This is a genomic window from Janthinobacterium sp. NFX145, assembly GCF_049810325.1.
In the GTDB taxonomy this organism is placed as follows: Bacteria; Pseudomonadota; Gammaproteobacteria; order Burkholderiales; family Burkholderiaceae_D; genus Janthinobacterium; species Janthinobacterium rivuli.
Genome location: NZ_CP187360.1, coordinates 3,418,613 through 3,533,955 on the forward strand (window position 1 = coordinate 3,418,613; position 115,343 = coordinate 3,533,955).

Here is a 115,343-nt window from a genome sequence, read left to right on the forward strand (position 1 = left end):
CACGTTGAAGACTTCGATCCAGTCGTTGTCGACGATGCCGGCCGTCTGCGCGTCCGTCTCCGACAGCCACACGTGCGGTCCGCCACGCGACAGGGTCAGCATGCGCAGGTTGTCCGAATACGTGGAGTGGATGCCCCACTTCTGGTGCGGTGTAAGGAAGTTCAGCGCCAGCTCCTTGTTGCCGTTCGGCTTGGTGCCCAGCAGCGCTTCCGTCGTCTTCGTGTTGATGGCCGGCTTGTACACGCACAGTCCCTCGCCAAAATCGCGCATCCACAGGTGATCCTGGTAAAACTGCTGGCGGCCCGTCAGGGTGCGCCAAGGGATCAGTTCATGCACGTTGGTATAGCCGGCCGTGTAGCTGACTTCTTCGCTTTCCAGGCCCGACCACGTCGGCGAGGAAATGATCTTGCGCGGCTGCGCCTGCACGTCGCGGAAGCGGATGCTGTCATGCTCGCGCGGCAGCGCCAGATGCGTATGCTCGCGTCCCGTGATGGCGGACAGCGCGGCCCAGGCTTTTACGGCCACGTGGCCATTCGTTTCCGGCGCCAGCGACAGAATCATCTCGGCCGCATCGATGGCCGTATCGAGGCGCGGCTGGCCCTGCGACACGCCTTCTTCCAGCACCGTGCGGTTGATGCCGCGCAGGACCTCGACTTCATGCCCCGTTTTCCAGGAAATGCCCTTGCCGCCATTGCCGATGGTTTCCAGCAGCGGGCCGATCGAGGTGAACTTCTTGTAGACGTCGCGGTAATTGCGCTCGACCACCGTCATGTTCGGCATGGTCTTGCCGGGGATGGCGTCGCATTCGCCGGCGCGCCAGTCCTTGGGATCGAAAGGCTGGCCCAACTCACCCGGCGTGTCGTGCATCAGCGGCGTGAGGATGATGTCTTGCTGGGTGCCCAGCAGCTCGCCGCCGATTTCCGAGAATTTCTCGGCCAGCCCCTTGTAGATTTCCCAGTCCGACTTCGATTGCCACAGCGGCTGCACGGCTTCGGACAGCGGGTGGATGAACGGATGCATGTCCGACGTATTCAAGTCGTCTTTTTCATACCAGGTGGCCGTCGGCAGCACCACGTCGCCATACAGGCAGGTGGTCGACATGCGGAAGTCCAGCACCACCAGCAGATCGAGCTTGCCTTCGGCGGCCGGGCGTACTTTCACCTGTTTCGGCGTGATGCAATCGTCTTCGTCGCTGAGCAAGCCATTCTGCGTGCCGAGCAGGTATTTCAGGAAGTACTCGTGGCCCTTGCCCGAGCTGCCGAGGATATTCGAGCGCCAGACAAACATATTGCGCGGGAAGTTGGCCGGGTTGTCCGGATCATCGCACGAGAACTGCAGCTGGCCCGCCTTGATCTGGTCGAGCGCATACGCGGCCGGTGCCTGCCCTGCCGCCTTGGCGGCCTTGGCCACTTCCAGCGGATTGGTTTGCAGCTGCGGCGCCGATGGCAGCCAGCCCATGCGCTCAGCCTTGGCGTTGTAGTCGAGCAGGGTCAGGTCGCCCGTGCCGCCGGCCGCCGATGGCGAGGCGATGTCGCCCGTTTCCAGCTTTTCGTGGCGCCACTGGCTCGTGTGGGCATAGAAGAACGAGGTGCCGTTCATCTGACGCATCGGACGCACCCAGTCCTGGGCGAAGGCCAATGGTGTCCAGCCTGTTTGCGGACGCAGCTTTTCCTGGCCCACGTAATGGGCCCAGCCGCCACCGGACTGGCCGATACAGCCGCACATCATCAGCATGTTGATGATGCCGCGGTAGGTCATGTCCATGTGGTACCAGTGATTCAGGCCGGCGCCCACGATGACCATGCTCTTGCCGCGTGTCTGGTCCGCGTTTTCCGCGAACTGGCGCGCCACGGTGATGACGTCGGCGCGTTTCACGCCCGTGTGCTTCTCTTGCCATGCGGGGGTGTACGGCACGTCGTCGTCATAGCTTTCCGCGACATTGGCGCCGCCGAGGCCACGGTCGATGCCGTAGTTGGCCAGGGTCAGGTCGAACACGGTGGTGACGAGGCCCGTCGTGCCGTCAGCCAGGCGGATGGTTTTCACCGGCACTTTGCGCAGCAGCATGTCGGACGCGTCCTTGCCGCCGAAGTAGGCAAAGCCCACTTCCGTAACGGCGTCGCTGTCGTTGATCATGGAGAGCATCGGCACGATGGGTTCACCGCTGCCGCCAGCCTTCTGTTCCAGATTCCACTTGCCCGACTCGCCCCAGCGGAAGCCGATGGAGCCGGCCGGCGCGGTAATGGCGCCCGTGGTCTCGTCGATGACGAGGGTTTTCCATTCCGGATTGTTGGTTTCGTCGAGATTGTTGTCCAGGTGCGAAGCGCGCAGGAAGTAGTCGGGCACCAGGGTGCCGTTATGTTCCTTGAGCAGCACCAGCATGGGGAAGTCCGTGTACTGGCGTGCGTAGTCGCGGAAGTAGGCGCTCTGCCCTTCCGAGTGGAATTCCTTGAGGATGACGTGGCCCATGGCCAGCGCCAGCGCGGCGTCCGTGCCTTGCTTCGGCGCCAGCCAGATGTCGCCGAACTTCACCATTTCGCCGTAGTCGGGCGAGATGGCCACGGTTTTCGTGCCCTTGTAGCGCACTTCCGTGTAGAAGTGGGCGTCCGGCGTGCGCGTCATCGGCACGTTCGAGCCCCACACCATCAGATAGGTCGAGTTGTACCAGTCGGCCGATTCCGGCACGTCCGTCTGCTCGCCCCACACTTGCGGGCTGGCCGGCGGCAAGTCGCAGTACCAGTCGTAGAAGCTCAGGGCCACGCCGCCGATCAGCGACAGGTAGCGCGTGCCGGAGGCATAGCTGACCATGGACATGGCGGGAATCGGCGAGAAGCCGACGACGCGGTCCGGGCCGTATTTCTTGATCGTCAGCGCATTCGCGGCGGCGATGATTTCATTCGATTCATCCCACGTGGCGCGCACGAAGCCGCCCAGGCCGCGGATGGATTTGTACTGCTGCGAACGCACGGGATCCTGGCTGATCCAGTCCCAGGCCGTGACGGGATCCATGGTCTTGCGCGCTTCGCGCCACATTTCCATCAGGCGGCCGCGCACCATCGGGTATTTCACGCGCTGGGCCGAATACACGTACCAGGAATAGCTGGCGCCGCGCGGGCAGCCGCGCGGTTCGTGGTTGGGCAGGTCGGGCCGCGTGCGCGGGTAATCGGTTTGCTGGGTTTCCCAGGTGATCAGGCCATTCTTGACATACACCTTCCAGCTGCACGAGCCGGTGCAGTTCACGCCATGCGTGGAGCGCACGATCTTGTCGTGCTGCCAGCGCTGGCGGTAGGCGTTTTCCCAGGTACGGTCTTCATCGACCACGGTGCCATGGCCGTTTGAAAACGGCTCGGCGGGCTTGCTAAAAAATTTCAGGCGGTCCAGAAAGTGACTCATGCTACCTCCACATTGCGCCGCCGACAGCGGCGCCAGGTCTTAAAAAACGCTGCAAGCAGGATGGCTCAAGCGTCGATACAAACAGTCTATCGATGCGCCGCGCCCGGCGGTATTGGCAAGAAGTCGGTTTCCGGCACCAGGAATGCATAGGCGCGTAGTCACCCGGATAGTCACTATTGCCTATGGGCGGCGCGGCGGAGCTGCGGTATACCTGTCGTCATCGTTCAACACAGAGAAAGAGCATCATGCCAATTACCGATTACGCCAGCCTGCTGAGCAGCGCCCGCAACCAGGAACAGCCGCAACGCCTGCTGTTCACCTTTACCCAGGCGCAGGCCCAGCCTGGCGGCCAGGGCAAGTCCCTCACGCCCGTGATGTGCGCCGACAAGCTGCCCGAGGAACTGGACAGCTTCGAGACATTGAAGGAGGAGTCGAAACAGATGCAGACGCACTGGGACGTGGTCTTCGTGGCGGGACTGGCGGGCCGCGAGGGCCAGCCACCCGCCGCGCAGGAATGCGAAGCGCCCCTGCGCGCCATGGTGACGGCCATCGAGCAAGGCCGCATCGACAGCCTGCTGGCGTTTGACCGCAGCGGGGATTTGTTACGGTTCAGCTGAGTCCGGCCACGGGCGCTCATGCAAATGCCGCGCCCTTTCTATCGGACAGACCAGCGGCAAAAACTGCTGCTGGCGCGCCGAATACGCCATCAGCGCACCGCTGTCGATATCGAAATACCATCCATGCAATTTCAATAATCCCTGCTCCACCCGGCGTTTCAGCCATGGGTAGGTGAGCAGGTTGTCCAGCGACTGCAATATGCTGGCCAGCTCGCACGCGTGGTGCTGTTCCGCCGACGAGCGGTGCGCCAGCTCGCGCCGCACGCGCTGCGCCACCGGTTCGGCGATGCGCATCCACTGTCCCACGAAGTCCGTTTCCTGGCCTTCCGCGCGCGGCTGCGGTTCCAGCAGCGCGCGGATGCCGCCGCAGCGCGCATGTCCGAGCACGATGACCCTGGCCACTTCGAGCTTGCAGACGGCGAACTCGATGGCCGAACTGACGCCGGGCGGCGCGTCCGGGGTACAGGGCGGCACCAGGTTGGCGATATTGCGCACGACGAACATGTCGCCCGGGTCGCTGCCCGTCAGCAGCATGGGGTCGACCCTCGAATCGCAGCAGCCGATCAGCAAGGTCGAGGGCCGCTGCCCGTCGCGCAGGCTGTCGTACAGGGTTTGCGGCTCGCTGAAATACTGCTGCTGAAACAGGCTGAAGCCGTTGACGAATTTTTCCAGTTCTTCCATGACTACCTCTTACTGTGTTCAACGCCAGGCAAGCAGGACTCGCCCGGCGTTCTGACGCTAACTAGCAAGGCATAGCGGCGTTCTTGCGCGCATAGCACCACCAGGTGATCGCGATGCAGCTGACATAAAAGCCGATGAAGCACCACAGGGCCGCGTCGGGGCTGCCCGTCAGCGCGATCGAGGTGCCGTAGCTTTTCGGGATGAAGAAGGCGCCATACGCGGCCACGGCCGAGGTGAAGCCCAGGACGGCGGCGCCTTCCTTGTTGGCGTCGACGATGGCTTGCTCCTGCACCGCCTTGCCCTTGCCGGCGGCAGCGCGCTGGTGTTCCGTCAAAAAGATCACGGGGATCATGCGGAAGGTCGACGCATTGCCGACGCCCGTGCCGGCAAACAGCAGCATGAACATCCAGAAGAAGCCATTGAAACTGCCACCCACTCCGCCTTGCGGCATGAAGTACAGCACGCCCAGCACGGCGGCTATCATCAGCAGGAAGGACCACAGGGTGACGCGGGCGCCGCCCAGTTTGTCAGAAATCACGCCGCCGGCCACGCGCGCCAGCGCACCGACCAAGGGGCCGAGGAAGGCGTAATCGAGCGGATTCACATCGGGGAACTGGATCTTGATCAGCAGCGGAAACGCGGCCGAATAACCGATGAAGGAGCCGAAGGTGCCCGTGTACAGCCAGCACATGAGCCAGTTGTGCTTGCGCTTGAAGATCACGGCCTGTTCGGAAAACGAGGCCTTGGCCGACGCCAGGTCATTCATGCCGAACCAGGCCAGCAAGGTGGACAGCGCGATGAACGGCACCCAGATGAAGCCCGCGTTTTGCAGCCACATGTCCTTGCTCACGCCATTTTTCACCCAGGTGAGCGAATCGCCGCCCCAGGCGCCGAAGACGGCAAACGTGATCACCAGCGGCACGACGAACTGCACCACCGATACGCCCAGGTTGCCCAGGCCCGCATTCATGCCCAGCGCGAAGCCCTTGCTCGCCTTTGGATAGAAAAAGCTGATGTTGGCCATCGACGAGGCGAAATTGCCGCCGCCGAAGCCGCACAGCAGCGCCAGGATCAGCATGGTCGGATAGCCCGTGTTCACATCCTGCACGGCCAGGCCGATGCCGATGGCGGGAATCAGCAGCGAGCCCGTGGAAATGGCCGTCCAGCGGCGCCCGCCGAAGATCGGCACCATGAATGAATAAAAGATGCGCAAGGTGGCGCCGGACAGTCCCGGCAAGGCCGTCAACCAGAACAGCTGGTTGTTACTGTAAGTAAAACCGATGTTGGGCAGATTGACCACCACCACGCTCCACACCATCCACACGGCGAATGCCAGCAGCAGCGCGGGAATCGATATCCACAGATTGCGCGCGGCCGTGGCCTTGCCCGTGTTTTGCCAGAAGCTCGGGGTTTCCGGCTCCCAGGTATTGATCATGTAGCGGCTCATGCTTTAACTCCTGCAGGTTGAGGGATAGTCGCCGCGCGCAGCGGCTTGAACGAGAAATACATCCAGACGAGGGAAACGCAGACGGTGCCGTACAAGAGCATGAAGGAGCTCGAACGCACGCCCGTGAAGTCCACCAGGGCGCCGAACATCACGGGCAGGATGAAGCCGCCCAGGCCGCCGGCCAGGCCCACCACGCCCGAGACGGCGCCGATGTTGTCGGAAAAGTCATCGCCGATAAACTTGAAGACGGACGCCTTGCCGACCGCCATGGCGATGCCGACGATGAACAGCAGCACGGTGAACCACAGCGGCGACAGGCCGATGTGGAAGGCCAGCGGCCCCGTGACGGTTTCCACGACCATTTGCGTTTGCGGATACGACAGCAGGAAGAAGCACACCCAGCACACCCACATCACGGCCCAGGTGACTTTCGCCGCGCCGTATTTGTCGGAGATCCAGCCGCCAAACGCGCGCAGCACGCCGCCCGGCAACGAGAAGCAGGCGGCCAGCAGCGCCGCGTGCTTCAAATCAAAACCGTATTCGGCCACGTAGTATTTCGTCATCCACAGCGCCAGCGCCACGTAGCCGCCGAACACCACCGAGTAGTACTGGCAATAGCGCCACACGCGCGGGTCCTTCAGCACCTTCATTTGCGCCGTAAAACTTTCGCCCGATGGCGCGAGGTGCGATTTGTCCGTATACGAAAACAGCCAGAAGATGATGGCCGTGGCCAGCATGGCGACCGCGTACACCTTGGGCAGCATCTGCCAGCCGAAGGCGGCGACGATGCCCGGCGCGACAAACTTGGTCAGCGCGGAACCGGAGTTACCGGCGCCGAAGATGCCCATCGCCAGGCCGCGGCGCTCTTTTTCATACCAGCGCGCCACGTACGGCGTACCGACGGAAAACGAGCCGCCCGCCAGGCCGACGAACATGCCCAGCACGAGGAAATGCCAGTAGGCGGTGGCGTAGGAGATCAGGTAGATCGGCACGACGCTGGCCAGCATCAGCCAGAAGAAGACGCGGCGTCCGCCGTATTTGTCCGTCCAGATGCCCAGCGGCACGCGCACGAGAGAGCCCGTCAGCACGGGCATGGCGGCCAGCAGGCCGAATTGTGTTTCAGTCAAGCCCAGGCTGGTCTTGATGGGGATGCCGAGCACGGCAAACATCATCCAGACTGCAAAGCAGATGGTGAAGGCGAAGGTGCTGCTGATCAGCACGGACGCCTGCTTGCGCCGCATGCCGGGTTCGACTGCCTTGTTACTACTGTTGTTCTTAGTGCCATCTAGGGTAGCCACGATGTTTCTCCATGAATGCACTGGCCGTCTGGCCAGCCGTCCCGACCAGCTTACGTGCCAGAGTCGAAAGGCACTATCGGTCACAGGGTGATTCTGGAAAGGCAATCTGGATAGCCGTATCGGCAAAAGTGACTAGATGGCGCGGTATGAGCCTAGGCTGGATGGCGGGTGTTTTACAAACGGACGCATTTTTGGCACACTCGGCGCCTGGAGAAAAGGAGCGGCATGCAGAACAGAACGGAAGCAGATGAAATCATCACGCGCACGGCGCTGCCGGGCGATGTGGCAGCCATGCTGGCCTGCGACGCGTACGCGCAGGCGCACGCCAGCCGGGGCGACGCCATGCGCGCCGCCGTCGGCAAGGGGCACTGCCAGGTGGCCATCCGCGCTGGCCAGGTGGCCGGCTATGTCCTCACGCACGACGACTTCTTTGGCTGCGGATTTGTCTCGCTGGTGGTGGTCGCTGCCGGCCAGCAGCGCTGCGGCGTGGGATTGCGCCTGCTGGCAGCCGCCGCAGACGCGTGCCGGACAGGGAAAATTTTCACGTCGACGAACCAGTCCAACCTGGCCGCGCAACAGCTGTTCGCCAGCGCGGGCTTCGTGCGCAGCGGCCAGATCGACCATCTCGACGAGGGAGACCCGGAACTCGTGTATGTCAAATTCCTGTCTTAGGCCAGTCTCCTCCCGACGGTGTATGGCGCGGCGCGCCAAAGGCGGCTATGCTGGCGCCACCATCAATCAACGCCCACCACATCACGCATGGACTATCTGAGCCTCAAGCATTTCCACATGGGCTGCGCCGCGGCCAGCGGCTTTCTTTTCCTCTTGCGCGGCGCCTGGATGCTGCGCGCCTCGCCCGCCTTGCAGCAGCGCTGGGTAAAAATCCTGCCGCACCTGGTCGACACGGCCCTGCTGGCCAGCGCCATCACCCTGGCCGTGTGGAGCGGCCAGTCGCCGGGCAGCCAGCCCTGGCTGGCCGCCAAGCTGTGCGCACTGGTGGCCTACATCGTGCTGGGCACCATCGCGCTGAAACGGGGCAAGACGCCGGCCGTGCGCGGCGCCGCCTTCGCGCTCGCCGTGCTGGTCTTCGCCTACATCGTCGCCGTAGCCGTGACCAAACAGGCCTGGCCGCTCTGATGCAGCAAAAAATGTAGCGCAGGGTCGCGCCTGCAGTACAGAGTGACGCGTGCGCGGCGCGACCTGCAGGTGCTTATTTGGCGCGGTTTCTTTCCTGAATTTCCTTGCCAAGGGCGTCCTGTAGCCACCATTCACGCACCTCGAGCGCCTTGTTCTCGATGCTGGCATTGGCCAGCAAGGGATTTTTCTTCAGGTATGCGATATCTTCCTCGAAATTGTCGTATATCGAAGCCACTTGCAGGAAACGGTTGGCATCCAGACGTCCCAGGTAGGTGACCTTGCCAGCAACGACGTCAAACTCGATCGGCTTCGGCGACGATTCGGAGTACCTGGACCTGAATCCATAGTCAAGCAGCCAGATGATGACGCTGTAGCGTCCCGGCGTCAGCTGCAGCGCAAAGGTGCTGCCCTTGCCCGTAGGCACTTTTGGCAAGACATTCTGCAAGGCTACCTGGCCGGCGGGAGCATGGCTGGATAACCACAGACTTTTGCCCTCGAGGGCGGCAGGGTCGCTGCTGACGATGCCGAACCTGGCGCCATGCGCCTCGAAGACGGAGCTCTCGAACACGGTGCCGACGACAACGCCCTTGGCAAGGTCGGGTGTCCTGTAGGTAAACGCAGGCGCGCTATTGCGGCCGGTGACGCAGGCCGACAACAGCGCCGGCAGCAAGACGGCGCACGCCAGCGCGCGCAGCATGGTGGTTCGGACAAACATGGATGATCCTGAATAAAATGAAAAATGGGTCACAAGTGATGGGCAAAGGGCAAAGGACGGCAAGCGCGCCTGTGCCTGCATGAGTCCAGATAAATATTGCTAATTGGAAATATTTTCAGTGTATCCGCCTGGCACGAAAATGTCTAGTTGACAAGTAGCCAAAGGACGCCATACGACTTCTGCGGAACGCGGCAAGCTGCACGGTAATGATAGTATTGGCAACTTCATCGACAAGGCAGCCACCGTGGCCGTGCCGCTCCCCTGAAAGGCAACCATGCTCTTATCTGAACTATTGACCAAGCTGACCTGCGGCGACCTGGAAGGCGAGGAACTCGACGACGCCGTCGCCGCCATCACCGAAGCTCCCTCCGCGCCGCGCGACGAGTGGATCGACAGCGATGCGCAAGCCTATGCGGTGGAAATGCTCTCGCAGCTGGCCGGCCATATGGCGTCGAGCGACAAGCTCGATGAACTGCACGAACAGATACAGGACATGTTCGACGAATTCCCCGACTTCCCGATCGCGCTGCTCAAGGACAGCGGCGGTAGCGCGCTGCCCTATTTCGAGTGGCTGGACACGGAACTGGCGCAGCGCGCCGTGGACGAAGGCGGCTATGACCTGATCCAGATCGACGGCAATGGCACCGATGAAATGGATGCGCTGGTCGTGTACCGGCGCGATACAAACGACATCATCCAGGCGGCGGCATTGATGGGCGTGACGATAGACCGGCCGCTCACCTACTATCGCGGCATCGAGGCGATGGTGGGCAAGCGGCCGGGCTAAGGGCCGGCTAAGGCTGGTGCAGATTATCCTTCGGCGCGCGCTCGAAGCCGGGCACGGCATCGAGCATCAGCCACGGCGCGCCACCGTCAGGCACCACCTCGCCGGGCGCGCCAAATGCCAGCACGCCGTCGCGCCACGTCACCCGCACGGGGTGCGCCGAGGCCTGCGCCGGATTCTCCTCCCGCCAGCCGCCGTCGCGCCAGCGCCAGGCCTGAACGGCGGCGATCCGCGCGCCGCGCAGCCGCAGGTCGACGGCGCGCGGCGCGCCAAGCAAGGCCTCCGCCTGCGCCGCGTCAACATGGCGCACGGCATCGGGCACGCTGCCGCCACTTTTCACCTGCGCCAGCAAGGCATCGATTTCCTGCGGTGTGCGCGCCGCGGCCCAGGCCAGCAAGGCCAGCGGCGCGTAATCCTTCAGCCAGCCGTTCGCCACGGCCTCCGGCGCCGCCCCCACGGGAATCGCGCTGGCGGCCAGCGACTGCGTGGCGGCGTCGGCGCCGCGCATCAGCAAGGCGGACAAGGCGGGCACGCCGCCCGCGTCGCCGGCGCACAGCAGGCCGATGGCGCCTCCCAGTCCCTGCGTCAGCCATAGCGCACCATCGGCGCCGCGCAAGCCCGTTTGCGCGATGAAATGCTGGCGCGCCATGGCGGCGGCGATGTCGGCGCGGCGCAGCGCGCGTCCCGTGCCCGCTTGCGCCACATCCCAGCCCGGTCCTTCCGGCAGCAACAGGCGGCCATCAACCAGCGCCGTGTTACCCATGCCGCGCGGCATCTGCAGCACCTCCCGCACGGCGGGCGCCTGGCCAAGGCGGCGCGCCACGCAGCGGCGCATGTCCGCCACATCAGCGCCCACGGCCTGCGCGGTGGCCGCCCTGCCCGCATCGTGGAACAGCACCAGTCCTGCCACCTGCGACGGCTGCGCCTGCGGCGTCCACCAGGCGGCGAAATCGAGCGCGCCAGCGGCAACCCCGCGCTGCGTGGCGATGCTGGCGCCGTCCTGGCGCCGCACCGTCCAGCGCCATGCGCCAGCGGAAGCCGGTGCGGGAGCGATTCCCGTGGCCGCCACGGCGGCGGCAGGCGGCAAGGCAGGCCATTGCGCCGGCAAGTCCAGCGCGATACGGTCGTTCGGCGCGCGCACGATGCGTTCGCGGTCCAGGCCCAGGCGCGGCGCCAGGTCGGCCGCCCGTGCCCACACGCCACCGGCCAGCATCCACGGCGGCGCGCCTTTCGCATCCCAGCCACGCGCCGCGACCTGCCAGCGCAGCAGCAGCTCGCAGCCCGGCGCCGCGCATGCGGGCAGCGACAACTCGGCATGCTCGCCATCCTCGCGCAGCGGCACGGGTTTGCCACCCACCGAAGCCTGCAAGCCATGCAAGCCGCGCGGCAGCTCCAGCTGCAGCACGCCATGTTGCGCCACCACGCCATGCAGACGCCATTCGCCGCGCACCGTGGCGTCGGCCGGCGACAGGTCGATGGCCAGGTCGCCGCCCGTGGCGCTGAACGGGGCCGCCTGCGCCAGCCAGCGGCGCTCCCAGGCCGCAGCGTCAGCCAGTTCGCCATCGAGCGAGCGGTAGCCGCCCTGCTCCACCAGCCGCAGGTGCTGCCATGGCCCCAGCACGGCCAGCGCCAGGACGGCGGCCAGCCCGGCCAGCCCGACAGGCCCCATCAGGCGGGCACGCGCCTGGCGCAGCGCCACACGCCAGCGCCCGTCCGTGCCGCGCGGCGCGGCCAGTCCCGCCAGCGCCAGCATCAGCACGGCGCAGGCCAGCTTCCAGGCGTCGCCCGCCAGCAGGCGTTCCGTCCACGGCGCCCAGCCCGTCAGGCCCGACATCAGCACATGCGCGGGGATCGCCACCTCGGCCGGCGGATACGCCACCAGTTCCAGCTCGTGGTTGACGATGAAGATGAACGCCACCAGCATCGAGGACGCATACGCCAGTCCCGCAGGCCGGATCAGCGCATGCATCAGCACCATCATGGCGGCCATTTCCAGCAGCGCCGGCAGCATCACCGCCAGCTGGTACGTGAGCGGCAGCAGCGGATCGACGCCGCCGGGCGCCGACAGCAGCACCACCAGCACGCCGGAGACGCCGGGCACCAGCGCAAAGACGGCCGTCATGGCAAAGACGGCGGCGGCGCGTCCCGCCAGGCGCACGCCATCGGGTGCGGGAGCGGCATCGAGCATTTCGCCGAAGCCTTCCACGCCGTCGCGGCGCACGATCAGGCCCGCCGCGCCGGCGACCACGAAGGCGACCAGCAGGTACATCATCTTGAGCATCAATGGCGCCAGCAATTCCGCGCGCGGCACCAGCGGGCCATCCGCGTGGCCCACCACGTGCGCATATGCGCCAGCGACGCCAATCAGCACCAGGCCGCCGGCGGCCAGCCACAAGCCCTTGCGCGCCAGCGCCTGGCGGCACTGCCAGCACGACTCGGCCCAGGCTGCCAGCAGCCAGCGCGTGGGCGCTGCGGCCGCCGGCACCGCCACGGGCGCGGCGGCGCTGGCCACACGCGCCGCAACACGCCTCTGGCGCGCCGGCTGCTCCAGCACCAGCTGTTCGCGCCGCGCGCGCAGCACGGTCCAGCCTAGCCACAGCAGCGGCAAGCCGCACCACAGCAGGCGGTTCAGTACCAGCGCCGGCGTGAGGGCAAGCAAGGCCGTCGATTTTTCATGCGGCGTCCAGTTCAGGGCCTGGCTTTCCGCCTCGGCGAAACCGGTGGGGTCCAGCAAGGTGGACCAGAACGGGTCCATGTGCGCGTCCTTCAGCACGATCATGGCAAACATCCAGCACATCATCAGGGCGGCGGCGGCCGCGAACGGGCCGGCCAGGCTGCGCGTACGCAGGCCGGCGATCAGGTACAGCGCGCCGCAGCCCAGCGAGCCGGGCACGACGAACACCAGCCAGGCCCAGGCCAGCGCGGCCCAGGGCGTGGGTCCCACCGAGCCGGCCGGCACGATGCCCAGCCACTCCAGCACGGGCGCCATGAGGAAACCCAGCACCTGCGAGGAACCGAGCAGCATGGCGACGGCGGCGGCGCCGAGGAAGCGTCCCAGCAGCAGCGCGCGCAGCGACACGGGCGCCGCCATCACCAGTTCCTGCAATTGCGCCTGGCGGTCGCGCATCACGGGCTGGGCAAACACCCAGGCCCAGGCGAACAGCAGGAAGAAGGCGTCGCCAGAGGTCATCATGTAGACCAGGCTGGGCGCGTTGCGGGGGATATCGGCGGCGCCCATCTGGCGCAGATAGCCCGCGTGGCTGAGCACCATCAGCAGGTAGGCCGTCAAGCCGATGAAGATCAGGGCGATGACGCCGCTGCGCAGGCCGAAGGCAAACTCGCTGCCCGCCTCGCGCCATGCCAGCTGCCAGGCGCCCAGGGCTGAGTGGCTGGCTGGCCGGGCGGCGGCACCGCGCGCCGCAGCCGCTTGCGCGACGGCGCTCATGCCGTTTCCTCCAGGCCCAGGCTGCCCAGGGCCAGGTGGTACACATCTTCCAGGCGCGGCACATGCGGCGCATAGCCGGCGCCAGGCATGGCGTCGGACTGCACGATGACGCGCGTGCCGTCCGGCGTGGCGTGCGCATGCAGGACAGGCGGCAGCGCTTCGCCGCGCGGCACCACGCGCTGCCACAAGCGGCCACGGTAGGCATCCGTCAGGCTGGCCGGCGTGCCCTGCGCGACGATGCGCCCGCCCGCCAGGATGGCCAGGCGCGGACACAGGTTTTCCACGTCTTCGACGATATGCGTCGACAGCAGCACCACCGCCTCGGCGGCGACATCGGCCAGCACGCGGTGAAAGCGGTTGCGCTCGGCCGGGTCCAGCCCCGCCGTCGGCTCGTCGACGATCAGCAGGCGGGGCGATCCGATCAGGGCCAGTGCGATGCCGAAGCGGCGCAGCATGCCGCCAGAATACGTCGACACGGGCCGGTGCGCCGCATCGGACAGGTTGACCCGCGCCAGCAGCATCTGCACTTCGGCGCGGCGCCGGACCTTGTCGCTGTTGCCCTTGAGCCAGGCGAAGCGTTCCAGCAGGCTGTGGCCGGATACGCCCGGATAGGCGCCGATCTGCTGCGGCAGGTAGCCGAGACGGCGGCGCAGGTGGTCGGGGTCGGCCAGCACGTCGACGCCATCGAGGTGGATGCTGCCGCGGTCGGGCGCCTGCAGGGTGGCCAGGGTGCGCATCAGGGTACTCTTGCCGGCGCCGTTCGGCCCCAGCAAGCCGTACAGGCCGGGCGGCACTTCCAGGTCGATGCCGTTCAGCGCGGGCACGCCGTTGGCATAGGTCTTGGCGAGTCCTCGAACGACGAGGCCGGGGGAAATGGACATGAAAATCCTCTCAACAGAAAGCGGGGGCTGGGCCAGCGCGGCAGGCTGCGCGCGCCGGAAACTGCCACGATATGCATTGCTGTCGATTTTTTCCGCCCGGATCGGCTGCACTTCTGCCCGGATCCGGTTAATGATTACCCGCCGCGTTTTACCTCGGCCGGATTGACGCCGAACTGCTTGCGGAAGGCGGCCGCGAAATGGCTGGCGTTGGTGTAGCCCAGGTCCGACGCCACGCGCATGACGGACAGGTGGCCGCCGCGCAGGCGGCGGCGCGCGTCGTGCATGCGCTCCTGCTGGAACAGGCCGTACACGCTGGCGCCGAACATCTGGCGAAATCCCCGTTTCAGGCGCAGCACGCTCAAACCCGTATTGCCGGCCAGTTCCGCCAGAGTGGGGGCGCGGCTCAGGTCCGCCAGCAGGCGGTCGCGCGCCTGCTGCAGCAGCTTCCAGTCCGCATGCGACGAATCGCAGGTGCACGGCGTGCCGCCGCGTCCTTCCAGGAACAGGCCCACCATCGCCAGGCCCTGCGCCTGCAGCCACAGGCGGTGGCGCGCCGGTTCGCCCAGCAGGCGCGTGCGCGCCGGATGCAGCGCCTGGCTCAAGGCATGCGCCGTGGCGTGCAGTTCGGCGCCCCGGTGGCCTTCGGCGAAGCAGCGCCCCGCGGCCAGCGCCTGGCGCAAGGACGGGTCGACCTCGTCGAGCCAGGTGCTGAAAATGTCCGGCCGCACCATCACCGTCACGCTCTCGAACGCGCCTTGCTGGCTGAAGCGGCCGCGCCGGTCCGGGCCATAGTTGATGCTGCCTTCGTTGATCCTGACGGTATGTTCGTGGCCGCCCACGCCGCCCTCGAACCAGCAGCGGCAGTTGCCCTGCAGCGGATACGTGAAGTGTATGCGGTCGCTGTCGTCGCGCAGGGCGATCTCCAGCGGCTGCTCGAAGCTGCCCTTCCAGCTCATCACCTCGATGCCGTCCTGCAGCGGTACGGTGGTCAGGCGGCAGTCGTGGTCGGGGCCGAGCCGCAGCACGGAAATGTCGGCCAGCAGCGCGGCGGCCGATATATCGGGAACGATGACGGGTGGATCAAGCAAAGCCATGGCGGGTCCTGTTGTCCCGATGCGGGCCGAAATGGCACGGATTCGGGCGGAAATATCAAATGGGAATGATTATCATCTAAATGCTGTGCTTGCACAATCGAAGAGTGCCACGCGCCGCAACGCCCTGTTTCCTCCTTCCTGATACCCAACCGTGCAAGACGCCCATACCATGATGCCTGTTCCCGTCCCGTTCCTTCCCCGCTTGCGCCGCCTGGCCTGGCTGACCGCCGCCGCACTGGCATCCTGCCCCGCCGCCCACGCCAGCGATGCGCCGCCCGCCGCCGACAGCGGCACCTTGAGCCTGCCCAGCGTCAGCGTGACGGCGCGCCGCAGCAACGAACTGGCAAAAGACTTGCCCTTCAGCGTCAGCGTGATCGGCGGCGACACGGTGGAGCAGCGGCGTCTGCTCAACCTGGACGACGCGCTGCGCACCCTGCCCGGCGTCGACATCAACTCCTGGGGCGGCTTCAACGACGCCAACGTGCGCATCCGCGGCGTCGGCTCGCTGTACCAGGTCAGCGCCGAAGACAGTTCCGTGGTCATGAGCGTGGACGGCGTGCCCCTGTCCAGCCGTGGCGCCTCGCTGGCCACCATGGATATCGAACGCATCGAAGTGCTGAAAGGCCCGCAAGGCACCTTGTTCGGCCGTAACAGCGAAGCGGGCGCCATCAACATCACCACGCGCCGCCCCGGCCGCACGCCGGAAGGCCTGCTGCGTGGCGAGATGGGCCAGGACGGCCAGTACCTGACGGAAGCGGCCGTGGGCGGCCCCCTGTCGGCCAGCGTCAGCGCACGCGTGGCGCTGCGCGGCGCCGGCGCCGACAGCCAGGTGATCAACGTGCAGGATGGCCGGCCCGTGCTGAAGGCGCGCGACGCGGGCGCGCGCCTCAGCGTGCTGTGGCAGCCGGCGAGCGCCACCTCGCTGCTGCTCGTCGCGGAACGCCAGCGCCAGCGCGGCAAGGTCGGCATGATGCTGCTGCGTCCCTACGCCGAGCCGCCCACGATCGACCTGGCGCCGGGCGGCTTTTATGCCCACAACACGGTGACGCGCCACTCGGTGGAGATCAATCACGATCTGGCCGCCAGCCGCCTCACTTCTCTCACCTCCTATGTGCGCAGCGACATGGACCAGCGCAGCGGCGCCGACCTGCGCATGGCGCGCGAGGTCTATGGCCTGCCCATGGAGTATTTCAAGACCGACCGCGCCAGCGATGACCTGATCCAGCAAGACCTGCGCTGGTCGTCCCTGCCCGGCGCACGCGTATTCTGGGTGGCCGGCGCCAACCTGCTCAAATCCCTGCGCGGCGCGGACATGCATGACGAAGTAAGCGGCAGCCTGGCGCTGCGCCGTTTCGACACGCGCGCCAACGCCGTGTATGGCGAGGCGACCTATCCACTGGCGGCGGCGCTGAAACTGACGGCAGGCCTGCGCCATGCGTACGAACGCAAGTCGTATGCGGCCACCTTCAGCGGCGCCGGGCCGGCCGGCAGCGATGCGCGCAGCCTGCGCGACAGCTACAGCACAGGCAGGGTCGCGCTGTCGTGGGCGGCCACGCCGTCAACCAATCTGTATGCGGTGGCCGCGCGCGGCTACAAGAGCGGCGGCTTCAACGACAGCAGCAGCAACGTCGCCGACGGCACGCCGTACAAGGCGGCCAGCGCGCATACCCTGGAACTGGGCTTCAAGATGGAGGACGCGGCGCGCCGCCTGGCCCTGAACGGCGCCATTTTCAGCAACCAGGTGCGCGACGACCACATGATGGGCTACGACTACGCCACTTTCGCCACCACCGCCTTGAATACGGACACGCGCAGCCGCGGCGCGGAACTCGAGGGCGTGTGGCGCATTGCGCGCGCCTGGACCGTCACGGGCGGCGTCAACTTCACCGATGGCGAAATCACGCGCGGCGTGGCCGGGGTCTCGGGCGGCGATGTGAGCGCCGGCAACCGCCTGCCCGATATCGCGCGCTGGAGCGGCGCCCTGTCGCTGGCGCACCGTCTGCCGCTGGCATCGTTTTGGGGCCTGGCCGCGCCCAGCGTGCGCACCCTGCTGTCCTACCGCTACACGGGACGCCGCGCCAACGATCCGCAAAACCATTTTGAACTGGGCAGCTACCAGAAACTCGACCTGCGGGTCAGCCTGGCGGCCGGCAATGGCGAAGTGTATGTCTGGGCCGACAACCTGCTGGACCGCCGCCACGAACTGTATGGCTATTACTTCACCCCCACCGCCAGCGCCGGCATGCCCGCGCGCGGGCGCAGCATCGGCGCCGGCGCCAGCTGGCATTTTTAAGGAGCGCGCATGCCTGACCATGGCAACAACAAGACGGGCGGCGATACGCCCTGGGCCATCATGCGCCCCGTGCGGGGGCAGGTGCGGCTGGCCATGCTGCTGTCGGCCTGCGGCGCCGTGCTGGGCATGGCGGCCCTGGCGCAACTGGCGTGGCTGGCCGACAGCCTGCTGCGCGCGCCGCACGCCTGGCCATGGCGCCTCATGCTGGGCGCGGCCGCCTGCACGGTAGCCGCGTACGTGCTGCGCCTGACGGCGTTCCAGCAATCGCACTTCGCCGCGTTTCGCCTGGAAACCGTGCTGCGCACGGAACTGAGCGCACACCTGGCGCGCGTGCCGCTGGGCCAGGTGCAGCAACTGGGCGCGGGCGCGCTGGCCAAGGTGCTGCAGGACGACGTCAAGGAACTGCATATTTTTATTGCCGACAGCACGCCCCTGTTTGCGCGTGCCTATGCCCTGCCCCCGCTGACCTGCATCGTGCTGCTGTGGCTGGACTGGCGCCTGGCACTGGCCGCCGGCGCCGTGCTGCTGGGCGGCTTCGGCGTGCTGTCGCTGGCCATGCGCGGCCACGGCGACATGACGCGCCAGTACAATGCGGCGCGCGAGCGGGTCAGCGCCGCCGTGATCGAATTCGTGCAGGCCATGCCCGTCGTGCGCAGCTTCGACACGGGCCGCAGCAGCTTTGGCCGCTACCAGGCGGCGCTCGATACCTACCTGGAAGTGCTGACGCGCTGGTACCGCGGCGCGGGGTTCAGCGCGCGCTTCTCGATGGCCGTGCTCAATCCCATGCCGACCCTGGCGCTGCTGCTGTGGCTGGGCGCCTGGCTGAGTTGGCACGACAGCCTGTCCTTCGGCGCCTGGCTGGCGGTGCTGCTGCTGGGCACGGGCATGGCCGAAGCCATGCTGCCGCTGATGCTGCTAAATCACATGGTGGAGAAATCGCGGCTCAGCATCGCCCGCATCGTGCAGCTGCTGCGCCTGCCCGCCCTGCCCATGCCAGTGCACAGCCAGAGGCCCGCCGACGCCAGCGTGGTCTTCGAGAACGTCGATTTCAGCTATGCAAGCGGGGACGAGCCGGCCTTGCGCAACATCAGTTTCCACGCCCCGGCCGGCAGCATCACGGCGCTGGTGGGTCCGTCGGGCGCAGGCAAGAGCACGGTGGCGCGCCTGATCGGGCGCTTCTGGGACGCCGGCGCGGGACGCATCCTGGTCGGCGGCGTCGACGTGCGCGCCATGGATGCCGATACCCTGATGAGTCATGTGGGCATGGTATTCCAGGATACTTTCCTGTTTGCCGACAGCATCGCCAATAATATCCGCCTCGGTTTGCCCGCAGCCAGCCTGCAGGACGTGCAGGCTGCCGCGCGGGCGGCGCAGGCGCACGACTTCATCATGGCCCTGCCGCAGGGCTACGAAACACAGGCGGGGGAACAGGGCTTGTTCCTGTCGGGCGGCCAGCGCCAGCGCATCACCATCGCGCGCGCCATCCTGCAAGACCGGCCCATCCTCGTGCTCGACGAAGCAACCGCCTTTGCCGACCCGGAAAACGAGGCGGCGCTGGTGGCCGCGCTGTCGGCCCTGATGCGCGGCAAGACCGTGCTGATGGTGGCGCATCGCCTGTCGACCATTTGCGATGCACAGCAAATCCTCGTCTTCGAACGGGGCCAACTGGTGCAGACGGGCCGCCATGCCGGCCTGCTGGCCGAGGGCGGCGTGTATGCGCGCCTGTGGGCCAGCCATGAACAGGCGCAGCGATGGGCACTGCACGCGCATGCGCCCCTGCAGCCGCCCGGCCCCGCCACCCCACTTCAGGAGTCCCTGTTTTGAGCACACCTGCCGTCACCCCATGGCGCGACACCTACCGCCAGCTGCTGCGCAGCGCCGGTCCGCTGGCGCCGCAGCTGCGGCGCGCCCTGCACGGCCTGGCGCTGGCCGCCGCCGTGCAAGGCCTGGCCCTGGCCTGCCTGTTTCCATTTTTCCGCGCCATGCTGACGGCGCCCGCGCCGCGCACCGCCACGGCCTGGCTCGGCGCCATGACGGCGCTGATGCTGGTCTCCAGCGTGCTGCGCTGGCGCGCCCAGGGCTTCGACTATGACGGCAAGATGGCCGCCACCACGCATGCGCTGCGCACGCGCCTGGGCGCACAGCTGCGGCGCATGCCGCTGGAACTGCTGCGCACGCGGCGCGCCGGCGAAATCAACGCCACCTTGCTGGGCAACGTGGATGAGCATTTCAACTATGCGCTGAGCATCATCAATATCATCCTGCTGGCCCTGGTCACGCCGCTGGTGACGGCGCTGGCCGCGCTGGCGTTCGACTGGCGCCTGGGCTTGCTGCTCCTGCTGGTCTTCCCCGCCATCGTGCCCCTGTACCGCTGGCGCCGTCCCGCCTATGGCCGCGGCATGCGCGCGCTGGCCGCCGCGCACCAGCGCAGCGCAGCCGATATCGTCGAATACACGCAGGGACTGCCCGTGCTGCGCAGCGCCCGCAGCGTGGGCGCGCGGGCGACAACCCTGCAAGCGAGCCTGCTGCGGCTGCAACAACTGCAGACCATGGCGCAAAAAAAAGGCACCAAGCCGAATGTGGTGGTCGCCAGCGTGGTCGAACTGGGCTTGCTGCTGGTGGTGGCGGCCGGCGTCGCCTGGGTGGTGCAAGGCAGCCTGGACCTGGGCATGCTGGCCGCCGTGCTGGTGGTGGTGGTGCGCTTCGCGGAACCGCTGGCCACCTTCGTCAGCTATACGGCCATTTTCGAGCTGATCGAGGCGGCGCTGGAACGCATCGAGGCGCTGCTGGCCGTGCCGCCGCTGCCGCAATTGCAGCCCGCGCAGGCGCCCGTCGGCCACGCGGTGACGTTCGAAGGCGTGACCTTCGCCTATGCCGATGCGGGGCAGCCAGCCTTGCGCGGCTTCGGCGCGCGCCTGGCGCCGAACAGCATGACGGCGCTGGTGGGACCGTCCGGCTCCGGCAAGACCACCGTGGCGCGCCTGCTGCTGCGCCACGCCGACCCGCAGCAGGGCCGCATCGCCATCGGCGGCGCCGACCTGCGCCACCTGGGAACGGAAGCGCTGGACCGCCTGGTGGGTGTGGTCTTCCAGGAGGTATATCTGTTCGACGACAGCGTGCTGGCGAACATCCGCATGGCGCGCCCCGAGGCCAGCGACGACGAGGTGCGCGCGGCGGCCGGCAAGGCGCAGTGCATTGATTTCATCGAACGGCTGCCGCAAGGCTGGCACACTCCCCTGGGCGACAACGGCGCGCGCCTGTCGGGCGGCGAGCGCCAGCGCCTGTCGATCGCCCGCGCCCTGCTCAAGGATGCGCCCATCGTCATCCTCGACGAGCCGACGGCAGCCCTGGACACGGAAAGCGAAGTGGCGGTGCAGCGCGCCATCGACGCACTGGTGCGCGACAAGACCGTGATCGTCATTGCGCACCGCCTGTCGACCATCGCCGGCGCCGCGCAGATCCTCGTCATCGCCGACGGCCAGCTGGCGGAACAGGGCACGCATGGCGAGCTGCTGGCGCGCCATGGCAAATACCACGCCATGTGGCAGGCGCAGCAAGCCGTGAAGTCCTGGCGGCTGGCGGGGCCGCCAGCTTCCGCCTAGCACAAACGGCCCTATTGCATCGGCAAGGTCGCCACATCGACGGCCGGTGCCTGGCCCGTGGCCGGGCGCGTGAAGTTCTGGCCGGTTTTCACGACATCAGCGAAGAAGCCGCCGTTATGCAGATAGAACCTGCCGTTTTCCAGCCCGCCCGCATAATCCATGCGCTGCGCATTCGTGGCCGTGGCGTCACCGGTGAACCTTCCCGCCGTCACTTCGGACCATGTACCGGAAACGTTCCTGGCCCATTGGTTGCCGAACTGGACGCGGCGCTGCGTGTAGCCCAGGGTGTCGATGAAGTTCTCGAGGAAGGAATGCACGCGCGTCAGATAGGTGGAAATCGCCGGCCGCTTCCAGGTGGCGATGTAGCGCCACTGGCCCGTTTCCGGCGCGAAGAACCAAGCCGAATAATCGCTGCCGCCCTTGCCGTCGGGCCGCGCGCGCGTGATGAAGCGGTACGTGGTGCCGGCCGCCCAGTTGTACGACAGATAGGTCTGCCCGCCCGTGCCCTCGCCGCCGAAGGCATTGTCGATGACGCCCTCGCCCTTGCTGACCAGGGTGGTCTTGGCGCCATTGTCGGCGTCCCACACGGAAAACAATATCCAGCGCTCGCTCGGTGATTTCACCTGGATGCCCATGTAACCCTGGCCGAAGCCGTTGGCCATGAAGTAGGAACCGATGGCGTCCTGGCCGACGGGTATCGTCATCTCGTTATAAAAATACTCGGTATTGGCCGGCACCGTATAGCCCATGTGCACGGACGGCCCGCGTCGCGACCAGTAGTAATTGGCAGGATCGCTGGCATAGTTCAGCGTGGCACCTGCCGTCACCTTCAGCGCCGTGACCTCGCCAAACGAGGCCTTTGCGCGCGACAGCCCCTGCAAGTCCACCCTCACATAACCGGCCGCCGGCACGTTCACCGTGCCCACGGCATAGGTCTTGCGGGCCTTGCCGGCCAGCTTGACGTCGAACGGCACGCCATTGATCTTCACGCGGATGGTGCTGTTGCCGCCATCGGCCAGACTGGCGTCGAGCGCCACCTGGACGGGACCTGCTTCGGCCACGCGGAAATACGTGCTGGCGACGGCAGCCGGATTGCTCCAGCCGGCCAGGCCATGCTCGCCGATGACGGCGCCCTCCTGCCCGCTGGTGATAAAGGCATTGCCAGCCAGTTCCACGCTGGCGGGCGTCGCGTGCGCCGCGGGCGCGGCCACGCTGGCGGCCACGCAAGCGGCAAGTAAGGGCATGGCGGAAAGGACTGCGCAGAGCAATGAATTTGTGTGTTTCATCAACGTCTCCTGGGATGGAAAAAACCCGCTACGGCGGCAGGCGCGGTAGCGGGTCGTCAAGCCTTAGTACTTGCCGTCGAGGGCGAAGATCGGCTTGCGCGATTTCCACTGCCCGCCCGTGAAGTCCGGGAAGTCCAGGGTCTGGAAGTTGGCGGCAATCGATTGCTCGGACAGCGGCGTGATGGCGCTCCACGTCACGGCATCGTAGATATCGATCGGCATCGGGGCGTTGGCCTTCAGGGCTTCGACAAAGGCGTGGATGACGAAGAAGTCCATGCCGCCGTGGCCCGCGCCTTCCGCTTGCGCCGCGTACTTGCGCCAGACCGGATGCTCATACTTGTCCTGGTAGACCTTGAAGTCGTCCCACTGGTGCGGCTTGCTGACGCCTTCGATGTGAATCGAATTGTTCAAGTCCATCCACAGGCCATCCGTGCCTTGCACGCGGAAGCCCAGCGAATAAGGGCGCGGCAGGCTCGTATCGTGCTGCAGGATGATGGTTTCGCCGTTCTCGCACGCCAGCGTGGTGGTGACCACGTCGCCCAGTTTGAATTTCACCTTGGCGTTCGCATGCTGCGCGCCGCCCGGCTGCTTGACGATGTAGTCGTGCAAGCCGCGCGCCTTGGTGGCGAAGGCGTTGATGCGCGTAAAACGGTTGCCGCGGTTGATGTTGGTGTACATGGCGCAGGGGCCGATGCCGTGGCTTGGATACAGCTCGCCATTGCGCTCGACCGAGTGCTGCGTGCGCCAATGGGCTTCCGACCAGCCCTTTTCGCCGAATTCCACGCCGCCGCCATACGGCTTGGCCGGATTGCCGCTGTTGAATTTGACGGCGCGCAGGTCGTGCTGGTAGCCGCCCTGCAGGTGCAGCAGTTCGCCGAACAGGCCCGCCCGCACCATCTGCAGCGCAGCCATCACGTCGCGGCGGTAGCATACATTTTCCAGCAACATGTAGGGCGTGCCCGTCTTCAGCTGGGTATTGAGGACATCCCAGTGGTCTTGCAGGGTGATGCCGGCCACCACTTCGCAACCGACGGGTATCTTTGCCTGCATGGCGGCGATCGCCATCGGCGCGTGGAATTCCCACGGCGTGGCGATGATCACGCCATCGAGGCCGCCCGCGTCCAGCATGCGCTTGTAGGCTTTCTGGTCGCGGTCTTCGCCATACGTGCGCGGACGGGGCTTGCCGGCCTTGGCCACCTGGCCCAGCGCGTGTTTCAGCATGATCGGCTCGATATCGCACAGGGCAACGACTTCCACGTCGTCGCGGCGCACCAGTTCGGCCAGCAGCACCTGGCCGCGCATGCCCGTGCCGATCAGGCCCAGGCGGACCTTGTCGCGGCCGGCCGCAGGGGCGGCGCTGGCGTCGCCGGGCAGCAGTGCGCTACCGGCCATGGCGCCACCGGCCAGCGCGGCGCTGGCGGACAGGAAATTGCGTCGATTGATTTGTGTCGTCATTGGTCTCTTCTCGCTTCCGTTGGTAATGATCGTCGCCGGCCCGCCGCATGGCAGACCGGCTGCAGTTTAATAGGTGTATTCAGCCGTGAAGCGCACGGAACGCGGCGCCGTGCGTCCATCAACCTGCAGGTAATTGCGGGAGATGGCGCCATGGTCTTCGCGCGTTTCACTGTAGCGTGTCACGGTCTGGCTGTTGAACACATTGAAGACGTCCACTTTCAGGCTCAGGCCCTTGACGGCGCTGGGAGTATAGGCCACATTCATGTCCAGCTGGGCTTGCCACGGCAGGCGGCCCTGGCTGCCGCGAGGCGCCGGCTTGCCATTGCAATAGAAGTAGGAATCACCGTAATCGTCCTCGAACCTCAGGTTGTCGGGCAGCGCGCCGATGCAGTTGCGCGGCGCACCCGAGGTCAGCGACAGGTTGGCGCCCACCATCACGTCCGGGATGACCTGCATGAAGCCGTAGGCCTTGAAGGCGTGGCGGTGGTCGCCCGGCAGATAGCCATACGCGTTGTACATCAGTTCCTTGTGGTCGTCGCTGACCGTCAGGCCCACGTCGCCGCCGCCGATGCTGTCCGTCTGGCCTTCCATATTGCCCTTCAAGCCGGACAAGGTGTAAGTCAGCTTGCCGTACCAGCCGTTCGTGTACGGGTGCTCGACGAACAGGTTCAGGGCGCGGTAGGTGCGTGCCGGTTTCGGATTGCCCCACTCCGCGGCAGAAATATCCACGCGGCGCAAGCCCTTGCCATCGTCAAAGTCCACCATCAGGCTGTTGTCGCGGCCCGGGTTGATGATGGCGCACTGGAAGCCGCTCCAGTTGCCCGTGTCGACGCCGTTGCGCGTGGCCCAGGCTTGCAACGGACGCGCGTCGCAGGTGTCGTCGTTGGTGTCGTTCAGCTTGCGGTACAGGAAGCTGGCGCCCACCACCAGCTTCTTGCTCAGGGCGCGTTCGAAGCCGAGCGAGAATTCATCCTGCGACAGCGGCTTCAGGCCGACGGCCGTCACTTCGCGCGCATCGCGGCTCTGGCCATACGCGTTGTTGGCCGAATACGGCTTGCTGATGGCGTGCAGGCCCGTCGGCGCGCCCGTCACGGGATCGACGCCCGTATAGGTGTACATCTCGCTGGTGGCCAGGAAGGGGCTGGCCATATTGCTCGACAGGTTAGACGGCACCGGCAAGTGATAACGGCCGCCGTTGGCGAAGAATTTCAGGGTGCCGTCGCCCAGGTAATCCCAGGTGGCGCCCACGCGCGGGGCGATCATGTTGCGCTGCGAGATAAAAGCCACGCCATCGGTGCTGTAGTTGGTGAACTGCTCGCGGCGCAGGCCCAGGTCCAGCAGCACCCGTTCCGTGACCTGGTAATGATCCTGGATGTACTGCGCCGATTGCACGCTGGTCGGACGCGCCAGGTTGGCGTTCAGGTCCTTGCTGACGTAATAGCCATCCTTGCCGTAGCCCTGGCCCTGGGCCGGCGTTTCAAAGGCGCCGTTGATCGGCAGATTCGGATCGGTGGCCCGCAGGTAGTTCCAGCGGTAGCCGCCGGCCAGGCTCAGGCCCACTTGCGATTCCACGTCGATGCGGTCGATGCCGCCGCGCAGCGAATGCTTGCCCAGCTTGTATTCCAGGTCCAGGCGCTTGGCCTTCTGGCGGTCTTCCGAGGAAGGGTCAACCAGAGTACCGGTCACTGTTTGCGGATTCACGTAGACCAGGCCTGGCACTTGCGTCGACTGGATGGACCTGGTTTGCGCCAGGCTGGGGTCATAGCCCTCGGGCGTGCGGCGATGGCTGGTCCGCGACTGCCCCATCATGGCCGTCACCGTCAGATTGTCCGTCAGGTAGCCCGTATACTTGAAGATGTCGACATTCGCGCCCGGCGCGGCCGACGAGCCGCAGCAGTTGATGGTGGTCTCGCTCCCGCCGCCACGGACGTTGTTGCGTTTCAAGGTGGCATAGTCGAAGCCATAGCTCTGGCTATCCGTTGTCGTGCGGTCATACAGCTTGGTATATTCAAAGTGATGGTCGTCCGTCAGGTTGTAATCGAGCTTGGCCATCATGCGGTCAACCTTGCTCTTGCTCTCGCGCCAGCCGTTCGGCAACACCTTGTCCGAGTCGTCGCGCGCACCGGCGACGGCGCCGCCGTCCGTGCGCGTCTGTTCCAGCGCCACGAAGGCGAACAGCTTGTTCTTGATCAGCGGCCCGCTGCCATACAAGCCGACGACCTTGCTGGTGCTGCCGTTATCGCGGTTCCAGTACTTCAAGGTGCCATCCGTGTCCGGATTGGCGCCCGTGTTCGGGTAATGCCGGTTTTCCGTTGTGCCCTTCAGCGAACGGGGAATGATGGAGACCTTGCCGCCGAATTCGACATTGTTGCCGCCGCTCTTGGTCGTGATGTTGATCACGCCGCCCGTGGAACGGCCAAATTCCGAGCCGTAACCGCCCGACAGCACCTGCAGGTTCGAGATCGCGCCAAACGGCAGCTCCGACGCACCCACCTGGGTCAGGAGATTCGTGATCGGGAAACCGTTGACATAGAACGCGTTCTCCGACTGGCCCGAGCCGCCGATCGATGGCGCATTGCCATACACGCTGTTGGTGCCACGGGCCACGCCCGGCGTCAGCTGCACGATGGAAGCGACGTCATTGCCGACTGGCAGCGCTTTCAATTCCTTGGCCGTGAAGATCACGCCATTGTTCGTGTTCGATACGTCGATCGGATTGCGCGACGCCTTCACCACGACGGTCTGCTCCTGGCCCACGGCGCCTGCCGCGCTGGCCGGGCCGAAGTTCGCTTCCGCGCCGGCGCCGATCAGCGCTTCGACTTCCTGCGATGCTTCCACCGAACCGGCACGCAGCACGCGCACCGCATAGCGCCCTGGCGGCATGGAGTTGGCCACATAGCGGCCCGACGTATCGGGCGTCAGGCTGCGCTGCACGCCCGTCGCCAGGTTTTCCAGCACCACGGTGGCGCCGGCCGGCGCGCTTACTTCACCGAAAATGGTGCTGGTGGCGTTCGACTGTGCCCAGGCCTGGCCTGGCACGCCGGCCGCCAGGGCGATCACGATCGCGGCGGCGCGGCTGATGTCGCGCAATTTGAGTCGGGTGGTATGCATGCTGTGTCTCCGTCTATATCGAGGGTTATGCGCGCCCTCCCCGCTCCAGGGCGGAGCCGGGGGATGCAATTTTTATGGTGGTCGTCGGCCGGCGCAGCCAGGCAATTGCGCCTTCCGGGAAATCAGTCCGTATCGGCTGATTTTCGTTTTCTTGGGATTACTTTAAAAAGAAAAATAAGTATCGTCAACAAAAAGAAAGTTATAACGCAAATTTATCGCTAAATTCAGTAAATTTGGGCGTTTTATCTTTCGATTAAACCAGCCATGCGTCATATAACTTTCGTTATCGTGGTGTGACGGATACACACGTAGGTACGGAGATGGCCATGAGCACAGAACCGGCGCCAAAATCTGGGGATATCAACGCGAAAGCAGCCAGGGCAATCGCCTTTCACTTACGTTTATCTTTCGTATTGCACATTTAAGAATATTGTCTTTTCTTTTCGTGGCAATACCCCGGCCCGCCACCATGCTGGCTGGCGGACCGGGGCCGCGTCACGTGTTAAAAGAACTTGTAGCTGGCTGACAGGGCGAACTGGCGGCCGAACAGGTCCTGGCTATGGTTGTAGCCTTCCCAGCCGTTCGGGTCGTAGTAGGGCTGCTTGTTGAACGCGTTTTTCACGTTCAGGCCCACGTCCAGGTTCTTCATCGGCTTCCAGCTGAAGGCCAGGTTGACCGTCGTGTACGACGGCGCGCCCTTGCACTGGCCGGCCGGCAGCGCCACCGAGGCGGCGGTGCAGTTTTCCGGCGTGTTGTCCTTGTCCCAGGGACCGTAGGCCCAGCGCGTCTTGCCCGAGTAGTTGACGAAGACGCTGCTGACGAAGTTACGGTAGCTCCAGTCGGCATTCACGGTGGCGCGGTAGCGCGGCGAATCGTAGTAGCCGACGGTGTTGCCCTTGATGTCGCTGCCGTCTTCGCTGTCGTGGGTGTCGCGCTTGCGGATGGTGGCCGCGATGCCGGTACTCAGCTTGCCCCAGTCGCCGAGCGCGAAGCGCGTGCGGGCATCGATGTCCACGCCGTCCATCAGGGTGCGGCCGCGGTTCGAATACGAGTTGATCAAGCCGCCCAGGTTGCCCACCGAGTAGCCAGGCACGCCGCCCGCGCACACGCCCGCGTTGGCGGGATTGGCGCACATGGCCGCCACCGCCGCCACGTTGCCCCGGTCCGTATCCGTCAAGTCGTTGCGGATGGCGCTCGATGTGCCGGCCAGGGTCGGGCCGTACTTGTCCACCAGTTCCGTAAACAGCTCGTTGAAGTCCTGGCGCACGATTTCGTCGCGGCGGTTGATGAACCAGTAATCGATGGAGATGCTCACGTCCTTGGCCGGCTGCAGCACCAGGCCCACGGTCGATATCTTCGCCTTTTCCGGACGCAGGTTCTGGTTCGGCGGCGTCAGGCCGCCCACCGTCGTGGAGCAGTTCGAATTGAGCAGGCTCTTGCCCAGGTCAGCATCCGTCGCTATTTTTGACTTCATCAGCGCGCGCGCCATGGCGTTCGTTTCATCGCAGCGCACCGTGTCACGGATGCCGCCCACCTGCGCAAAGACGCCGCCCGTGCCCGATTCGGCCAGGTTGGGCGCGCGGAAGCCTTCCGAATACGTCCCGCGCAGCATCAGGTCGGGCCGCGCGCGCCAGATCACGCCCAGCTTGGGCGCCAGGTTGGCGGCGAAATGCGGGTATTTGTCCAGGCGTGCGGCCGCGTTGACTTCCAGCGTGTCGCTAAGCGGCACCACCACTTCGCCAAACACGGCGGCAATGGTACGCCGGCCATCGAACCAGGAACCGCCCTGCTGCGTGATCAGGCCATTGGCCGCATCCGCGTTGCCGGGCGTGAGAAAACTCTCGCGCATCACGTTGGTGCCGACGGCGGCGCGCACTTCGCGCTCGCCCAGCTTGAACAGGGTGCCTTCCACTTTCGCATCCCACGTCATCAGCTTGGTCCACGATTCGATGGCGAAGGTCGGATAGGCGCTGCGTACCAGCGCCGCATTCGCCTCGCTGATTTCGCCGAATTTGTAGGCGGGATTGTCGGAGATATACGTGCGGCCGCTGACGGGGTCTTTCGTGAACGGCCCGAACGCCTGCTCGAAGCCCAAGATGTTGATGTTCGCCGTCTGGAACAGGGTCGAGTGGCTGCCCGCCACGCTGAGCGCCGTTTCAAAATCCCAGCCACCGCCGATGCTGCCGCGCAGGCCGACGAGCGCGCGGTAGTTTTCATCGACGTTCTTCTGGCCGAAGTGGCCTTGTGCATCCTGCAGCAGGTAGTTCAAGCCGGCCGCGCCGCCCATCCTGGCTACCATGTCGGCATCGAGCTTGCCTTTCAGGTAGACGTTGTTCGGGCTCAGGAAAGGCGTGGCGAAGGTGTTCAGGGTATTGCCCGTATTGCGCGCGAACCAGTTGTTCGTGCTGCCGCTGTTGAAGCTGGACGGGCCATTTTCGCCGCGCATCTTGATGTGGGTGAAAGCGCCTTCCGCGAACGCTTCCATGTCGCCGCCCAGTTTCAGCCTGCCGCTCAGGTAAGCCGTGGCCCGCTCCGAGGTGGGTCCCGTATCGAGCTGGTTGGGCAGCGCATTCCACACGCAGCGCGTGCCCGACGCTTCGGTGATGCTGTTGTTGCAGCCATTGACGGCGCGCTGGGTGCGCGCATTGTTGTTGGCCTTGTCGAAGACAAAGAAGGTTCCGGGATTCACCGTGCCCGGTTCGCTGCCGACGCCCACGCGCATGTTCGGGATGAAATTGGGATTGTTCGCATAAAAATACGAAGGACGCTTGCGCCAGGTATCGGCCAGCGCAATGCGGTCGCGCTGGTAGACGTTCACGGAACCATAGATGTTGTAGCCGTCGCTGGCCAGGTCGCCCAGGCCATACAGCACGCTGGCCTGGCGTTCGCCATAGGATTTCACGCTCGGTGAAAACTCGCCATTGGCGCGCGCTTCCAGGCCCTGGTACGACTTCTTGGTGATCACGTTGATGACGCCGGCGACGGCGTCGGAGCCATACACGGCCGACGCGCCATCCGTCAAAATTTCCATGCGCTCGATGGCGGCGGCGGGAATGGCGTCGATATTGACGAACATGGTCTGGAAGCCGGCCGGCGCGCCATAGAACGACAGGCGGCGGCCATTCAAGAGCACCAGCGTGCCCTGCGCGCCGAGGCCGCGCAAGTTCGCTTGCGAACCGCCATCGGACCCCGTGAACATCGAGCGGAAATCCTGCTGCGCCGGGCGGGCGGCAGGCAGGTTGTCGAGCACTTGCAGCAGAGTGAGCGCGCCCATGTTTTCGATCTGCTTGGCGTTGATCACCTGCACCGGCGACGCCGTCTCCGCGTTGATGCGCTTCAGGCTGGAACCCGTCACTTCCACACGCTGCAGTTTCTCCTCCTCCGCTGCCAGCGCCGTCGAGGCCAACCCTACCGCCACCATGGCGGCCATCAGTTTTTTCAAGTGCATTCTCAACTCCCTTTTATAAGTGATTTGTTTTCGCAAGGCTGCAAGAGCCCCTCCCCGGTCCGAAGAGGGGCTCTTTTTTAATGCATGATTGAGTGTCTAGCGCGGCTTGACGGTCGCGCCTTCCATGCCGGTCAGCACGGCGTTGGCCCAGTTACCGCACACCTGGGCCGGGTGGGCGCCGCGCGCGCCCAGGGTGCGCAAACTGAGCTGGCTCAGGCCGCGCACGTCGATTTCGGGTTTGACCACCCCGGGAGCCATGACCAGGCCGCTGTCATACAGCAGCCGCTCACCGCTCCAGACCTGGAATTGCAAGCCGCCCGCGCCGCGGCAGCTATCGTCCACGCCCAGGTCGGCGCGCAGCAGATTCCAGTTGCCGGCCAGCTGCAAGTCGATGCGGCTGGCCGGTCCCACGCCGAGGCCCTTGCGGAACCACAGCCCGTTCATGCGCATGTCGGCCGCCTTGCCGGCCGGCCGGTCGCGTCCGATATTCTTCGGCAGCACCAGGTCCGACAGATAGTGCTGCACCTCCTCGCCTTCGGCCACTCTGTGTTCGAGCACGCGGAATGCCGACAGGGTGACGGGCGCCACGTCGGTGGCCAGCGCCGCGTCAAACGCACGCGCCACCGGACCCGCTTGTGCCGCCGTCACCATCGGGTCGGTGGACGCGGCGCCATCGCCTTCCGGATTTTGCGTGCTCATGACGCGGAAGCGCAGCAAGCGCCCGGCCGTGGCGGGGAAGTTGATCGTCTGCCTGCCTTCCTGCAGTTTGAGGGTGCCGCGCGCAAGTGCCGCGCCCCATTCGCCGTTGTTGTCGCCGATGTAGATTTCATAGTCGCGCACCTGGCCATGCTTCCAGTGCTGGTCGTTGCGCGGCGCCAGTTCGATGCCATCGATCAGCCGGCGCTCCGTGAAGCCGATCACCCATTCGTGCGGCCCGCTTTTCACGGACGGACTGCGCACGGTGCGGAACCACGTCTCCGGCTTGCCATCGAAGGCGTTTTCCAGCGGATAGCCGTTTTCTTCGGCAGGACGCGCCACCACCTGCATGGCGTCGGCCGGCAAGGCGCGGCCCGGCACGGGGGCGGCCGGGAAATCGGCGTCGACTCTCGCCACGGCCAGCGCGCCGGCGACCTGCAAAGCTAAAGGCTGGCGGATATCCTGCGCCGCCACTTTCACGTGCAAGGTGCCTTGCCGGTCGGCTACGTCGAAATACCAGCCTTCGACCGCCTTGTCGTAGGCGGCGCGGTCGCCCGCTGCCGTGATCAGCCGTTCGCCAGCCCGCACGGTGGCCGGAGCCTGGCCCGCCAGCATGCGCAGCGCATAGCCGCGGCGCGCTTCCTGGCCCTGGTACTGGCCATCGACGGCGCCGATATCGACCTGCACGTCGGCGCCCGTCTGGCGCATGCGGATGACTTGCTGGCTGAAGGCGCCGCCCTGGTACTGGCGCGTGCTGCCGTCGTCTTCATACAGCGTGTAGTCGGAATCGCCGTGCGGGTAGATATCGAGGGTCAGCTGATCCTTCGGCTTCTGGCCGTCATACAGCATTTCCGGATACATGGGCAGGATGGCGCCGGCGCGCACGAACACGGGCAGTTTATCGAGCGTCACCTGCATGTCCAGGTCGCGCCCCTTGGCGTCCGCCGTGGCCTGGCGGCCATCCCAGTAGTCGTACCACGTACCCTGCGGCAGGTGGATGCCCTTGCGCCAGCCGCCGCTGACGGCCTGGCTGCGGTAGACGGGCGCCACCAGCAAGTCGCGACCCAGCAGGAATTGGTATTTATAGGCTTCCGTGTAGGCGGCCGGGTCTTGCGGGTAATCCCACATCAGGCCGCGCACCAGCGGCGCACCCGATTGCTCCGCTTTGCGCACGAGGGTATACATATAGGGGGTGAGGCGCATCTTGAGCTTCAGATAGCGGCGGTTGATGTCGCGGTACGGCTCATCAAACCACCACGGATGCTTGCGCTCGGCCGCGGCCCAGCCGGACATGCCCATCAGGACGGGCGTAAAACTTTTCCACTGCAAGTCGCGCAGATAGGTTTCCGGGCTGCCGCCGAAGATGGCGTCCACGTCGCCCGATGCATACGCCTGGCCGGACAGTCCCGAGCCGATCAGGGTCGGGATGTGCCAGCGGATGTAGTCCCAGCTGGCGCTCTGGTCGCCCGTCCACGCCACGGCGTAGCGCTGGATGCCGGCCCAGCCCATCACCGTCCACAGGAAGGGCCGGCTGTCGGAGTTGTTCAGGATGCCGTCATAGGCCGACTTGTTCGCATCCATGGCGAACTGGTAGCCCTTGCCCGTCCACGCCACGTCCAGCTTTTGCACGCGGCTGCCCGCCTGGCCCACTTCCCAGGCGATCTTGTCGACGCCGTTTTCCGTCCACAATCCCGTGCGAAAACCATAGCCGGCCAGTCCCTTCACGGTTTCCGGCAAATTCGTGTAGCCGCAGCCATAGCCGTCGTTGGGCAATATCCAGCCGCCCGGCATGTCGTGTTCGCGGTACTGGCGCGCCACCGTTTCCACCACGTCCGGCGTCTTGCCGCTTGGGCCGTCGCTCCAGCCCTTGGGCACGGAACCGGGCTTTTTCACGTTGTCGCCATCGTTGTAGCAATCGGCGTCGCCGTATTCCAGCGCCCAGCGGGGCAGCATGCGCGCGCGGCCCGTCAAGTCCGTGTAGCGGGCGACGACGTCGCGCAAGTCCTTGCCGACGAAGAAATACGCATCGAAGCGCCCTTCCGCGTGCTGCAGCGAGATCTGCTCCTTGTCGCGCAAGTCGTAGTTCCCGTCGGACCAGGTATTGCGCAGCATGCCCCATCCGCGTGAACTCATGAGGAATGGCGCGGGATTCGGCCGGTCGCCCTCTTCCCAGCCGCCCGAATACGACACGGGCACCTGCTTGCCCTTGAATTCGAAGCGGCCATTTTGCTGGCCGCCGCCAAAGTAACGCTCGCCCGGCAGGCTCGATAGCACCTGCACGCCCTGCTTGTCGTCGAGCGACAGCGGCTGCACCTCGCGCCACAGGGGCGCCGCATCGCCCTTGCGCAGCAGGGTAAAGCGCAACGGTTTGCGGTCGATGCGCAGGCTCAGGGCTTCGGTAGTGATCAGGATATGGTCAGGCTGTTCATGGATCTGGTACGCCACCTGCGCGGCCGACTGGCCCACGACGATGGGCGCGGCCTTGTCGCCTGGCCCCGTCAAGCCCCCTTTTCCGCCCGCCTGGATGCGCAGCACGTCCACCTGCGGCAGGCTGATACGCAGCTGCATGCCCGTGTCGCTGCGCAGATCCCAGCCCAGTGCCTCGCCCTTGGCCACGTCGGCCGCGTGCACGGCACTCACGCTGGCCAGGTTGCCGAGAGGCGCGGCCTGCAAGCTTTGCGCAGACAAGGTGGCAAGGGCGGCGAGGACACAGGCGGCAAGGACGCGGCGGGGAAGCGGGAGAGGTTTCATCTATCGGCTTTCAGAAGTGATTCGATGAAATACTTTAAGAAGAAAAATAAATATCGTCAATCAAAAGAAAGTTAAAGCGGCAATTTATTAATAAAATGCCCATAATTGGCGCATTTTTCTTACGTTTCACCAAAATGTCACAAAACATACTTTCGTTATCGTGGCATTTCAGCGACAAGCCGCGCCGCCACGGGCTTTTACGCTGCACCGCAGCACGCTTCACCACCTTTAAAACGACATTATTTCGCAAGCCAGCAAACTATTTACTTTCGTTTTGCTTTCGTATTTGACTTTTCGAAATTTAGTATTTATGCTTTCTCCAACAAACACTTTACTGAGCTCTCATGACTACCCTTCTTCAGCGTGACATTCAAACCTGGCGCGACATCGGCGGCCTGCACACGGCCGAGGAAATCGCCCACCAGCCGGCCATCTGGCGCGCGCTGGCCGGCATTTTGCGCAAGGAGCAAGCGGCACTGGCCGCCTTCCTCGGCGACGCGCTGTCGAATCCACAACAACGCGTCATTCTGACGGGCGCCGGCAGCTCGGCCTACGTGGGTGAAATCGTCGTCGATACCCTGAATGCGGCCTGGCCCGCGCAGATCCGCGCCATCGCCACCACAACCTTGCTGACGCACCATGAGCTGTACCTGGAAGCGGACGCGCCCACCCTGCTCGTCTCGTTTGCCCGCAGCGGCGACAGCCCGGAAAGCCTGGCGGCCGTGGAACTGCTGCGCCAGGTCGTGCCCGGCGCGCGCTTCCTGAACATCACCTGCAACGCGGACGGCAAGCTGGCGCGCCAGGGCGCCAACGACGGCAATACCTATAACCTGCTGATGCCGGAAGGCAGCTGCGACCGCGGCTTCGCCATGACCAGCAGTTTTAGCAGCATGCTGCTGGCGGCCCTGTCGGTACTGGGCAAGGACGTCGATTTGACGCGCCTGGACACCCTGGCGCAGCTGGGCGAGCAAGCCTTGCGCGACTGGTCGGCGCCCGTGGCGGACCTCGGTTCGACACCCGTGCAGCGCGTCGTCTACCTGGGCAGCGGCCCGCTGGAAGCGCTGGCCAAGGAAGCGGCATTAAAGATCCTGGAATTGACGGGCGGCCGCGTGATGGCGATGGCCAATACGCCGCTGGGCTTCCGCCACGGCCCGAAATCGGCCGTCACCACGGAATCGCTGGTGATCCTGCTGCGCAGCAGCAAGCCGCTGGCGCGCCAGTACGAAGACGACCTATTGAAAGAACTGCAGCGCGACAGCGTGGCGCAGACGTGCCTGACCGTCGGTATCGGCGGTGACTTATCTGCCGATGCGCCGGCCTGGCCCGACGCCTGGCTGGCCCCGCTGTGGCTGCTGATGGCGCAGCAATATGCGCTGCACCAGTCCGCACTGCTGCAACTGCGCCCCGACAATCCATTCGCCGGCGGCATCGTCAACCGTGTCGTGCAAGGCGTCACCATCTATGGCCATGACCAATTCTAATCACACAGCCGGCTACCACGGCATCGACATCGGCGGCAGCAAGATGGAGCTGGTCGCCTTTGCCGACCGCGATGGCGCGCTGGAAGAAGTGTTCCGCGAACGGGTGGCCACGCCGGGCGACGATTTTGCCGCTTTCGTGCAAGCCATCGTCGACCTGGTGGCGCGCGGCGACCTGGCACTGGGCACGACGGCCCCCGTCGGCATCGGCTTGCCCGGCGTGATCGACAGCGCCAGCGGCCGACAGCTCAGTTCCAACGTGCCGGCCCTGAATGGCCGCCTGGTGGCGCAAACCCTGCAGCAGGCCTTGCAGCGTCCTGTCGCCATCGGCAACGATTGCCAGTGCTTCGCCCTGTCGGAAGCGCAAGGCGGCGCGGCCGACAACGCCGCCAGCATGTTCGGCGCCATCCTCGGCACGGGCGCGGGCGGCGGCTATTGCGTGGGTGGCCAGCTGCTGCGCGGTTTCAACGGCGTGGCCGGCGAATGGGGCCACTGGAGCCTGCCCGCCACCCTGATGGCGCAGCATGGCCTGGCCGATTACCCCTGTCCGTGCGGCAAGGCGGGCTGCCTGGAGCGCTATGTCTCCGGCCCCGCCATGCGCAAAATCCACGCCCACTTTGGCGGCGACGGCGCAGAGCCTCTGGCGATCGTGGCGCGCGCCAACATGGGTGACGCCGTGGCCCAGCGCACGGTGGCCGTGCACCTCGACGTGCTGGGCCACGCGCTGGCCGGCCTGGTGCTGGCCTACGACCCGCACGTCATCGTGCTCGGCGGCGGCTTGTCCAAGCTGCCGCACCTGTACGACAAGCTGCCGGCCGCCGTGAAGCGCCATCTGTTCCCCGGCGTGCACGTGCCGCCGATACTGCCGCCCCGCTTTGGCGATGCCGGCGGCGCGCGCGGCGCGGCCCTTTTGATCCGACAACATACGAAGGCGTAACCATGATGAAGCAAGCGGAAAACCCGACTTTTACCCTGTCCCCGATCCAGCAAGTGATCAAGGCGCACCGCCGCGGCGAGCGCGTGGGACTGTACGCCGTCTGCTGCAGCCACCCGAGCGTGCTGCGCGCCGCCATGCGCGTGGCCAGCGAGTACGACACGGTGCTGCTGGTCGAGGCGACGTCGAACCAGGTCGACCAGTTCGGCGGCTACACGGGCATGACGCCGGCCGTTTTCCGCGACACCATGCTGGCACTGGCCCGCGAACAGGGTTTCCCCGCCAGCCGCCTCGTGCTGGGCGGCGACCATCTGGGCCCGAACGCCTGGCAGCACCTCGATGCGGCCACCGCCATGAACCACGCCGAAACCCTGATCGCCGCGTATGCGGCCGCCGGCTTCCATAAAATCCACCTCGATTGCAGCATGCGCTGCGCCGACGACCCGTTGCAGCTCGACGATGAAACCGTGGCCGCCCGTTCGGCGCGCCTGTGCATCGTGGCAGAGGAAGCGGCGGCGGCCGCCGGCTTCGCGCCGCCCGTCTACGTGATCGGCACGGAAGTGCCGATTCCCGGCGGCGAAGCGTCGCTGGCGCAAGCCGGCGCCGTCACCAGTCCGCAGGCGGCGCGCCGCACCCTCGACGTGCACCGCCGCGCGTTTCTGGAAAACGAGCTGCACGGCGCCTGGCGCCGCGTCATCGCCATGGTGGTGCAGCCGGGCGTCGATTTCGACCAGAGCAGCATCCAGCATTACGACGCCGATGCCGCCACCGAACTGTCGGCCTTTGTCGCCGAGCAGCCTGGCCTCGTGTTCGAAGCCCATTCCACCGACTACCAGCGCGAAACGGCGCTGCACGCCATGGTGCGCGACCATTTCGCCATCCTGAAAGTGGGTCCTGCCGCCACCTTCGCGCTGCGCGAAGCGCTGTTCGCCCTGTGCCAGATCGAGGAAGAACTGCTGCCGGCGCACGCCACCTCGCAGCTGATGCAGGTGCTCGACGACGTGATGGTGGCCAAGCCGAAGAACTGGATCAAGCATTACCTGGGCACGCCGGACGAGCAGCGATTGATGCGCCGCTACGGCTTGAGCGACCGTTGCCGCTATTACTGGGGCGAGCCGGAAGTGGCGGCCGCCGTCGCCAAGCTGCTGGCCAACCTGGACACGGTGGCCATTCCGCTGCCGCTGTTGAGCCAGCATTTGCCGGAGCAGTACCTGGCCGTGGTGCAGGGCAGCCTGCCAGCGCAGGCACCGGCCTTGATCGAGCACAAGATCGGCAGCTTGCTGGCGCAATATGCGCGTGCCTGCAATCGCAATGCGGCAGTCCCCGTCATTGCCGAAGCGGCAATCTGTTAAGCTCGGTATTTTCATTTTTTACTGAGCCCGCCACCATGCGAAATACCAGCCAACGCCGTGAATCCATCCTCCAAATGCTTGCCCAGCAGGGCTCGGTGCAGGTGACCGATCTGGTGGAAAAGCTCGGCGTGTCCGCGGTCACCATCCGCAGCGACTTGAATGCGCTGGAAGCGCAAGGCATGGCCACGCGCAGCCACGGCGGCGCGACCCTCACGCGCACGCCGCCGCCTGAACACACGATACGCCAGAAGGACGCCATCAACCACGAGCAGAAGGAGCGCATCGGCGCCTATGCGGCGCGGCTGGTGGAACCGGGCGACAACATCATCATCGACTCGGGCACCACCACCATCTCGCTGGCGCGCCATTTGCGCGACGCCACCGGCGTGACGGTGGCGACGAATGGCCTGAACATCGCGTGGGAACTGGCCGACGCGCCCGGCGTGGACCTGATCCTGACGGGCGGCCTGCTGCGCAAGCAGTCGCTGTCGATCCAGGGCAGCCAGGCGGAAACCTGCTTGCAGGCGTACAGCTTCGACAAGCTGTTTCTGGGCGTGGACGGCTTCGACCTGCAGTTTGGCGTCACCACCCACCACGAAGCGGAAGCAAGCCTGAACCACAAGATGGTGGAACGGGCCAAGAAAATCATCGTCCTCACGGACGCCTCCAAGTTCGGCCGCGTCAGCCTGCACCGCATCGTGCAGCTGGACCGGGTCGATACCGTCATCACCGATGCCAGCATCAGCCAGGAGTACCGCGAAGGGCTGCAAAAGCTGGGCATCGAACTTTTTATAGCGGAATAACACATGCTGAGCGGCAGAATCCTTACCCCATCTGGCTGGATCACGGGCACCATCACCTTTGACCAGCGCATCGTCCAGATACAAGAAGACCCTGCCGCCGACAGCGCGCTGACCATTCTGCCCGGCTTCATCGACCTGCACGTGCATGGCGCGGCCGGCGTCGACATCATGGAAGGCGGAGACGCGGGCGCCACCGTGGCGCAAGTGCACGCGCGCCATGGCACCACGGCCCTGCTGGGCACCACCCTGACGGCGAAAGAGCCGTCGATCCTGCGCGCCCTGCAAGGCCTGGCTGGCGTCATCGCCGAGCGCCCCGCCAACGGCGCGCGCATGCTGGGCGTGCACCTAGAGGGACCATTTTTGAACCTGCACCGCCTGGGCGCGCAGCCGCCCGACGTCGTGCAGGCCAGCCTGGCGCTGGTGCAGCGCTTCCACGCCATCGCGCCCATCAAGGTCTTGACCATGGCGCCGGAAATCCCCGGCCACCTGGAACTGATCCCGCAGCTGGCGGCGATGGGCATCCGCGTGCAGATCGGCCACAGCGCCGGCACGTATGACGAAGGCGTGGCCGCGCTGAACGCCGGCGTTTCCGGTTTTACCCACCTGTACAACGGCATGACGGGCATGACCCACTACGACCCGGGCATGGTGGGCGCGGCGCTGGCACATGCCGAATACGCGGAAATCATCCCCGACCTGCAGCACGTGGCCAAGGGCGCCCTGCGCGCGGCCCTGCGCGCCATTCCGCGCCTGTACGGCGTGACGGACGCCACCTCGGCCACCGGCATGCCCGATGGCGAATACGGCCTGGGTACGCAGCGCGTCTACAAATGCCTGGGCTGCGTGCGCCTGGCCACGGGTTCGCTGGCCGGCAGCGTGCTGACCATGGACCAGGCCCTGCGCAATTTCGTCGACCTGGGCCTGGACCTGGCCGACGCCTCGAACCGCTTGTCGCTGTACCCGGCCGACTACCTGGGCGAGTCCGAACGGGGCCGATTGGCGCCGGGCGCCTGGGCCGATATCGTCGTCCTCGATTCCACACTACAGCCAGTGTCCGTCTTCGTCGAAGGCGCGGCCATCGATCTTTCCACCCGCTAGACCATCCCCCAACCTCAACCCCGTCCCGGAGTTACCATGCACGACACGTCACACAAGGCCCCCGTGTGGGCCATGCGCTACCTGCTATTTATTGCCGGCATGGGGGGATTGCTGTACGGCATAGACATCGGCATCATCGCCGGCGCCCTGCCCTATCTGGAATCGACGGCCTCGGTGGCCTGGAAACTGACGGCCCAGCAGCTGAGCTTTATCGTCGCCGCCGTGCTATTGGGTTCGGTTCTGTCCTCGCTGTTCGCCGGCGCCCTGGCCGATATCATCGGCCGGCGCTGGGTGATGTTCCTGGCCGGCGCCCTGTTCAGCGCCAGCATCCCGCTGATCGCGCTGGCCGATGGCTACACGCCACTGCTGCTGGGGCGCCTGCTGCAAGGCATCAGCGGCGGCTTGATCGGCGTCGTCGTGCCCCTGTACCTGGCCGAATGCCTGCCGGCGCAACAGCGCGGACGGGGCGCCGCCCTGTTCCAGCTGCTGCTGACCATCGGCCTGGTGGCCGCCGCCCTGATCGGCCTGCTGCAGGCGCAGACGGTGGAAACGGCCACGCAGGCGGCGCAGGCGTTGCCGGAAGCGGGCCGCGTCGCCGCCATCTTCACGGCCAAGGACCAGGCCTGGCGCAGCATCTTCTGGGTCTGTTTGACGCCGGGCCTCGTGTTTACCGTCGGCGCCCTGCTGCTGGCCGAGTCGCCGCGCTGGCTGGCGCAACGGGGCCGCATCGAGCAGGCGCGCCAGTCGCTGCTGCGCACACGCCTGCCCGCCGCCGCCGACATCGAGCTGCGCGAAATGCAGGACACGCCGGAAAATACGGCCAAGGCCAGCGGCAAGGCGAAGGATCCGCTGCTGAGCCGCCGCTACGTGCTGCCCTTCCTGCTCGCGTGCCTGATCCTCGCCTGCACGCAGGCGACGGGCATCAATTCCATCCTCGCCTATGTCGTCAACATTTTGAACCAGGCGGGCCTGTCGGGCGCCTCGGCCAACATGGCGGACGTCTTGCTGAAAGTGCTCAATGCCGTGATGACGGTGGTGGCCGTGCTGCTGGTGGACCGCAAGGGCCGCAAGTTCCTGCTGATGCTGGGCACGGGCGGCATCGTCGTCTCGCTGCTGGCGGCCGGCCTGCTGTTCCGCGGCGCCGAAGCGCACCTGGCCGACGTGCGCCCCGCCATCGCGGCGCAAGTGCAAGCCGATGGTCTGCGCCTGAACCTCGATGCGGCCGCCTTGACGGCCCTGGGTGCGGCCGCCGACGGCACACCGCAGCAGCTGACCATCGCCTACGCCTACGGCCCGTTCACGAACGTGAAAAGCCTGCGCAGCGACGATCCCGTACTGCGCCAGGTGACCATCGCCCGCGACGACGCCGTGCAGCCTGACAGCGTGATCGGCGTGTTCTTCCGCAAACTGCACCTGAACCCCTTCGCCGACCCGGCCGCCGGGCGCGAAGCGCCGCTGCGCATCGAGAAGGCCAGCCTGGGCCCCGTGCCCTCGTCCACGCATGGCTGGCTGGTGGCGATTGCCATCTGCGTGTTCGTGTCCAGCTTTGCCGTGGGACCGGGCGTGTGCGTGTGGCTGGCCCTTTCCGAGCTGATGCCGACGCGCATCCGCTCGAACGGCATGAGCATCGCCCTGCTGGTCAACCAGTTCGTCTCGACAGTGATCGCCGCCATCTTCCTGCCCACGGTGGGTTTGCATGGCTATTCGACCCTGTTCTTCTTTGGCGCCGGCTGCACCGTGCTGTATTTCCTGGCGGCGGCCTTCCTGCTGCCGGAAACCAAGGGCAAGACGCTGGAGGAAATTGAAGCGCACTTTGCCAAATAAGCCAGAGTAAGCAACTGTAGCAGTCTCCTTTCCAGCCCCGGCCCACCATCCGGGGCTGTTTTTTTGCCTGCTGGACAAGTTTGCAGGGCTGGCGCGCACGGCACCGTACGGTTTTCCTTCAGGAATCACGGGCGCGTGGGCTAGAATCTGGCTGCGTCGTGCTACTCACGAGGCGGCAATGGCGCCATGACAAAAACCACCAGGAGACACAGTGAGCTTATTTAGAACCAAGAATTTGGATGACATGATTGCCCACAGCAAGAAGCCAGGAGGCCTGGCCAAGGTGCTGGGGCCCTTCGACCTTGTCCTCATGGGCATCGGCGCCATCGTCGGCACGGGCATTTTCGTGCTCACCGGCACGGGCGCGCTGACGGCCGGCCCCGCGCTGTCGCTGTCATTTGTCGTGGCGGCCGTCGCCTGCTGCTTCGCCGCCCTGTGCTACGCGGAATTCGCCTCCACCGTGCCGGTGGCCGGCTCCATCTACACCTACAGCTATGCCACCCTGGGCGAGCTGGCCGCCTGGATGATAGGCTGGGACTTGCTGCTCGAGTACGGCCTGGCCGCCGCCGCCGTCTCCGTCGGCTGGTCCGGCTACTTCCAGTCGCTGCTGTCCGGCTTTGGCATCGCCCTGCCCGTGGCCCTGACTGCCGCACCGGGTGCGCTGCCCGGCGTGACCACCTTCATCAACCTGCCGGCCCTGGTCATCATGCTGGCCCTGACGGCCATGCTGGGCTGGGGCGTGCGCGAATCGGCGCGCCTGAACAACATCATGGTGGCCATCAAGGTGGGCGTGGTGCTGCTGTTCATCATCTTCGGCGCGCGCCACGTGCAGCCTGCCAACTGGCAGCCCTACATGCCGTTCGGCTACCACGGCATGCTGAGCGCCGCCGCCCTCGTCTTCTTCGCCTTCATCGGCTTTGACGCCGTCACCTCGGCCGCAGAGGAAGTCAAGAAGCCGTCGCGCGATTTGCCGATCGGCATCATCGGCTCCCTGGCCGTGTGCGCCGTGCTGTACGTGGTGGTGTCGGCCATCATGACGGGCATCGTGCCGTACCAAAAATTCCTCGGCGTCGACCATCCCGTCTCGCTGGCCCTGCAGTATGCGGGCGAAAACTGGATCGCCGGCTTCGTCGACCTGGGCGCCATCCTCGGCATGACCACCGTGATTCTCGTGATGGCTTTCGGCCAGACGCGCATCATCTTCGCCATGTCGCGCGACGGCTTGCTGCCCAAGCGCCTGTCGACCGTGCACCCGCGCTTCCACACGCCGTTCTTCGCCACCTGGCTGGTCGGCATCGTCTTCGGCCTGATCGCCGCCGTGATCCCGCTCAACATCCTCGCCGAACTGATCAACATTGGTACTTTGGCCGCCTTCACCATGGTCTCGATTGCCGTGGTGGTGCTGCGCAAGAAGCGCCCTGACCTGCCGCGCGCCTTCCGCTGCCCCGGCGTGCCCTACGTGCCGGCGCTGGCCGTGATCCTGTGCGTGGGTCTGATGACCTTCCTCAGCTGGGTCACCTGGTTGGCCTTTTCCATCTGGCTGGTGATCGGCCTGGTCATCTACTTCGGCTACGCGCGCCGCCGTTCGCTGCTGCACCCGCAACAGTAAAAAGTCCCCGGCAGCGACACATCCTGTCGCTGCCGCAGTTAAGATGGCGGTCTCGCAACCACCGCAGGCCGCCATCCATGCAACGTTCCCCCGACCTCATCGCACAACTGGACCAGAGCACGGACCAGCTCAAGCGCGCGCGCCTGCGCAACATGCAGTGGCTGGCCGTCGGCTTGCTGCTGCTGGCCGCGCTGGTCTTCGCCGTGGCCCGCTCGCAGCGGGACGGCCCCCCCGCCTGGGGCTATGTGGAAGCATTCGCCGAAGCGGCCATGGTGGGGGCGATCGCCGACTGGTTCGCCGTCGTCGCCCTGTTCCGCCACCCGCTGGGCATTCCCCTGTGGCATACGGCCATCATCCCGAACAGCAAGGCCGACATCGGCCGCAGCCTGGGCGCCTTCGTGGAAAACCATTTCATTACCGAACAAGGCATCGCCGAGCGCATCGCGCAGGCCGATCCCGCCGCGCGCCTGGGCGCCTGGCTCGGTGACGAGAGCCACGCGCGGCAGCTGGGCATGGCCAGCGCCAGCGTCGCCAGACAGCTGCTGGCGATGGCCGACCACGAGCAGCTGGGACGATTGCTGCGCGAGCAGGCCAGCAACTACCTGGGACAATTGAATGTATCGGACGTGGCGGCCGACTGCATCGATGCGCTGATCGCCGACGGCAAGCCGCAGGAGCTGCTGGACTTCCTGCTCGACCGCAGCGCCGCCTACCTCGACGACGAGACGCATCACGCGGCCATCGGCGACTTCGTGCTGGGCGCTTTCCAGATCGAGAACGCACTCGTGAAAAAGGCCGTGAAAGCGTATGAACCGCGCATGATCGCCTCGCTGCAAAAATTCGCCCTCGCCGTGCGCGTCGATCCGCAGCACCCGCTGCGCCAGCGCATCGCCGGCTGGATCGCCGACAGCGCCCTGCACCTGAAGGCCGACCCGCAGTGGCAGGAAACCGTGCGCCGCTACCAGCTGCAACTGATCGCCAGCGACACGGTGCAAGCCATGCTGGGCGACGTCTGGACCAACATCAGCACGCGTCTGCTGGCCGACCTGCACGCCGACCAGCCCGTGCTGGCGCAAGCCATCGCCAACGTGGCGCGCAACACGGGCAAGGTGCTGGAGGAGGACAAAGCTGCGCGGGAATGGCTGAACACCGCCATCGTCGCCGGCAGCGGTTCGCTGGTGCGCCGCTACCGGGGCGAAGTGGGCGCCTTCATCGCCGCCCGCCTGGACCTGTGGAGCAAGGACGAAATGAGCGAGCGCATCGAACTGGCCATCGGGCGCGACCTGCAATTCATCCGCATCAACGGCACCATCGTGGGCGGCCTGGCCGGCTTGCTGATTTATTCAGTCAGCCAGGCGTTTTAGCGCCACTACCAGCGAAGAAGTTCCCCTGACGGCGCCGCATGCGAAGGAAAATGCGGCAGCACTTCCTGCGCCAGTTCCTGCAGCACCTCCGCGGCCGGGCGCTGGCCATGCTGGATGCCCAGCGCCGCATGGTTGACGCCCGCCGCGCGCCATTCACCGAGCAGATCGATCAATCCCTTGCGCCCCGTGCGCAGCACATAGCCGCTGCGCACCGGCGTGCGCGGGTAGTCGGGGTCGTCCACCAGATCCAGCCACTCATTGCACATGTGGGGGCGGAAGCCGCCATCCGGGATGCACCGGCGCCAGGCGCGGATCTTGTCCGCCAGCCGGCGCGGCCCTTCCGGCGTATCCGTCGCTTCCGGATACGTCAGCCAGCCGTCTGCATGGCGCCCTATCCACTCAAGCGGCTGGCCCGAGGAACTGGTGACGACCAGGGGAATGGCGCCCGCCACGGGCTTGGGCAGCAGTTCCAGGCCCTCGATGCTGCCCAGCGGGCCTTTGACGCTGGCGGGGCCGGCGCGCAGCAACTGGCGGAACAGCTGCACGGCCTGCGCATAGCGCTCGCCGCGCGTGGCGTACGGCACGCCATACGCGGGAAATTCGCTGGCGCGGTCGCCCGACGCCGTGCCCAGCACCAGGCGCCCTCCCGACAGCTGGTCGATGCTAGCGGCCGCCTTGGCCAGGTCGATGGGGTGGCGCAGGGTAAAGATGGCGCTGCCCGTGGCCAGGGCCAGCGAGTCCGTGCGCGCCGCCAGATACGCCAGGTAGGTCCACGGGTCGAACAACTGGCCCGCATCGCCGAAGCGCGGGTCGAACAGGGGAATGTCGCGCACCCAGGCGGCGGCAAAGCCTTGCCTGTCCATGGCGGCGACCAGCTCGGCCTGGCCGGCCAGCGCCCGCATGTCGCCCTGGTAAAAGCGCAGCGGCAGATAAATGCCGAGAGTGAGCGCGCCGGGCGCGAACATGCGGCGGTAGCCGGCATGGTGGGAAAACGCGTGCGAGGACGCGCCACTGGTATCGATCGTCATATTGTTCCTTGACAAAAATCAGGCGCCCGTGGCGGGCGCGGGAATGGTGATACCCAGCTGCACGGCCGGGCGGGCCGCCACGCGGGCGTACCAGGCGCGCACGTGCGGCCAGGCGGAAAAATCGAAGCCGACCAGGTCGGCGATATGCAGCCAGCCAAAGCTGGCGATGTCGGCGATGGAATAGTCGTCGCCGCCCAGGTAGGCGTGATCCGCCAGGCGGCCATCCATGGTGGCCAGCGCGGCGTCGCACAAGCGGCGAAAGTGCGCCGTGGCGGCCGCATTCGCGCCCGCTTCCGCAATCTCGAAATGCACGCGCTGGCCCAGCATCGGCCCCATGCTGGCCGCGTGAAATTGCAGCCAGGTGATGGCGGCCCAGCGCTGCGCGGGCGCCTTCGGCAGCAAGCGCCCCGTTTTCCCGGCCAGGTACAGCAGGATGGCGGCCGACTCGAACACGGTGACGCCCGCGTCGTGGTCGACCAGCACGGGAATGCGTCCATGCGGATTGAGGGCCAGGAAAGCGGGCAAGCGGTGTTCGCCCTGATCGATGCGCACGTGGCGCAATTGGTAGAGCAAGCCCAGTTCGGCCAGCGCGATGGTGGCTTTGAAACCGTTGGGCGAGCTGTCGGTGTAGAGTTCAAGCGAACCGGCCGGGGATGTGATGCTGTGCATGGAGTATCCTGTCGATATAGTTTTACTGAAGTACAATCAGCCTTGTAAACACCGCCATCCTCGTTTTTATTCTCAAAGAATGGAAACGATGATTTTTACTGTCTGGCTATAGAAAAACTATATCGATGAAGCATCCTTTACCGCTCCAGGCGCTGCGCGCCTTTGTCGAGGTGGGCCAGCGCGGCAGCATCAAGGCCGCCGCCGAGGCGCTGCACGTGACGTCGGGCGCCGTCAGCCAGCAAATCCGCCTGCTCGAAGAACGGGTCGGCATGCCCCTGTTTACGCGCGAACGCCAGGGCTTGCGTCTGACCGAGGCGGGCGCCATGGTCCACCCCGCCCTGCTGGGCGCCTTCGCGCAGATCGCCGGCGCCAGCCAGGCGCTGGAAGACATGGGCGCCCGCCAGACGCTGACCGTCAGCACGGTCGCCACCTTTGCCGCCGCGTGGCTGGTGCCGCGCCTGGGTCGCTTCAACCAGCGCCATCCGCAGATCGAGGTGCGCGTGGAAGCGACATCGGCCCTCGTCGACCTGCACCGCGACCGGGTCGACGTGGCCTTGCGCCACGGCCTGGGCGACTATCCGGGCTTGCAGGTGACGCGCCTGATGGCGCCCGTGCTGGTACCTGTCGCCAGCCCCGCCCTGATGGCGGGCCAGCCACCCATCGCCACGCCGGGCGATTGCCTGCGCTACCCGCTGCTGCACGATACGGACCGCGCCGACTGGCCCTTGTGGCTGGCCGCGCACGGCGCGCAGGACGACGCTGCGGATGCGGCGCGGGCGCTGCGCGGCTCGGCCTTCGAAGATGATTTTCTGTTGATACGCGCGGCCGAGGCGGGCCAGGGCCTGGCCTTGGTGCCGCAGCTGTACGCGCAGGAGGAGATCGCCGCCGGGCGCCTGGTGCAAGTGCTGGACTTGCCCTGGCCCGCGCGCTTTGCCTACTATCTGGTGACGCGGCCCGACGCGGCCACGCGCCCCGCCGTGCAGGCCTTCATGGCATGGATCTGCGAGGAAGCGCAGGCAGCGCGCTAGAACGCATGCGCGCCGGACGCGCACGACACCACGCCGCACATGGTGGTAAACAGCACCGGCACACCGGCGCGCCCCGTGGCGATGCAGGCCGCAGCCGGCACCACGGCCAGCAACAGGGCCAGGTAGCCGATTGCCTTCAGGCGCCGCGCGGAAGAACGACGCACGCCCCCGGCTGCCCCGCGTAAATAGCCTCTGGCCGCCTCTTCGTTGCCGCTTGCCGACATTTTCGTATGCATGTCCATCTCCTCCATCCATAGTGACCGGTCTTGCCTCACTGCATTTTGCTACATAAATTTGCCAAATACAATAAATAAATTCACGAATAAATCGCTTTTCTTTCTTTACTCACGAAAAACAATGAAATTACGATATTCGATTAAATCATTTTTAGTCGCACTTGCCATCAGGCGGCAAGCCACATGGGCACGCATCCGGCCAAACTTGATGTAGATCATAATTTTTTGAACAAGCTCTTGCTATCCTGTAAAAAAATGACGGGAGCACCGGATGAGCAAGACGCAGCCGAGCGACGCGCAGCACAACGTGGAACATGAGCGCCTGGGCAGCGCCTGGCAAGGCGTGCCGGCGCCCGGTTATCCGGAAAGCGCACCGGAAGGCGCCACCCTGGATCTGCTGCTGAACGCCTGGCTGGGCAAGTTCACGGGCGGCATTTCGCCGGCCGCGCTGGGCAACGCCTATGCCGACTGGCTCGGCCACCTGGCATTGGCGCCATCGAAGCAGCAAACCCTGCTGGAGGAAGCGTGGAAGAAGATCGGCCGCTGGCAGCAATATGCGCTCCAATCGGCCCTCACCGGCGGCGACGCCAAACCGTGCATCGCGCCGCTGCCGCAGGACCGGCGCTTCGACGACCCGGCCTGGCGGCGCTGGCCGTACAACCTCGTCTACCAGGGCTTTTTGCTGCAGCAGCAATGGTGGCACCGCGCCACCACGGGCGTGCGCGGCGTCTCGCCGCACCACGAGGATGTCGTCACGTTCACCGTGCGCCAGTGGCTCGACATGCTGGCGCCGTCGAACTTCGTGCCGACCAATCCCGTGGTGCAGCAATCGGCCCTGGAAAGCGGCTGCGCCAGCCTGGCGCGCGGCGCAGCGCATGCGGCCGCCGACTGGCAGCGCGCCGCCATGGGGCCGTATGCGCCCGACACGCGTCACTACCAGGCGGGCCAGAACGTGGCCGTCACGCCGGGCAAGGTGGTCTACCGCAATGACCTGATCGAATTGATACAGTACACCCCCACAACAGCGACGGTGCATGCCACGCCGCTGCTGTTCGTGCCGGCCTGGATCATGAAGTTCTATATTCTCGACCTGTCGCCGCACAATTCGCTGGTGCGCTACCTGGTGGACCAGGGCCACACGGTGTTCATGATTTCCTGGAAAAACCCGACGGAAGAAGACCGCGAGCTGTCGCTGGAAGACTACCGCCAGCTGGGCGTGATGGACGCGCTTGACGCCGTTGCCAGCATCGCGGGCGCGCCGCAGGTGCACGCTGTCGGCTACTGCCTGGGCGGCACCCTGCTGGCGATCGCCGCCGCGACCATGGCGCGCGATGGCGATGCGCGCCTGGCCAGCCTCACCATGCTGGCGTCGCAGGTGGACTTCAAGGAGCCGGGCGAACTGTCGCTGTTCATCGACGAGAGCCAGGTCAGCTTCCTGGAAGCGGCCATGTGGAAGCAGGGTTACCTCGACACGAAGCAGATGGCGGGCGCCTTCCAGCTGCTGCGCTCGAACGATCTGATCTGGTCGCGCCAGCTGCGCCACTACCTGCTGGGACAAGACGAGCAGGACAGCGACCTGATGGCCTGGAACGGCGACGCCACGCGCATGCCCTGCCGCATGCATTCGGAATACCTGCGCCGCCTGTTCCTGCACAACGACCTGGCCGAAGGCCGCTACCGCACGGCCGGCCGCCACATCGCCCTGCCCGACATCGATGCGCCCATCTTTGCCGTCGGCACCCTGACGGATCACGTGGCGCCATGGCGCTCCGTGTATAAACTGCAGCTGCTGACCGACACCGACGTCACCTTTTTGCTGACCTCGGACGGCCACAATGCGGGCGTCGTCTCGCCGCCGGGCCAGCCGCGCCGCAGCTACCAGCTGGCCACGCACCGTCACGACGCGCCCTACATCGACGCGGACAGCTGGCAGCGCGACGTGCCGCAGCATGACGGTTCGTGGTGGCCCGCCTGGCAAGCCTGGCTGGAAGAACGCGCGGGCGCGCAAGTGGCGCCGCCGACCATGGGGCCCGACCTGGGCGATGCGCCGGGCAGCTACGTGCTGCAAACCTGATCACCGACAACCGAGCGACAATCTAGCGACAACCGAGGAAAACGCCATGCCCTACACCACCCTGCTGGTCCACGTCGACAATTCGCGCCACTGCGCCCAGCGCATCCGCCTGGCCGTGCGCCTGGCCGTTGCCGACGGCGCCCACCTGATCGGCTCGGCCATGAGCGGCATCTCGCGCTACGCGTATGGCGGCGGCGTCAACGCGCTGCAGTTCGCGCCGGCGCAGATGCAGGCGCTGCGCACCCAGGCCAGCGAGGCCTTGCACGACTTCGAGCGCATCGCCCGCGAGGAAGGCCTGGGCAGTTACGAGACGCGCTTCGTCGACGACGACGCGCAAGGCGCGCTGCTGCTGCAGGCGCGCTATTGCGACTTGCTGATCCTGGGCCAGACGGATGCGCAGGATACGCCGTCGCGCGTCATCGCCGGCACGGCCGAATACCTGATGCTCCATTGCGGCCGGCCCGTGCTGATGGTGCCGCACGCGCCGGCCGCCGCGCCGGCGGGCATCGCGCAGCATCCGCTGCTGGCCTGGAACGGCAGCGCCGAAGCGCTGCGCGCCATTACCGATGCGCTGCCGCTGCTGCAAGGGGCGCGGCAGGTAACGCTGGCCGTCGTCAATTCGCACGCCCAGCCGGCCGCGCACGGCGAGCAGCCGGGCGCTGACCTGGCCCTGTACCTGGCGCGCCACGGCGTCAACGTCGAGGTGCTGCAGCACGACACGCCGCCGGGCCAGGACGTGGGCGCGGCCCTGCTGGCCATGGCCGCCCAGCGGCACTGCGACCTGGTCGTGATGGGCTGCTACGGCCACATGCGCCTGCGCGAAGCGCTGCTGGGCGGCGTCACGCGCACGGTGCTGCAGGACATGACCTTGCCGGTGCTGGTGTCGCACTAGCCGCCACCGCGTGCTGGCCATCACGCACCACGGCTATGGCCAATCGGGCAAACCGCTTCGCACCGGCGCCGGCAACGAGCTGACCCTGCTCGCCGGCAGCAGCCATGCGTGGGTCAAACCCGAGCACTACCATGACAGCTTTTGCCAGGACCTCGACGCGGAGGAAGGCGCCGTGCTGGGCGTGGTGCAGAAAGCGCCGCTGGCCAGCACCTTTGGCGACACCGTCAGCGACCCGGCCTGGAAGCACAAACCCAGCTGGTACCAGGTGTCCACTGCCGACCGCATGATTTCCCCCGTCAACCAGGAACGCATGGCGGCGCGCCTGGGCGCCAGGAAAGTCATCAGCCCGAACGCCAGCCACGCGTCGCTGGCCTCGCGCCCCATCGAAGTGGCGGCGCTGATACTGGAGGCGGCAAGCGCGGTGGCAGGCGGCTAAGCTTGCCGGCTACAGCCAGCCTTCGCGCTTCAGGCGCCGGTGCAGCCAGTAGCAGCCGGCGATGATGACGACGATCACGGCCGGATAGCTGCCGCGCCACTTCAGTTCCGGCATGAATTCGAAGTTCATGCCGTACAGGCTGAAGACCATGGTGGGCACGGCCAGGATGGCGGCCCAGGCGGCCAGCCGCTTGACGACCTCGTTCTGGCGGATCGAAATTTGCCCCAGCGCCACCTGCATGGCCGAATTGACCAGCTCGCGCATCTGTCCCGCCGTGTGGGTGACCCGTTTGACGTGGTCGAGGATGTCGCGGTAATAGATGCGGTTTTCCTTGGGCACGATGTCGCCATGGAAGCGGATCAATTGGGTGCAGATGTCGTGCAGCGGGTTGACGGCCGCGTCGAGCTTGAGCAGTTCCGTCTTGAGCTGGTAAAAATCCTGCAGCTTGTCCTCGCTCAAACTGGGCTTGAACAGCTGCAATTCATAGTGCTGAAACTTCGCCTGCAAATGGTCGATGCAGGGCTGGTACTGATCGACGATGAAGTCGATGATGGAATACAGCACGTAACCAGGGCCGCTGGCCAGTTTCTCGGGCACGCTTTCCTTGCGTTCGCGCAACTTCGCATAGCCGGCCGAGGGGCCGTGGCGCACCGTGATGATGAAGCGGGGGCCGAGAAAGACGTGGGTTTCGCCGTAGACGATGGCCTCGCCGTCCAGCGTGGCCGTGTGCACCACCATGAACAGGGTGTCGCCGTACTCTTCCAGCTTGGGCCGCTCGTGCGCACCCTGCGCATCCTCGACGGCCAGCTCGTGCAAGCCAAACGCCGATTGCAGCGCCTGCATGGCCGTGGCATCGGGACTGGCCATGCCGATCCAGACGAAACAATCGGGGTCGCACAGAAAGTCGCCCACTTTGTCGATGTCGAAATGCGCGATCTTCTTGCCGTCGCGATAGGCTTCGCAATTGATGACGGCGGCGTGGGTACTCAAGTCCATGGTGGTTTTCGGCTAAGGGCGGCAATATCGGGGGGCCAGTATAGCGGAAAGACCATGATGGCCCTGCCAACCGAACTGCCACATTCACATTTGGGCACGCCAATTTGAAATACCGCTGGCAGCCGTCTCCTGAACACGCGCTGGGCCATGGCTGGATATCCGAACCGCCATATTGGCCAACGCGACCAGAGAGCAGCACCGACGTGACACTGTCCGGCCCATTCACCCTGGGCGGACGCCTGACGCGATGGGACAAGAACCGCATCGGTTATAACAGCAGCGCCCGTTTTGCCTTCGCCAAGAGCAAGTTCGTGCCGTATGCAAACGTGGTGGTGGACCTGAACGACACGTATTCCATGGATGCCAGGCACTCCGCCACCTCCCCAGCATGCATGCCATGCGGTATTCGCCTTGCCGCTGTCTCTTCGCAATCAGCATTTTTCAGATACGGCATTCAAAACCATTTGATGATAAACATGGTCCAATCCGAAATTTTGTTTTCATACGGAAATATGTTGACAATAAATGAATAAATCCGGACTATGTGGGCGATCAAGCTGACTATGCCTTCGTATAAAAATACCCGGATAGGCAGGTAAAGGTCAAACGTACTCCGCGATACCAAAGCTGATTCACCAGCATGCCGACAGGACCAAAGATGAAAGACACATACCACTTGCGCGCCGTTCACAATTTTACTTCTGGAATGCTTGCTGAAGACCAATGGGCTGACAAGCCGCGAATCGCAAGCAACACTGGCGCGTTTGCGCAACTGTCCTGATGGCTACCTTTTCCCGCCTCCTGGCAGACTTTCTATGGCCTTCGCCTGGAAAAAATTATCTACGTCGTCAAAAAGAGGAAAATGAAAAAAAACAAAGCCATGAAATTAATTTTGACATCATTCTCCATATTGCAATATTAGTTTTTCTTTTCGCAGCAGGATGTGTTCTTTTCTTAATTGGCAAAGCGCATCTCGACACACCAATGACGAGATTTTTTTTCATATTTGCTTGTATCTACTTGCCTCTCCAGTGGATTGCGGCGCTGCGCGCAACAATTAGAGGATTAACTGCGAAAGCATTCTTGACTTACCGGAACGGCTGGACAATTTATCCGCGAAATAAAAAAAAGAGCGCTTTTAATTCAAATAGAAAAAATAGATTTTTATTCGACATTTCCTCGCTACATGAAATCAATCAAATAAAACTTGACAATCTTACAGTGGCAAGCCGGGCGATAAACAATTATCTATGGGCCATGCTTTTCTTTACTATCATGTTCATCATCTCGATGATGATCCCCGCATCCACTTCCCCCAGTATTGTCGCCAACGAAATCATTCAATCACAAAAACAGATAACAAGCACGCCAACGACAGGTGGCAATGTCGCTGACGGCTTACGGATGACACTCTTCATTGCGCTGGCTGCCACTTTCGCGATGCTGGGCGCGGCGCTTTTTTTATTGGGGAAAACATGGCGTCAGAAAATTGTCGGTGGAATAATGCTCGTTAGCGGTTCAATCTTGGGCTTTGGAGGAAAAATCAAGTTTGATACCACGCTGTTCGCGCTGGACAACTTGGTCGGGGAAATTCAAGTCAAGCTCACGAAGATTGAAAATACGGTCGATAATCCACGTCCGTACTATACGTTCATACGAAAAGTCGTGACGGTAGGTCCGTTTCCCGATGGAGGGCATTTGCTTGATGCGCACAGTACCGTAGAGTGTGTCCGCAATGCGCTGGCACGGTACGACAAGATACAGGTTGGTGGATGGGAAGTCATCGGACGGGTCGACAAGCGCCAGCTCAAGCCGCAACCGATGGGCATCTATGGCTCGAATCAGGCGCTGGCCATGGCGCGTGCCAGTTGGGTGGTTCAAAAAATATTGACGCCGCAACCCACTTTTAATGTTGAACATGCCGTGATCTCGGTGGGCGGCGCACAAGGCGTTGGCACCTCCGTGGGAGTAAACGACATGCAATCCGATCGCGCCGTCGATGTCTTTGCCATGGTCAATTCGCACAATGACAAAGACGCGCTGGCTGCGCTGCCCAAGCCCGTCATCTGCCCTTGAATGTAGCCTGAGAAAATGTAAAAAACTACACCCCGCGCGGCGTATCCGGCAGTCTTGCCAGCAGCTTGTCCAACGTTACCGGATAGTCCCGCACCCGCACCCCCGTCGCGTTGTACACGGCGTTCGCGACAGCGGCCGCCACGCCGCAGATGCCCAGCTCGCCCACGCCCTTGGCTTTCATGGGCGAGGACGTGGGGTCCGTTTCATCGAGGAAAATGACATCCTGGTGCGGGATGTCAGCGTGCACGGGCACTTCGTAGCTGGCCAGGTCGTGGTTGACGAAAAAGCCGCGGCGCTGGTCGACCACCAGTTCTTCCATCAGGGCCGCGCCCACGCCCATGGTCATGGCGCCGATGACCTGGCTGCGGGCCGCTTTCGGGTTCAGGATGCGGCCTGCCGCGCACACGGCCAGCATGCGGCGCACGCGCACTTCGCCCGTGTCGCCGTCCACGCCCACTTCCACGAAATGCGCGCCGAACGTCGATTGCTGGAATTTTTTATCGAGGTCGCCGTATTCCATGTGGTCTTCCGCGACGATGTCGCCATGGAACGCGGCGGCCGCGAGTGGCACGCTGCGGTCGCCCTGGCTCACCTGGCCATCAGAAAAGCGCGCCTCTTTCTCATCGAAGCCCAGCTTGGCGGCGATGGTCTGGCGCAGGCGCACGCAGGCCGCGTAGACGCCGGCCGTGGAACTGTTGCCGCCCCACTGTCCGCCGGAACCGGCGGAGACGGGAAAATCCGAATCGCCCAGGCGCACGACCACCTTGTTCAAGGTCACGCCCAGCATTTCCGCCGCCGTCTGGGCGATGATGGTATAGCTGCCCGTGCCGATGTCCGTCATGTCAGTTTCCACCGTGATCACGCCATTGCCATCGAGGCGCACGCGGGCGGCGGACTGCATGACGAGGTTGTTGCGGAAGGCCGCCGCCACGCCCATGCCCACGAGCCAGCGGCCATCGCGCCGCATGCCCGGCTGCGCTGATCTCTCCTTCCAGCCGAATTCCACGGCGCCCGTGCGCAGGCAGTCGATCAGGCGGCGCTGGGAAAACGGCCTGCCCGGTTTTTCCGGGTCCACTTTGGTGTCGTTCAGGATGCGAAAGACGATGGGATCCATTTTCAGCTTGTCGGCCATCTCGTCCATGGCGATTTCCAGCGCCATCAAGCCCGGCGCCTCGCCCGGCGCGCGCATGGCATTGCCTTCCGGCAAGTCGAGCACGGCCAGGCGCATGGCCGTCATGCGGTTCGGGCCCGCATACAGCAGCCGCGTCTGCATCACGGCCGTTTCCGGCTGCCCACCTTTGAGGTCGCCGGACCACGATTCATGGCCGATGGCCGTGATCTTGCCGTCGCGCGTGGCGCCGATGCGCAGGCGCTGGATGGTGGCGGGCCTGTGCGTCGTGTTGTTGATCATCAAGGGGCGCACCAGGGCCACCTTGACGGGACGCTGGGCCGCGCGCGCGCCCAAGGCCGCCAGCAAGGCTTCCGCGCGCACGAACAGCTTGCCGCCGAAACCGCCGCCGATGTACGGCGAAACGATGCGCACCTTGTCTTTCGCAATGCCAAGCGTACGGGCCAGGTCGCCACGGCCCCAGTCCACCATCTGGTTCGCCGTCCACACCGTCACCTTGTCGCCTTCCCAGGCGGCAATCGAGGCGTGCGGCTCCATCATGGCGTGCGACTGGTCAGGCGTCGTGTAGGTGGCGTCCAGGCGCACGGGCGCATTGGCAAAGGCGCCGGCGAAGTTGCCCGTCTTGCTGTCGGGCTTGCCGTCTTTCGGCTTGGTGGCCGTGCTTTTTGCCTTGGCCAGGTCGAAAACGCCCTTCTGCTCGACATATTTGACGTCCAGCAACTGCGCGGCCGAGCGGGCTTGCTCGAAGGTTTCCGCCACCACCAGCGCGATGGCCTGGTGGTAGTGCTGGATTTCAGGGCCACCGAGCAGATTGGCCGTGTTCATCTTGCCTTTACCCAGCTTGCCAGCCGACTCGGCCGTCACCACGGCCAGCACGCCCGGCGCGCGCCGCGCGGCGCTCGAGTCGATCGAGGCGATGCGCCCCTTGGCGATGGCCGCGCCGACGACATGGCCGTAAGCGGCATGCGGCGCGGCCTTGTTCTGTTCATATGCATACGGCGCCGTGCCCGTGGTTTTCAGGGGGCCGTCGATGCGGTCCGTGGGACGGCCCACGACTTTCAGCTGGTCGATGGGATTGGTGGTCGCCGGTGTCGTAAATTTCATGGCCCTAGCCTTTCTTTGCTTGCGCTTCAGCCAGCACCGAGGCAATCGTGCGCTGCGCCAGGGTCACCTTGAAGGCATTGTCGTCAGTCGTCCTGGCGCCGGCCAGCAGGCGTTCGCTCACGGCGGCGGCGCCATTGGGGATCGCCTGCTCGGCGGCAGGCACTCGCCATGGCTGCGGCGCGACGCCGCCCAAGGCCAGCTTGCCCGTACCATTGGGCAAGATGATGGCCGCCACGGATACGAGCGCGAACGCATACGAGGCGCGGTCGCGCACCTTGCGGTAGACGTGCGTGCCGCCGATGGGCCGGGGCAAGGTCACGCTGGTGATCAGTTCGCCCGGCTGCAGCACGGTTTCCACGTGCGGCGTGCTGCCCGGCAAACGGTAAAAGTCGGCGATGGGGATGCTGCGCGTGCTGCCATCGGACCGCACCGTGTCAATGGCCGCGTCAAGCACGCGCATGGCCACGGCCATGTCGCTCGGGTGGGTGGCGATGCAAGCCTCGCTGCCGCCCAGGATGGCCAGCGGCCGGCTGAAGCCGGCTATGGCCGAGCAGCCGCTGCCCGGCACGCGCTTGTTGCAGGCCTGGTTCGTGTCATAAAAGTAAGGGCAGCGCGTGCGCTGCAGCAGGTTGCCGGCCGTCGTCGCCTTGTTGCGCAATTGCGCCGAGGCGCCCGCCAGCAAGGCGCGCGACAGCACGGCATAATCGCGCCGCACCGTGGCGTGCGCGGCCAGGGCCGTGTTGCGCACGAGGGCGCCGATGCGCAAGCCGCCGTCCTTTGTTGCTTCCACTTTATCCAGCGCCAGGCCATTGACGTCGATCAAGTGCGCGGGCGTTTCGATTTCCAGTTTCATCAGGTCGAGCAGATTCGTGCCGCCGGCGATGAAGCGGGCACCCGGCGTGTGCAAGGCGGCGGCCGCCGCTTCGGCCGGCGAGGCGGCCTTCTGGTAGCTGAAGACTCTCATGCCGGCCTCCCCGCCACCTCGGTGATGGCCTCGATGATGTTGGAATAGGCGCCGCAACGGCAGATGTTGCCGCTCATGCGCTCGCGCAATTCTTCGGGCGTCACCGAGGCGGCCGCATTCAAATCGGTGCTGACGTGGCTGGGGATGCCCTGGCGGATTTCTCCCAGCGCGGCCACGGCCGAGCAGATCTGCCCCGGCGTGCAGTAGCCGCACTGGTAACCGTCATGCGCGATGAAGGCGGCCTGCATCGGGTGCAGCTTGTCGGGCGTGCCGAGTCCCTCGATGGTGGTCACCTTGGCGCCGTCATGCATCACAGCAAGCGTTAAACAGGCATTGATGCGCTGGCCATCGAGCATGATGGTGCAAGCGCCGCACTGGCCGTGGTCGCAGCCCTTCTTGGTGCCCGTCAGGTGCAAGTGTTCGCGCAAGGCGTCGAGCAAGGTGGTGCGCGTGTCGAGTTCCAGGCTGTGGCGCCGGCCGTTGACGTCGAGGCTGACTTTCATCAGCACTGGCGGTGCCTGGCCAGCCGTGTTGACGGCCTGCGCCGCTCCCGCGACGCCGGGAACGGCCGCCGCCGTGGCCGACAGCGCGCCGGCGATCAGCAAGCCGCGCCTGCCGGCATTGATGTGATGGGACTCTGTCATCTCGCGCTTCCTCCTGGCTGTGGACTGGCTGGGTGGGCGCTTGCAGGCCCGAAGCACCAGTCTGACGGCCGGATTCCTAAGAGTCTGTACGCGAACGAACGTTCAGCCTCAGGCTGCGCCGGGTCGTGCCGACGCCGCCCTGCGCCGCGTAGCCCGTGTGGCGGGCGCAATGGTCGAGCGCCTGGCGCAGAGCCGTATCGACGTTGCGCAGCGACATGTCGTGCCGCTCGGCCACTTCCTGGCGGGTCAGCTCGTCCACGCGCAGCGCTTCGAGCACTTGCCGATGGCGCCGCGGCAGCAAGTCGACGGCCTGCGCCAGACGCCGCACGTCGGCCTGCAGCTCGGCCAGGCGTTCTGGCCCGGCCGCCGTATCGGCGAGGAAATCGACGAGGCCGGCGCCGCCATCCCCTTCGCCCTCGTCCGCATACAGCCAGGCTCGGTTGCGGCGCAGACTGTCCATGGCCGCATTGCACGCCACGCGGAACACATAGGCGACGGGGTTGAGCGCCAGCGCAGCCCCGTCCCCGGCCGCCAGCGCGCCCAGGCGCAGCCAGGCGTCGTGCAGGCTGTCGCTGGCCAGCTCGGCGCAGCCCAGGTGGCGCGCCAGGCGCCGGTGCAGGGCCGCGTAATTGCTTTCCAGCACCGTCTGCAGTTGCGCGCCCTGCCCTGGCGCCACGTCGTTGGCCGCCTGCAGACGGGGCCGGATGGCCGGGCGGTACCAGGCCATGCCGGCCATGCGCAGGGGCAAGGCAGCAGCCATACTCACCAAGCCGGCCATCATGGCGACAACCTGCTGCGCTCTTGCGCCGTCAGCTGGCGCGTGGCCGATTCCGGCAGCGTGCCCAGGCCCAGCACGCGCACGGCGCTGCGCGGGTTGTAGTCGGCCGCCTCGATGCGCGCGCCGTCCTGCGGCGCCGCTTGCGCGCTGTCGGGCGGTGCGTCATTGCCAAAGCCCAGCACGCGCACCGTAAACACCGATGGCTGCGCGGAACGGGTGGCGGCGCGCTCGCGCTGCACCACATCCTGGGCGGCGGCCGTGGCCTGCGTGGCGGCCGCGCTGGCGTTCGTCATGGCGGCCACGTTGACGGACGCCACCGCCGGCATGCCCTTCGCTTCGCCCTTGACCTGGATATTCGCCGCGTTCATCACGGTCAGCGCGGCCAGGTTGACGTTGCCCGACACGCGGATCCCCGCCTCGCCCGCATCGATGGTACCCAGCGGGGCCAGCAAGTCCACGTCGCCAGCCGGCACTTCGGCGATCGGCGCCAGCGTGGCGATGCCGGCGCCCGTGCTCGGCACGTCGGACGACAGGGTCACGTTGCCCCAGTTGTCATACACGCGCTTGGGCGGCGTGTAGACGATGGTCGACTTCGAGCCGCGGCCCGCGTTGATGTCGCCTTGCGAGGACCAGCCGAGGATATCGCCGCCAAACGTCGTCATGATGCGGCTCTGGCCCAGCAAAATGCTGCCTTGCGAGAACAGATCGATGTTGCCGCCGCCCTTGGTGATGACGCCCGAGGTCGACGGCGGCGCCTCGCCTTCAATGCCCAGCACCTGCTTGCCGCCCGGCGTCAGCAGCTCGATATCGCCGCCGAAGTTCGTGTGCACGTAGCCGCTGCGGGGGAAATAGTCGCGGCGCTGCTCGCCGTCGTTCCACTTGGAATACAGGCCGCGGTACATGATGATGTCGCCCGTATAGGCAATCGCCTTGCCGTTCGCGTCCGTGGCCGGCGCCAGGCCCGCGATGGCGTTGCGGCTGCGCAGGAAGCTGCCGTAACGCGCGCTGTCCGCATCGTTGTACTCGCGCCCGCCCGCCTTCAGTTCCGCGAAATACACGTCGCGGGCGAACACGCGCTGCTGCGGTGCCGGCAAGGCCAGGAAGTAGGCCAGCGCCTCGGCAGGCGTGCCCTTGAAGCCGTAGCGTTCACCGAGCCAGGTGGCCAGTTCGCCGCCGTACGATTTCACCACCTTGCCGGCCTGGTCGGCCAGCGGCACGCCCGACTGCGCCACGTTCGCCGGGTCAAGATAGGGTTTGACGAAGCGCAGGTAGTCGAGGCCCGCCGCGCCCACGCCGGCCTGCATGGCGATGCCGGCGCCCGGGCGCTTGTCTCCCACGACGACGGGGCCGAGGCTGACGACGCTGCCCTTGTCCTGCATCAATATATTGCGCCCGGCGCTGATGTCGAGCGTGCCGGGGCCGGCCACGTTGAAGGAGCTATTGAGTATGTCGCGTCCGGCCGAGACCACCGACACGTCGAACGCGTTGTTGTGCACGAACAGGTTGCTGTAATTGCGGAACATCATGTCGCCACCGCCCGTGCCGTCGATGGCTTCCAGCAGCGCCGTGCCGCTGCCGACGATATCGCGGCCCGCCTTCATCCACACCGGTTGCGCCCCCTCGTACCAGGTGACGCCTGCGTGTTTGGCATCGTAGAACGCGACCATGCGGCCGCTATTGACGCCGATCAGATCGCCCTTCACGGCGTAGATGCGCGCCGCTTGCGTGCCGCTGTTGGCCGGGCCGGCGGCGGAATCGGGCCCGAAGGCGAACAGCGGAGCGTTCCACTGCGACGACGGCACGCCCGTGCTCGAAACATTGCCGCCCAGGGCAGTCTGGCTGCCGGGCCTGAGGTTCCAGGCCGCGAAGGCTGGCTTGAACGGCGTCGCCATGCTGTCGGCGGCCGCGCCGGACTGGCTGACGGCGTAGCCGCCCGCATAAATGGAATCGCCGGCCAGCCATTCCAGCTGGGCGTTTGGCGACGGCGCCAGCAGCAAAGGATCGGCATACGCGGTTGCGCCACCCCAGTCCGTGATGGTCTTGCCATAGTACAAGCTGCCATTCGCGGCCGCGGCCCGCACGATGGAGGGATAGACGACGGCCAGGTCGGTGGCCGTGCCGATCGGCGCGGTCAGCGGCGTCATGTTGCCGCCGGCGGAAAACAGGTCGAGCGCCGTGCGCGGCGTCCACAGGCTGAACCAGCTGTAGCCGGCGCCCGCTTCGCCCGCCGCGCTCGTATACGACGCGGCGTTGAACATCGGTACGCGGCCGGGGTCGGCCACATCCTGCAGCACCTGGTCGCCCAGGGTGGCCACATTGAAAGTGGCGTCGCCGGGCACCAGGGTCATGCCGCCCTGCGGCGTGGCGCGGGTGGCGCGGAAGGCGTCGAAGGCGCGCGTTTCCAGCGGCACGTGGTCGGTAGCGCGCGTGCCGTACTGCAGCGCGACCTTGCCCAGCTGGGCAGCGGCCACCTCCACATGGCCGCGCAAGTCGGCCAGCGCGCCATTCAAGTGGCCGCCACCGGACTGGCTGGACGGATTGAGGCCGCCGCCCACGCGCAGGTCCAGGTCGCCGCCGCCCGTCAGTTGCAGGCTGCCGTCGGCCAGCACGCGGCCCGTGCTGCCCACGGCCAGCAGCAAGCCCTGCGAGCGCGGATTGATGTTGGTGTTGAAGACGGTGGCAACCTTCGGCGCCAGCACGCCCGCATCGCCGGCCACGTCGGCGCGCACATTGCCGCCGCCCAGGGTGCCGAAGCCCGTAAAGCCCAGCACGGTATCGGCCAGGGCATCGCGGCCCACATAGCTGCCGAAATTGATCCACCACGCCGTCGGCTGGGCCGGACCGCCCGTGGCCACGCCGCCGCTGCCCTGGCGCCACAGCCAGTTGCCCACCGCCACCGAATCGCCGGGGCCATCCTTGCTGACGGGGCGCCCGTTGGTGGCGGCAGCCCCGCCGACCAGCGAGCCGCTCAGGTCGCCGGCCACCCGCAGCAGCAGATTGCCGCCCTGGTCCGGATACCAGGCGCGGTAGAGACTGTCTGCGCCGCCATCGACCAGGCGCTCATGCGCGCCATCGGGGTTGGACAGCACCGTGCCGTCCAGATTGCGCGCGCGCGGCAGGTTGTACGGGTCGCCCGCCGCCGTCGCCACCGACGACATGCCGGCCGTGTACACGCCGTACAGGCTGTCCATGCGCAAGTCGCCGCCGCTGACGAGGTCCAGGTCGCCCGTGCCCGTGCGCAGCACGCTGTAGCGCAGGCTGGACGCCTTGTTGTCGAAGGTGGGGTTGGAGGTGCCGCACCAGGTGGGGTTTTCCTCGCACATGGTGGGCCAGCCCAGGCCGGCCAGGTCGACCACGTCGCCCGCCTTCACGCTCGGGTCGGCGAATTCTTCGGCGCCGGCCTTGGTCCACACATAGGCCAGCTTCAGCACGCACATGCTGGCGTCGCCAGCGCAAAATTCCGCCACGGTCTGGCCGAACTGGCTGATGAATTCCTCGGTGATCGGTTCGCCCGCCACGATGCCGACGATGCCCTCGCGCTCGCCCAGCTCCTGCGCCGCCAGCGTCCAGTGCTGCACGCCCTTCGGCGGGATCATGACGCCATACATGCCGTAATGGCTGTCGGCCAGGCGCAGGGTGCCGTGCTCCGGATGCGCCTGCACGCTGCGCGTGTCGGCCGCCTCCAGGTCGGCGCCGGCCGCCAGGCGCATGCCCCACGATTGCGAGCCTTCGGCCAGCATGGGCGCGATGGCCCACAGCGCGCCTTGGCGCCCCGCCACTTCCGAGCGCAATGCGATGGACGTCACGCCGGGCAGCAGCTTGACGTCGGTGCCGTTGGGGATCAGCGCGCCGACGGGCAGCACCACTTTGCCACTGAGGGTGACCACGTTGCGCTCGCCCAGCAAGCCCGGCAAGGCAACGCCTTTCGGCCAGGTCATGGCGCGCACCTTGACCATTTGCGCGACCACGCTGCCCGCGTCGAGCCGCATGCCGGCGGTAAAGGTCTGTTCCGTGGCCAGCAAGGTACCCGCCGCGTGGACGATATTGCCGGCGCTGTCGCGCACGGCAGCCGCCAGGACCGTGCCGGCCGGCAAGGTGAGCACCTGGTTCAGGACCACATCCACGGGCAGGCGCGTGTTGGCGCGGAAACTCAGCGCCTTGACGGGCACGTCGTAATTGAGTGTGACGCCGCCCGGGAAAATGGTGCCGTCGGCCAGGGTCACGCCCGTGCCCGGAACGATGACGTCGCTGCCGTTGATGTCGCGCCCCGGCAGCAGCAACCAGCCCTTGTCGTCCTGCGTGGACGGCGGCGGCGCGAAGCCGTCATTGATGCTGCCATAGATATTCAAATCGCCGCCGGCGCGCAGCAGCAGGCTGCCCACCTCGCCCGAGCCGCGCGCATGCGTTACTTGAAAACGCGGGTTCAGGCTGGCATAGCGCATGCCCGACAAATCCAGGTCGCCCTGCACCACCAGGTCGCCGTCTGGCGTCTTGCTGACGATATCGACGCCGGGACGCAGGTGCAGCGCCTCGGCATACGCGGCCGTGTTCAAGCCCGCCAGCTTGCCATTGCGCAAGTTCGTGTTGGCCAGCGCCGCATTGATAAAGGCCGTGCTGTCCGCATGCTTGCTGTCGAGGTATGCCTGGTTGACCACCTGATACGGGCGGCCGCTGGCCGACAGGTCCGTGGCATAAGCCGCATCGTCGTAGCGCTGCATGGCGTTGATGGCGATCGATTTCGCGCCGCGCACGGTAAAACCGCTGCCGCTGGCGATGGCGACGTCGCCGAAGGTGGCCGCGTCTGCGTCCGTGCGGGAACCGCCGCTGCCCAGGCGCGGCGCGCTCAGTTCCACCGTGCCGCGCGCGGCGCCGTCGTATTCGCCCTTGCCCTTGCCAAGCACGGCCGCCGTGCCGTGGCGCACGTCGATCTGCGCGCCGCCGGCCAGGTCCAATGTGCCCTCGCCCCCGTTCAGTTCCACCGTGGCCCGGTTCGGGCTATCGATGATCTTGCCATAGCTGTCGACGCGCAGGACGGTGCCGTGCGCGTCGAGCACGGCGTTGTTGGCCAGAGTGACGCCCTGCTTGCCGGCCAGGCGGATGCTGCCCACGCGCTCGCCGCTGGCGTCGATGGTGCCAGCAACGGTGAGGCGGCCGTTATCGACGGACACCTGCACTTCGCCCGCCTTGAGTTCATTGCCGATGGTCAGGTCGCCCTGCTTCAGCTGGAAGCTGCGTGCGCCCGTCACGCCGCCTTCGTTCAGGCGCTTGTTCAGCGACGCGAACTGGCTGTCCAGGGTGCCACTTGGGCCCAGGGTTTGCGCGCGCACGTCCACGCTGCCCAGCTTGTACGGCACCACGGTGCCGCCCGCGTCGTAGCTGCCGCTGGCGCCGCCGAGTATCTTGCCTTGCAGCTCCACCATGCCGGCCGCGCCGTCGAGGGCCACGGCCTTCAGGCTGCCGGCGCGGTTGTTCTCGGCCGACAGGTCGATCACGCTGCCGCCAGCTGTGCGGATATCGCCGGCGCGGCTGTCCAGGGTCACGTCACCGCCCCAGCTGTATTTATCCACGTCGAAGAAAGTGCTCTTGCGGCCCGCCATGTCGATGCGCGCAGCATCGGCCACGCTGATGTCGTGCTGCGCGTTGACGGTGAGCTTGCCGCTCGGCAGCACCACGGCTGTCGCCACCGTCACGCTGTCGCCGTTCAAGGCCAGCTGGGCGCCCAGCGCCGCGTTAGTTTTGGCGAAAGGGGCTGGCGCGCCGGCCGGCGCCGTCACGGCCAGCGCGCCGCCCGCCGTGTAGCTGTGCGACGAACCGGCCTCGCCCGTCAGCAGCGGCGTGCTGATGTTCAGGTTGCCGCCGCTGTACCGGAAGCCCTTGCCCGTTTCATACGCGCCCTGCGCCTCGTAGACTGACAGGCTGCCCTTGTGGTTGGCCGTGACCTGGCCCGAGGCTTTCAGGTTGACGGTGCCAAAACCCAGCGCCAGGCGGTCGAAGGTGGCGACGCCGGCCGGCTGCGTGAAGGGGCCGAAGCCGAAATCGATGCGCTGCGTCTCCAGGTTCAGGGTGCCGCTGCCCGTGCCGGCGCCATGCGCGATCACATTGCCGGGCGCCGACAGGGCGCCGCCCCAGATCAGGTTGGCCGTGCGGATAGTCGCCACCGTGCCGGCCTGGCCCTGGCCATACATGGCCGGCGTGGTCAGCACCAGGCGCTCCAGGTTCGATTTTCCGCTGACTTTGTCGTAGGTGTCGAGCACCACGTCGCCATAAAAATTGACGCTGTCGGCCGCGTTCAGCATCAGCGCCTGCAGCGCCGGCGCGCCCGTGCTGGTGTCGCCGCGCAGCAAACGGTCCAGCAGATCCTGGTTCAGGGTCAGTCCGGCGGGACGCGTGCCGCTGGCCTGGGCCGCCGCCAGCGCCTCGTTCGAGCCGATATTGATGGCGCCCACAGCCAGGCTCAGGTTGCGCGTGCCGTAGCGGGCCGTGTCGTCGAGCTGGAAGCTGCCGCTGGTCGCCAGCAGCAAGGTGCCTTCCGAGTACAGGCTGGCCGTGCCGCTACCCGCGCAAGCGTCGGCGCACATGCCGATGCGGATGCCGCCGCGCGTCGCGCCGCTGACGGGCGCCACGTTGAGCAAGCCGTTCGACGCGGCCAGCACGTGCACGTCCGGGCGGCTCTGGTAGATGAAGCCATCGTTGGCGTCGTAGGCCGCCTTGCCGCGTCCCAGGGTGTTGATGCCGGCGCCGGGCGCGATATCGATCACGCCGTCGCCCAGTTCAGAATTGCCCGGATCCTGGGCGACGAGGAATACTTCGGGCGCCGACAGGACGGCACCAGCGCGCAGGTAGATGGCGCGCGCCGACTGGACGCCGAAGTTCACGTAATTGCCGCCCTGGCCATATTCCACCGTGGGCGCATTGCCCACCACGATGCGGGCCGCGCCGATATTGTTCAGGCTGGAAGCGCGTATGCTGACCTGTTTCACGTCACCGCTGGCCGGCGCGCCATCAGCGAGGAGCTCGATCTCGCCAGCGGAGGTATTGCTCGACATCAGCACCACGGTGCCGCCATAGCCGCCCTCGGCTGCGCCGAACTTGCCCGTGCCGTGGAACTGGAACGTCTCCAGGCCGCCGCCGGGCGCCAGGTTCAGCTTGAGCGTTTTCGCATCGGCCGGCAGCATCGCGCGGGGAATGCCACGCGTTTGCGCATCGGCCAGGGCAAACGCGGCATAACCCATTTCGTTGTACTGGGAATACGTGCGCACGACCTTGGCCGGCGTGATGATCAGCTGGCTGGCCAGCGGCGCACGGATGTCCGTGCCGGCAATCGACAAGGTGCCGGGCGCGGCCCAGGAACCGTTGCGCAGCGGCTGCGCCAGCGTACCGGCGCTGCCCTGCCCCGCCAGGCCGTTCAGCTCCACGCGGAAGGCGCCCGGCAGCAAGGCGTAGGTCGACGGCATCAGGGTGTAGGTGCCTGCCGCCAGGCCCGGCACGCCGCTGCCTATCGTCACCTGCCGGCCGATGGCCGCATCGGGGGCGCCCGAAGGCGCTTGCGGCGCCTGCACACCGGGCACGATGGCGTACACGGGATTCGTCGCCAGGCCCGGCAGGATGAAACCACCGTTCGCATGCACTTGCGCCAGCGGGTGGTAGCGCGCATCGGTGGAACCGCCGCGGCCCGCGATGAAGCCGGCGCCCGTCAGTTCGCCGCCGCCGGACAGGTCGAGCAGCGCGCCCGGCTGCACCTGCACGGCCACGCCGGCCATTTCCACGCCGACGCGCAAGCCGCCCTGCGCATTGAAGCCGCCCACGCCCATGAAGGTGGCCAGCTTGCCATCCACGTTCCAGCTCTGGCCATCGACCGTGCCGCCATACGGCATGACCAGGCCGGCGCCGCTGACCGAGCTGATGCTGTTGGCCAGCAGATTGACGCTCAGGCTCTTGTCATTTTCATAGCGGGCCGCGCCGATCGCCAGGCGCCCCAGCGGCGCACGCACCACGCCGCCCTGCTCGATATGCGCGGCCTCCAGTTCCAGCGAGCCGAAGGCAGAATACGGCATGGCCGGCACGCCCTCAGTCGTGCGAGCGATGCGCAGGCTGCGCGCCGGATCGTAGCCGAACTTTCCATCCGTGCGGCCATAACCGACGCGTACGGCGGCGCCGGCGCCCGTTTCCGGATACAGCTGGGCTGCACTGAGGGTCATGTCGCCCGGCGAGGACAGCACCGTCGTCGCCTCCGCGCCGCCCCAGCCCAGCGGGGACAGCAGGAAGCGCAAGTCGCCGCGGCTGCTCAGGCGCACGTCGTCGGCAACGATATTGACGAGGCCACGCACGTCGATCAGGTCGCCCGCGATGCTGACCTGGCCAGCCATCGGCGACTCCCCGGCCGTGCCTGGCGTGACATAGAAATCCTTGCCGGCCGGCTTGATGCTGGCCAGGCGCACATACGGCGCCGTAACGCTGACCTTCGCGCCGGGCTTGCTGCCGGATGTCAGCACGGGCGCGCCGTACAGCTGGAAGCTTTGCTGCAGATGCAGCGACACGTCGCCATCGAAGGAGGCGGCGCCCAGCAGGGCCAGGCTGCCGAAGCCGCCCGCTTCCACTTGCTCGACGGAAAAACGCCCGTGGCCGTACTGCAGCGTTGCCGCCGCATCCCGAGCGTTCACGTGTTCAGCCAGGTCGCTGGCGCCCTGGCGCTGCGTCAGCGCCAGCTGGCGCCCCTGCTGCACCTTGTCCGTGGCCAGCACTTTCAGGTAGACGGGGGTGCCCGTGGCGACGGACAGGCTGCCGCCCGCCGCGCCCGCGCCGCCCGCCCGGGCCAGCAACTGGCCATCGAGGTACAAGCCATTGTTCGACGCCAGCGCGATGCTGCCGCCGGCGCTGGCCACGTCGACCGCCGCGCCGTTCACATCGAGCACCGCATGCGCGCCCGAAGCGTCCAGCACGGCGCCGTCGCGCACGACAACAAACAGGCTGGCCGCCGACGTGCTGCCCTGCGCATGGTCGATTTCACCGCCGATGACGATGCTGCCGCCATCGACCACCTTGCCGTAGCGCCGGCCCTGCGCGTCCGTGGCGCTGACGGCGCGCGCGGCCACGTCGAGCACGGCGTTCTCGCCTATCCACAGGGAACGGCCATGGCCGGCCGCTTCCACCGCTTCGGACACATTCACGGCAACGCCCACGCCGCCGAGGCTGATCTTGCCGCCCCAGGCGTTCAAGCGCCCGTCCACCGTCAGCTGGCCCACGCTGGACAGCTTGATCGACTGGCCCGCATCGACATTCACCACGGCGCCCTTGCCGACCAGCAGCTCGGCGCTGGCCATGTCGGCCGCATCGGACTGCACGTCGCCCACCTGCAGGGCCAGGCTGGCGCCCTTGCGCTGCGTCAAGGTGCCCTTGACGGCGTTTTCCGTGACCTGTTCCGGCGTCCACAGGGCCAGTTTTTCATTGTCCACCACGCGCAGCACGGGCATGCGCACGTCAACCTGCGTGCCGTCCGCCACCGTCACGCCCTGCTTGCCGAGCAGGCTGTAGCTGGAAAAACCCTTGTCAAAGAAGTCGCCCTCCAGCTGCAGGGTACCTTTCTGTCCGGTATCGGCTTGGCCGACCAGGATCTTGTTGGCCTGCAATTCCAGCTTGCCGCCACCCGCCACGCCATGGCCGCGCACTTGCGCGCCCTCGCCCAGCACCAGGTCGGCTTCCGGCCCATAGCTGGCCAGGGCCACGTTACCGCCCTTGCCGCCCTGCTGTTTCGCCTGCGACAGGATGGCCGCGCCCGAGCTCACGTCGATCAGACTGCCATTGCCGATGCGCACGTCGCCAAACGCGCGCAACGATACCGTGCCGCCGTTCAGGTACGGCAAGCCGGCGGCGGCCAGCGGATCGCGCAGCACGTTGCTGAGCAAGCCGCTGGTGTCCAGACTCACGCCATCGGCCAGCAGCAACGTGCCCGGCGGCACGCCCGGATTGACGACAGTGTCAGCCATGCCCAGTGCGCCGATCTGGTTCAGCACATTGCCGGCCATGATGCTACCGCCATGGCTGCGCAGGCTGCTATTGATGGCCACGTCCTTGCCGAACAGGGTGATGTTGCCGCCATCGGCCACTTGCAGCGCGCTGTCGACGGTGATCGCGCCCTTGGCGGCGATGCGGATGGCGCCCAGTTGCTGATTGTTCAGCAAAGTTGTGTCGAGCAGCAGCCTGCCCTGGCGCTCAGCGTCCAGCGCGCCTGCCACGTCGAGGCCGGCGGCGATGCCGTCCTGCACCCGCGTCAGGCGCACGTCGTCCATGACGGCCGACAGCGCATGCTGCAGCACGCCCGTGCGCTTGTCGAACATGGCCTGATACTGGCCGACGACCAGCTGGCCCCGCTGCGCTGCCGCCAGTTGCGACTGCTGGTAGCCGTCCAGCAGCGCCTGCGGCGCCTGGCTCTGGCGCTCGCCCTGGAAGACATCGCCCGCAATCGCTCCTTCCAGCACGGCCGACTCCGTGGCCACCACCAGCTTGCCCGCGTCGCGGCCCACCGTGTAGCCGTTTTCCAGGCGCTGTTGTGCGGCGATCAGGGGATTGGCGTAGAAGGCGCTGGCTTCCTTGCCCCAGCGCGCATGTTCTTCCTCGTAGCCCTTGTACACGCCCGCATACGGCAAGTCGGCCGGTGCGCTGCCCGCTTCGTACAGCTTGCCGTCCGCGCCTTTCAGCCAGGTCTGGCGCAACGCGCCCGTCTGCACGTCCAGGGTGCCGCCGGACAGATTGATGCTGGAGCCAAGCTGCGTGACGACATCCTTGCCGCCGAAGCTGACGGTGCCGCCCTGCCCCATCCATTCGCTGACGGAGTGCCCCTGCGTGCCCAGATAACCGGCCACTTCCAGCAAGCCGCCGGCCGTGTACCAGCGGTCGCTGTCATAGCCATTCGTGCCTTTCGGTACGAACACGAGTTTGCGGCGATCGACCCAGATGCTGTTGTTGATCAAGGCCTTGCCGTCGCGGTTGACGGGCGCATCGCGCTGCTCGTTGCCCTGCACATTGATCTCGATATTGTTGGCCGCCATCGCCACCTTGACGCCGACGGCGCCGGACACGTCAAGCTGCGCCCCGTCGCGCAACAGGCTGCGGCTGGCCGCATTCACGGCGATCTGGCCGCCCGTGGCCAGGGTCAGCGAGTCGCCGATGAATTCCACCGTGCCGGCGCTGCCGATCTCGATGCGCGACTGGTCCCGGCGGTCGTTGACGGCAACGATGTTTTCCGTGCCCGTCACGGCCGGTCCGCGCATGGCGTCGCGCTGGCTGTCGAGTGCCATCGTCTTGCCGTCATCCTCGACGAGGATGGCCGTGGTGGCGCCGCGTCCCACGGTGACGGCCGCGTCGCTGCCCAAGGCGTTGAGGTGGACCGTGCCGCGCGTGGCGGCCGTGGTGGTGGCGAGCAGCACGCCTTCCTGGCGCACGTCGCGGCCCGCCAGCGTGACGTCCCCTTCCCGCGCCTGTATCAGGCCCGTGTTGACGACCTTGCCCGCCGTGCTGGCGGCCGCGAACTGCGGCGTGACTTCGCTGCCGCGCGTGGTCGACAGCGGATTGCCATCCGTGCCCACGCCCTTCTTGATGGTAAAACCGTCGCCGGCGGCCAGCAGGGCCTGGCCTTTCGGCGTATTGATCTCGCCCCCATTGTGGACCTCTGTCCCCAGCAGCATCACGTAACCGCCGCCTTCCGTGCTGCCCTTGGGCGCATTGCTACTGACGCGCGCGCCGGCCTGCACTTGCACCTTGCCGGCCGCATCGGTGAACGTTGCGGCGCCGGCCGTGCCAGGGCTGTAGATGCCGTTTTTCTGGAATTGCGCATCGCTGATGCGGGCCGCGGCCGCCACCAGGCTGCGCGTGTCGACCTGGCTCGTGCCCGTAAACACGATGCCGTTGCGGTTGACCAGCAGCACCGTGCCGTCGGCCTTGATCTGGCCCTGGATCTGGCTGGGACGCGCCAGCGGATCGTTGACCCGGTTCAGCACGGCCCAGTCCTTTTGCTGCTGGAAGGTCAAGGTCGTGTCCTTGCCCACATTGAACGTTTCCCAGTTCAGGATGGCCTTGTCCGCCGTCTGCTGCACCACCACGGCCGTCTTGCCGTTCGCCACCGTCTGCACGGGAACCTGGGCATGGAGCCAGCCGGCCGTCAGGCTGTTGGTGTCGACCTGCAAGCCGCCCTGCGCCAGGCCATTTGGCACACTGGCGCCGCCGGCGGCCGCCTGGCGCGCCTGCGCCTGGGATGCTTGCTGCGCGGCGATGGCGCGCGCGGCCAGGTTCAGGTTGTTGAGCGAGCGCTGCAACTGCTGGTTCGCCTGCTGTTGCTGGCCGTCGGGACGGCTGCCCAGCGGCAGCGGCTGGCCATTCGGCAGGCGGCCCGAGTTGGCCGCCGTATTTTGCGCCGCGCCCTTGGCCGCGAACCAGCCGCCGCTGAACGCCTGCTGCGCGCGCGCCGGCGTGGCAAAGGCGCCCGCCATCAGCATGGTGGTCAGTGCGTAAGCGAGCGGCGTGAGCCGCAAGCGGCTGCCCAGCGTGGAGGTACGCTGCGCGTCCGTGTCAACGTTTGGGACTGGGCGCTGGGCAGTGTGAAACTTGGTCATGGCAATGGTTTCCTGGCTAGAGAGTAGGGAACGGAGCCTGGCGGTAGCGCAAGCGTCCATACCTCCATGACGTAGCTGGGCGGCGGAAGGGATAATGCTTTTTGAAAAATATTTTGATTCCCCTGCCGCAGGGAAACCAGGAATCAGCTGAGCAGCACGATGCCGCCCGGCAGGCTGGTCATTTGCGCGCCGTACAGGTCGCGTATCATCGCCAGCGCGCCATCGGTTTGCCCGATGGAAAAACGCATGCGCACGAGGCGGCGGCCCAGCTCGGCATTGCGCAGCACGACCCGGCCGGGCCGGTAGCGGTTGATTTCATCGACGACATCGGCCAGCGGCTTGCCGACAAACGACAGCGCGCCCGTGCGCCACGCGCTGGCCTCTTCCACCGGCGCCGCCATGGCCGCCTGCACGCCCCGCTCGTCGTAGACCAGTTGCTGCCCCGCATCGAGGGTGTGGCGGCGCTGCCGCCAGACCACCTCCACGGCGCCCGCCAGGCAGGTGACGCACACGGCGTCGTCCGTGTGACGCACATTGAAGCGGGCCGACTGCGCCAGCAGGCGCCCCGCGCCCGCCAGCACCGTGACGGGCTGGCGCGCGCCGCTGGCGAGGATTTCCGCCTCGCCGCCGAGCAATTCGATGGACTCGGGCGCGCGCACATCGATGCGCGTCTGCGTATTCATCTGTATCGTAATCTGCTGCGACAGGGCCACTTGCCGCTGCTCGCCCGTGCCCGTGCGGTAGTCGGCTGCAAATTCCTGCAGCGACGGCCAGGCGCCCAGCGGTGGACGCAAAGCCAGCACGGCCACGCCGGCCGCCAGCGCGCCACCGAGAAACGCCCGCCGGCCGGGGCGCGCAGGGAACGCCAGCACGTTTTCCCCCTGCGGCGCGACGGCGGCGCGGGTCAAGGCGGGATCGAGCGCCTGCCATACTTGTTGAAGCTCGCGCCAGGCGCGCGCATGGTCGGGGCTGCGCGCGCACCAGGCGCGCAAGGCGTCGGCGTCGGCCTGCGTAAAATCGTCGGCACGCAGGCGCGCCCACCAGGCGGCGGCTTCCCGGCCGATGGCCGTGTCGGTATGTTCAAAAACGTCGCGTGGATCGCGGTCAGGAGCAGTCATGGGATTCATCAATATTTACGGCGGCCCGACACATCGCTGCGCTGGGCGGCATCGGCGCCGGCCATGCACGTTTTACAGTGTTGCATGGCGGCCTGCAATTCTTTCTTTACCATCGCCACGGAAATGCCGAAGCGCTCGGCGATGTCCGCATTGAGCATGCCGTCGATGCGCGCCGCCGTCAGGATGGCGCGGCGGCGCGGCGACAGGCCCGCCAGCGCAGAGTCGAGCGCCTGCACGTCGAGCCGGGCCGAGACGATACGCGCCGGGTCGCTGATGTCGTCGCCGGCCTCGTCGGCCATGTGCATCAGCTCTTCGCGTTCGCGCTCCGTGACGATGATGCGGTCGCGCCGGTACGCGTCGGTGGCGATATTGGCCGCCATGCGCAGCAGATAGGCATCGGGATTGTGGACGGGCGCGGCGGACGGGCCCGGCGCCACCATCGCTTCGAGGCGCAGCCAGGTTTCCTGCAGCGCATCGGCCGCATGGTGCTTGCAGCCGACCACGCGCTCCAGGCGCCAGCGCAGCACGGCATAGCGCGAGCTGAGGTGGCGTTTGAGCTTGGTGCGCAGGTCGGGCATGCTCATGGCGCAAGCCTTGCCGTCGTGCCGGGGCCGCAATCGACTTCGCTGCCCGGCCCCTGCGGCAGCAGCAGGATGGAAACGGGCTGCGGCATCGACGGCAGCGGCGCCGCGCCCACTCGCATGCCCAGCACCACGCGCGCAATGGCCGTGTCGCGCGCGCGCAAGCCTGTGCTGTCGAGCAGGTGCACGCGGTCCACCACGCCGGCGCGGTTCAGATACAGTTGCAGCGCCAGCCGGTAGCCGCCGGGACGCGTCTGCGCCGCGCGGCACAGCAGTCCCAGCAGCACGTGCTGCAAGCGGCTGACATAGGCCGCATGGTCGCCGCCGCCCTGCGTGGCGCCGGGGATATCTGCGGCGGCCACGACGGCGGCCTGCGGCAAGTCCGCAGCGGTGGCTGCCGCTGAAGCTGCGGCCGGCGCATACACGATGACGGCTTGCGCATCGGACAGACGCGATTGCAGGCCCGTGCCTTCCAGCAAGGCTTGCAGGGCCGCGCCGGCCGCATGGGGGCCGCGCACGGCGGACGACTGGCGCTGCGCGTAGCGCTGGTCCATCAGCACGGCGATACCCGTGCGGCGGCTGTACAGGTCGAGCGCATCGCCGAGGTTTTGCGCGGCGATATCGAACTGCAGCACGGCGCCATCGGCCGGCTGCGCCCGCACCGGTCCCACCGCGGCCAGGAAACCCAGCAAAACCAGGTATCCCGCCAGCGCTAGCACATGGACGGATGCCGGGCTGCCTGTCATATCGCTATCGAGTCGCTATCGTGTGAGGGAGAAGTGCGTGGAAACAAGGCATTGCCAAGTAACAATTCTTGCATCAACTGCAATAGCCTACACACAAAAAATGACGGCTTCGTGACATCAGCGGCGTGCGCAAATTTCGCCATGCGGGACGTCGGGTGCGGCGGCGATTTCGGCTACACTGGCTGCTACTCTCCCTTTCAGACGCCTGATGATCGAAAAGAATCTGCCCGAGCTGGTCATGCTGAAGCGCCTCATCGACGAGGGCGGCAGCCACCTGGAAGTGGCCGCGCCCTGCAGCATCGCCATGGATGGGCGCGAGTTTCCCGTGTACACGATTGCGCTGGGCAATCCGAGTCCCGACGTGCCCGTGCTGGGTTTTTTTGGCGGCATCCACGGCCTCGAACGCATCGGCACGCAAGTCATCCTGTCTTTCCTGGAAAGCCTGATCGCCCGCCTGCGCTGGGATGCCACCCTGCACCAGCAGCTGGAAAGCATGCGTCTCGTGTTCATGCCGCTGGTCAATCCGGGCGGTATGTGGCAAGCCACGCGCTGCAATCCGCAGGGGGTCGACCTGATGCGCAACGCACCGCTGAGCGCGCGCGAAAAAGTGCCGTTCATGCTCGGCGGACAGCGCTACAGCGCCCGCCTGCCCTGGTACCGCGGTGCGGCAGACGGCCCGATGGAGGTGGAAAGCCAGGCCGTGTGCGACCTCGTCGAGCGCGAACTGCTGTCGCGCCAGTTCAGCATCGCCCTCGATTGCCATTCCGGTTTCGGCTTGCGCGACCGCATCTGGTTTCCCCACGCGCACACCCAGGTGCCAATCGAGCACCTGGCCGAGATCGGCGCGCTGGAAGAGCTGTTCAGCCAGAGCTATCCCAACCACAACTATGTGTTCGAGCCGCAAAGCCGCCAATACCGCACGCATGGCGACCTGTGGGACTATCTGTACCTGAACGGCACCAGCTACAGCGGGCGCGTGTTCCTGCCGCTGACCCTGGAAATGGGTTCATGGCGCTGGGTCAAGAAAAACCCGCGCCAGCTGTTCAACCGGGTCAGCATCTTCAACCCCACGGCCGCGCACCGCCTGCAGCGCGTGCTGCGCCGGCATCTCGTGTGGTTCGATTTCCTCATGCGCGCCGCCAGCAGCCACGGACGCTGGATGCCGGAAGGCTTGCTGCGCAAGGCGCAGCGCCGGCGCGCGCTGGCGCAATGGTACGAGTCATGAACGGCGCGCCCACCTGGGTCCTGCTGCGCGGCCTGATGCGCGAACAGCGCCACTGGGGCAGCTTCCCCGCCACCCTGGCGCGCGCCCTGCCCGGCGCCCACATCGTCACGCCCGACCTGCCCGGCAATGGCACGCGCCACGCGCAGAACAGCGCCACCCGCGTGGCCGACATGGTGGAAGCCTGCCGCCAGGAGCTGCAGGCGCGCGGCATCCCGGCGCCGTACCACTTGCTGGCACTTTCCCTGGGCGGCATGGTGGCCGTGGAATGGGCTCACCGCTACCCACAGGAAATCGCCCGCTGCGTGCTGATCAACACCAGCATGCGGCCATATAGTCCGTTTTACCGGCGCCTGCGCTGGCAAAACTATGGCGCGCTGCTGCGCCAGCTGCTGCTGGGCGACAAAAGTAGCCAGGAAGCGCTGATCCTGCGCCTGACGAGCCAGCGGCATGCTGCCGGCAATCCCGCGCTGCTGGCCGACTGGCTCAGTTACCAGCAGCAATATCCGGTCAGCCGCCGCAACGCGCTGCGCCAGCTGCTGTCGGCGGCCCGCTACCGCGCCCCGGCAATCCGCCCGGCCATGCCGGTACTGGTGATGGCCGGCGCGCTGGACCGATTGGTCGACCACCGCTGCTCGCAGCGTCTGGCGCGCGCCTGGCAAGCCGATTGTTTGATCCACGGCGACGCCGGTCACGACCTGCCGCTCGACGAGGGGCAATGGGTGGCGCAATCGGTGGCGCGCTGGCTGGGCGTGGCAGCGGCGGAGCATGACAAGATAAACACGGCACAATCATCATGCAAATAGCGGAACATACGGACCAACTGACGGCGCTGGTGGAAGCCGGCGTACACGACCACATTTTTCCGGGCGCGGCCTGGGCCGTGGGCAGCGTCGACCACGGCGTGGCAGGCGCGGCCGGGCGGCTCACGCCCGATCCCGCCAGTGCCGCGATGCAAGTCGACACCTTGTTCGACATCGCGTCGCTGACCAAGATCATCAGCGTCTGGTCGCTGATGGGCAGGCTGGTGAAGCAGAATCGCCTGCGCCTGGACAGCCGGCTGGCCGACGTACTGCCCGGCACCCAAGGTTATGCACTGGCGCCCATCACGATTTTCCAGCTGCTCACGCACACGGCCGGCTTGCCGCTGCGCGCCCGCCTGCGCGCCAGCTATGGCGAGGTGTAAGACGATATCGTGCGCGGCGTGCTGCGCGAGCCGCTGGAAGGCATGCCAGGCCGGGCCGTCGAATACACGGACCGCGTGGCCCTGATCCTCGGCCTGGTCATCGAGCGGCTGCTGGGCATGCCGCTGGACGTGGCGCTGGCCGAGTACGTGCTGCAGCCGCTGGGCATGGCCGCCACGGGCTACGGCCCTGTGGCGCCACAGTACGGCCAGCTGGTCGCGCCGACCGAATATTGCGAGCAGGCGGGCACCCACCTGTCTGGCGTGGTGCATGATTTTTCAACCCGGCTACTGGGCGGCGTGTGCGGCATTTCCGGGCTGTTTTCCAACGTGCCGGACCTGGAGCGCTTCCTGCGGGCGATGCTGGCGCCGGACGGCAAGGTATTCGACGCCGGCTGGGTGCGCGATTCGCTGACGGTGCGGACGGGCGAGCTGCAGCCGTCGCGCGGCCTGTTCTGGCACCCGGCGGCAGGCACCGGGCCGCAAGACGATGTCTGGTGCCACCTGGGCTTTACGGGCACGGCCATGTGGATCAGCCCGAGGCGCGGCCGCTATGCGATGCTGCTGACGAACAAGCTGTATTACACGCGCGAGTTCGACAGGATCAACGACATCCGGCGCGACTTCATGCGCTGCGCATTCGATCTCTGAAACCGAAGGTGTCCGCTACTGCTGCAAAAAAACACTTTGCATGCTCGACGCCAGCCAGCATTCCAGGTACGCCTGAGCCAGCACAGTCCTCCTCCCTCCCCTGACGTCTCCATCCACAGGATTACTACCCTATCCGGCGGTCCAGCGGCCCCCTGTTGTATTAAGAATTTCACGGAATGCTTTAGGACCAGTCCTATTTTTTCACCTTCGCCCGCTCGGTATATTTGAAGTTGCTCATTGAGAAAAATACAATATTTCGATGAGCACTAGCCGCTGATGCATCAGGCCACACCGGTGCCACACCAGGGACCATGCGGCCAGGCGGCGAATCACGTTATTGGCAACCACAACAACGGCTTCATATAACCAAAGAGGGTGCAATGTTATTCAACGAAAAAAAAATCGTCGTACTGGTCCGGCTGGCGCTGGCAACAGCCGCCAGCCTCAGCATCGCGGGCCAGGCACAGGCGCAACAAACAGGTGCGGGTACGCCCGCCTTGCAAGAGGAAAAGCAGGCGGATAAGCAAACGGCAACGACTGAAAAATCCTCCCCGCAAAGAGTCTACGTCACGGGCTCGAACGTGCGGCGCATCGAACTGGAATCGGCCTCTCCCGTGCAGATCATCACGCGCGAAGAACTGACGCGCGGCGGCGCCACTTCCCTCAACGAAGTACTGCGCACCATCTCCGCGAACATGGGGGGCGTCAATGAAAACAAGACCAACGGTTTCACGGCCGGTGCCGCCGGCATGAACCTGCGCGGCATCGGCAGCCAGGCGACTTTGATGCTGATCAACGGACGCCGGCTGGCCGCATATGCGCAACCGGACTTCCAGACCACCTTCGTCGATCTCAACTCCATTCCCGTCGGTGCCGTCGAGCGCATTGAAATCCTGAAGGATGGCGCCTCGGCGATCTACGGCTCCGAAGCGATGGCCGGTGTGATCAACATTATCCTTCGCAACAGTTACGAAGGCCTGGAACTGAGCGGTTCGCTGGGCCAGTCCAGCCGCAACGATGGCGAAACGCAGCGCGCCACCATCACCTTCGGTAAAGGCAGCCTGGTCAAGGATCACTTCAACGCCTATGCCACGCTCGACATGCGCTCGCGCAAGGAAGCGTATCTGCACAAGCGCGACGCCTACCTGGGTACGGATGATTTGCGCGCCTGGGGCTACAAGGATAATCGCACGCTCTACACTTACCCTGGTAATCTTTTCTGGACAGACAAGGCGACTGGCCGGTATGTGATGCGCACCCTGGACAGTCAATGTCCGGCGGACCGTCTGGTACCTGCGTCGGGGATACTGGAAAAGAATGCCATGGGACAAGCCTGCGTCTTTGACAATGCAAAGGATAGCAGCATCAACGCAGGCGGCAAGACGGACCGCATCGGCCTGACCAGCAAGATTACCTGGCAGGCCAACGCCAGCACCACCGTATTCGGCGAGTTGATGTTGAACCGGAATACGGCAACCGTGACCGGCCTACCTCACTGGTTTGCCGGGCAAAATAACCAGCCCACTCTCGACCTGCCCATTACCCATCCGCAATATCCGAAAGAATTGATCGGCCCTGACGGCAAGACCCTGGCCGGTGGCAATGGCACGGTAAGAGTGCGTGCTTCGCTGCGCGATTTCCCGTCCCAAGGCATGAAGAATACGACCGATTTCAGCCGTTACCTGGCGGGCGCCAAAGGCGACTACAAGAACTGGGATTGGGAGACGGCCATTCTTTTCACTGGCAGCAAAGTCCAATCCCACAATAGCAGCGCCATTCTGACCGCGCCCCTCGCCAAGGCCTACCAGGAAGGCCGCTTTATTTTTGGCGGCGGCAGCGCCAACGAGTCGCTGTACCGCACGATATTAAGCAGCACTGACAGTGCATTCAAGTCGTCCCTGGCACAAATCGACGCCAAGGTTTCCGGCGAATTGTTCACGCTGCCCGCCGGCGCCGTGGGTGTAGCGCTGGGTACGGAATTCCGACGCGAATCGCTGACGACCTCGCCCGACCCCCGCTCCATTGCTGGCGAACTCTTGCATCAAGCGCAATCGCCTCCTGGCATAGCGAACAGCCGCCATATCACCTCCGTGTTTGGCGAAGCCACCATTCCTCTGGTAAAGAACCTGGAAGCGAGCTTGGCTGCAAGGCATGACCGCTATTCTGACTATGGCAGTTCGACGACGCCAAAGCTGGGATTGAAATGGTCGGTCACGCCAGCATTCATGTTGCGCGGTACGTATGCGGAAGGTTTCCGCGCACCCACGCTGGTAGAAAATTCGACCGATATACGCAATGCCTATCTCACGTACAAGGATCCGGCCCGCTGCAATACCAATTTTAAGTTGGGCTGCAACAGTAACTTTGCGTATCGCAGCGGGGCCAACAAGGATCTCAAGCCGGAGACGGCAAAAAACGTCACCCTTGGCATGGCCTGGGAGCCCAGCAGCGCATTCCTGAGCACGCTCGATGTGTGGCAGATCAAACGCGATAGCGAAATTTCCACCTTGGACCTGTCGAAAGTGCTGGATAATCCAGCGGCCTACGCCAACAATTCCGCCGTGGCCGTCGTACGCACACCGCTCTCGTCCGCCGATCAACTGGCAGGGGCGACTGCGGGCGAAATCACCGCCGTTACCATGCTGCTGACCAACTTGGCAGTGACACAGGTCCGCGGCCTGGACTTGAAGATGGTGGGCAGGCTCAACCTGGGCGAATACGGCACCCTGCATCCACAGCTGAACCTGAGCCATACTCATTCATACCAATATGCGGCATCGCCGGACGACAAACCGGCTCAGCAGGCTGGTCTCGCAGGAGTTCCTACCGTGCAGGGTAATCTGGGCGTGGCCTGGAAAAAGGCCGCCTACCAGCTGTCGGCGGATGTGGATTTTATCGGCAAGATGTCGTCTTTTACAGACCGAAGCCAACCATGCAAACTGGCAACAGAAGGTTATCCCGCCTTGTGCAAGGGCATCGCCTCTTTCACCGTCTTTAATCTGGGCGGCAGCTATTCCGGCTTCAAGAACACCAAGCTGAGTTTTGCGGTGCGCAATGCCTTTGACCGGAAATCGCCATTCTATCCACATTACGGCAATAACTTCATTTCCGGCCTGCATAGTGCAATGGGACGCTACGTCCAATTGACGGCCGATTACACCTTCAAGTAAGCCATGCATCAGGCCGCGCCAGTTTCTCTGGCGCGGCCTTGCCTGCCGCAGGCGCTCTGGCTGGCCAGAGCGCCTGCCCTTGCCCCATTTTTCATGGAGATATAAGTGAAACACACTCCCACTCTCACCCTGCTCGTCTTGCTGCTCGCCGGCGCCGGCATGCATACCGGCCCGGCCCACGCCGGCGAGACGATTCCTATCGAGGACTTCTTCAAGAAAAGCGAATTTAGCGGCAGCCCCGTGCTGTCGCCTGACGGACAGAACCTTGCCGTGCTCACGCCCCGCAACGGACGTTTTGTGCTGGCCATTATCAACCTCGAGACGCGCGCCTCCACTGTCGTAGCCTCCGATCCGGATTGGGATGTCGCCAGTCCGCTGTGGGTAAACAACCAGCGCCTGGTGTTCAGCATCAGCAAGGGCAGCAGCGAAGTAATGGAAAAACAGACGGGCGGCGGCTTGTTTGCCGTCAACCGCGATGGCAGCGCTTTCCGCATCCTGGTAGCCAGCGTCAAGGACGCCATAAGCACGGGCAAACCCTACAAACCGGTGCGGGTATTGAAGCGGGTTGGCGACGACAGCAACGACTTGATTGTCTCCAATAACGAGCGCGGCCGCGGAGCCGATCTGGGCGCCAGCGACGTTTTTCGCCTCGACACGACCACTGGCCGCAAAACCTTGTTGACCTTTCACAATCCCGGCGCCGTCAGCAGTTGGCAACTCGATCACGCCAACGTGATCCGCGTAGCCTCGGCATTGACCGTGGAGCCGGGTAGCAAACGCATCAAACAGACTGTCTACCATCGCGAAAGTGAATCCGCGCCGTGGAAATCCATACACCAGGCCTACCTTGACGAAGGCAAGGAAATGACGCCGCTGGGTTTTGATTTCGACAACAAAACCTTGTTTGTCGGAGGCCGCTTCAATGGCCGCGACAAGGCCGGCGTGCATATCTGGAACTTTGCCGATAACAGCGCTGGCGAACTGATCGTCGAAGATGCGCAGGCCGATGTCGACGATGGCCTGTTGTTTGACGTTGCGCGCAAGAAAATCATCGGCGTACAGGTGGATGGCATGAAAACGACGAAGCACTACTTCGATCCCGAATATGCCCGCCTGCAGGCGTCGCTGAACGCCAGCTTGCCTAACGAAGAGGTCAATTTCCAATGGCGCGGCGACCACGCGGTCGTCACCGCCACCAGCGTCAACAATGTGGGCAAGGTATATCTGTTCGATACCCGCAAGAAAACGCTGGAATCGCTGTACAGCATGCAGCCCCTTCTGGACGGCAAGAAGCTCTCGGAGCAGAAGGTCATCTCATACCAGGCGCGCGATGGACTGAACATTCCCGCCTACCTCACCTTGCCGCAAGGACGCCCTGCCAAGGCGCTGCCGCTGGTCGCCTACATCCATGGCGGACCGCATGCGCGCGATCATTTCGGCTATGACGGGCTGACTCAAATGCTCGCCTCGCGCGGTTACGCCGTGCTGCAGCCGCAATTTCGCATGTCGACGGGTTTTGGCTGGAAACACCACACGGCGGGCTGGAAGCAATGGGGCCTGGCCATGCAGGACGATATCACGGATGGCATCGAGGATTTGGTGAAGCAGGGCATCGTCGACCGCAAGCGCGTATGCATCATCGGCGCCAGTTACGGCGGTTACGCCACCATGTACGGCCTGGTGAAAAACCCGGATCTGTACAAATGCGGCATCAACTGGGTAGGCGTTACGGATGTCAAGATGCTATTCACCGTCAACTGGTCCGACATGTCGGGGCCGTACATGGACGACATCGGCGCCAAGATGCACGGCGACCCGAAGACCGATGAGGCATATTTCCAGAAAGCCTCGGCCCTCGGCAATGCAGCCAGCATCAAGGCACCGGTGCTGATGGCCTACGGCAGCGAAGACGTGCGCGTGCCGCTGATTCACGGCGAGAAAATGCGCGATCAATTGCGCAAGCAAGGCAATACCGTCGAATGGATGGTGATGACGGGCGAGGGACATGGCTGGGCCAAGGAAAGCAACCGGATCCTATGGGGCGAGAGCGTATTCCGCTTCATCGACCGTTATATCGGCCCAGGCGCGGTACGCTAACGTCGGGGCTTTTCAGAACAGTCCGATTTTCCCTGAAAGTCGGACTTCCTATACTGCATCCATCTTAAACTGTCAGGAAAATCGCCATGAGCGCTGCCGTGTATGCCCTTCCATCCATCACGATGAGACAGCGCCTGCCAGCGCGCCCCTTCGCAATGCCCGGCAACGGGCTGCAAGAAAGCAGAAAAATCCCGCAAGCGCCCAGGCACCATCCATCTTCCCAGCCCAGCGACGCGGACGTCATCCATGCCATCCATTCGGGTGACGGGCTGCGTGTCGTCTACCAGCCCCAGTATGACTTGCACAGCCGGCGCGTTGTCAGCGCGGAAGCGCTGCTGCGCTGGGACCATCCACAGCATGGCAGCGTGCCGCCGTCGGTACTCATTCCCATGGTGAACCGGCTCGGCCTGCATCTGCCGCTGTTCGACCTGGTCGTCAAGGAAGTCATCGCCATGTTGCAGCACCTGCGCCGTCAAGGTGGCGACGTGCCCGTTGCCGTCAACGCCTCGATCGATACCGTGTGCGAACCGGGCATGGCCGAGCAGCTGGCCGCCAGAATGTGGGATGCCTGCCTGCCGACGCGCCTGCTGAAAGTCGAAGTCACCGAAGACTTGCCGGTCCTCGACGAACTGTGCCTGTCGGCTTGCCTCAACACCTTGCGGGCGAAGGGCTTTCCCCTGTCGCTCGACGATTTCGGCGCAGGTTCCGCCACCTTCAACGTCCTGTTCAAGATGCCTTTCGATGAAGTCAAGATCGACGGCTCCTTCATTCGCGACATGGAAACCAACGCTCATTCGCACGCCATCGTCGCCACCCTCATTTCACTGGCACAAAGACTCAACCTCAAGCTGGTGGCCGAAGGCATCGAGAACGAATCGGTGCTGGCGGCCTTGCTGGGCATCGGCTGCCATATCGGCCAGGGCTATGCACTGGCACGCCCGATGGAGCGCGAAGAGTTTATCCAGCGTCAACTGACCAGGCCAGTGGCAATGGCAATGACACTGAAGGCGATGTGACATGAGCGACATGAAGCAATTACCGCTGATCTTGACCACCGATGCCATGGCTGCCGGCACAGCCGTCCACACGCACGATGCCGCGGCGCTGGTCGAACGCCTGCTCGCCTACATGGGGCTGCGCAATGACGCCTGCCTGGCGCGCGAACTGGGTGTGCCGCCCTTTGCGATCAGCAAGCTAAGAAGAGGCAATGCCGCGCTCGATACCGACATGCTGATACGCATGCACGAAGCATCGGGCCTGTCCATCGGCGAACTGCGGGCACTTATCGTCGTCCGCACGCGTCACTTACACACCTGAGCTACTGGCACCACACCGCCAGTTGATAACGGCGTGATCCGCGCGTAAATTGAGCGCCCGAATGGCAACGAGCACGCAAACCCTACTGATAAGTCAGGCTGTAGGTCGCCACGGCATTAGCCCAGCCGGGTGTGACATTGGTCGCCGTTTGCAGATAGCGCGCGCCCAACTTGATGCTCACCGAGGTGGTATATACCTTGAGATTGGGCACGCTGATATCCTTGGACAAGGTCCAGGGTTTGCCAGATGCGTCGAGCAATTATCCCCCCCACACACCGGTAGCGGTCCATTTCTGCGCCGTCAGGCCCAGCACGCCTTTGCTGGCATCGATAGCAGTGTCCCCCGGCGCTATGCGGATCTTGACATTCACCGGCAAAAAAGAAGGAGCTTGAATAATGCCATCTTGTGAAGAGGATGGCGACGCAGCAGTGGTTCCAGCATTAAATCTGCCAGGAAAAGCAGGGCAGTCGGTCAAGTGGACATCGAAGGTGACCGTCGGCGTAAAGGACCCGATCCCTTTCAGGGACGATACCTTATGACGGATCAACGGCACGCTGACATTGGGATTCATGCAGGTTTTGCTGACAACCTGGATACTCCCTCTCAAGCTAAGCGTAGCGAAGTTCACTTCATTGCTGCCATCAAATTTTGCACTGTACCTCACCTGGCCTAAATCGCTTGCAAGTATGACTCCCGCCTCCACTGATCCAGTCTTGAGCAGAATAAACGCCGTTGCCGGTCAGAACTTCAACCAGTGGGTGCGACACTGAGTACGGTTATTCATACCGCTGCACAGATAATGCAAGCCGACGAAGTCTCCATTGCCACCCAAGAGATATTGCCCGCGCCCGTCCCACCACATCACACCGATGCCAGGTACGCCAGTTGCGTAGATCCTATTGCCTGGAATGGTATCAGCACTTGCGCCAATGTCTGCGAGCCTGCAGCTAGTCCTTCCTGATAAACGCCGCGCGTCGCATTCAATCTGCACACCGCTACCGCTTTGAAGAAAAACCTGTTGGTAGAGCCAGCTACCAACAGGCAAGTCGCGCGGTACGACAAGGTTGCCGGTCTGCAGCGCCATTGTTCCGTTAAAAGGGCCGCCTACGGCAAAACATCTGGGCGCAGCCTGGGCAGGTCGCGGCGCCGCGCACAGTATCAGCCCGGCTAGCAAGAAAAGCACTCCACGGATGTGCAGGGTTCCTATCCTCGGTAATGTGCGCAACAATTTGCTTGTGTTTGCTGGCCGCGGCGGCCCCAGCCGCATCAGCCTGACGGAACCGAAGTCCTACTGATAGTTCAGGGTGTACGTCGCCACGGCATTGGCCCAGCCGGGCTTCACCTCGGCCGCCGTTTGGAGATAGCGTGCGCCGAACTTGATAGTCACCGAATTGGAATTGCCGTTGATATTGGGTACACTGACATCCTGCGACAAAGGCCAGGATTTGCCTGATTCGTCAAGCAGTTGTACACCCACTCCAGTGGCGCTATACTTCTGCGCCGTCAGGCCCAGCACGCCTTTGCTGGCATCGATCACAGTGTCCCCCGGCACTATCCGGATGGTGAGTTTATTCTGCACAAACACAGGGCCTTTGATAACCCCGTCCTGCGAAGAGATTGGCGCATTATCTGAAGCTGCATTAAGTTTGCCGGGAAACCACGGACAATCGGTTAAGCGTATCTCGAAGCTGACCGTCGGAGTAGAATTTCCTATTCCCTTCAAGGGCGTTATCATTCTTCGGCCCATTGGCACACTAACATCGGATGTCGTGCAGGTTTTGCTGACAACGCTAATACTGCCTGTCAGCCTTAGTGAAGAAAACTCCACATCATCGCCAGCCGCAAATTCCGCACTAAATCTCACCCGGCCGAAATCGCTCGCCTGTATGACCCCCACTCCCACCGGCCCGGTTTTTATCAGTATTATCGCCGTGTAATTTGGCACCTTCAACCAGTCGGTACTACATACAACATTATCGACGCTCTTGCACTCAAGGCCTGATACTACGCTTCTTAATTCCGTGTCATTTAACCATGAACGTCCGCCCCACCACATAATGCCGATACCTGGTACGCCGGTAGCATAGACGAAGCCGGACGCATAGGCCGGAAGCGCAGGATTTTTGATGGCACTGGCGCCGACGCCGAAAATTTTTGCGCCATAGCTACCTATTCCGGTCCGCTCACTGCATCCTATCTTCACGCCGTTACCGGCCTGCTGAAAAAACTGTTGATAGAGCCAAGTACCGACGGGCAAATCACGCGCCACGGTAAGGCTGCTGACCTGCAGAGGCGTCGCTGCCACAAAAGGGCCGCCAAAGGTAACACATTTGGCAGCAGCCTGGGCCAGCCGTGGCGCGGTGCACGCCAGCAGCCCGGCCAGCAGGAAAAGCAGTCTACAGATATTCATGGTTTTCTCTTTCGGGTGATTTTCATAGCGGTTTCATCATGTTGGCTGGCTGCGGCGGCCATGTGCATATCCCGGCGTGGCGACCGCGCCGTCAAAAGTTCAGACGGCACCTGTAGATCGAGACGCTGGAAGCCGGCCTCATGGCGCCAGTTGGCGCCACGGATCGACGCCAGTACCTGCTGACACGGAAGTAGCAATTGCTCTTTGGACAGCTGCACGCCATACTCCTGCAGATCAACCGTGCTCATACAAGGCGCCGCGCGTTGTTCTCCGTCCAGCGGCAGGAACGCAACATCACGCCGTTCCATGCGTTTGCCATTGACGAAGATGTCGACCGTATGCGTGCCGCCCAACAGTTCAACGTTACGTTCATCGTCGGACGCCGCCTGGGCCGTGATCTGGTCAGGCGCACACACCGCAACGGCTTGCTGCAATTTCCCGCGCTCGCCCTGCAACAGCGCTGCGGCGACGGGCACAGTGCAACGCTCATGCGCCTTCCCGCCCCAGGTAATCGACAACTGACGGCTGCTTTCTTTCAGGCGCGCATACAACTGGCCATCCTGGCCCACCATGCCCACGGACTGCCCTTGCTCATCCTTGACCGTGGCGCCAAACGGCAGCACGTCGCCGCCCGACAGGCGCACCTGGAACAGGACCGCGCGGCCCGTGCTGGTGCTGTATTTGAGGAAGACGACGGCGCCGTCGCGCGGCGCCACCTGCTGGCTTGTTTCGCGCATTTCCACGTCCATCGACGAGCCCACGGGATCGATCGCCACTTCGTTCAGTTCATATGGACGCAGATACGGCACCACCGCATTGCCGCTGGCGTCAAGCCTGAGACCCGGATAACCGGCCACCCTGGCACCGGCGGCGCCAGGCGCATGCACCACGGCCATGGTATCGCCGCGGTGCGGCGACAGGGTCACGCCACCAGGATGGGCCACCACGCTGCCGTTCATGTTGAACGAGGCGCTGGTATAGTCCTGGCCTCGCCCCAGGGTGGCGCCGGCAAACGCCCGCGCCCCCGTGTACTGGCCATTCAGCGTCCCACTGCTGGTGCCGCTTATGCCGTCGCGGCTGACCGACGCGCCGTATCCATACTGGCGATCCTCGCCAGCCGTGCCGCTGACGGTGGCCAGCTGGCTGTAGCGGCCATCGGCGTTGCGTGACAACTGTGCCGACATTTGCGGAGCGTCCATACCTGCGCGGCCACCAAGCGGCAAGTTGACGGACAGCAGCAAGCGGTTTTCCATGCCGCCGGACGACATCCGGCTGCGATTGGCGCTGATGCCGTAGCTGATGTGCCCCATCCGATTGTGATAGCTGAACTGGTATTGCAAATCCTGCCCTTCCCGGTTCCAATAGTTTTGCGTATAACCGCTGATGCTTAGGTTGCCCCACTCGCCCAGGCTCTGGTCGGCCGTCAGCGACAGCCGGTTGCGGGGGCGATCCAGCATATTCGTGGCATAGCCCTGCCGCTCGGCGTCAAGCGCCTGCATAGCGCTGGCGAAATCCAGGTAGCTGCTGGTGGAAAAACGGTAAGCGGCCATCGAAAAGTTACTGCCAGTGCTCAGAATATTCTTGTTGTACGACAGGCGCAGACTCTGGCCTTTTGCTTTCTCGGCATCCACGGCTGTCTGCGCATGGCTCAGATCGACGGACATGGCGCCGATCGGCGTGGCAAACGCCATGCCGCCCAGCAGCGCCAGATAGTCCGCGCTGGCTTGCACGCCGCCATAGCCGGTCATGCTATTATTCAAGCCGTACTGCAGGGTGCCTTGCAGGAAATGCGCTTGCCGGCCCAGATAATGGCTGCGCGTCACGCCAGCCGTCGCGCCGAAACGCAGAGCACCCGGACGCAGCAGCTGCGTCACGGCGGCATACGGCACCACAAAGCGCTGTTCGCTGCCGTCCGCTTCGGACACGGTCACGTTCAGGTCGCCGCCGTAGCCAGTGGCGTACAGGTCGTCGATGACGAAGGCGCCTGGCGCCACCGTCGTTTCCAGCAAAATATTTCCTGCCTGGCGTATCGTCACGCGGGCGCTGGTGCGGGCGATGCCGCGCACCACGGGCGCGTAGCCGCGCAGCGAGTTCGGCAGCATGCGGTCATCGCTGGCCAATTGCACGCCACGGAAGGACTGGGTGTCGAAAATCTCGCCACTGGTATTTGAGTCGCCCAGGGTCAGCTGACTTTTAAGCGGGATGATGTCGCGCCGGGCATAGGTATCGAGCACCTGGTACTGGCTGCCGCCGGTTTGCCGCCAGCTCAACGCCCCCTTGTGGCGCAAGCGCCACGCGCCGATGTTGAAGCCACCATCAAGGCCCAGGTAGGCAGAACTGTATGCATCGCCGCGACTCTTGCTGTAATTGCTGTTGAAGTTATAGCCCAATATGCCGGACGTGACGCCGCTGTCCCACAATTCCGGGCTGACATAGCCGCGCGCATCGCGGCGTAGCGAAATCTGCGGAATACTGATGTCGACTTGCTGGCTCTCCGGCACGAAGGTGGCCGTCGCATTCTGGATCAGCTTGCCCAGTTCGGCACAGTTGTCCGCTTCCAGCAAGGCCGTCGCTTCCGGCGACAGACGAGCCATGTCGACGCCAAGCAATTCAAGCAGCTTGCGCGATACGCACACCACCGGATGGCTGCCATCGTCATTGGCGCGAATCCTGATATCCTGGCGGTTTTTCAGCTGGCCGTTGAGTGCGATATCGGCACGGTAAGTGCCTGGCAAAACAGGATTTCCTTTTTGATACACCGCCAGATCCAAGCCGCGCGACCCTTCCGGCAAGAACGCACCATTGAACTCGACCTCACCGGCGCGCACGGTCGGCGTGACCAGGACACAGGAACTCAACGCCACCAACCTGACTATTGTGCACGCAAGCGTACTGGCGACCGGACGATAACACAGCGGCCGCTGATAACGGATACGCAAGCGAGCCGCTATCATTTCACACCTGAAGGTGCAAGTCTGGTGCTCTGCGTCGACACGGCGCGCCGGGTCGGCACTTGCGCCCCGTAATCGTTTATCGCACTAAACTCCACCTGCGCGCCAGCGGCCGGAAAGGTTTTCAAGGTTGGCAGGGCAAATTGCTTCGTTTGACCAGGTTCAACCATGCCATCTTCACTGGCATTTCGCTCGGCGCCTGAAACCAGGGTCAAGGCCACCAGGGAGACGTGAAAGGCAGATGGATTGTGCGCTTCTAAGGCGTAACCTTCCCCATTTCCGAGGGAGACGATGCGCCATTGCACTTGTCCGATTGCCTCATCAGGAGAGCCGGGCAAGCCCTCATGACGATAAAAAACCTTGATGCGCGTACGGAACGCCATCTGCAAGGTATTTTCGTCGGCCTGCTGCGCTTTCGGAGGAATTTCCAGCACATTCAGCCAAAACACGGATTCCTTATTCGAAGGCAAGGGCGTACCGGCAAACATCATGCGCAAGCTCTGGCCCTTGCCCGGATCGATGCGAGCCAGTGGCGGCGTCAGCACGAATGGAGCTTTGGCCGTGGCAGGTGTCGAGGCGACATCACCGCTATCAACCCACGCTTGCACCAGTGCAGGCCGCACACCATCGTTATTCAGCTTGACGGTGATTTCTTTCTGCTTGGCTGGATACACCTGGCGCGTGCCGGTAATCACCACGCTGGCCATAGTGGAAGAACAAAACAGCAAGGCCAGACTGAAGATAACCGGGCGTTGCAGTGAAGAGCGACGAAACATGTGCGAATTCCTCGATAATTACCGCGAGAGCCCCCAACCTTCCGGACCAGGATGCTCCCGCTGGACTGTTTGATTACTGATAGTTAATCGAATACGTCACGACACCTTCCACGGAGCCGGGAGTTGCTTCACCGGTCGCGACATATTGCACGGCATACGGCAGAATCGTGTCGCCGCTGGCGGCTTTGGCGACGCGGCTGGTGGGGGTAATCTGATCCACGTCACCAGCCTTGATCGCCTTACCCTCAAAATCGACCAATTGCAGCTGAACAAACTTGGCAGTACCGCTGCTTTTGACGTTGAAGGTGAGCGGATCGACGCCAGGGCCCGATTCAAAAAACGCGGCAGCCGTTGTCGTCTTACCTGTGCAAGCGCTCAGATGAATGTTGAAACCGGTCTGGCCAGCAATGTTCTTGGCCGTTTTCAGCATGGCGGCCGACAGCTTGGGCAAGGTAACGGTCGAAGTGGCACCATTAACAGCAACGGCGCAAGTCGAGTCCAACAGCTCACCTTTGAAGTTGATGGTGCCATCGGATGCGAAAGCGGACTGTGTGGTGGCGGCGGCGAGCAGAACGGCAAGGATGCGGGCGTGAAAATTCATTGAAACGACTCCTGAAAAATATAGATAAATGCGCTCCTTTTAATGGGAACGCGGCTGTTGTTGCAGGTTGTACTGTACAGAGCCACGATACTTATCGATATGAGAATGGTCTTAAAAATCCGGGCGGCAAGGCAATGCATGCTTATTCACACGTTGGCCCCAGAAGGCGCACGATGCGCGCGTGTCGATCCGGCCTTCTGAAATGACTTGAAAAAATGGACTAGGAGTGAGGAGGGAGGGGACGGGGAAACAGCGCTTCACGGCAGACGAGCACACCGTATGGCCGTTGACTTGCGCGGGTGGAAAAGCGCCTGCAAGGTGGTGCTTGCAAGCGGGGTACATGACGGCCGGCCAATCAGCCAGGCGCCACCACCTTGTCTGCCGGCATCAATACTCTCTGCGCCAGCCAGACCAGCACGGTCGCTAGCAGGAGTGGACAGACAAGCTGCAATAAAACCAGCGTCCTCCAGCCAACCACCTCTCTCAGATTGGTGAAGAGGACACCCGCGACAGGGATACCCAGGTTGAACGCGAAATAGAACATGCCTGTGGCCCGCATGTTCTGAATGGGCGCCACCGCGCGAATCAGGGCCGCCAGGATATTGACATAAAACACAGAACTCAAGCCAAATGACACGAGGAACTCGAGCGGTAGCAGGACAGCCAGGGGTATCTGCCATCCCCAAAATATCAGGCCGCCGGCAACAGCCGTGATGGGCAGAGCAGTCTTCAACGTTCTCAAGGCGCCATAGCGGTCGCCCAGCCAGCCAGCCAACGGCGTCAACAAGTTGGCTATCAGCGCAATACCAATAGTCATCTGCAGCGTCTTGATGGGAAATCCCATTATCTCGCGCATGTAAGCGCTATAAATGAAATCCAGACTAACCGAACTCAATGGCAGGTAGGTGGCTGCCAGAAACAGCAGCAACGGCCCCTTAGACCAGACTGCCACTACCGGACTCCTGGCTTCGGGACGAACAAAACGCCGCTCGCTGGAAGCGTTGACTTGCTGAAAGAGATGCCAGATCAGAACATATAGCAGTGCCACAATCAGCGTGCCGGCCAGGGCAGGTAGCAGCGGTACTCGCCCTTGCTCACTGACAGCAAGGTGAATTGCGGAAAGGCGGGTAGCGACGATGCTGGTGGCCACGGCAAGACAGTGCATGAGGCCTACCACCAGCGCGCAATGACGCGGAAAGTAAGTGGCTCCTATACTGATCCAAGCACAGACATTCATGGTACATCCTATGCCACCCAAAAAGCTCCAACAGCACAGCTCGAATGGCGAGCTGGAAAAAAGGCCCATCAGCGCAGCCACCAAAAGCAGCAGGAAACCACCCAGCAAGGTTTTCTTGCGCGACAAGGTTGCCGGCAGCAGTGCCAGGGCCAGCCCCGTCAAACCCATGCTGGAATACAAGATCACTGCGGCTATCGGGAGATTGCCAAGTGTGTCAGGCAGGCCGAACGGCAAGGGCTGGGATGCTAGTGGCAGTAGCGCCGGATCTTTGCCCGACAGTGCCATAAACAGCAAGGTGGTAGGCAACATCAACGCCAGCATCCCCATGGCCGCTCTTTTATTCTTGTTTATGCCAAGAAACATGTTCTCCCTTTCAACTGAAATCAATGCTGGGCGCGCTACGCCAGGCTACCACCAGTTCCTGCAGGAGTTGGCTGCAGCGCGCATCACTGAGTGTTTCCGCGTTGCGCAACAGGCTCTCGAGCTGCCCTGCCGGCTGCGCCATCTGCGTCCATTGCATGGCCAGGGCGGCGCCATGCAGGCGATGCGCGGCACGCAAGGCGGCATCGCGTTCGTGCATGGCCATGGCCTGCAGCAACTCGCCCATATCGTTGGCGAACGCTGCGCGCACCTGCGGCATATCGAATACCGCCAGGGTTTCCATCGGCGGCGCATGCAGCGCCAAGGCCACGTCGCACCACAGTTCGACGATATCCTGCAGTTTCGCCAACCGGATCGGCTTGCTCAATATGCCATCCATGCCTGCCTCGAAGCAGCGTTCCGCATGATCCGCGCCCGTCGAAGCGGAAATCGCGATGACCGGGCAGCGCGCCTGTTCAAGGTCCGCTTCGCGCTTGCGCCATTCGGCCGTCAGGCTGTAGCCGTCGATGTCGGGCAAGTCGCAATCCATCAGCACCAGGTCATATTCGCGCAGGCTGAAGCAGGCCAGTGCCCTGGCGCCATTCTCGGCGATGTCCGCATCGCAGCCCAGGCTGGCAAGCTGGGCCCGCAGCACGGCCTGGTTGGCCGGCACATCCTCGACCACCAGAATCGACAGGCGCTGCGCCGCCGTGCCGCCCACCGGGGCGGGCCGGGGCGCCGCCGCGGCGGCCACCAGGGAGGTGCCCGGCGCCGCGTCCGCAGTCAGCGAGACCACCATGCGCGTTCCCTTGCCCATCTCGCTGTCGATGGTGATCGTGCCATGCATCAGATTGACCAGTTCGCGGCAAATGACTAGCCCGAGTCCGGTGCCGCCCGAACGCTTGTAGGTACCCTCCACCTGCACATACGGCCGGAACAGGCTCGCCTGCGTGGCGGCGGCTATGCCAATGCCCGTATCGGCAACGGCAATTTCCAGGCGCGCCTGGCCCTGCCCGTCGTCCAGCATGGCAATCTGTATCTCGACGCCGCCGCTTGCCGTAAATTTGATGGCGTTCGAGACCAGGTTGTGCAGCACCTGCAACAGCCTGGCCTCGTCCAGCATCAGCAGCGGCACCGCCACGGGCAGCACTACATCGAGCGTAATGCCCTTCTCCCGCGCCCGCAGCTGCTGCAGGGCCGCCACGTCGTTGGCCAGGGCTGCGACATCGACCGCATCGAGGCTGAGCGTCAGTTGTCCCGCCTCCAGCTTGGAAACATCGAGCACGTCGTCGAGCAAGCGCAGCAGGATATTTCCGCCGTTGCTGGCCAGGTCGACAAAGTGACGCTGCTCCGCATTCATGGGCGTGGAGCGCAGCAATTCCACGGCGGCCAGCACGGCATTCATGGGCGAGCGGATTTCATGGCTCATCACGGCCAGGAACATGGCCGCCCTGCGCTCGTTGCGCAAGGCACGCCGGTGCGCGCTGTAGGCCTGGTACGCCAGGCCCGCCAGGATCAGCAGCAAGGCGACAGCCAGGCCCACATGTTCGCCAAAGTGGTCCGCGGAGAACAGCATGCCCGAGTGATCATCGCCCGGTGCTCCCAGCCAATCCTGGCGTACCAGCCGGATCTGGGCCGGGGTCATCGCGGCCAGCGACTTGTTCATGATCGATACCAGCAAGGGATCGCTATCGCGCAGCGCCATGCGCACGTCGGACGTCATCGCCACGGGCAGTTCCGTAAAATGCAGGTCCGCGCCTTCCTCGCGCATCAATCCCGGCAATAACTGCGCCTTGCTGCCGATGGCGACGTCGGCGCCGCCTTTCGACAGCAGCGCCAGCGCCTGGCGCATGGTGGGGCTGACAACGATGCGCATGCCGTCGTGGCGTTCACGCAGGAAGGGACCGAACAGGCCAGCTTCCGCGGCCGGCAGCGCCACGGTCTTGCCATCGAATGCGATGCCATCGGCACCAGGCTCACCCTGCTCACGCGTGGCGGCGATAGCCGTGGTCGAGAGGTAGGGCAAGCTGTAGCTGATGCCGGGCACTTGCGGCGGTGTGCCGATGCTGCGCACCGCAGGCAGGCAATCGACCCGTCCTTCACGCAACGCGGCCAGGCCGTTGTCCGTTTCGGCCAAGGTCACGATGTCAAAGTCCAGGCCGCTATGCCGCTCAATGATTTTGATGTAATCGGGGCCGATGCCAACCCCGATAGCGCCACGCTGGATAGATTCGAACGGTGGCCGGTTTTGCAGCAGGCCCAGCTTCAACACGGGATGCGCGCGCACCCAGGCTTGCTCCGCGGCGTTGAGCGCGTGCGCCCTTTCCTGCCCCTGCGCCGCCATGCAGCAAACGGCCAGCAGGAAAGCGGCGATGCCGGCTCGCCAGCGCCTCATGCTTCGCCTATGGTATGCCTGATCTTGAATAGTTCATTATTCGACGTGACGCCGAGCTTGCGGAAGGCGGTGGTCTTTTGCGAGCTGATGGTCTTGATGCTGCGCTTGAATTTTTCGGCGATTTCCGTCACCGTCATCCCCGCCAGATAACAGCGGATCACCTCGCGCTCGCGCGCCGACAGCGCCGCCCCCAGCAGCAGCGCATCCGCGCCGTCCTCACCCTCTCGCGCATCAAAGGTGGTGCTCGCCTCCGCCACCCGATAGGACATCTCGGCGCTCAGGTACACGGCGCCCGACACCACCTTGCGCAGCGCCTTGACCAGTTCCGACATTTCCTCGCCCTTGCCGGCAAAACCGCGGGCGCCGACGCGCAAGGCCAGCGCCACCGTGGCCGGCTCATGATGCGTGGACAACACGAGGATGGGGCAATCGGGGAATTTGGCCCGCAGCGCACGGATCAACGACACGCCATCGAGTTCGTCCGGACCCAGCGCATAGTCGAGCAAAATGACGTCGGCTGGGGCCGCGAGCAAGCCCGCGATCAGCTCCCGGCTGGTACTGTAGGCACCCACGACGTCGATATCCTGTTCGGCCGAGAGGCGGGCGACGAGACCGTGCCGCACCACGGCGTGATCGTCGAGCAAGGCAATACGTAAGCGTTTCATAGGCATGGGCAAGGACCGGACGCTGTATGAAAAAAGTTTCTTTTGATGAGATTACTCCTATTTACGCCACCACCACCATACGAGATGCAGTTTATTAACATAGGTGCTCCTGTGCAACAAAAATGCTTCGATTTACCCGCCTTCAGACTCACATCACAATAAAGTTACTTTTATTGCATTAGCGAAGGCACGCATTATTTATTGCTGACGCTGGCAAAAAAATCGCGCAACTCCATGGGGCGCGCCAATGCATAGCCTTGCCCCGTGGGGCAGCCAAGCTGGCACAGCGCCTCGATGCACGATGCGTCTTCGATCCCTTCCGCCACCACTTTCAGATTCATCAGACGTGCCAGATTGACCGTCGCGGTAATCACGGCCTGCGCGGAGGCACTGGTTTTCATGTCGCGCACAAACGCGCCATCGATCTTGACCTCGTCAAAGGTCATCTTTGCCAGCAGATTCAGGGTCGATGAACCCTGCCCAAAATCATCAAGCGAAACGGGAAACCCTTTCGCGCGCAGCGTATTGAGCGAGGCGGACAGCAACAGTTCATCGTCGACCGGCAGATCGCCAGTCAATTCAATTTTCAGCAATTGCGGCGGTACGCCAGCCCGCTGCATCTTTTCAGCCAGCCGCTGCGCCAGACCTGGCGTACACACGGTTTCGGCAGAAGCATTCAGGGCAATGGGCAAGGTCACCTGGCGGCTCTTGAGCACCAGCAGAACGTCGATCACGCGCGTCTCGATAAAGCTGAACAACAGCAAGTGCAGGCCCAGGCGGTTGACCATGGGAATCAGCACCGATGGCGGCACTTCGCCAACGCCGGGATGGTTCCAGCGCAGCAGCGCCTCGGCGCCGATGATGCGCCTGGTACGCAAATCGTACTGCGGCTGCAGCATCACGCGCAGATTCTTGCCTGTCGTCAACGCTTCGATCACATCGGCTTCCGTCGGACCGTCGGGTGGCGCAAAACTGCCTGCCTGCCGCTTGATCGACGGGACCAGCAGCAAAGCGCGCAAGGCCTCGGCAAACGCGGCATTACCTCCACCGTAGACCATGCCGACATTGATGCCGGCGCGATGCGCCAGCCGGGCATGCGCCAATAATGCCGACACGGACAGGCCGCCGATGCGAGCAACCGCCGGTTTTTCCAGCATCGCCGCGGCTTGCCCATGCAGCAAATTGAGCAGTGTCGGCTGGCCGACCCACAGCACATGCGGAAAACGCGCCAGCGGGTTGGCCGCATCGAGCGTCTTGAGCAAGGTCGGCACCATCAGGCCACCATGTTCGACATCCGCGACGATCACGTCAACCTTCCCTTCGCGCAACAGCGAGGGAATCAAGCTCAAGGAATTGATACTTTTCACGTCTGCGACATTGATGGCACTCAGCATCGTGCCCAGCCATCGGGCACCACTCTTGTCCGTATCAGGCGTCAAGGTCAGCACGCGCAGGCAATGAAATTCGCTACGCACAGGGGAGCTGATGGTTTTCACGGAAGTTTTCCTTGGGTTAAGACGCATGGGTGGACAAAGAGTGGGGATGCCAGAAAATGACGGGCGGCAAACCTCTTAATTGCTGTCCTCGTCATCGGGCATGCCGAAACGCGTGCGATGATCGCCCATGCATGCCCGCAGCTCTTGAATACTCAAGCGGCTCACTTCGTGCATGCGTATGAGGATGGCGGCGCTCACTGGCAGCGAACCATGTCTGATTTTGGAAAGGATGGGCGCCGATACCTGCAATTCGCGCCCCAGGGCCGCATCGTTCTTCAAGCCCAGAAAATCGATGAGCACATCGAGCAGATCGGCATTGCGAAAACCGCTTGCGGCATTCAGAGGAAGCCGGTTGCGTAATCCCGTCACGCGTGGGGGATGCTGCTGTATTTGCTTTGTCATAGCTGCTACTTTCAATATGGAAGGTCAGGAACCGGCCGCGCCATGCGCATGGCGGCTGGCGCGAACCGGTGATGACTTGAAGTGTAGCGACAGACTTTCTTGACCGAAATCAGAACAGTCCTAAAATTCCCAGCGAGCATTTAAAGCGGCGGCTTACAGCCGCAGGCTGACGACAATCGCCAGCAGCAGCGCGCCAGCCGCCGCCAATAATGCATTATTGAAACTATGCGACTGCGCATACAGGCTGCCGGCCAGCACGGGGCCGAGGATCTGGCCGATGCCGTACACCACCGTCATGATGGCCATCATGTTGCTGCCGGCCTTGACTGCGGCCCACTGCGCGGCAGGCATGGCGATGGTCACCGTGCCGACAAACGTGCCGCCGACGAGAATGGCGCTGAGCAGATAACCGGCGGCCGAGGGCGCCAGCACGGGCAAGGCCACGCCCAGCGCCTGCAGCAGCAAGTTCAGCCTGAGCACCTGGCGCGTGCCAAGCCTCTCGTGCAGGCGGTGCCACAGGAAACACGAGGGCGCCGCACCGAGGCCGAAGACGGCCCACACGTGGGCGGAATTGAGCCCGGGCAAGGCCGCGCCGACCAGCACGGGCAAATACGTGGCCGTGACGATGTAGCCGAGTCCCGCCAGTCCGTAGATCAGCACCAGCGGCCACGGCGCCACGGGCGCCAGCGCGGTGGCGCCAACTTGCGCCGGCGCATCCGGCGCATCCGGCGCCGGCTGGCCGCTGGCGGCAATGGCGGGTGCGGCCGCCAGCCCCGCCAGCACGGTGACGCCGGCCAGCAGCAGCCACATGCCGGCGCTGTGCCAGCCCAGGTGCGACGCCAGCACCAGCAATTCGGCCGACACGGCGATGCCGGCGCCCACGCCCGCGTACAGCAGCGGCGCGCCGCGACCATGTCCGCGCTGGACCAACAGCCACAGCGAGGCGGCCACCATGGCCAGGGCGCTGAAGACGCCCGCCACGCCGCGCACCGTCACGATGAGCCAGACGGGCATAGTCAAGGCCAGCACGCCCAGGCAGATGGCCGTGCCCGCCACCGACCACAGGCACAGCCGGTGCGCGTTGTGCGCCCGCGCGCGCATGGCCAGGATGGCGCCCAGCAAGTAACCGGCATAGTTGGCCGAGGCGGCCAGGCTGCCGTCGCGCAAGCTCAACACGCCTTCCCCCACCATATGCGGGTAGATGGCCGTGAAGGCGAAGCGGCCAAAGCCCATGCCGATGGCGAGGATGGTTGCCGCGGCGATGGCCGCGCGCAGCCTGGTCGGCGCGCTCACGGCGCCTCGGCGAGCTGCACCAGCAAATGCTGAAAGGCAGGCACGTCGAATCCGGCGCGCCACACCAGCACGGTGTCAATCTGCCCTGCGGGCAAGGTTGTCAAAGTGGCGGGTGCGTCCGACAGCGCCAGCACGCTGGCCGGTAGCAGGGTCACGCAGGCGCCGGCCGCCACGCAGGCGATCATGGTGTGATATGAACTCAGCTCCTGCACCCGCCACTGCGTGCTGCCGGCCACGCCCAGCAGCTCTTCGGCGATGCCGCGATAGGTGCAGCCCTGCGGAAACGCCGCCAGCGAGCGCGTGCGCACGTCCGCAGCGCGGCGCGCCTGCCCTTCGCTGGCCGGCAGCAGCAAACACAGTTCCTCACGCCACACGGGCATCGATGCCAGGCCCAGCTCTTCCAATGCGGCGGCGCCGCCGAACGCGGGCGGCAAAGCCACGAAAGCGCAGTCGAGCAAGCCCGTGCGCACCTGCTCGATCAGGGGGCGCGACGGCCCCGTGCTCAGCGCCAGGCGCGTGGCCGGATGGCGGGCGTGATATGCGGCCAGCAGGGCCGGCAAGCGGCTGGCCGCCGTGCTTTCCATGCTGCCGACGCGCAAGGTGCCGCCCTCGCGCCCGCCCGTGACGACGTGCCGCGCTTCTTCCGCCAGCGCCAGCAAACGCTGCGCATACTCGAGAAAGCGCTCGCCGGCCGCCGTCAGGGCCATGCGTTTATTGGTGCGCACGAACAGTTCCGCGCCGATATCGGCTTCCAGCTGCTGGAGGCGCGTGGTGACGCTGGACGGCGCGCGGCCCAGCCTGGCGGCGGCCTGGGTCACGCTCAGCTCACTGGCAACAGAGCAAAAAATCCGCAATGATTCCAACTCCATCGTATTCTCCATTTGAAAATGATTATGCTATTATATTCTCAAAATACGAATTGAATGCAGCATCCTCAACTTCATGAAGGAAACATCATGACTTCAATCCAGCCCTTCCTCGACCGTCTCGGCTTGCAACTGCCCATCATCCAGGCGCCGATGGCGGGCGTCTCCACACCGCGCATGGCCGCCGCCGTCTCGAACGCGGGCGGCCTCGGTTCGCTGGCCATCGGCGCGGGCACGGTGGCGCAGGCGCGCCAGGTGATAGCCGACACGCGCGCGCTGACGGACCGTCCCTTCAATGTGAATGTGTTTTGCCATGCGCCGGCCGTGCGGGATGCGCGGCGCGAAGCCGCCTGGCTGGCCCATCTGGCGCCCCTGTTCGCGGAGCTGGGGGCAAGCGTGCCCGTGGAACTCGACGAAATCTACGCAACGTTCATCGGCAATGACGCGGCATTCGATCTGTTGCTGGAACAGCGGCCCGCCGTCGTCAGCTTCCATTTCGGCTTGCCGACGCCGCAGCAAGTCCAGGCCCTGCGCCAGGCCGGCATCTACACCATGGCCACGGCCACCAATCCGCGCGAGGCGTTGCTGATCGAACAGGCCGGCGTCGACGCCATCGTGGCGCAAGGCGTGGAAGCGGGCGGCCATCGCGGCGTGTTCGACCCGCAAGCGCCGGACGAACGCCACAGCACCAGCGTGCTGCTGCGCCTGCTGGCGGACCGCACCGCCCTGCCCCTGATCGCCGCCGGCGGCATCATGGATGGGCAAGGCATCCGCGCCGCGCTGGACCTGGGCGCGGCAGCCGCGCAGCTGGGCACGGCCTTCGTGCTATGCCCGGAATCGTCGGCCAATGCCGGCTACCGCGCCAACCTAAAAAGCGAGCGGGCATCGGCCACGCGCCTGACCAGCGTGCTCTCGGGCCGCCTCGCGCGCGGCATGGTGAACCGCTTGATCGAGTATGGCGAGGCGCCGGGCAGCCCGCCACTAGCCGACTACCCCGTCGCCTACGATGCCGCCAAGCAACTGAACGCGCTGGCCAGCCAGCACGGCAACAGCGAATTTGCCGCGCAATGGGCTGGCCAGGGCGCGCCGCTGGCGCGGGAAATGGGGGCGGAGGAACTGGTGTTGACACTGGCCAGGGAAATGGCGGTGTGAGGCCTCCGCCAAATCGGTGCAGGTGCATATCCGGCATGAAAAAACCGTATGCGTCAAGCTTCATCCTGCAGTTCGGCCAAGCTTCACCTTTCACGGCCGCCCGGCTTATTTTTTATACCGCGTCGCCAGTAAATAAACGCCAACTGCCAGGCTGACCATGCCGACCAGGCTCAATCCGGCTCGCGAGAAACCGGACCAGAACAATGAACTTGCCAAGGCTGCGGTCATCACCGGCTGCAATTTAAAAGCACACATGCCGATAACAAAAAAAATCAGTCCGCGGACCGTACGAGGAGACCAACTATTCATTTTCTTCCCATTCCTGTAAGCGCGCACCGGCGCCGGCTGGCAAATCTTACACCAGACGTGCTTTCAGGAAAGTAGCAAATTTCGCGCGCCCTATCCACGCCTAGGCCTGCTGCTGCTGCGTGGTGCAGTGAATGCCGCCACCACCGGCCGCGATGGCATCGATGTTCAACTGCACGATGTCACGCCCGGGAAATTGTTCGCGCAGGATGGCTTTGGTGTTGCGGTCGGCTGCCGCATCGCCAAATTCCGGGCATAGCACGGCGCCGTTGCAGACATAGAAATTGATGTAACCGGCGGCGAAGTCCTGGTTTTCATAGCGGGGGCGCACATAAGCCGGGCCGGGCAGGACCACCACCTGCAGCGGACGGCCGCGCGCATCCGTGGCCTTGCGCAGGATGTCGAGGTGGCGCTGGGTGACGGCGCGCTCGGGCGACGTCGGGTCGTTTTCAAAGCCGGCCGCCACTACGCCGGGGGCGCAGAAGCGGGCATAAAAATCCGTGTGGCCATCGGTGATATCCTGGCCGGCAATACCGGGCAGCCAGATGACTTTCTCGATGCCCAGCAGCCGGCGCAGTTCCAGCTCGCAGCGCGCCTTGCCGACGCCGGGATTGCGGTTCGCGTTCAGCACGCAGCTTTCCGTGATGATGGCCGTGCCCTGGCCATCGACTTCGATGCCGCCCCCTTCCAGCACCAGGCTGCTTTCCAGCACGGCAGCACCGGCGCGCCCGGCCACGAAAGGCGCCACCAGCGCATCGTCGCCATGGTCTTGTTTTCCGCCCCAGCCATTGAAATTGAAATTCACGCCGGCCAGCGCCCCGCCCGCGTGTTTGACGAAGACGGGCCCCGTGTCGCGCATCCACAGGTCGTCGATGGGCTGCACCAGCAGCTTGACCTTGTTGTCGCACAGGCGCGCCGCCACGTCATAGTCTTCCTCGTTGACCAGCATGTGCACGGGTTCGACGCTGGCGATTGCCCGCGCAATGCGCGCCAGGTCCGCCTGCGCGCCCGCCTTCAGGCGCTTGCCCCACACCTCGTCATTCGCGCCGAAAGCCATCCACGTGGCAGCGTGGCGCTCGCTTTCGTCGGGCATGCGCCAGCCATCGGCCTGTTGAACGTCGGCGCCGCTATTAATCGGTGGCAATGGCGCAATGGAGCGCGCTTCCGCTCCACCGCCGCAACCGGCCAGCAAGCCGCCCATGGCCAGCGTGCTGCTATTCAGCATGCAATGGCGCAAGAAATATCGACGTGTGTTCATGATTCCTCCTTATCAACAGGCCAATTGGCATAAACGACATTGTGGATCGATCAAGGCATGAAAACAAATGATATGATTTACCTTAATTCATTAACTTTTCTCATATGTCAGAACATCGCATTCCTTCGCTGAAATTGTTGATGGGTTTTGAGGCGGCCGCCCGCCACGGCAATTTCTCGCGCGCGGCCGACGAGCTGCACGTGACGCAGTCGGCCATCAGCCACCAGGTGCAATTGCTGGAAGAGCAAGTCAAGCAGCCGCTGTTCCGCCGCGCGGGACGGGGGGTGGAACTGACGGTGGCCGGCGAAGTGCTGCTGCGCAGCGTGCAGCGCTCGATGACCGTGCTGCGCAGCGGCCTGGGGCGCATCGCCACCTATCTCGACCCGGGCCTTGTCGTGCTGGTGTGCCCGGCGCCCGTGCTGCACGGCTGGCTGCAGCCGCGGCTGCGCGCGCTCGAAGCGCAGCTGCCCGAGCTGTGTTTGCTATTGTCGGTCGATGAAAGCGCCCGTTTCGTCGATGAGATCGACGTTGACATTGCCATCGGCGAGCGCCCCATGCTGCAGCCGGACTTGCAGGAAATCCCCTTGCTGCACGATGAATGGCTGCTGGTGGCCAACAGCGAAGTGGCGGCGCGGCTGGCCGGCGTGCCGCAGGATGCGCATCACCTGCACGCGGATCTGGTGTGCCTGGAAGAAAGCTTGACGGGCGACGCCACGGCGCCCCTGTTCCTCGGTCCGCTGGCGCGCTTTCGCAAGCGGGCCATTTATGACGATGCGCGCCTGTTGCTCGACGCCACCCTGGATGGACGCGGCATCGCCTGCCTGCCGCGTCTGCTGGCCGATGCCAGCCTGGCGCGCGGCCAGTTGCACGTGCTGCCCGATTATCCACGCGTGCCCGGCGCCACCTGGTGGCTGTCGGCAGTGGCCGGGCAGCCGCGCTCGGAAATTGTCTTGCAAGTATTCGAATGGCTGCGCGCGCAGGGTGCGGCGCCATCGCCTTGAACAGCGTCAAGCCATGGGCGTGGCAACAAACACCGCTTGCTGTTCCGCCAGGGCCGCAAACCCGGCCACGGCAGGATACTCGCCCGCCGGCAGCACATCGGGCAGCATGGACTGCGTAAAGCTCCAGGCCACCGCGATGCTGATGCCGGCGACGCCCAGGCCAACGGGCGTGTCGTGCCGCACGGACGCTTCCAGCTCTTGCCAGGCGCCATGCAATTGCAGCTGGACTCTGTCCAGCCAGGGCTGGTGCTGTTTCTCCGGCGGCCGCAGGCGCCGCTCATACACGATCTGCACGGCTTTTTCGCAGGCCGCCAGGGCCAGCGCCGTCTGGCACAGCGCACGCAAGCGGGCCGGGCCCGGTGCCGGCCGGATGCGGGGCGCGCCCACGGCCAGTTCTTCCAGATAGCCGATGATCAGGGTGGAATCCATCAGCACCTGCCCGTCATCCGTGACCAGGGTCGGCACCTTGACGGCCGGATTGATTTTCCTGAACATATCGAAATCGGAAAATACCGACAGGCTCCGGTGTTCACATTCCAGCCCCAGTACTTTCAGGCAGATGGCGACGCGCCGGACGTAGGGTGAATCGAGCATTCCAATCAATTGCATGGCCTAGTTCCTTTCAATGTTTTGAATGAATTCAATGACTTGGGCGGCAACCGGCAGCGGCGCATCTTCCATCAGGAAATGCCCGGCCTGCTCATACAGGTGCACCGCGGCGCCAGGAATATCGCGCTGCAGGCGCCGCGCATACGCCACCGGCTGCCACTCGTCTTCCACGCCCCAGAGTAGTTGCACCGGCAGCCGCAGCCGCGGCAATTCCTGCGCAAAGTCCATGGTATAGCAAGCGTTGTAATGCGCCACCTGGTGCTGGTAAAACGATGGCTGTCCCACCACGCCGCACAGCGGTGCCAGGTAGCGCTCCAGGAGTTCGTCACGCATGCGCTCCTTGTGGAAGACGGCCATCTTCAGCTGGCGCGCCATGGCGCTGCGGTGGACGCTGTCCGTTTGCAGCGCATGGTGCGCATGGTTGTCGCGCATGTCCTTCCAGGTGGGCGACGGCCACGAGTCATAGCTGGGAATATCGGCCAGGGTCAGGCTGTGCAGGCGCGGCGCATGCTCGAAGGCCAGCCGCAGCGCAATGGCGCCGCCGATATCGTGGCCGAACAAATGGGTCCTTGGCAACTGCCAGTGGTCGAGCAGCGCCAGCAAAATGCCGGCCTGGGCGGCCACGGAAGTATCGGCGTGGAGCGGCCGTTCCGATGCGCCAAACCCCAGCAAGTCATACAGGCGCACCTGGAAACCTGCACGCACGAACAGCGGCACCAGTTCGCGCCAGATGATGGAATGGGCGGGCGTGCCGTGCACCAGCACCAGCGGCGTGCCGGCGCCATGGATGCCCGTGGCGATGCGGCAGCCGTTGATCAGGGCTTGGCCGTTCAGCAATGGCGGAGGTACATTCATCGTTGTCCTCATGGTTCAATACTGCAGACTAAGCATTGACTGAACATGACACAAGTGACATTCTTCTCGCCTTGCCATCAACTTTTGTCATGACCAACATGAATATGCGCCTTTCCGTCGACGCGCTGCGGGTCTTCAGGACCGTGGCGCAAACGGGCAATATGAGCCAGGCCGCCACCCTGCTTCATCTGAGCCAGTCCGCCGTCAGCTGGAAAATCAAGCGGCTGGAGCAGCAGTTGGGATGCCTGTTGCTGCTGCGCGGCGGCAAGACGCTGGACTTGACGGACCAGGGCGCCTTGCTGCTGCAGCATGCGGCCAGGATCGTGGATGCGCACGATGAGGCCGTCGCCTGCTTTTCGCCGTCCGCCATGCGCGGCCAGCTGCGCATCGGCGTAGCGGAACAGGTATCCCTGCCGGAAGTGTGCCGTGTCATCGCGCTGTTTGCGCACCAGCATCCGCAGGTGGAGGTGCAGCTGGTGATCGCGCAAAGCCAGCTTCTGCGCCAGCTCTGTGCCGGCGGCGAACTCGATATCATCCTGCACCAGGATTTTGCCGGCCTGGCGGCGCCCGCCGACAGGCTGCTGTGGCTGGAAAAACTGCACTGGTGCGCCCCGCTGGCGGGCCAGCACCTGTCCGGCCAGCAAGTCAAGCTCATCAGTTACGGGCCGGACTGTTTTTATCGCCGCCTGGCCGAGGAAAAGTTGAACGCGGCGGGCATGGCCTGGAGCGTGGCCCTGGAATGCCCGTCCATCGCCGGCATGCTGACGGCCATCGCCGCCGGACTGGGCGTGGGCATCCTGAATGAATACAGCCTGAACAATAGCGTGCGGCGCTGCCCCGAGCTGGAGCACATCGCGCCCCTGCCCCAGGTCGCCAGCCTGCTGCGGGTGGCCGACAAGCAAGCGGACGCGGCGCGCGACGCCTTTTGCGCCTTGCTGGTGACGGCGTTGCATCAGCCGGCGTGAGTGGGGCTGGTTTGCGCGAGCAGCGAGCCATGCGCCACCACGCAGGCTGGCGCGGGATTACGGCAGCCGGTGCCGGAAGGTCGGCTCGATGTTGCGCGCGTGCAGCCAGCGCACGATGTCTTCCAGGCTGGCGTCCTGCAACAGCAGGCCCGGCTGCGTCGGTGACTGGGGCATTGGCGCTGGCAATGGGACGGCGACGGGAGCGGGCGCGGCGTCAAGCAACCCCGCATGGCCCTGCAACTTCGCCAGCGCCTGGGCGAACTGTCCCGGGTTGATGCTGCGCAAGCCTTCCAGGAAACCCAGCTGGGCGGCGGGCGGCGGCGGCATGTCCAGGCTCGGTTCGTCGACGAAGGCGGCGCCCATGCTGGGGTGGATGAAGGCGGCCCACTTGCCCGTCGGCTGCAACGCGGGCGGCAGCGCCGCCTGTTCCACGTAGTCTGGCGGCGCGATGGCGAGGATGTCGGTCGATGCTGGCAGGAAAGTCGAGCGCAGCAATTGGACGAACTGGCGCGCCTGGACGACGGGAACGGGCGTGGCCAGCGACAGCCACAGCTGGAATGCACTGCCCGAGATGCTGACGGCGGGCGCCGGCAAGTCCAGCTCGTGCTGCACGGCATTGGCGATCGTGCACAGCGCGCTCCAGTGCGCCTCGCCGCCGCCCTTGCCGCCAAACTCCAGCAGCAGCGCGCGTGCCAGGCCGTGCTCGCTGACCAGGCGCACCGCCACCGTCTGCTCGCCCGACAGATGACGCGCCAGCACGGCCGGCGTCAGCGGCAGCGCGCCACCGTCGGCCTCGACATATTGCTGTTGCTCATCGAACAGATACAGGCGGTTCAGTTCAGAAATCAGTTTGTGCATGTGCGGCTCCGTGATGACGTTGCGCAACACTTGCCAACGTGCCCGGATTATAGCCGAGCGCCAGCGTCCATTCCGCACGCCTTCAGGCGGCGAGCGATACCCCGCCTTTTTGTTCGATCGACCTCTCGCACCAGCCTAGTCATAACTGATCGTGAATGTCGCCGAGGCGTTTGCCGGGCCCGGCGTCACCCTGCTGCCGGTCTGCAGGTAGCGGGCGCGCAGGGGGATGGAATAGCTGCGTTCGAAGAAGCTCAAAATCAGGCCGCTGCTCTCCAGGCTTGCCAAGGACAGCGTACTAGTGGCCTGGGTGGCTATCTGCAAGCCAATGCCGGTGGCGGCGGAAGGACGGCCGGGGGCGCTGGGATCGAGGCTCAGTACGCCGTTGCCGAGGCTGATGGCCGTGCGCACGGGGTCGATGCGGTAGCGCAGGCTGTTCATTTCACGCACGCCCTTCGTTCCCGTGCCGCCCGGCGAGTTGCCGCTGTCCGACAGCCAGCTTGCAGCGGTCTTGCCAACTGTTCCATGGAACGCCGGGCAATCGTTGAGGCGTATGGCAAAATCCTTCCAGCCGCTGGAGCTGTTGATCCCGGTAAAATCCTTGGATTTATACGTGCCCATGGGCACCGTGACATCCGGCGTACTGCAGGTCCTCGAGACTATCTGCAGGTTGCCGGAGATGCCCATCTGGAAGCCCAGCATTCTGGCATCGCCGAAATTGCCGAACAAACTGACGATCGGCAAGGAGCTGCCGCTCAGCACCCCGGGTGTGACAGCCCCAATCTTAATCAATATCAATTCAAAATTGGCCGGCCCGGTATTGGTGTTCGAATCGGCAAAAGGAATAATGCAGCGATAGCCCGGCGTGCAAGTGCTCGGCTGCGAAGATGTCCGTCTGGGCAGCAGACCGCCGGTACTGTTGAAAACAACCCCCAGCCCCTCAATGCTGGTTTTGTAGACTTTATTGGCATACTTCCCGGTGGACCAGGCGGCCAGGGCGGAGCTGGTATCCACCGTCAGCTCGGTAAACATCTGGAACGGAGCATACAGGCAGTCGAGTGTCACAGTCTGGCCGGACCGCGCCCTGTATGTCTGGCGATACACCTCCGTGCCCACCGGCACCTCGCGTCCGACGCTGATCGCCGATGCCTGAAAAGGCATGGAACCTTTGGCCGGCTGGATGCCATACATATAGCTACAAGCTACAGCTGATTGCGAAATCCGGATTGGCGACCGCCCACAGTAGCGCGATAGCCACCACGGATTTGAGCAAAGAGCCGATATGCATGACGCGACCTTATCTATGTTGATTGGTGCAACTGGCGCAAGGGTCAGCATACAAGCCATTCTGCTGCGCGCCCCTGGTGTTTCCTTAATGTAGTTATTTATAACTTATCGTAAACGTTGCCGAGGCATTTGCCGGACCGGACGTTACCTTGCCGCCCGTCTGCAGGTAGCGTGCCCGCAAGGGAATGGAATAGCTGGTTTCGAAGCTACTCAGGCCCAGGCCGCCGCTCTGCAAGTTTGCCAGCGGCAGCGCGTTGCCGGCCTGGGTGGCTATTTGCAGGCCAATGCCGGTGGCGGCGGGAGGACGGCCTGCAGCACTGGGGTCGAGGCTCAGCACGCCATTGCCTGCGTTGATGGCCGTGCGAACGGGATCGATGCGGTAGCGCAGGCTGTTATTGTCGCGGCTTACGGCGCCAGCCGTGCCGCTCGGTGACGTGCCGCTTTGCGATATCCAGCTGACAGCGGTGGTGCTCACTGTTCCATAGAACGCCGGGCAATCATTCAAGTTGATGGAAAAATCCTTCCAGCCCGTAGCGCTGTTGATCCCGCTAAAATCTTTGGTTTTATACTTGCCCATGGGCACCGCGACATCGGGCGTGCTGCAGGTCTTCGAGGCTATCCGAAGGTTGCCGGAAATGCCCATCTTGAACCCAAGCATTCTTGCATCGCCGAAATTACCGAACAGGCTGACGCCCGGCAGCGTATCGCCTCTCAGCATCCCGGGCGTCACCTTGCCTACCTTGATCAGCAGCAGTTCAAAATTGGACGGCCCGTCAAAAGGAAGAATGCAGTTTTTGCCTGCCGTGCAAGCGGTCCATGTCTTGCTTGACTGTCTGGGCAGCGGACCGCCCACACTGTTGAAGGCAATCCCCAGCCCAGGAAGGTTGGTGCTGTAGACTTTATTCGCATACTTCCCGCTGGACCAGTTTGCCAAGAGGAAGCCGCCATCAACCGTCAGCTCGGTATCCTGTTGAAACGGGGCATACAGGCACTCCACTTTCACTGCCTGGCCGCTGGCCACCTTGAATGTCTGGCGATACACCTCGGTGCCCAACGGCACCTCGCGCCCGACGGTGATCGCCGACCCCAGCAAGGGCATGGCGCCCATGGCCGGCCGGATGCCATTCATGTAGGTGCAGGTGATCGCGAAGGCCGGATTGCCCACCGCCCACAGTAGCGCGACGGCTACCGCCGATTTGAGTAAATAGGCTATCTGCATAACGCAACCTTTATATATTGATGGATGCAACTGACTGTTGCCTTGGCGGCGTAGCAATCGCTCAATTGACTATTGCAACCGGTCCGTGACATCCGGGAACCGGGAATGTCCGGCACGCTGCAGGGAAGCATGCTTGCGCGCAAGCGCTACTGTGTTGTAGCGGAAAGAAGTGTATGGCCCCCACGGCACATGCCATATAGGAGCACTCCGAAAAGCGGATAAATTGTAAAAAAATATGATCAAACAAGCCCGGCGAAATCCGGCGACACTGCGGCAGCGATGCATGCAACGGCAAAAAAGTGTAGCCTTCCAAGGTGTTCATTTTCAGGCCAAAGGAAATCCTCTCCATGACATCCCGTACTTTTCTCGTCACTGGCGCGACACACGGTATCGGTTATGCCATCAGCACCCTGCTGCATCGGCAAGGCCATTGGGTCGTCGGCATCGCCCGGCATATTGAAGGCGTGGACTTTCCAGGCACCTTGGTGGCCTGCCACTGGGTCAGATCGACTTTGCCACGTTGCAGAATGTCTTCGATCTGAACGTGCGCGCCGCCATCCAGGTGACGCAGCAGTTCGTGGAGGCGATGAAGCAGCGCCGCTATGGACGTATCGTGAATATCTGCAGCCGTGCGATCTATGGCAACGTGAACCGTACCGCCTATTCCGCTGCCAAAAGCGCCCTGGTCGGCTGCACGAGAACCTGGGCCCTGGAACTGGCCGAGCACGGCGTGACGGCCAATGCGGTCGCGCCAGGCCCCGTGGGAACGGAACTGTTCCGCAAGACCCGGCCCGTCGGCAGCGAGATGGAACGCCAGGTGCTTGCAACAATCCCGATGCAGCGGCTGGGACAGCCCGATGACATTGCCGCCGCCGTCGGCTTCCTGCTATCGAAACAAGCCAGTTACGTGACAGGTCAGGTACTGGCGGTGGATGGCGGCGGCAGCCTCGGCGCTTTACAGGGCGATGGCGAGGATGGCTGCCTTGTACGGCGCAGCGGGGAGAGTCAAATCGGGAGCAGTTTTCATGCCGCCACTGTAAGGCTGGCGCATTATCATGAATAGATGCTGAAGTCCGCATGAACTTATTAGAAGGACTAATGAATACAAGTTGACATGTGTTGCAAGCCACTCACCGCCGTTCGCGCCCTTGCGGGCCGGCTAGCCTTTGATCATGTCGTCGGCTCAGCAAGGCTGCCACTATCGCCGCCCCGAACGCAAAACATAGCCAGCATAGAAAGAAAATATCGGCTGCATACGGCGTGCGGTCCCAATAGCTGTCGCCTTGTTTTAGCTTGAGCAACATGGCGCTCCATATGAATAGACCGCCCCAGGCAATGATGCTGGCGATAACAAAAGCAAGGATGGAATAAAGAAAGGTTCTCATCATTTGATTGAGAAAAAGCGAATCTTCCCGGCTTTGCGGAGATCCGACCAAATGGTAGGAATGACAATGCCGAAGCTCGTGCGCAGGCCTGAAGTCAGATCCGTCATGCGGCTCCCGTTCCAAAGGTCGATATGATCGGCACCCGAGCCACCGGAGGGCGTGTAATAGTCCTCAAAGCAAATAATACCCGTCCGGTCAACCACCTTGTCACGCCAGTCCTTGCCGGTAATATCCTCAACTTTGCCACAGCCAAGGAAAGGCTGCTTTTCAAGCCAGGTGGCAAGTTCCGCAGCCGCCAGGCAGTGATCTTCAGCCGGATGAACCCAGCACTTGCGCTTGGAAGGATAGGACTTGAACGTGACCCCGACTTTCTTTAGCGCGTGGCTTACTCGAATGGCGCACTGATTCGCAAACAAAATATCTCCCTTGGCATCCTTGGCGTTGCAAGGGTTTCCTTTTTCGTAGGCGGACCAGAGGGCACTGAATTTAATGATTGATGCATTGATCTTGTAAACCGAATCCTTGATCGCATTCGTCTTTACGCTGGCTTGCTGCTTGACGGCTTTTGTCACGCGGGTCCCCCTTCGATACGGGCCAGTGCCTCATCACCCCAAAAAACCTCATACTCGGCAATTCCATCCGTAACTACCCGCTGCATCTTGCCATCCACATCGACCTGACCAGAAAGGCGCTGGCCATCCGGCAATACAATCAGGTAAGGCACACCATAGGCCAGGCGTTCGGCGAACACAGGTTGCTCATCGTATAGCTCCTTTACCCCACTCAAAGCTTGATTGATGAGAATACCCGCTGCCATGGTTGCAACTGCATTCTCTGCTGCGTTCGGTGCACCGGATGCACCGCTACTCCAGTCAACCGTATCCGTAAACTGGGTTGCGATCAGTGTCGCACCGCACGCGGTCTTCATGCCGACAACGGCCACCCCTCGGCCATACAACGTCGTTGTATTGACTCCCTCGATAATCGGGTAACTCCCCTTGCACCGGGGACACATGACCTTGTGCCCCATATATGCAATCGGTTTGCCATGGCAAAGATCAGTTACCGAACCTTCAAGCACTTTGCCGCCGTGGCTAGTGGGATCGCCTAATCGAATTATCTCTGGCATGCCAAGTTTTCTTTATGAGAAATTTTATCAATTAATCATTATGTCTCACTAACTCAATTGTCCGAGCACGATAGGATGTCGCGGATAAATGTTAAAGTCGCCATGAACTTATTAGCAGTACTAATGAATAAAAAATGCGCATGGAACAGACCAACTTCAACGACATCCTTGCCTTCGTGGCCGTGGCCCGCGAAGGCAGTTTTATCCGGGCGGCGGCCAAGCTGGGCGTGCCACAGTCGGCCTTGATACAGACCGTGCGTGCGCTGGAAGAACGGCTCGCCTTGCGCCTGCTGGTGCGCACCACGCGCAGCGTCTCGCCCACGGAAGCGGGCAAACAGCTGCTGCGCACGGTGGCGCCCCGCTTCGACGAGATCAAGGCGGAACTGGCCCTGCTCAGTAAGCGTCGCGACAAGCCGGTAGACAACATCAGCATCAGCGCGGGAGAGCATGCGGCGCTCACCGTCCTGCAGCCGGCCATCGCCAGACTGCTGCCGGCCCACCCTGGGCGGCCTGTTTGCCTGGGAATTTGCCAAAGATGGGCAGGAACTGAAAGTACGCATGGAAGGGCAAATGATCTACAACAACATGGCCGTGCAGCTCCATTCGGCGCTCGATGGCCTGGGCGTGGCTTGCATGGCCGAAGACGTCGTGCTGCCCTATGTGCCCAATGGCAGGCTGGTGCGCGTGCTAGATGATTTGAGCCAGCGCAATCGTTGACCCGAGGCGTGCTGAAAATGACGCGAACACGCATTTACCCGCCGCCTGCGCAGGACTATAGTGGCGTCTTCCCAATCTGTTCAAGGATAGGATCGCCATGAAACTCTTTTACTCGCCAGGCGCCTGCTCGCAGGCGCCGCACATCCTCCTGCGCGAAACGGGCACGCCGTTCACCCTGGTCAAGGTCGACCTGGGCCAGCACAAGACGCAGGAAGGCGGCAATTACTACGAACTCAACCCCAAAGGCCAGGTGCCGCTGCTGGCACTCGACGATGGCACGACCTTGAGCGAAGGCCCCGTCATCGCCCAGTACATCGCCGAACAGGCCGGCAAGCAGGACCTGCTGCCGCCCGTGGGCAGCCTGGCCCGCTACAAGGTGCTGGAATGGCAGAACTACATCACGTCCGAGCTGCATAAATCGTTCAGTCCCCTGTTCGATTCCCGCATCGACCTTGCCACCAAGGCCTTGTTCGTTGAACAACTAGGCAAGAAATACAAGTGGGTCGACAGCCGCCTGGAAGGCCAGGACTACCTGACGGGCGACACGTTCACGGTCGCCGACGCCTACCTGTTCGTCATCACGGGCTGGGCGCCAGGCGTGGGCGTGGATTTGTCCGCACTGGCGAATCTGCAAGCCTTCCTGGCAAGAGTGTCCCAGCGCGACAGCGTCAAGGCGGCGCAGGCAGCGGAAGCCTAGATCAAGGCAGCTAGAGCGCCGCTGTCCGTTGCACGGCTCACGTCTTTTCCGACTTGCCGTGCATCACCATGATGGTTTGCTGCATCAGCGCGCACAGGGTTTGCTTGCCATCGCGCACGGCGAACACCTCGGCCTGCGTGACGATCAGGGTGCGCCCCGGGCGCACCACCTTGCCGCGCGCGATCAGTTTCTCGCCATCGGCGGGCACCAGCAGGTTCATCTTGTATTCCACCGTCAGCACGGACGCGCCGCCAGCCACCATGGTCATGGCCGCGTAACCGGCGGCCGAGTCCGCGATCATGCCCACCACGCCGCCATGCACGAAGCCGTGCTGCTGCTCGATGCCGCTCCAGTGCGGCACGTGGATTTCCGTGCTGCCATGCGTCACCACGGGCAGACTGGCCTTGATCAAGGTCATGGCGTTCTGCAAACCAAAACTGGCGCGCACGCGTTCAGCGAAGTGCGGATCGGGAAGGTGGGAAGAACCGTTGGACATGGCGCATGCGCTTTCAAGTGGGAGGGAGATGGACGTTAATCCTGTCACTGTACCGTTTTATGACCGCCACCGGCATCATCCAGGCCCTCGCTAGCCAGCATCACGCGCCATTGTTCGGGCGTGTGCGCAAAATGCGTCGTGCGCCAGCTCGAGGCGATGCCGATGTCATAGCCCGTCGTCAGGGTCACGACGATCACGTCCTGGCTGGCCGCCTCGGGATACTGCTGCATTGCCGTTTGCGCAACGCGCCGCGCCAGCGCGGGGGCATCGCTTGACGGCGTGGCCAGGAAGGCGCCGATATCCAGACGCCGCATCGGCTCAGGCTGAGCAGACGACGCATATTTGCCGAGCGCGACGCTGGTGCGGTCGATGCCGGGCATGGCCGCAAGGCTTTGCTGCAGGGCGATCAGGGGTGCGAGTGTCACGCCGGGCAAGAGGCGCTCCGACAGCAGCGTGCCCGCCCCGCACAGCACGGCCAACGCCACGGCAGCGACGGCCGCATGGCCGCGCCAGGTCGGGCTGAGCGTCAGCTCGACCTGGCCTGGGCCAGCCTTGACGACCAGCGCGCCGGTGGCCAGGTCGTGCAGCGATTGCCCCGTTCGGCGGTTGAATAGCAGCAAGTAAAAGATGCCAAACAGCAAGGCACCGATGAGTATATACACGACCATGTTCAGCCAGACGAGTCCGGGACCCAGGTCGATGGCGGCGCCGTTCAGGAAATGCGCGAGGCAAAAAATACTGGCGCGCAAGAATGCGGCCGGTACGCCCGGCATGTCGCCGCCGCGTGTCACCACGCGCAAGCCCAGCATCCGCATGCCCGGCGACTGGCCGCCGCCCACGCTGCTTTGCGTGACGCCAAAGTACAGCACCGTGACGACAAATCCCAGCAAGCGTCCCCAGGCGCCCAGCGCGGCAAATTGCGCCTCCAGCAGCGCGCCCGCGGCCATGCCGACCAGGCCCAGAATCAGCATATCGATGCCGAAAGCCACAGCCCGGCGCCACAGGGGAGCAATGACCGGCGCCGGTCCTGACGCCGCCTCCACAGGTTCTGAGGCTGCGCCAGCAGCCAGCGCCGCCAGGCGCGCCTCGACTTCCCGCACCCGCTCGGGGTAGCGGGTCACGTCGATGCGCATCAATACCTGCCTGAGTTGCGCCTGTGTGTACTTGCTGTAATCTGGGGCATCCATTGCATGCATCCGTTAAAGAAATGAATATTGTAACCAGCAAAATTGTCTTTTGGAAACAACCTGATTGGCCGCATGTCAACCGCGCACCGGCCCGCAAGCGCCACGCGCGCTTCAGCGGGTACGCGAGGTATCCGTCGCCCCTGTAATGGCTGCGCTGTGCGAAAATGCCCGCCTTCGCCATTGCCGGATTCTGCCCATGCCGCACGCTGCCCTTGCTTCCCTTTCCGAGCGCGACGCGCGCCGCATCGCCCGCCATGCCCAGGCGGCCGACGCGGCCCGCTTTTTGCATCCGGCCCAGCAGGCGCTGCTGCACCGGCGCGGCTGGCTGACGATGCTGGCGCCGCGCAGCGCGGGCGGCGCCGAACTGCCCCTGCCGCAAGTGGTGCGCCTGGAAGAAGCCGTGGCCGCCGTCGATGGCAGCATGGGCTGGGTACTGACCCTGTGCGCGGGCGCCGGCTGGTTCGCGGGCTTTATCGCGCCCGACATGGCGCGGGCAATCATCGGCACACCCCGCGTCTGCCTGGGCGGCAGCGGCGCGGCCACCGGTTACGCGGAGGAAGAAGGCGACGGCTACCGCATCACGGGCAGCTGGGACTATGCCAGCGGCGCGCCGATGGCGACCCACTTCACCCTGAACGCCCGGCTGCAGCGCGATGGCCAGCCGCTGCTCGATGCAGATGGCAAGCCGCGCATCCGCGCCTTCCTCGTGCCCGCCGCGCTGGTGCAACTGGTGCCCTCGTGGACCAGCATCGGCATGCGCGCCAGCGCCTCGCACAGTTATCGGATCGACGGCCAGTGGCTTGCCAAGGAACACGGTTTTACCATCGATGCCAGCGCCGCGACGGCCGGCGGCCCCCTGTACCGCTATCCATTCTATTCATTAGCGTATGCCACCCTGGCCGCCAACGTGGCCGGCATGGCCAGCCATTTCATGGAATTGGCCGAAGAATGCATGCGCCACCGCCGCCATGCGCGCGCCGGCTTGCCGCTGCTGGACGTGCCGCAAGTGGCGGCCATGCTGCAAGGCAAGAAAGACGCGTTCACCGCCGCCCGCGCCCATTTTTATGCTGTGCTCGACAGCAGCTGGGCGCAGGTAGCGGGCGGCGCGGCGCTCGACGCGGAGACCATGCAAGCCGTGCAAGACCGTTCGCTGGATTTGGCCGCCGTGTGCCGCGCCGCCGTCGATGGCCTGTATCCGTATTGCGGCCTGTACGCGGCCCGCGAAGACAGCACCATCAACCGCGTGTGGCGCGATTTCCATACGGCTGGCCAGCATGCATTGCTGCTGCCCTGACGTTGCCGCCCTCGGCTCCGCCGCGCAGGCGCATGGCTGAAACCGCAGGCGGACGCCATGCAGGCCGCATTGCCTGATAATATGGGAGCATTGCTACTTCCCGCTCCCCTACCCATGCACGTCAACACGCTCAGCAGCCTGG

At 64.4% G+C, this 115,343-nt stretch carries 82 protein-coding genes and 4 pseudogenes (2 of these 86 running past the window's edge); 37 read left to right on the forward strand and 49 right to left on the reverse strand.

Going from position 1 to position 115,343, the window contains the following annotated elements:
* Positions 1–3,390, reverse strand: partial view of a nitrate reductase subunit alpha gene (locus ACPJXG_RS15305; RefSeq protein ID WP_425251569.1) — the 5' portion only. 309 nt of this gene lie to the left of the window's left edge; the window shows 3,390 of its 3,699 coding nt (coding positions 1–3,390); the start codon lies at positions 3,388–3,390; the stop codon falls past the left edge of the window.
* 245 nt (positions 3,391–3,635) lie between these two features.
* Between ACPJXG_RS15305 and ACPJXG_RS15310 the strand changes: the two genes are divergently transcribed.
* Positions 3,636–4,007: a hypothetical protein gene (locus ACPJXG_RS15310; RefSeq protein ID WP_034751248.1), complete on the forward strand. Its 372-nt coding sequence runs from the start codon at positions 3,636–3,638 to the stop codon at positions 4,005–4,007.
* Here ACPJXG_RS15310 and ACPJXG_RS15315 read toward each other — a convergent pair.
* The 3 genes from ACPJXG_RS15315 to ACPJXG_RS15325 form a co-directional block, all read right to left on the reverse strand.
* Positions 3,993–4,688, reverse strand: coding sequence for a carbonic anhydrase (locus tag ACPJXG_RS15315; RefSeq protein ID WP_425251570.1), 696 nt, complete (start codon positions 4,686–4,688; stop codon positions 3,993–3,995). The genes ACPJXG_RS15310 and ACPJXG_RS15315 overlap by 15 nt on opposite strands.
* A 61-nt stretch (positions 4,689–4,749) precedes the next feature.
* Positions 4,750–6,135 (reverse strand): NarK family nitrate/nitrite MFS transporter, encoded by a 1,386-nt coding sequence (locus ACPJXG_RS15320; protein ID WP_035818388.1) that lies wholly within the window; start codon positions 6,133–6,135, stop codon positions 4,750–4,752.
* Complete coding sequence (locus ACPJXG_RS15325) at positions 6,132–7,376, reverse strand: MFS transporter (RefSeq protein ID WP_425254754.1); 1,245 nt, start codon at positions 7,374–7,376, stop codon at positions 6,132–6,134. The genes ACPJXG_RS15320 and ACPJXG_RS15325 overlap by 4 nt, the downstream gene beginning before the upstream one ends.
* A 282-nt stretch (positions 7,377–7,658) precedes the next feature.
* Between ACPJXG_RS15325 and ACPJXG_RS15330 the strand changes: the two genes are divergently transcribed.
* Positions 7,659–8,105, forward strand: a complete 447-nt coding sequence (locus tag ACPJXG_RS15330) for a GNAT family N-acetyltransferase (RefSeq protein WP_425251571.1) — start codon at positions 7,659–7,661, stop codon at positions 8,103–8,105.
* A gap of 87 nt (positions 8,106–8,192) precedes the next feature.
* Positions 8,193–8,570, forward strand: a complete 378-nt coding sequence (locus ACPJXG_RS15335) for a SirB2 family protein (protein ID WP_289909645.1) — start codon at positions 8,193–8,195, stop codon at positions 8,568–8,570.
* A 73-nt stretch (positions 8,571–8,643) separates the two neighbouring features.
* On the opposite strand, the gene ACPJXG_RS15340 is transcribed toward ACPJXG_RS15335, so the two are convergent.
* Entirely contained in the window at positions 8,644–9,285 is a 642-nt protein-coding gene (locus tag ACPJXG_RS15340) for a hypothetical protein (RefSeq protein ID WP_278315697.1), read from the reverse strand.
* A gap of 274 nt (positions 9,286–9,559) precedes the next feature.
* On the opposite strand from ACPJXG_RS15340, the gene ACPJXG_RS15345 reads away from it, so the two are divergent.
* On the forward strand, positions 9,560–10,072 hold the full coding sequence (locus tag ACPJXG_RS15345; RefSeq protein WP_425251572.1) for a hypothetical protein: 513 nt from the start codon (positions 9,560–9,562) through the stop codon (positions 10,070–10,072).
* A gap of 7 nt (positions 10,073–10,079) precedes the next feature.
* Here ACPJXG_RS15345 and ACPJXG_RS15350 read toward each other — a convergent pair whose 3' ends face one another.
* The 3 genes from ACPJXG_RS15350 to ACPJXG_RS15360 form a co-directional block, all read right to left on the reverse strand.
* The gene (locus ACPJXG_RS15350) at positions 10,080–13,514 is read right to left on the reverse strand and encodes a hypothetical protein (RefSeq protein WP_425251573.1); all 3,435 of its coding nucleotides are present in this window, start codon (positions 13,512–13,514) and stop codon (positions 10,080–10,082) included.
* A complete protein-coding gene (locus ACPJXG_RS15355) occupies positions 13,511–14,395 on the reverse strand; it encodes an ABC transporter ATP-binding protein (RefSeq protein ID WP_425251574.1) in 885 nt (294 codons plus the stop codon). Before ACPJXG_RS15355 ends, ACPJXG_RS15350 begins: the two co-directional genes overlap by 4 nt.
* Before the next feature lie 134 nt (positions 14,396–14,529).
* The gene (locus ACPJXG_RS15360) at positions 14,530–15,489 is read right to left on the reverse strand and encodes a helix-turn-helix transcriptional regulator (RefSeq protein WP_176390324.1); all 960 of its coding nucleotides are present in this window, start codon (positions 15,487–15,489) and stop codon (positions 14,530–14,532) included.
* Between the two features lie 169 nt (positions 15,490–15,658).
* Between ACPJXG_RS15360 and ACPJXG_RS15365 the strand changes: the two genes are divergently transcribed.
* The 3 genes from ACPJXG_RS15365 to ACPJXG_RS15375 are packed head-to-tail and all read left to right on the forward strand — an operon-like array spanning position 15,659 to position 21,384.
* Positions 15,659–17,782 (forward strand): TonB-dependent receptor, encoded by a 2,124-nt coding sequence (locus ACPJXG_RS15365; RefSeq protein ID WP_425251575.1) that lies wholly within the window; start codon positions 15,659–15,661, stop codon positions 17,780–17,782.
* Between the two features lie 9 nt (positions 17,783–17,791).
* Positions 17,792–19,606, forward strand: a complete 1,815-nt coding sequence (locus ACPJXG_RS15370; protein ID WP_425251576.1) for an ABC transporter ATP-binding protein — start codon at positions 17,792–17,794, stop codon at positions 19,604–19,606.
* On the forward strand, positions 19,603–21,384 hold the full coding sequence (locus ACPJXG_RS15375) for an ABC transporter ATP-binding protein (RefSeq protein ID WP_425251577.1): 1,782 nt from the start codon (positions 19,603–19,605) through the stop codon (positions 21,382–21,384). The genes ACPJXG_RS15370 and ACPJXG_RS15375 overlap by 4 nt, the downstream gene beginning before the upstream one ends.
* A gap of 11 nt (positions 21,385–21,395) precedes the next feature.
* On the opposite strand, the gene ACPJXG_RS15380 is transcribed toward ACPJXG_RS15375, so the two are convergent.
* The 5 genes from ACPJXG_RS15380 to ACPJXG_RS15400 all read right to left on the reverse strand — a co-directional run bounded on the left by ACPJXG_RS15380 (position 21,396) and on the right by ACPJXG_RS15400 (position 34,131).
* A complete protein-coding gene (locus ACPJXG_RS15380) occupies positions 21,396–22,628 on the reverse strand; it encodes a DUF3472 domain-containing protein (RefSeq protein WP_425251578.1) in 1,233 nt (410 codons plus the stop codon).
* Between the two features lie 105 nt (positions 22,629–22,733).
* On the reverse strand, positions 22,734–24,125 hold the full coding sequence (locus tag ACPJXG_RS15385; protein ID WP_425251579.1) for a Gfo/Idh/MocA family protein: 1,392 nt from the start codon (positions 24,123–24,125) through the stop codon (positions 22,734–22,736).
* Between the two features lie 66 nt (positions 24,126–24,191).
* Positions 24,192–27,236, reverse strand: a complete 3,045-nt coding sequence (locus ACPJXG_RS15390) for a TonB-dependent receptor (RefSeq protein WP_425251580.1) — start codon at positions 27,234–27,236, stop codon at positions 24,192–24,194.
* 502 nt (positions 27,237–27,738) lie between these two features.
* Positions 27,739–30,684, reverse strand: coding sequence for a TonB-dependent receptor plug domain-containing protein (locus ACPJXG_RS15395; protein WP_402721173.1), 2,946 nt, complete (start codon positions 30,682–30,684; stop codon positions 27,739–27,741).
* Between the two features lie 96 nt (positions 30,685–30,780).
* The gene (locus tag ACPJXG_RS15400; RefSeq protein WP_425251581.1) at positions 30,781–34,131 is read right to left on the reverse strand and encodes a TIM-barrel domain-containing protein; all 3,351 of its coding nucleotides are present in this window, start codon (positions 34,129–34,131) and stop codon (positions 30,781–30,783) included.
* Positions 34,132–34,475: 344 nt separating this feature from the next.
* On the opposite strand from ACPJXG_RS15400, the gene ACPJXG_RS15405 reads away from it, so the two are divergent.
* The 8 genes from ACPJXG_RS15405 (at position 34,476) to ACPJXG_RS15440 (ending at position 44,593) form a co-directional block, all read left to right on the forward strand.
* Positions 34,476–35,612 carry an SIS domain-containing protein gene (locus tag ACPJXG_RS15405; RefSeq protein WP_425251582.1) on the forward strand — a complete coding sequence of 379 codons (1,137 nt, stop codon included), beginning with the start codon at positions 34,476–34,478 and terminating at the stop codon, positions 35,610–35,612.
* Positions 35,599–36,546, forward strand: coding sequence for an ROK family protein (locus tag ACPJXG_RS15410; protein WP_176390317.1), 948 nt, complete (start codon positions 35,599–35,601; stop codon positions 36,544–36,546). Before ACPJXG_RS15405 ends, ACPJXG_RS15410 begins: the two co-directional genes overlap by 14 nt.
* A 5-nt stretch (positions 36,547–36,551) precedes the next feature.
* Positions 36,552–37,895, forward strand: a complete 1,344-nt coding sequence (locus tag ACPJXG_RS15415; RefSeq protein ID WP_219309752.1) for a D-tagatose-bisphosphate aldolase, class II, non-catalytic subunit — start codon at positions 36,552–36,554, stop codon at positions 37,893–37,895.
* Positions 37,896–37,930: 35 nt separating this feature from the next.
* A complete protein-coding gene (locus ACPJXG_RS15420; protein WP_034781637.1) occupies positions 37,931–38,698 on the forward strand; it encodes a DeoR family transcriptional regulator in 768 nt (255 codons plus the stop codon).
* A gap of 3 nt (positions 38,699–38,701) precedes the next feature.
* A complete protein-coding gene (locus tag ACPJXG_RS15425) occupies positions 38,702–39,796 on the forward strand; it encodes an N-acetylglucosamine-6-phosphate deacetylase (RefSeq protein ID WP_425251583.1) in 1,095 nt (364 codons plus the stop codon).
* Positions 39,797–39,832: 36 nt separating this feature from the next.
* Entirely contained in the window at positions 39,833–41,620 is a 1,788-nt protein-coding gene (locus ACPJXG_RS15430; RefSeq protein WP_425251584.1) for an MFS transporter, read from the forward strand.
* 211 nt (positions 41,621–41,831) lie between these two features.
* The gene (locus tag ACPJXG_RS15435) at positions 41,832–43,229 is read left to right on the forward strand and encodes an amino acid permease (protein ID WP_081922399.1); all 1,398 of its coding nucleotides are present in this window, start codon (positions 41,832–41,834) and stop codon (positions 43,227–43,229) included.
* 77 nt (positions 43,230–43,306) lie between these two features.
* Positions 43,307–44,593 (forward strand): DUF445 domain-containing protein, encoded by a 1,287-nt coding sequence (locus ACPJXG_RS15440; protein ID WP_425251585.1) that lies wholly within the window; start codon positions 43,307–43,309, stop codon positions 44,591–44,593.
* Between the two features lie 5 nt (positions 44,594–44,598).
* Here ACPJXG_RS15440 and ACPJXG_RS15445 read toward each other — a convergent pair whose 3' ends face one another.
* Both ACPJXG_RS15445 and ACPJXG_RS15450 read right to left on the reverse strand, forming a co-directional pair.
* Complete coding sequence (locus ACPJXG_RS15445) at positions 44,599–45,621, reverse strand: LLM class oxidoreductase (protein WP_425251586.1); 1,023 nt, start codon at positions 45,619–45,621, stop codon at positions 44,599–44,601.
* Positions 45,622–45,639: 18 nt separating this feature from the next.
* On the reverse strand, positions 45,640–46,290 hold the full coding sequence (locus ACPJXG_RS15450; protein WP_425251587.1) for a glutathione S-transferase family protein: 651 nt from the start codon (positions 46,288–46,290) through the stop codon (positions 45,640–45,642).
* A 125-nt stretch (positions 46,291–46,415) separates the two neighbouring features.
* Between ACPJXG_RS15450 and gcvA the strand changes: the two genes are divergently transcribed.
* A complete protein-coding gene (gene gcvA / locus ACPJXG_RS15455; protein WP_425251588.1) occupies positions 46,416–47,318 on the forward strand; it encodes a transcriptional regulator GcvA in 903 nt (300 codons plus the stop codon).
* On the opposite strand, the gene ACPJXG_RS15460 is transcribed toward gcvA, so the two are convergent.
* A complete protein-coding gene (locus ACPJXG_RS15460; protein ID WP_425251589.1) occupies positions 47,315–47,482 on the reverse strand; it encodes a hypothetical protein in 168 nt (55 codons plus the stop codon). The genes gcvA and ACPJXG_RS15460 overlap by 4 nt on opposite strands.
* A gap of 343 nt (positions 47,483–47,825) precedes the next feature.
* On the opposite strand from ACPJXG_RS15460, the gene ACPJXG_RS15465 reads away from it, so the two are divergent.
* The 3 genes and pseudogenes from ACPJXG_RS15465 to ACPJXG_RS15475 all read left to right on the forward strand — a co-directional run.
* Positions 47,826–49,628, forward strand: a complete 1,803-nt coding sequence (locus ACPJXG_RS15465; RefSeq protein ID WP_425251590.1) for a PHA/PHB synthase family protein — start codon at positions 47,826–47,828, stop codon at positions 49,626–49,628.
* Between the two features lie 46 nt (positions 49,629–49,674).
* Positions 49,675–50,520 (forward strand): universal stress protein, encoded by an 846-nt coding sequence (locus tag ACPJXG_RS15470; protein WP_425251591.1) that lies wholly within the window; start codon positions 49,675–49,677, stop codon positions 50,518–50,520.
* Between the two features lie 103 nt (positions 50,521–50,623).
* Positions 50,624–50,956: pseudogene (locus tag ACPJXG_RS15475) on the forward strand (alpha/beta fold hydrolase); the annotation flags it as partial.
* Between the two features lie 9 nt (positions 50,957–50,965).
* On the opposite strand, the gene corA reads toward ACPJXG_RS15475, so the two are convergent.
* Entirely contained in the window at positions 50,966–51,952 is a 987-nt protein-coding gene (gene corA / locus ACPJXG_RS15480; protein WP_425251592.1) for a magnesium/cobalt transporter CorA, read from the reverse strand.
* Between the two features lie 104 nt (positions 51,953–52,056).
* On the opposite strand from corA, the gene ACPJXG_RS15485 reads away from it, so the two are divergent.
* Positions 52,057–52,485: a hypothetical protein gene (locus ACPJXG_RS15485; protein WP_425251593.1), complete on the forward strand. Its 429-nt coding sequence runs from the start codon at positions 52,057–52,059 to the stop codon at positions 52,483–52,485.
* Positions 52,486–52,732: 247 nt separating this feature from the next.
* Entirely contained in the window at positions 52,733–54,028 is a 1,296-nt protein-coding gene (locus ACPJXG_RS15490; protein WP_425251594.1) for a hypothetical protein, read from the forward strand.
* Positions 54,029–54,053: 25 nt separating this feature from the next.
* Here the strand turns inward: ACPJXG_RS15490 and paoC are convergent, their stop codons facing one another.
* The 8 genes from paoC to ACPJXG_RS15530 all read right to left on the reverse strand — a co-directional run bounded on the left by paoC (position 54,054) and on the right by ACPJXG_RS15530 (position 73,697).
* On the reverse strand, positions 54,054–56,261 hold the full coding sequence (paoC, locus tag ACPJXG_RS15495; RefSeq protein WP_425251595.1) for an aldehyde oxidoreductase molybdenum-binding subunit PaoC: 2,208 nt from the start codon (positions 56,259–56,261) through the stop codon (positions 54,054–54,056).
* A 4-nt stretch (positions 56,262–56,265) separates the two neighbouring features.
* Positions 56,266–57,225, reverse strand: a complete 960-nt coding sequence (locus tag ACPJXG_RS15500) for an FAD binding domain-containing protein (protein WP_425251596.1) — start codon at positions 57,223–57,225, stop codon at positions 56,266–56,268.
* Complete coding sequence (gene paoA / locus ACPJXG_RS15505) at positions 57,222–57,869, reverse strand: aldehyde dehydrogenase iron-sulfur subunit PaoA (protein WP_425251597.1); 648 nt, start codon at positions 57,867–57,869, stop codon at positions 57,222–57,224. Before paoA ends, ACPJXG_RS15500 begins: the two co-directional genes overlap by 4 nt.
* A 76-nt stretch (positions 57,870–57,945) precedes the next feature.
* Positions 57,946–58,650 carry an RNA polymerase sigma factor gene (locus tag ACPJXG_RS15510; RefSeq protein ID WP_425251598.1) on the reverse strand — a complete coding sequence of 235 codons (705 nt, stop codon included), beginning with the start codon at positions 58,648–58,650 and terminating at the stop codon, positions 57,946–57,948.
* A complete protein-coding gene (locus tag ACPJXG_RS15515) occupies positions 58,647–71,252 on the reverse strand; it encodes a filamentous haemagglutinin family protein (protein WP_425251599.1) in 12,606 nt (4,201 codons plus the stop codon). The genes ACPJXG_RS15510 and ACPJXG_RS15515 overlap by 4 nt, the downstream gene beginning before the upstream one ends.
* Before the next feature lie 143 nt (positions 71,253–71,395).
* A complete protein-coding gene (locus ACPJXG_RS15520) occupies positions 71,396–72,370 on the reverse strand; it encodes a FecR family protein (protein WP_425251600.1) in 975 nt (324 codons plus the stop codon).
* Between the two features lie 8 nt (positions 72,371–72,378).
* Complete coding sequence (locus tag ACPJXG_RS15525; protein WP_425251601.1) at positions 72,379–72,954, reverse strand: RNA polymerase sigma factor; 576 nt, start codon at positions 72,952–72,954, stop codon at positions 72,379–72,381.
* Complete coding sequence (locus ACPJXG_RS15530; RefSeq protein ID WP_425251602.1) at positions 72,951–73,697, reverse strand: hypothetical protein; 747 nt, start codon at positions 73,695–73,697, stop codon at positions 72,951–72,953. Before ACPJXG_RS15530 ends, ACPJXG_RS15525 begins: the two co-directional genes overlap by 4 nt.
* A gap of 208 nt (positions 73,698–73,905) precedes the next feature.
* On the opposite strand from ACPJXG_RS15530, the gene ACPJXG_RS15535 reads away from it, so the two are divergent.
* The 7 genes and pseudogenes from ACPJXG_RS15535 (at position 73,906) to ACPJXG_RS15565 (ending at position 83,337) form a co-directional block, all read left to right on the forward strand.
* Positions 73,906–74,922 carry a M14 family zinc carboxypeptidase gene (locus ACPJXG_RS15535; protein WP_425251603.1) on the forward strand — a complete coding sequence of 339 codons (1,017 nt, stop codon included), beginning with the start codon at positions 73,906–73,908 and terminating at the stop codon, positions 74,920–74,922.
* A complete protein-coding gene (locus ACPJXG_RS15540) occupies positions 74,919–75,725 on the forward strand; it encodes an alpha/beta fold hydrolase (RefSeq protein WP_425251604.1) in 807 nt (268 codons plus the stop codon). Before ACPJXG_RS15535 ends, ACPJXG_RS15540 begins: the two co-directional genes overlap by 4 nt.
* Positions 75,716–76,753, forward strand: a pseudogene (locus ACPJXG_RS15545) (serine hydrolase domain-containing protein). Before ACPJXG_RS15540 ends, ACPJXG_RS15545 begins: the two are co-directional and overlap by 10 nt.
* Before the next feature lie 311 nt (positions 76,754–77,064).
* Positions 77,065–79,923, forward strand: coding sequence for a TonB-dependent receptor (locus ACPJXG_RS15550; RefSeq protein WP_425251605.1), 2,859 nt, complete (start codon positions 77,065–77,067; stop codon positions 79,921–79,923).
* A 105-nt stretch (positions 79,924–80,028) separates the two neighbouring features.
* Positions 80,029–82,020 carry a S9 family peptidase gene (locus ACPJXG_RS15555; RefSeq protein WP_425251606.1) on the forward strand — a complete coding sequence of 664 codons (1,992 nt, stop codon included), beginning with the start codon at positions 80,029–80,031 and terminating at the stop codon, positions 82,018–82,020.
* Between the two features lie 86 nt (positions 82,021–82,106).
* Positions 82,107–83,036, forward strand: a complete 930-nt coding sequence (locus tag ACPJXG_RS15560) for an EAL domain-containing protein (protein ID WP_425251607.1) — start codon at positions 82,107–82,109, stop codon at positions 83,034–83,036.
* Position 83,037: 1 nt separating this feature from the next.
* Complete coding sequence (locus ACPJXG_RS15565) at positions 83,038–83,337, forward strand: transcriptional regulator (protein ID WP_425251608.1); 300 nt, start codon at positions 83,038–83,040, stop codon at positions 83,335–83,337.
* Positions 83,338–83,419: 82 nt separating this feature from the next.
* Here the strand turns inward: ACPJXG_RS15565 and ACPJXG_RS15570 are convergent, their stop codons facing one another.
* From ACPJXG_RS15570 to ACPJXG_RS15630, 13 genes are all read right to left on the reverse strand, one after another.
* Entirely contained in the window at positions 83,420–83,596 is a 177-nt protein-coding gene (locus ACPJXG_RS15570; RefSeq protein WP_425251609.1) for a hypothetical protein, read from the reverse strand.
* Positions 83,597–83,908 (reverse strand): hypothetical protein, encoded by a 312-nt coding sequence (locus tag ACPJXG_RS15575; RefSeq protein WP_425251610.1) that lies wholly within the window; start codon positions 83,906–83,908, stop codon positions 83,597–83,599.
* Positions 83,909–84,625: 717 nt separating this feature from the next.
* The gene (locus ACPJXG_RS15580) at positions 84,626–85,747 is read right to left on the reverse strand and encodes a fimbrial protein (RefSeq protein WP_425251611.1); all 1,122 of its coding nucleotides are present in this window, start codon (positions 85,745–85,747) and stop codon (positions 84,626–84,628) included.
* Entirely contained in the window at positions 85,744–88,701 is a 2,958-nt protein-coding gene (locus tag ACPJXG_RS15585) for a fimbria/pilus outer membrane usher protein (RefSeq protein WP_425251612.1), read from the reverse strand. Before ACPJXG_RS15585 ends, ACPJXG_RS15580 begins: the two co-directional genes overlap by 4 nt.
* On the reverse strand, positions 88,698–89,474 hold the full coding sequence (locus ACPJXG_RS15590; RefSeq protein WP_425251613.1) for a fimbrial biogenesis chaperone: 777 nt from the start codon (positions 89,472–89,474) through the stop codon (positions 88,698–88,700). Before ACPJXG_RS15590 ends, ACPJXG_RS15585 begins: the two co-directional genes overlap by 4 nt.
* 73 nt (positions 89,475–89,547) lie before the next feature.
* Entirely contained in the window at positions 89,548–90,075 is a 528-nt protein-coding gene (locus ACPJXG_RS15595) for a fimbrial protein (RefSeq protein ID WP_425251614.1), read from the reverse strand.
* A 355-nt stretch (positions 90,076–90,430) separates the two neighbouring features.
* Positions 90,431–91,675: an MFS transporter gene (locus tag ACPJXG_RS15600; protein WP_425251615.1), complete on the reverse strand. Its 1,245-nt coding sequence runs from the start codon at positions 91,673–91,675 to the stop codon at positions 90,431–90,433.
* A 10-nt stretch (positions 91,676–91,685) separates the two neighbouring features.
* On the reverse strand, positions 91,686–94,067 hold the full coding sequence (locus ACPJXG_RS15605; RefSeq protein WP_425251616.1) for an ATP-binding protein: 2,382 nt from the start codon (positions 94,065–94,067) through the stop codon (positions 91,686–91,688).
* Positions 94,064–94,732 (reverse strand): response regulator, encoded by a 669-nt coding sequence (locus ACPJXG_RS15610; RefSeq protein ID WP_425251617.1) that lies wholly within the window; start codon positions 94,730–94,732, stop codon positions 94,064–94,066. The genes ACPJXG_RS15605 and ACPJXG_RS15610 overlap by 4 nt, the downstream gene beginning before the upstream one ends.
* A gap of 194 nt (positions 94,733–94,926) precedes the next feature.
* Positions 94,927–96,228 (reverse strand): EAL domain-containing protein, encoded by a 1,302-nt coding sequence (locus ACPJXG_RS15615; protein ID WP_425251618.1) that lies wholly within the window; start codon positions 96,226–96,228, stop codon positions 94,927–94,929.
* Between the two features lie 75 nt (positions 96,229–96,303).
* On the reverse strand, positions 96,304–96,645 hold the full coding sequence (locus ACPJXG_RS15620) for a hypothetical protein (protein ID WP_425251619.1): 342 nt from the start codon (positions 96,643–96,645) through the stop codon (positions 96,304–96,306).
* A 138-nt stretch (positions 96,646–96,783) separates the two neighbouring features.
* A complete protein-coding gene (locus tag ACPJXG_RS15625) occupies positions 96,784–97,923 on the reverse strand; it encodes a YbfB/YjiJ family MFS transporter (protein WP_425251620.1) in 1,140 nt (379 codons plus the stop codon).
* Positions 97,920–98,792 carry a LysR substrate-binding domain-containing protein gene (locus tag ACPJXG_RS15630; RefSeq protein WP_425251621.1) on the reverse strand — a complete coding sequence of 291 codons (873 nt, stop codon included), beginning with the start codon at positions 98,790–98,792 and terminating at the stop codon, positions 97,920–97,922. The genes ACPJXG_RS15625 and ACPJXG_RS15630 overlap by 4 nt, the downstream gene beginning before the upstream one ends.
* A gap of 87 nt (positions 98,793–98,879) precedes the next feature.
* On the opposite strand from ACPJXG_RS15630, the gene ACPJXG_RS15635 reads away from it, so the two are divergent.
* Positions 98,880–99,941, forward strand: coding sequence for an NAD(P)H-dependent flavin oxidoreductase (locus tag ACPJXG_RS15635; RefSeq protein WP_425251622.1), 1,062 nt, complete (start codon positions 98,880–98,882; stop codon positions 99,939–99,941).
* 105 nt (positions 99,942–100,046) lie between these two features.
* Here ACPJXG_RS15635 and ACPJXG_RS15640 read toward each other — a convergent pair whose 3' ends face one another.
* Both ACPJXG_RS15640 and ACPJXG_RS15645 read right to left on the reverse strand, forming a co-directional pair.
* Positions 100,047–100,250 carry a hypothetical protein gene (locus tag ACPJXG_RS15640; protein WP_143450284.1) on the reverse strand — a complete coding sequence of 68 codons (204 nt, stop codon included), beginning with the start codon at positions 100,248–100,250 and terminating at the stop codon, positions 100,047–100,049.
* 100 nt (positions 100,251–100,350) lie between these two features.
* Positions 100,351–101,505 (reverse strand): agmatine deiminase family protein, encoded by a 1,155-nt coding sequence (locus ACPJXG_RS15645; RefSeq protein WP_425251623.1) that lies wholly within the window; start codon positions 101,503–101,505, stop codon positions 100,351–100,353.
* Positions 101,506–101,609: 104 nt separating this feature from the next.
* Here ACPJXG_RS15645 and ACPJXG_RS15650 point away from each other — a divergent pair, with 104 nt between their 5' ends.
* Positions 101,610–102,506: a LysR family transcriptional regulator gene (locus tag ACPJXG_RS15650; RefSeq protein WP_425251624.1), complete on the forward strand. Its 897-nt coding sequence runs from the start codon at positions 101,610–101,612 to the stop codon at positions 102,504–102,506.
* A gap of 6 nt (positions 102,507–102,512) precedes the next feature.
* Here ACPJXG_RS15650 and ACPJXG_RS15655 read toward each other — a convergent pair whose 3' ends face one another.
* A complete protein-coding gene (locus tag ACPJXG_RS15655; protein ID WP_425251625.1) occupies positions 102,513–103,115 on the reverse strand; it encodes a glutathione S-transferase in 603 nt (200 codons plus the stop codon).
* Between the two features lie 3 nt (positions 103,116–103,118).
* A complete protein-coding gene (locus ACPJXG_RS15660; protein ID WP_425251626.1) occupies positions 103,119–103,970 on the reverse strand; it encodes an alpha/beta fold hydrolase in 852 nt (283 codons plus the stop codon).
* A gap of 89 nt (positions 103,971–104,059) precedes the next feature.
* Here ACPJXG_RS15660 and ACPJXG_RS15665 point away from each other — a divergent pair, with 89 nt between their 5' ends.
* Entirely contained in the window at positions 104,060–104,935 is an 876-nt protein-coding gene (locus tag ACPJXG_RS15665; RefSeq protein ID WP_425251627.1) for a LysR family transcriptional regulator, read from the forward strand.
* A gap of 57 nt (positions 104,936–104,992) precedes the next feature.
* Here ACPJXG_RS15665 and ACPJXG_RS15670 read toward each other — a convergent pair whose 3' ends face one another.
* From ACPJXG_RS15670 to ACPJXG_RS15680, 3 genes are all read right to left on the reverse strand, one after another.
* Positions 104,993–105,793 (reverse strand): hypothetical protein, encoded by an 801-nt coding sequence (locus tag ACPJXG_RS15670; RefSeq protein WP_425251628.1) that lies wholly within the window; start codon positions 105,791–105,793, stop codon positions 104,993–104,995.
* A gap of 135 nt (positions 105,794–105,928) precedes the next feature.
* Positions 105,929–106,981 (reverse strand): fimbrial protein, encoded by a 1,053-nt coding sequence (locus ACPJXG_RS15675; protein WP_425251629.1) that lies wholly within the window; start codon positions 106,979–106,981, stop codon positions 105,929–105,931.
* Between the two features lie 190 nt (positions 106,982–107,171).
* Complete coding sequence (locus ACPJXG_RS15680) at positions 107,172–108,296, reverse strand: fimbrial protein (protein WP_425251630.1); 1,125 nt, start codon at positions 108,294–108,296, stop codon at positions 107,172–107,174.
* Positions 108,297–108,643: 347 nt separating this feature from the next.
* On the opposite strand from ACPJXG_RS15680, the pseudogene ACPJXG_RS15685 reads away from it, so the two are divergent.
* Positions 108,644–109,359, forward strand: a pseudogene (locus ACPJXG_RS15685) (SDR family oxidoreductase).
* Between the two features lie 321 nt (positions 109,360–109,680).
* On the opposite strand, the gene ACPJXG_RS15690 reads toward ACPJXG_RS15685, so the two are convergent.
* Both ACPJXG_RS15690 and ACPJXG_RS15695 read right to left on the reverse strand, forming a co-directional pair.
* Entirely contained in the window at positions 109,681–110,253 is a 573-nt protein-coding gene (locus tag ACPJXG_RS15690) for a type VI secretion system amidase effector protein Tae4 (RefSeq protein ID WP_425251631.1), read from the reverse strand.
* Complete coding sequence (locus ACPJXG_RS15695; protein WP_425251632.1) at positions 110,250–110,810, reverse strand: PAAR domain-containing protein; 561 nt, start codon at positions 110,808–110,810, stop codon at positions 110,250–110,252. The genes ACPJXG_RS15690 and ACPJXG_RS15695 overlap by 4 nt, the downstream gene beginning before the upstream one ends.
* A gap of 140 nt (positions 110,811–110,950) precedes the next feature.
* Here ACPJXG_RS15695 and ACPJXG_RS15700 point away from each other — a divergent pair.
* The 3 genes and pseudogenes from ACPJXG_RS15700 to gstA form a co-directional block, all read left to right on the forward strand.
* Positions 110,951–111,085, forward strand: a pseudogene (locus ACPJXG_RS15700) (helix-turn-helix domain-containing protein); the annotation flags it as partial.
* 172 nt (positions 111,086–111,257) lie between these two features.
* A complete protein-coding gene (locus tag ACPJXG_RS15705; RefSeq protein ID WP_425251633.1) occupies positions 111,258–111,527 on the forward strand; it encodes a LysR substrate-binding domain-containing protein in 270 nt (89 codons plus the stop codon).
* Positions 111,528–111,624: 97 nt separating this feature from the next.
* The gene (gene gstA / locus ACPJXG_RS15710) at positions 111,625–112,224 is read left to right on the forward strand and encodes a glutathione transferase GstA (protein ID WP_425251634.1); all 600 of its coding nucleotides are present in this window, start codon (positions 111,625–111,627) and stop codon (positions 112,222–112,224) included.
* A 37-nt stretch (positions 112,225–112,261) separates the two neighbouring features.
* Here the strand turns inward: gstA and ACPJXG_RS15715 are convergent, their stop codons facing one another.
* The gene (locus ACPJXG_RS15715) at positions 112,262–112,720 is read right to left on the reverse strand and encodes a PaaI family thioesterase (protein ID WP_425251635.1); all 459 of its coding nucleotides are present in this window, start codon (positions 112,718–112,720) and stop codon (positions 112,262–112,264) included.
* Positions 112,721–112,764: 44 nt separating this feature from the next.
* Entirely contained in the window at positions 112,765–113,907 is a 1,143-nt protein-coding gene (locus ACPJXG_RS15720) for an RDD family protein (RefSeq protein ID WP_425251636.1), read from the reverse strand.
* A gap of 196 nt (positions 113,908–114,103) precedes the next feature.
* On the opposite strand from ACPJXG_RS15720, the gene ACPJXG_RS15725 reads away from it, so the two are divergent.
* Both ACPJXG_RS15725 and ACPJXG_RS15730 read left to right on the forward strand, forming a co-directional pair.
* Complete coding sequence (locus tag ACPJXG_RS15725; protein WP_425251637.1) at positions 114,104–115,201, forward strand: acyl-CoA dehydrogenase; 1,098 nt, start codon at positions 114,104–114,106, stop codon at positions 115,199–115,201.
* Between the two features lie 81 nt (positions 115,202–115,282).
* On the forward strand, positions 115,283–115,343 hold the beginning of the coding sequence (locus ACPJXG_RS15730; protein ID WP_225241008.1) for an HDOD domain-containing protein. The gene runs 806 nt beyond the window's last position; 61 of the gene's 867 nt are visible here — the first part of the coding sequence; it begins with the start codon at positions 115,283–115,285; its stop codon lies beyond the right edge, outside the window.

Coding starts and splice junctions, on each gene's coding strand:
- ACPJXG_RS15310 (WP_034751248.1), top strand. CDS start 3,636: ATGCCAATTACCGATTACGCCAGCCTGCTGAGCAGCGCCCGCAACCAG.
- ACPJXG_RS15510 (WP_425251598.1), bottom strand. CDS start 58,650: ATGATGGCCGGCTTGGTGAGTATGGCTGCTGCCTTGCCCCTGCGCATG.
- ACPJXG_RS15725 (WP_425251637.1), top strand. CDS start 114,104: ATGCCGCACGCTGCCCTTGCTTCCCTTTCCGAGCGCGACGCGCGCCGC.
- ACPJXG_RS15715 (WP_425251635.1), bottom strand. CDS start 112,720: ATGTCCAACGGTTCTTCCCACCTTCCCGATCCGCACTTCGCTGAACGC.
- gstA (WP_425251634.1), top strand. CDS start 111,625: ATGAAACTCTTTTACTCGCCAGGCGCCTGCTCGCAGGCGCCGCACATC.
- ACPJXG_RS15600 (WP_425251615.1), bottom strand. CDS start 91,675: ATGTTTCTTGGCATAAACAAGAATAAAAGAGCGGCCATGGGGATGCTG.
- ACPJXG_RS15355 (WP_425251574.1), bottom strand. CDS start 14,395: ATGTCCATTTCCCCCGGCCTCGTCGTTCGAGGACTCGCCAAGACCTAT.
- ACPJXG_RS15345 (WP_425251572.1), top strand. CDS start 9,560: ATGCTCTTATCTGAACTATTGACCAAGCTGACCTGCGGCGACCTGGAA.
- ACPJXG_RS15520 (WP_425251600.1), bottom strand. CDS start 72,370: ATGACTGCTCCTGACCGCGATCCACGCGACGTTTTTGAACATACCGAC.
- ACPJXG_RS15340 (WP_278315697.1), bottom strand. CDS start 9,285: ATGTTTGTCCGAACCACCATGCTGCGCGCGCTGGCGTGCGCCGTCTTG.
- ACPJXG_RS15450 (WP_425251587.1), bottom strand. CDS start 46,290: ATGCACAGCATCACATCCCCGGCCGGTTCGCTTGAACTCTACACCGAC.
- ACPJXG_RS15415 (WP_219309752.1), top strand. CDS start 36,552: ATGAAGCAAGCGGAAAACCCGACTTTTACCCTGTCCCCGATCCAGCAA.
- gcvA (WP_425251588.1), top strand. CDS start 46,416: ATGAAGCATCCTTTACCGCTCCAGGCGCTGCGCGCCTTTGTCGAGGTG.
- ACPJXG_RS15585 (WP_425251612.1), bottom strand. CDS start 88,701: ATGATAGCGGCTCGCTTGCGTATCCGTTATCAGCGGCCGCTGTGTTAT.
- ACPJXG_RS15655 (WP_425251625.1), bottom strand. CDS start 103,115: ATGCAATTGATTGGAATGCTCGATTCACCCTACGTCCGGCGCGTCGCC.
- ACPJXG_RS15365 (WP_425251575.1), top strand. CDS start 15,659: ATGATGCCTGTTCCCGTCCCGTTCCTTCCCCGCTTGCGCCGCCTGGCC.
- ACPJXG_RS15490 (WP_425251594.1), top strand. CDS start 52,733: ATGGCTACCTTTTCCCGCCTCCTGGCAGACTTTCTATGGCCTTCGCCT.
- ACPJXG_RS15630 (WP_425251621.1), bottom strand. CDS start 98,792: ATGGAGTTGGAATCATTGCGGATTTTTTGCTCTGTTGCCAGTGAGCTG.
- ACPJXG_RS15445 (WP_425251586.1), bottom strand. CDS start 45,621: ATGACGATCGATACCAGTGGCGCGTCCTCGCACGCGTTTTCCCACCAT.
- ACPJXG_RS15425 (WP_425251583.1), top strand. CDS start 38,702: ATGCTGAGCGGCAGAATCCTTACCCCATCTGGCTGGATCACGGGCACC.
- ACPJXG_RS15605 (WP_425251616.1), bottom strand. CDS start 94,067: ATGAGGCGCTGGCGAGCCGGCATCGCCGCTTTCCTGCTGGCCGTTTGC.
- ACPJXG_RS15580 (WP_425251611.1), bottom strand. CDS start 85,747: ATGAATATCTGTAGACTGCTTTTCCTGCTGGCCGGGCTGCTGGCGTGC.
- ACPJXG_RS15575 (WP_425251610.1), bottom strand. CDS start 83,908: ATGAATCCCAATGTCAGCGTGCCGTTGATCCGTCATAAGGTATCGTCC.
- ACPJXG_RS15440 (WP_425251585.1), top strand. CDS start 43,307: ATGCAACGTTCCCCCGACCTCATCGCACAACTGGACCAGAGCACGGAC.
- ACPJXG_RS15670 (WP_425251628.1), bottom strand. CDS start 105,793: ATGCACAAACTGATTTCTGAACTGAACCGCCTGTATCTGTTCGATGAG.
- ACPJXG_RS15640 (WP_143450284.1), bottom strand. CDS start 100,250: ATGAATAGTTGGTCTCCTCGTACGGTCCGCGGACTGATTTTTTTTGTT.
- ACPJXG_RS15695 (WP_425251632.1), bottom strand. CDS start 110,810: ATGCCAGAGATAATTCGATTAGGCGATCCCACTAGCCACGGCGGCAAA.
- ACPJXG_RS15395 (WP_402721173.1), bottom strand. CDS start 30,684: ATGCACTTGAAAAAACTGATGGCCGCCATGGTGGCGGTAGGGTTGGCC.
- corA (WP_425251592.1), bottom strand. CDS start 51,952: ATGGACTTGAGTACCCACGCCGCCGTCATCAATTGCGAAGCCTATCGC.
- ACPJXG_RS15325 (WP_425254754.1), bottom strand. CDS start 7,376: ATGCGGCGCAAGCAGGCGTCCGTGCTGATCAGCAGCACCTTCGCCTTC.
- ACPJXG_RS15330 (WP_425251571.1), top strand. CDS start 7,659: ATGCAGAACAGAACGGAAGCAGATGAAATCATCACGCGCACGGCGCTG.
- ACPJXG_RS15550 (WP_425251605.1), top strand. CDS start 77,065: ATGCGGCCAGGCGGCGAATCACGTTATTGGCAACCACAACAACGGCTT.
- ACPJXG_RS15470 (WP_425251591.1), top strand. CDS start 49,675: ATGCCCTACACCACCCTGCTGGTCCACGTCGACAATTCGCGCCACTGC.
- ACPJXG_RS15380 (WP_425251578.1), bottom strand. CDS start 22,628: ATGCCCTTACTTGCCGCTTGCGTGGCCGCCAGCGTGGCCGCGCCCGCG.
- ACPJXG_RS15335 (WP_289909645.1), top strand. CDS start 8,193: ATGGACTATCTGAGCCTCAAGCATTTCCACATGGGCTGCGCCGCGGCC.
- ACPJXG_RS15465 (WP_425251590.1), top strand. CDS start 47,826: ATGAGCAAGACGCAGCCGAGCGACGCGCAGCACAACGTGGAACATGAG.
- ACPJXG_RS15370 (WP_425251576.1), top strand. CDS start 17,792: ATGCCTGACCATGGCAACAACAAGACGGGCGGCGATACGCCCTGGGCC.
- ACPJXG_RS15515 (WP_425251599.1), bottom strand. CDS start 71,252: ATGACCAAGTTTCACACTGCCCAGCGCCCAGTCCCAAACGTTGACACG.
- ACPJXG_RS15590 (WP_425251613.1), bottom strand. CDS start 89,474: ATGTTTCGTCGCTCTTCACTGCAACGCCCGGTTATCTTCAGTCTGGCC.
- ACPJXG_RS15385 (WP_425251579.1), bottom strand. CDS start 24,125: ATGACGACACAAATCAATCGACGCAATTTCCTGTCCGCCAGCGCCGCG.
- ACPJXG_RS15400 (WP_425251581.1), bottom strand. CDS start 34,131: ATGAAACCTCTCCCGCTTCCCCGCCGCGTCCTTGCCGCCTGTGTCCTC.
- ACPJXG_RS15610 (WP_425251617.1), bottom strand. CDS start 94,732: ATGAAACGCTTACGTATTGCCTTGCTCGACGATCACGCCGTGGTGCGG.
- ACPJXG_RS15430 (WP_425251584.1), top strand. CDS start 39,833: ATGCACGACACGTCACACAAGGCCCCCGTGTGGGCCATGCGCTACCTG.
- ACPJXG_RS15405 (WP_425251582.1), top strand. CDS start 34,476: ATGACTACCCTTCTTCAGCGTGACATTCAAACCTGGCGCGACATCGGC.
- ACPJXG_RS15420 (WP_034781637.1), top strand. CDS start 37,931: ATGCGAAATACCAGCCAACGCCGTGAATCCATCCTCCAAATGCTTGCC.
- ACPJXG_RS15705 (WP_425251633.1), top strand. CDS start 111,258: ATGCGGCGCTCACCGTCCTGCAGCCGGCCATCGCCAGACTGCTGCCGG.
- ACPJXG_RS15535 (WP_425251603.1), top strand. CDS start 73,906: ATGATCGAAAAGAATCTGCCCGAGCTGGTCATGCTGAAGCGCCTCATC.
- ACPJXG_RS15525 (WP_425251601.1), bottom strand. CDS start 72,954: ATGAGCATGCCCGACCTGCGCACCAAGCTCAAACGCCACCTCAGCTCG.
- ACPJXG_RS15680 (WP_425251630.1), bottom strand. CDS start 108,296: ATGCAGATAGCCTATTTACTCAAATCGGCGGTAGCCGTCGCGCTACTG.
- paoA (WP_425251597.1), bottom strand. CDS start 57,869: ATGACAGAGTCCCATCACATCAATGCCGGCAGGCGCGGCTTGCTGATC.
- ACPJXG_RS15650 (WP_425251624.1), top strand. CDS start 101,610: ATGTCAGAACATCGCATTCCTTCGCTGAAATTGTTGATGGGTTTTGAG.
- ACPJXG_RS15390 (WP_425251580.1), bottom strand. CDS start 27,236: ATGCATACCACCCGACTCAAATTGCGCGACATCAGCCGCGCCGCCGCG.
- ACPJXG_RS15360 (WP_176390324.1), bottom strand. CDS start 15,489: ATGGCTTTGCTTGATCCACCCGTCATCGTTCCCGATATATCGGCCGCC.
- ACPJXG_RS15660 (WP_425251626.1), bottom strand. CDS start 103,970: ATGAATGTACCTCCGCCATTGCTGAACGGCCAAGCCCTGATCAACGGC.
- ACPJXG_RS15540 (WP_425251604.1), top strand. CDS start 74,919: ATGAACGGCGCGCCCACCTGGGTCCTGCTGCGCGGCCTGATGCGCGAA.
- ACPJXG_RS15320 (WP_035818388.1), bottom strand. CDS start 6,135: ATGAGCCGCTACATGATCAATACCTGGGAGCCGGAAACCCCGAGCTTC.
- ACPJXG_RS15530 (WP_425251602.1), bottom strand. CDS start 73,697: ATGACAGGCAGCCCGGCATCCGTCCATGTGCTAGCGCTGGCGGGATAC.
- paoC (WP_425251595.1), bottom strand. CDS start 56,261: ATGAAATTTACGACACCGGCGACCACCAATCCCATCGACCAGCTGAAA.
- ACPJXG_RS15350 (WP_425251573.1), bottom strand. CDS start 13,514: ATGAGCGCCGTCGCGCAAGCGGCTGCGGCGCGCGGTGCCGCCGCCCGG.
- ACPJXG_RS15635 (WP_425251622.1), top strand. CDS start 98,880: ATGACTTCAATCCAGCCCTTCCTCGACCGTCTCGGCTTGCAACTGCCC.
- ACPJXG_RS15675 (WP_425251629.1), bottom strand. CDS start 106,981: ATGTATGGCATCCAGCCGGCCAAAGGTTCCATGCCTTTTCAGGCATCG.
- ACPJXG_RS15565 (WP_425251608.1), top strand. CDS start 83,038: ATGAGCGACATGAAGCAATTACCGCTGATCTTGACCACCGATGCCATG.
- ACPJXG_RS15595 (WP_425251614.1), bottom strand. CDS start 90,075: ATGAATTTTCACGCCCGCATCCTTGCCGTTCTGCTCGCCGCCGCCACC.
- ACPJXG_RS15560 (WP_425251607.1), top strand. CDS start 82,107: ATGAGCGCTGCCGTGTATGCCCTTCCATCCATCACGATGAGACAGCGC.
- ACPJXG_RS15665 (WP_425251627.1), top strand. CDS start 104,060: ATGACCAACATGAATATGCGCCTTTCCGTCGACGCGCTGCGGGTCTTC.
- ACPJXG_RS15720 (WP_425251636.1), bottom strand. CDS start 113,907: ATGGATGCCCCAGATTACAGCAAGTACACACAGGCGCAACTCAGGCAG.
- ACPJXG_RS15315 (WP_425251570.1), bottom strand. CDS start 4,688: ATGGAAGAACTGGAAAAATTCGTCAACGGCTTCAGCCTGTTTCAGCAG.
- ACPJXG_RS15500 (WP_425251596.1), bottom strand. CDS start 57,225: ATGAGAGTCTTCAGCTACCAGAAGGCCGCCTCGCCGGCCGAAGCGGCG.
- ACPJXG_RS15645 (WP_425251623.1), bottom strand. CDS start 101,505: ATGAACACACGTCGATATTTCTTGCGCCATTGCATGCTGAATAGCAGC.
- ACPJXG_RS15410 (WP_176390317.1), top strand. CDS start 35,599: ATGACCAATTCTAATCACACAGCCGGCTACCACGGCATCGACATCGGC.